The sequence below is a fragment of the Cohnella hashimotonis genome (genome assembly GCF_030014955.1).
Lineage (GTDB): Bacteria > Bacillota > Bacilli > Paenibacillales > Paenibacillaceae > Cohnella > Cohnella hashimotonis.
In genome coordinates, this window is record NZ_JAGRPV010000001.1 from 5,015,270 (window position 1) to 5,130,612 (window position 115,343).

Genomic DNA, 115,343 nt, shown 5'->3' on the forward strand with positions numbered 1-115,343 from the left:
ACTGGGACAGCGAAAGCTTTTTCTCAACATATGGAAATTATATCAATAGTGAGTTTCCAAATATAGAATTCGAAGTGATTCCATTGAAGCAAATTTATGTTAGTGATATTCCTCCGAAGGAAGAAATCAATAAATTAGTTTCTGATGAAAATCCAGATATTATGATACTTAATCAAGGACAATACGACTTTTTAGAGAGTAAATTAGAACCATTAAAATCAATTATTTCAAAAGAGACATTTTCGTCACTTCAAAAGGGTGTTAAAGAACTTTTAGAGTCATATGGTGAGGGGGATGTTTATGGGATACCGATGTCTTTTACTACAAATCTGATGTTCTATAATAAAGATATATTAGATAGTTTTAATATCGACCCCCAGACATTTAACCAAATGGATTGGATTCAGTTTTTTCAAATGATTCGTAAAATACCTCCTGCAGAAGACCAACTTGCTTTTTATGCACAATCGTCTGAACCAGCATCATTAATTACGAGTATTGGAATCTCGGAAGGTTATTCCTATCTCGATCAAAACAGTTCAAAAATCAACTTAAATACGGAAGGATGGAAAAGCATTATTGAAGCTATTAAGCCTTTGTACAACGATCATCTTATAAACTCGTGGGATTCTTCATATGGCTTCGATAAAAACCCATTTATACAGGGAAGCGCCGCAACAATGATAGGGGACTATAATTTATTTAGATCGCTAACAGAAAATAGTCCTTCCTTTACTTGGGGGGTAGCTCCCCTACCTAGTAAAGATCATTCTAGAGCAAGCATGAACTTAGAAAAAATAATTACAATCAATAAAGAGAGCGGTAATAAGAATGCCGCTATAAAATTCATAGAATATCTCATGAGTGAGAAGATGACGAAAATACTCGGTAATATCGATACATCATTATCCTCTTCCATGTATTCATCAGTTAGTAAAAATGAATCTAATCCTATACACTTTATTTATGACTTATCAGCAAATCTTGATAGCATTTCCAGTTATAAAAAGATTGAAGCCATGCCTGAAGAGTTTAACAACAGTTTTTCTCCCTTTTTTGTTGATATTATAAGGCAAATTATTAACAATGAAATCGATATTAATGTGGGATTAAATAAGTTAGAAGAGTTCGGAAACAACTTGCTTGGGGCAAATTAAAAAGCACGTGATTTGAAGTAGAGGGAGTTCAGAAATTTAGATAGACCAAGAGAAGCACCCACAAGTCTGAGTGCTTCTTTTTGTATGCTTTGAACGGCTAAACTATATTTTATGACCATAGACCGGAATGCAGCGCCAAACCAAGCCAAGACGCCGCAAGCCTGACATTCACATTAAAAAACCTCTGTCTCCGCCGAAGAGGATTGGAGGTTCGTTGTCAAAAAATTTATGTCATTGCAGCGAAACGGGCATGACCACCAGCGCCAGCCGCGCGCGCCCCGGCTAGCTTCTCCGCAGCTCCAGCAGCACGACGCTGTGCCGCTCCGCGTACACGGCGAGCGTTCCGTCCCCTGCGCCGCCAAACGTATGCTCGGCCTGCAGCCGCAGATCGCTGTCCTTGTCCACCGTATAGCGGCTGCAGACGTACGTCCCGCTCCCCGTCAAGGAACTCAGATCCAGCCGATATTCCCGGCTCTTGGCCGCAAAATTGCTGATCAGCACCGCGGCCTCCCCGCCGTCTTCGCTCGCGGCCGCGCAGACGTACAGACCCGCCGTCCGCTCGCCCTCCGGCTCGGCAGGCACCCGCCGGCCCAGCTCGACCAGCCGGGAGAACGCCTTGAACGCGTAATACGTCTTCTGCGGAACGCCGTAGACGTCGAACAGGCCGCAGTACATCGCCGACGGCTGGCCGTCGTAATAGTTGGCCACGTCGACGCGGCAATCCTGGAGCAGCGTCAGCGTCGCGGCGGCGAACGAAGCGCCCTCTACGCCCTTCTGCCGGTCGAAGGAATCGCGCCGATAATATTCGGCCCCGCGCGTGAAGAAGCCGCGGTCGAGACTGGGATCAATATTCATGTAATTCCATTCGTTGAAGTGGCTTTCCGCCTCGGAATAGCCGTACACTTCCAGCCATTCCTCGACGAGCCCGGCGTTGGCCGCGACCTGCTCGGGATGGTCGGCATACGTGTGCCAGGAGAAGAAATCGAGTGGGAGGTTCCGTTCCCGGCAGTAGGCGAAAAAGCCGCGGGTGAAGTCGTGGTTGACCATCGTCGCGGCAAATCCGCCGACCTTCAGCTGCGGGTCGAAGCGTTTGATCGCCACCGAAGCTGCTTCATATAACGCGTAGAACTGCTCGGGCGTACCGTCCCACATGCAGCCGCGCGTCGGATTGTCGGGCTCGTTCCAAATCTCCCAGTGGCGAATGTCCCATTCGTGGCCGTCCGCCCAGCCTTGATTGTAATGCTTGATGATACCGGTGCAGACGCGCGCCCATTTGTCATAGTCGGCGGGCGGCGCCGTATAATATTTGACCGCCGTATGCTCGATACTGACGCCAAGCCGGTAGATCACTTTCGCTCCGGTGTCCAGTACGGACCGGATGTAATCGTCCGTCCGGCGGAAATCGTAGCTGGCGGGATCTTCAGGGTCCCGGTCGAAGTCGGGAAAAATCGTGTTGATGTCCACCTCGCGCGGATGGGGCCAATTGGTATCGTGCAGCCGGGCATGGGGAATTCGGGCTTCCTTGAAATAATCGCTCACGTCGATGAGCGTTCCATAGCAGACCGGGCCGTTGTTGACCCCGTGCAGCGCCTTGACGCGTTCCGCCCCCGCCTTTTTAAAATCGAATCGGATATCCACCGCAACCACCATCGCTCGCTCCTCGCCGCTAAATCTGATATATGTTCGCTTTGCTCATCAATCCATAAGGAAGTACGGTGTACTGCGGATCATCGCGCGTATGCTCCCGCGTGAAGAACGTCCAGTCCGTCCACGGATTGTGGCTGCCCCGCTGATGCAGGGGACCCAGCAGATTGCGGGCACTTCCCGTCACTTCGATGTCGATGCGGTTCGTTCCCGCCCGCAAGTGCTCCGTCAAGTCGAGCTTGCCCGCAGCCTTCCACGGAATAAGCCCGGCCGACGTCCCGTTCACCCTCACTTCCACGGTCACTGCCCGGAAATCGTCCAGTTCGATCACCCGGCGCTTGCCGGGCTCGATCGGCTCCAACGTACACTCAAAGTGATAGATGATGCCGCCGCAATAATGGTAGTAGCCTTGATGGCACCAATCGCCCACATGAAGCAGCTCCGGCTCGGCCGCGATGCTGCGGCTGGCGTCCACGGCAAAATCGCCGATCAGATAACAGTCCTCCAGCTCGAACGTCTGCCTGTACGCGCAGCTGAGCAGCAGCTCGTTGCTTCCGGGCCGAACTATGGGCAGCCTGACCTTAACGAACGATTTGTCGAGATACCAGCCGTTCGGCTCCGCGGCCGCCGCTTCCCCGTTCAGACGGATGTCGAACGATTCCGCTTGCTCGAGGACGAGAAAAACGTCCGTTGCCGGAACTTTGTCGACCTGGAAAACGAATGCCAGCTCGACCGCCGCGCCGTCCCTTAGATGCGGCTCGCCGATCCAGCGATAGCGCTGGGGAATGCCGTTGTAGTGGACGGGCCGCATGCCGAGCGTCTCCCTGATCGCGCGCTGCGCCTCCCAGACGAGCATCGGCTCCGACCACGCGCCACCGTCGAGCCGATAGCGGCAGCGGTCCAGCACGAGCGCGTTGGGAGACGTCCGCGTGAACCGGCATGCCGAGCCGAGCGTCGCGTCCGCCACCCGGTTGCGTTCATGGACGGGCACGTAGGAGAAATCGCTCTCGGCTTCCAGCGGTGGCTCGTTCGTCCGGACGATGAACATCCGCGATCCCGCCGGGCCGAAATCGGCCGTAAAGCGCATGCCGCCCCCGCTGCCGCTCTTGCCGGACCGGGATGTTCCCCGCACGGCAATGCCGCCCCCGAGCAGGTCCCATTCCTCCAGCTTGCCCGGGCGTTCAAGCGCGATCTCGACCTCGTGGCCGCTGTTGCGGTCGTTGTTGACGATAAACACGCCGTATCCGTCCTCCAGCTCCGTCATCAAATAGAGAAACGACGAAGCCTCGCTGCCGGCGCGGTCGCAAATGCTTACCCGGCGCGGCAGAGCCGCTTCCAGCGCGCGCACCGCGTCCCGGGGCCGTCCGACCGTCTCCGTGTTCGGATGGCTCAGCAGCGCCGCCAATTCGCCGGAGCGCTCCCCTTCGATCATCGTCGGGACCGGCTCGACGACGAGCATCCGCCCGCCGCCTTCCAGGAAGGCAAGCAGCAGCTCGGCGGTGCTTCGCCAGATGGAGGCGACGCTTGGCAGCACGACGACCTTGTAGGAAGCCAGGCCGACGGCGAGCGTCCCTCCCGCCGCCGAAGCGGTCTCGGCCATAATCGTCTCGTCGCCGAAGTCGAAGTCGTAATGCGACCCGAGCAGCGCGCGGACGACGCCGTCGCATTGCCGCTCCAGCCGGTTGGCAGCAAGCAGGCTCGGGTCGTCCCAGCCGAGATAGCGGTAAGGATCGCAGCCGACCATCGTCCATACCGTCGAGGAGGGATGCAGCACGAGCACGTCGCGAACGGCCGGCCCCTGCGTCGTCACGGCGGCGATTCTCGCAAAATAGTCCTCTACCGCATGATTGTATTTCCACCAGGGCGCGTTGTAGCCGAAAGCCGGCGGGAAATCCCGCTTCCGGCAGCCTTTGAGCGAATAAAGCGCGAGATGCTGGCAGCGAGCGTTCACGCCCATGACGTACTGCCAGTCGCCGACCCACTTCTGCCCTTCGAACGTGAATTCCCAGCCGGCGCATCCGTACATCTCGGACAGCACCCGCCGCTTCCCGTACTGATTGGCGACGCTCGTGCACTGCTTGACGGTCCAATACTCCTCCGTCCGCTCCTCCAATATATCGATGCCGGGCACCTGCTGGTACCGGTACTGGGGCATGACCGCCCCGTTCAGCCGCGTTCCGATGCCGAGGTTATGTTCGACGAGATAATGGCCGGTCAAGGCGATGCCATTCGCCTCGCACCATGCGCCCAGCTGCCGCGAGTAGGCATCCCCGAACCGCTCCGTTATCGTTCGCCAGTAGTCGTGACGGATTTTCGGCGCGCGCTCCCCTTGAAAAAACAGCAGCGGAATCTCGTCCAGCAGGTCGTAGCCCCGACGCTCGCGGAAAAAAGCGGCGAACCCGTCCGTCCACGGCAGCCACGCCCTGTCCGTGCCGTGCGGCGAACGGAAATCGGCGATATTGGGCTCGTCCGTGAAAATGCCCGGCACGGCTTGCCCGAACTCGTCGCCGACCGTATGCCGGTAAGGCTCGTACGTGGATTCGATAAAAGCGGCGACCGAAGCCGGATTCAGGTTGTCGGCCGGCGCTTCGTCGTTGAACCATTCGTCCGGTTCGGATATCTCCCGACGAAAGACGAGCAACAGCTCGCCTTCGCCGAGCGCGACCGTCCGGCCGTCGGCCGCGATCCGCTCGCAGCGCAGCAGCTCCGTGCCGTCCGCTTTCGCCAAAAAGACGGCGATGGCGCTCTTGTCGGCAACGGCGCCCGCATCCGCGATGGCGTCTGCGTTGACACCACCGTCGCAGGCGTTTGCTTCGCTGCCGGCCTTCGAATCTGCCAGGCTAGGGACCGAGGCTCGCTTGCGGTCCTTTCCGATCGCCTCCAGCGTGACGGCCTTCGCCCGGTATGCGTCGCCCTTCGCGGCGACCGTTCCTCCGGCGCCGCCCGACGGGAACCGGTCTTCGTCGTACAGCCACGCCTGCAGGCCGAGCCGCTTCGCTTCGCGCACGCACGCTTCGATGCAGGCGAGCCATTCCTCGCCCATATATGCCGTCTCCAGCCCTTCGCGGGAATGCATGAAGAAGCCGCCCATGCCCTGCGCCTTCATTTCCCCGATTTGGCGGATCAGCTCATCGGTTTCCAGCTTGTCGTTCCAGGACCAGAAGGGAACCGAACGAAGCGACGGGGAAGGGGCGGCGAATCCTTCCCGCATGTCGTCGATTTTCATTGTATTCACATCCTCGGCGTTACCTTGTCCGACAGCCCGGACAAGGGATGGAGGTCTCCCGTTCGGCAGGACCGAACGGAGAGACTCCTTCAAATTTTTGAGAATAAAAATGAGGGTGGCCCGCTCCGTCAGTCGGCGACGAACACGATATCGCGGAACAGATTGCTGTTCAGGTAAGTGCTCGTCGGCATCGTGCCAAGCGAGGTCGTACCGACGCCGCTCGCCGCGTAGGTGACGAGGCTGCCGTTGTTGATCGGGCTGTCGAAGCCGTGCTGCGTATCGGCGTAAAGCTTGTCCGTACCTGTGGAGACGGCCACGATATAGTCCGTGTTGGCCGAGATCGCTTGCGGCGTCGGAAGCGTGAACTCCTTCCAGCCCGCCGCTCCCGTCGGCACGCTCCAGCTGTAGGCCGTCGGCAGGATCATCGTGCCGGTGGCGACGTTCCAGATGCGAACCATATGGGTGCCGGTCTCCACGCCGTTGGTATAGATGCGCACCTTCGTGATTTTGCCCGCCACGCTCGTCTTGAACTTGGTGCCGAGCTCGTACTGCGCGTCGTAGAAGTAATAGTCCGGCGTTTGCGTCGTGAAGATCGTCTGCGACGGCGTCGGAACGAAGACGATATCGCGGAAAAAGCTGCTGTTCAGGTAGGTGATGCTAGGCATCGTGCCGAGCGTCGTGCTGCCCACCCCGCTGGCCGCGTAGGTGATCAGATTGCCGTTGTTGATCGGACTGTCGAAGCCGTGCTGCGTGTCGGCGTAATACAGATCCGGGCTGTTCGTGACCGACACGATGTAGTCGGTATCGGCCGAGATGGCAAGCGGCACGGGAAGCGTGAACTCCTTCCAGCCGGCCGTGCCGCCCGGAATATCCCAATCGTACGCCTTCGGCAGCAGCATGGCGCCCGTCGCCGCGTTCCAGATGCGCACCGTGTGAATGCCGCTCTCCGCATCCTTCGTGTAAATGCGCACCTTCGTGATCGTGCCGGACACGTTCGCCTTGAATTTCGTGCCCAGGTCGTAGCGCGCGTCGGCGAAGAAGTTATTCGGCACTTGCGACGTATAAATCGACTGTCCCGGCTCCTGTACTTCCTCGATAACCGGATTCCATTCCGTCTTGTCGCCCGTAGCGCTCGATTTGGCGCTTGCGATAAAGGAGATTTTGTCGCCCGACTTGACCATCAGCGTGATGTCGTGGCTGAGACCGGTGGCATCGTTATAAGCGAGCGTGCCGGACCAGAGCGGTGTCGCGTCGTTGTTTTTGACGATTTTGACGTCCACGCCGTCGCCGCCGGAGACGTCCGCTTTTTTGGCCGTACCGGTAATGCGGATTTTCTTGATGCCATCGGACGTCCAGACGCGGTGAGCCGCTTGCCCGACGTCGGGCAGGAGCCAATTGTCGCCGATCTGCATGCCGCCCGCGGACGACTTCCAATAGCCTTGCCCGTACTGCCAGTTCGCGTTGGGCGCGTAATCGTACGGAATACCGTAGCTCTGCGTCGTGCCGGCATCGTCGTAATCGTTCGGCGCAGGCGCCTCCTGCCAGACCGCGTTCGTCGAGCCGTTCACCAGATAGCTCCAGCCGGCCGCTCCCTGCGTCTTGTAAAATCCGGTGGCGGCATAATGGATGATATCGCCGCCGGGCAGCTTGACGATGTTGTTCGCGTACACATGGTCGCGCGGCATCGATTCCGTCAACCTCGGCGTCCGCTCGAAAATATTGTTGAGCGCCTGCGAGGCCGACGCTTTAACGATCGTATTGCCCGAAATCGTGCCCCCGTTGCCGAGATTCCAGCCGTGCACCATGAAGGCGGCGTGCGGCTGGTTCGGATCGATCTTGAGCCCGTTGTTGACGATGTAGTTGCCGATAATGCTCGTGTTGGCGTTCTCGATCGGCATGCCGGTCACTTCGTTCCGGCCCCAGAACCCGTTGCGCGTCAGCATGAAGGCGTCTCCGTCGTTGTCGTGAATGTAGCTGTTCTGCACGGTAACGTCGGTATTCAACCCCTCGAAGTCGACGCCGACGCCGTCCGGACCGTCCGGCGCCTTCGTCGAGCCGATCTCCACGTTGTCGACGGTGAAGTGATGCACGGCATTGAACTGCAGGCCCGCCGATCCCCATGCGAAGCCGTAAAGATAGCCGGACCGCAAAATTCGGCTGTTCGTAAAGCTGCCGACGAACGGACCGGAGCCGTCGTAGTTGACGTGGCCGAACTGTACGCCCTCCCGATACGAATCCTTGGCGGTAATGGCATCGATCGTAATGTTGTCGGCCCAACCGACGTCAAGCGGCGCGTCGGTGTTGTTGATGGTCGTATTTTTGATCGTAATGTTTTGCAGGTGGCCATACAGCCCGCTGTCGAGATGCCTGCCGTGCGCATAGATGCCGATGGAATAGGCCGCGTATTGCAACTCGGCGGCGCGGGTGTCCGCGGACGGATACGGATGGATCGGCCATTTCGCGATGTTGTGCACGTAGCAGTCCTCGATCCACAGGCCGTCCTTGTTGGCGGTGTTGTCGTTCGTGTAGACGATGCCCATTTTCGTATAGGCGATCTCGATGCCGACGATTTTCCAGCCGGCGTTGTTCTGCAGGCGGATGCCGTACATGATGCCGTTATTCGCGACATTCGTCGGGTCGGCGGCCGGTATGGCCGCTTCCGACGTATACGGCGTGATTCGCGGCCGCGCGCCGGTGCCGTACGAGGAAAGCGTGATCCAGTTGCTTGAGGTGCCGCTGCCCTTCAGGTACAGCGTCTCGCCCGTCCACGTATCGCCTTTTTTCAGCAAAATGGTATCTCCGGCGTTAAACGTCACCGAAGACACCTTCGTCAAGGTCGCCCAGGGAGCGGAGACGCTCGTCCCGGGCCCGCTGTCGCTGCGGCCGGGGTCGGAGGAGCTGACGTAATAGGTTTGGGCGTGGGCTTCGCCTGTCGCGGCAAAGCCCGCGATCAGGACGATCGACGCGAAAGCGAAGGCATAAATCCATTTTCTCGGAACGGATAGAAGAAAGGCCGATTGAACCTTCATCATCAATAACCTCTTTTCCTTATGAATGTGGATGCCGTTGATTCGCTTGCCGTGGTTCCCCGGCTTCGCGCCGGACGTGCGGCGGCGCGCCGGTCCTACGCTCCGCTTCAGTGCATCATCCAGCCGCCGTCGACGTTCAGCGTCTGCCCGGTAACGAAGTCGCTGTCGGGGGAAGCGAGAAAGACGAACGCCCCCTCCAGGTCGGCCGGCGTCTCGCGCCGGGCGAAGCTTTGCCATTCCGCCAGCTTGCGCTCGGCCTCCTTCAGCTCTTCGGAACCGACCTTCGCCAGCTCCGTCTCCGTCAGCACGGCGCCGGGCGTCAGACAATTGACCGTAATGCCGTCGCCCGCCACCTCCCGGGCCAACGCGCGGGTGAAGCCGACGACCGCTCCCTTGGAAGCGACGTAATGGACGAAATTCGCCTGTCCGGTGAAGAAGGTGACCGACGAGACGTTGACGATCTTGCCGTAGCGCTGCGCCTGCATGTAAGGATGTACCGCCTTGGCGCACAGAAACTGGGAGCGGACGTTGACGCCCATCACCTGATCCCAGTCGTCCGCCGTAATCTCGGTCCACCGCTTGCGGGGATCGATGCCCGCGTTGTTGACGAGAATGTGGACCGTGCCGCAGCGGTCCGCGATCTCGCGCACCATTCGGCGAACCTCGTCCTCCCTGGACACGTCGGCTTGAACGAAAAACGCCTCGCCGCCGCTTGCGTTAATCTCATCGACGACCGCTTCGGCCAGCTCCGGACAGGCGCGGTCGACAATTGCAACGACGGCCCCCTCCGCGGCGTAGCGTCTGGCGACGGCTGCGCCGATCGATTGGGCCGCGCCGGTGACGATGGCCGTTTTGCCGCTCAACCGCATCTCGGCGTCCCTCCTACGGAAGACGATCCGCCCTCCAGCGCGGGCCGCGCCAGCGCCGTATATTGGCGCAGGACGCCCTTGTGGGCGAAGGCCGGCGGCTGCCATTGCGCCAGTCTGTCCCGCATCACCTCCTTCATGATGTCAGGTCCGCGCTCGATTCCGTCCTCTCCCACAACGTCGATGCGCCGGTTCGGGATATCGATGAGGATCAGATCGCCGCTCTTCACAGCGGCGATGGGGCCGCCGTCCAGCGCCTCCGGGCCCAGATAGCCGATGCACGGTCCGCGCGTCGCTCCGGAGAACCGCCCGTCGGTCACGAGCGACGTCGTGCGCGACAGGACGGGATCGGATGCGATCAGCTCGGAGATGAAGAACATCTCCGGCATGCCGACCGCCTTCGGCCCCTGGTAGCGGATGACGATGACGTCTCCGGGCCGGATCGTTTTGGCCACCAGGGCGTCCACCGCCTCCCGCTCGTTGTCGAACACGACGGCCGGACCTTGATGCCGCTGCATGTCCGCTGCGACGGCGAATTTTTTGATCGTCGCGCCCGCCGGAGCGAGGTTGCCCTTCAGTACGGCGAGGGAGCCTTCGCTCTTAAGCGGCTTTTTGAGCGGATAGATGACGTCCCGGCGGTTCAGCTTGTAATTGGCCAGGAACATCTCCGCATAGCGGGGCATCTCGCTCTTGCGGAATTCGTCCAGGTTCTCCCCGACGGTGCGGCCGGTGACAGTCAGCGCGTCCGTATGGAGCAGTTCCCTGATTTCCTCCATGACAAAAGGGACGCCGCCCGCATACCAGAACAGCTCCGTCGGGTAATGGCCGGCGGTTTTCGTATCGACCAGGACGGGCACCCGGCCGTGAATCTCGTCGAACCGGTCCGCCGACAGCTCGATGCCCGTCTCCCGGGCAATCGCGATCAGATGCATGACCGCGTTCAGCGAGCCGCCGATGGCGGAATGCACCATAATGGCGTTCTCGAACGACTGGCGGGTCAAAATATCCGAAGGCTTGATGCCGGCGCGGGCGAGCCGCATCACCTGCTGGCCCGCTTCGCGGGCGGACCGGCGAATCTCGGCGTTCGTCGCCGGAATAAGCGCCGACCAGGGCAGCGCCAGGCCCAGCGCTTCGGCCATCGCCTGCATCGTCGCCGCCGTCCCCATATACTGGCAGGCGCCGCAGGTCGGACAGCAGGCGCGCTGGAAGGCGAGGAATTCCTCCTTCGTCATTTTGCCGCTCTCCGTCTCGACGCTCATATGCCACAGCTCTTCGTTGGAACGCATGCAGGGCCCCGCGCCCATCGCTCCCCCCGGAATATGGATCGCCGGTATATCCAGCCGGGCGATCGCCATCAGATGCGCCGGCACCGCCTTGTCGCCGGCCGACGAGAGCACCATCGCGTCGAACGGCGTCGCCATGGCGTGGATCTCCACCATCGAAGCGATCATATCCCGCGACGGCAGCGAATAATGCATGCCGTTATGGGCCTGCGCCACGCCGTCGCATATGTCCGTCGTCGTATACACGGCCGGCTTGCCTCCGAGCTGGTAGACGCCCTTCTCCGCCTCGGCGACGAGCTCGCCGAGATGATAGGAGCTCGGATGGCTCGAGCCCATCGTGCTCTCCACAAGCACCTGGATTTTATCCAGATCCTCGACGCTCCAGTCCATCGACATGCGCAGCGCGTCGCCCTCGAAGCTGATCTTGCGCACTTTCTGGCTGGCGTACAGCGTCTCTTCGTTCGTCATCGCGCCCATCCTCCATTCGTCCGGCGCGGCGTTCACGTCCTGCGCGCCGCCGCTCGTTCGCTTTCGTTCATCGTGATTGCCTCCAGTCGAAATGGTCGTCGAACGGGTACATCGGCCGGTCGATGTTGACGAAGTTAAGCGACTTGATATTGGCCGTGCTTGCTCCCGGCGTATCCAGGATGTAGATGCGGGACGACAGCTTCTCGTATTCGGAGCGGAACTGGTTGGCGGACTTCACCAGCACGATATCCGCCTCCGCCGGCTCCAGACCGATGCTTCGGTACATGGCGGGATCGCCGGTGAAAACGGCGTTCTCCATCACGAGCAGCGACAGACCGCCGATCGCCAGCACGGCGCAGTGTCCCATATCCGCCTCCAAATTTTTGATGAAGCCGCCGCCGAAGCGGAACTTGCCGCTGCCGACGGCTGCGACCTCGGCTTCGATCTCCAGCGGCAGCCCCGCCTCGGTCGATATCGAGTGGCCGACGGCCAGCTTGACCCGGCTCCCGCTTCCCGCCGCCGACGCCTTGCGCGCCGCCTCGGCGTCGACGATGGACAGCAGCGCCGTCCGGCGATGCTGCACGTTCAACCGCAGCAGCTCGCGCAGCACGTAATTGCTGTCGCCCGGCGAGCCCGCTCCGGGGCTGTCCGCGGAATCGGAGAGAACGACCGGCCTCCCGGAGTCCTCGCCGTCCAGCAGGCCGACGATCGCCTCCACCGTATGCAGCTCCACGTCGAACGCCGCTCTGCGCTCCCACATCATCGCCGCCAGCCGGTCCGCCTCGGCTTCCGCCCGGGCCCGGTCCGCTCCGACGACAACGACGGAGCAGCCCATCTCCTTCACGTCCAGCCAGGGCTGTACCGCGAACAGCGACGTGGCGATCGAAGCGCCCGCTTTCTCCCCGGCTTCCGCCTCCAGCCATAATTCCCGCATAGGCCCCCGGTACGTTTGCTGGTTTTCCGCAGGCACGATCATCGGCACTTTGCGGAAGGCGACCGCCGGGCGGCGGGAATCTTCGATCATATCGAACAGCAGGCAGGCTGCCCGATGGCCCGTTTCCATATAGTCCACATGGGGGAACGTCCGGTAGCCGGCGATTCCGTCCGCAAGAGCGGCGATCCGCCGGGTCACGTTCGCATGCGAATCCAGCGTGACGACGATCTTTATGCCCGGTCCGACGATCGCGCGGACGTCCTCCAGCACCTCTCCGACAGCGTCGTCTTCGTCGTCCGCGCACCAAGCGCCGTGCAGCGCCAGCAGCACGCCGTCCGCCTGACGCAGCCGCCCGATGCGGCTCAGCAGCATCCGCTTCAGCTCGTCGAACGGCGTCCGTCCGATTCTTCCGGAGGAGACCGCGCCCGCATACAGCGTCGGCAGCAGCTCCACTCCCCGTTCCTTGGCCGCCAGATAGAAGCCGCTCAGTTCGTTGCGCGCCGTCCCTCCGCTCGCCAGCTCCTCGTCCGCCGCCATATAATAGCGCCGGAAATCGTCTACGGTGACGGACGCCGTACTGAACGTGTTGCTCTCCTGCACCAATCCGCCGACAATGACTCTCATGCCCGCAGCAGCTCCCTTCTTTTCTGTGGTCCTTCGATCGACCTCGTTTACGTATGCTCCTCCGCGCCCGATCCGGCCGCTGCAAAGTCGAACGAATCGCAGACCATCGCCCCGCCGTCTGCGAGCTCGACGGTGACAGCGCGATAGCCGCTAGCGAGCTCGCCGCTGTCGAAGACGACGCGGGAAGGCCCGGCGGTCTCGGAAGCCAGGTCGATCGTCGCGAGCAGCGTTCCGTCCAGGTATACGCGGACTCGCCCGAGCGAGCGGTCCGTCGGACTCCACAGCCTGAACCGTCCGCCGTTATAATTCCATTTGACCCGGCTGCCCGCGCGATCGGTCCGATACCCGAAGCCGAAGCGTAGCCGCTCGTCCGTCACCCGCGTCCAGCCCTCCGGCTCTGCGGCGCCGCCGTCTCTGGCGGGCGCATGGCCCGCGCCGATCATCCCTTCCGTCGCCAGACACGCCACCGTCAAGGGGTCGCCCGCGCGGTCGAGCGCGAAGCGGTCGACCCGCAACGCGCTTCCCGCCCCCGCCAGCAGCCCGACCGCGCCGCGGCGGATCGCGATGCGCCCGGACCAGACGTTAACGCCGTTTATCGTCAGGCTCGAGCCTTCGGCCGCGTAACGGAGCAGAATTTCGTCCGCCGCTGCCGGTACGTTCTTCACTGCCGGCACGTTCGCCCCCGCCCCCGCTGGCGGATATTTGCCCGCGGCCAGCGGCGCGACGCCTCCCGAATCGTCATGGTCGGTCAGGCTCCAGTGGCTGTCCGACCATTGCAGCCGCAGCATATCGCGGTACATCAACGGATGCATAGCCGCTCCCGCAGTCGTGATGTCGGGACCGATCGGCGCCCGGCACGCCCAGCAGACGCTTTTTATCCCTGCGGAGCCGACCTTGGCCTCAAGCGCGAATTCGCCGAATTCCGCCGCCAGAAAGCTGAAGGCGTCGCCGTTCGGCGCGGACAGCCGGAACGTCTCGCCCCGGTCGATGTCCGCCCAGACGCATTCGGCGAAGTTGATTGTCCCGACATCCTCCTCCGGAGCCGTCTTGGCGGGGTAGATAACCCGGAAGCGCCCGTCCGCCTCCGGCAGACCGGCCAGCGTCTGGCCCCATATGCCCTGCTTCTCGTGCGCCAGGTCCTCCGCATGCCACAGCGAGCCGTACTTCATCAGCCGCCAGGCCTTGGGCAGATGGGCCCGCTCCCGCTCCGCCCGGTACAGCGCCTGAAAGCCGCGGTTCAGCGCCAGCGAAGTGAACGGCGCGTACACATGCCGCTCGTCCTCGAAGGCGGGGAAGAACTCCACAATCGGCGGGTGGAATACTTGACTTTGCGGATGCAAAAGGAGTACCGGCGCCGAGTAAGGCCCCTCCGGCCGTTCCGCCGTCATCGCCGCGAGCGCCCACGTGCCGCCCCAGTTCTGCGGCGTGCTGGCCATCGCCACGATCAGCCAATCCCGCTCCCGCCGGATGAGCGACGAGGCGTACAATCGTTTGTATCGGCCGAGCAGCGGCGGCTGGTCCGATTCCCGGTGAACCGGCGCCGCCGTGATGGCGAACGGACCCTCGGGCGTCAGGGCGACGGCGTAGCCGATGCCGCCGTCGGCATTGCCGGGCGACGCCCAGCCGAATACGGCATGGTAGCGTCCGCCGTCCCAGACGACGCACAGGTCGGCCGCGCCGCCGCGCCGGCCGTCCCGCGAGTCGTAACCGTCCGGCGTCCCCTCCAGCACGGGCCCGACCGGCTGCCAGGATGCGCCGTCGTCCGCCGAGCGCATGGCGACGACATGCAGGCTGTCGCCGGAAGTCTCCGGCGGCCAGTAGCCTTTGTAATAAAGCGACATATACACATAAAGCAGACCGGACACGGGATCCCGGAACAGCGTCCCGTTCACCGGCCACTCGAACGGAACCTTTCCCTTGTAGACCGGGTTCGCCGGGGACCGCACAAACGTGTCGAAGGACGGATCGCCGATGACGGGATGCCTGAACCAGTCGTTCTTGCGGATATTGCGCGCATAATCGATCATGCTATGCCTTCACCGAGCCGGCCGTCAGGCCGGACACCATGTACCGCTGGCCGAAGACGAAGAAGATCAGGCTCGGCAGCGTGGCGATCAGAATGTCCGCGAACAGCAGGTCCCACTGCTGCTTGTATTTGCCGAAGAAGATAAAGACGGTCATCGGCAGGGGCCATTTGTCTCCTCCCGAGAAATACAGGTACGTCGACACGTCGTTCCAGACGCCGATGAAGTTGAGGACGACGACCGTCACGGACACCGGGGCGAGCAGCGGCAAAATGATCGAGACGAACATCTGGTAGGGCTTGCTGCCGTCTATAATAGCCGCCTCGTCGATTTCTCTCGGTATTGTTTTCAGAAAACCGATATACAGAAAGACGCTCAAGGGCAGCGTATAGGTCGTAAAAATGGCGATCAGACCGAAATACGTGTTGTTGAGATCGAGAATGAGCATGGCGAAATAGGTCGGTATGATCGCGGTCGGAATAATGATGCCGGACAAAAAATACAGGCTGGCGAATCGGGCGAACCGCGTTCCTTTTCTGGCGATATAATAGGCGGCGGCGGCCGAGAACAGCCCTCCGATGAGCACGACCGTGATGCCAATGAACAGCCCGTTGTAGATGCCCGACAGCGCGTTGGACTTCTCGAACACTTTTGCATAGTTGTCGAAATGCAGCTGCTTCGGCCAGTTGTAGCCGAGCCGGTTGGCGTGGATCGTATCCTTCAGCGAGTTGACGACGACGATCCAGACGGGCAGCAGATAGACCGCCACGACGCCCAGCATGATCAGCTCCGCGAAAAGCTTCCACAGTTTTGCGAGTCTCGAAATCTGCATTAATATTCGACCTCCAGCTTGCGGAACAAGCCAAGCGTGATGAAGCTGACGACGCTGATGACGACCGTGAACAGCAGTCCGGCCGCGGCCGAATAGCCGTACAAGCCCGTCGAGAACGATTTGAAAATGAAGGTGCCGTACACCTGCGTCGCGTCGTTGGGGCCCCCGTTCGTCAGTCCGAACACCTGGCCGAACACTTTGGCGCCCCCGATCAGGCACAGAATGAAATTGATGGTGATGGCCGGCATCGTCAAGGGCAGCGTAATGTTGAAAAATCTTCGAAAGCTGCCCGCCCCGTCGACGGTTGCGGCCTCGTAATATTCTTGCGGCACCGACTGCAGCCCCGTCAGGAAAATGACGACCGTAATGCCGATGCTGGCCCAGACGTCCATGGCGCAGATCGACAGCATGGCAAAACGCAGATCCGTCAGCCACTCCTGGGCGAGGAAGCCGAGGCCGACGCTGCGCAGAAAGACGTTGATCGGCCCGAACTCCGGCTGGTACAGCGCGCTGAACACGAAGGCGATGACCAGCGGGTTAAATACGATCGGAGAGAAGATAATCGTCCGGTACAGATGCTTGAGCTTAATCTGATTGTTGAGAATGATGGCCAGCAGGAAGCCGACGACGATCTTCACGCTGGTGGTCAATACGGTGAAAATCAGCGTATTCTTGATCGAAATGGAGAAGATCGACGACTCGAACAGATCGACGAAGTTGGTCCAGCCGTTAAAGGCCGGCTTCAGCGGGTAGTAGGAGGACCAGTCGGTAAACGCCATCGCGAACCCGGACAGATTGGGGATGATGAAAAACAGGCTGAACAAGAGAAACGCCGGCAGGACGAACAATATCGTATACTGCTTCGATACGCCTTTTGAAAGCATGGCCTTACCGCCTTCCGTAATCGGCGCGGGCGCGCCGTTCGCCGCGCCCGCGCAATCGCAAATTTTGTAGAGGCGCTCCGGCCGTTACCAGCCCGGCGTCTTGATCGTGCGGTTCAACTGGGCGTAATCCTTATACCAGTCGTCGAACGCCTTGTCGATCGGCTTGTCGGCGAAGATGTCCCGGAACGGCTTGCCGCTATCCGAGAAATTGAAGGTCGGGAAATGCTGGCGGAACACGTCCAGCGTGATCGGAATTTGGTTCGCGGTCGTCAGCTGCTTCATTTCCTGCTGGAACGGATTCTGGTCGGTCGCGTAGCCTTCATACGGGCTCGCGCCCTGGTCGGGAGCGACCATGATTTTGAAGTTGTCCGGCTCCATAAGGAAGTTGACCAGTTCTTTGGCCTCTTCCTTATGCTTGCTGTTGCTCGGCACGCCGAAGGCGCGGCCCGACAGGTTGACGACGCCGCTGATATAATCGTCGCCGAGCGTGATCGGCATCATGCCGAGATCCTTAACCTTCTCGGGATCGGTCTTGGCGAGATCGGCGTACAGCCAGTCGCCCAGCACCGTCATGCCGTATTTGCCATCCAGCAGCCCCTGATAGCCGTCGGGAATCTGCACGGTCATATGATTGTCGTTAACATACGGCTTGAGTGCCAGCATCCGGTTGGCGAATTCGACCAGCGCCTTGACGTCGTTCGGCTTCTCCTCGTTTTTGACGATCTTCTCCACGTCTTCGTCGGGGAACGTGTAGACGCCGCCGACGGCTTGCAGCATCTGGTACGTCCAGCCCTCCTTGCCGGGAATGAACAGCGGCGTTGCGCCCGTCTGCTTGATTTTCTCCATGCCCGCCGTCAGTTCCGCGTAATTCATCATCGGCACCTTGACGCCGGCTTTCTCGAACACCTTCTTGTTGTAAATGGCGCCGAAGTAGCCGAGCGGCGTCGCGTACGCTTCGTACACCTGACCGTCCTTGGCGGCGAACTGCTTGACGCTGTCGATCATCTTGTCCGCCCACGGGCCGGAAAGCGGTTCCAGGAAAGTGAAAGGAACGTAGCCGTCGCCCACGTTGGCCTGGAACAGATCGGGGGCGTCGTCCGTCGACATTTTCGTCTTGAGAATGTTGATGAATTGATCGTCCGGATAGACGTCGAGCCTGACCTTGTTGCCGGTCGCCTTCTCGTAGGCGGCCAGCGCGTTCTTCAGTCCGACCGATTCGCCCCAGCTGTTGAAGGTGGATAGCACCAGCTCGACCGGCTTCTTGGCAGGCGCCGGGATGGCTGACGCGCCGGCATTGGACGCTTGCGAGCCGGAGTCGCCGGCGTTGTCGTCCGCTTTATTGCCGTTTCCGCAGGCCGCCAGGATACCCATCAGGATGACGAACGCCAAGATGGCCGCCGTCGATTTGAGTCTGGAATGTCGCATTCTTCGAACGCCTCCGATAATTGTAATGTGTGCCGCCAGCTCGTTGCCCCCTTATGATAGCAAACGGCCAAAGCCGTCCGATATGGAAGATCGTTCGGGCGGTCTGGATTTTTGGACAGACATCCGGAGAGCGGATTCGTTTGTGCTATACTGTGGGCAAGGCGGTGATCGGCAGTGAAATTGAGGAATTCCCTGCAGGCAAAAGTCTTCTTCGTCTATTCACTGGTATTCGTTGCGATTACGATCATGGCAAGCGTTCCCGCCTATCTCTATCTGAAGAAAGGCATCGAGAAAAATGCCTTGAACAATATAAACCAGACGGTGGCGACGATCAGCGGCAAGCTGGATACGAGCTGGGGCGAGTTCAATAGCATCAGCAAGCAGGCTTATCTCAGCACCGGAATCAACGGACGGACGGTCATTCAATATTTGGAGCTGCTGGCCGCCGACGGCGAATCGTACGATACGTTCGAATCGGGCAAGGCGGTGGACGACTTTCTCGGCCTCATCTCGGCGATTTACAACGATATTCACCGGATCGGCATCGTCACCGCCCAGAACGCGGTCTATCTCCGCCCTTCCGTCCGCCAGCTGGCCAACCGGCCGCCGGACAATCTCGCCGAGCTTGACGCTGTGCGCCGATCGAGCGGCCAGACGCTGCTCCGCTACCGGGACAAGGACTATGCCGCCAATCCCGACGACGTGCCCGTCTTCGTGTTCAGCCGCCTGCTCAATCCGAAGCAAAACAAAATCGGCGTTATCGAGATGCAAATTGAAGTCGCCAAGCTCATCCCGCTCGAACAGCTGGAGACGATGCCGGGATCCCGGCTGCTCGTTACGGCGGGCGACCGCGTCATCTACGCGCGCGCGGACGACCGGAACGGCGAGGCAACGGACGGCGGGGCCGCCGCCGCTGCGGGCGCCGCAGGGCAAAATGAATACGCCTTCAGACAGACGGCGCCGAAGTCCGGCCTGTCCGTCGTGCTGACGGTGCCGCGCACGGTCGTATTCTCGGAGCTCGACCTGTTCCGCAATGTGGCGGTCGCCACGGTCGTCGTCCTTATCCTCTTTTCGGTCGCCGTCTTTTATTATTTGTCCCGCGTGCTCACCCAGCCGCTGGTGAAGCTGAAGAACGCGATCGATTCGATCGACCTGCAGGACGCGCAGCCAAAAATCGACAACAAATTCAGAATGAACGAAATTCAGAAAATCAACTTCTCGTTTCGCAACATGAACGACCGGCTGCAGCATTCGCTGGAAAAAATCGTCCGCTTCCGCACGCTGCAGCTGCAATCCCAGTTCGAGACCCTGCAGGCGCAGATCAATCCGCATTTCCTGTTCAACATGCTCGGCATCATTCAAGCCTCGGCCGAGAGCGGCCAGCTGGAGCAGGTCAACATGCTGAGCCGCAATTTGTCTGAATTTATGCGATATTCCATCTCGATGGATGCCCCGACCACGACGCTCGACAAGGAGACCGCCTTCACCGCGCAATACCTGGAACTGATGAAGACGCGCTACATGCACCTGCTGGAATACGAATTCGACCTCGATCCCGACATGCTGTTTATTTTCGTTCCGAAGCTCATCCTTCAGCCGCTTGTGGAAAATGCCATCAAGCACGGGTTCGGCGGAAACGCCCGCCCGCTGCGCATCTCCGTCATCGGCCGGCTGGAGGGCGAATGGTGGGAGCTGCGGGTGCTCGACAACGGCGCCGGCTTCGCGGACGATGGACTGGCCGCCGTCAACGGCAAGATCGAGTCGTCGCTGGCGAGGCTGGACGCGGACTTCGAGCAGATCCGCCTCGACCTGGGCGGCATGGGCATGGTCAGCACGATCGTGCGGATGAAGCTGCAGTTCCGGCATCAGTTCCGGTATGCGATCGGCAATCGGCCGGGCGGCGGGGCGGAAATCGTGCTGCGCGGCACATTCAACGGATAGGGTGATGAAGCATGAACATCATGATCGTGGACGACGAGCCGTTCTTCATCGAACAATTCAAACGCAGAATCGAGGAGCTGGGCCGGGAGCTGCGGGTGGCGCTTAACGTTGCGGCGGAATGCTACGACGGACGGGAGGCGCTGCGGCGCATCGCCGAGCGGAAGCCGGACGTCGTCTTTACGGACATTCAGATGACGGCGCTGAGCGGTATCGATCTGGCCCGGGCGATCCGCGAATTCGACGCGGAGCTGCCCGTCGTCGTCGTCAGCGCCTATCCTTCGTTCGACTACGTGCGGGAGGCGATCCGCTTCAATGTCGTCGACTATTTGCTGAAGCCGGTCGATCTGCATTCGCTGCGCAGCCTGATCGAAAAGCTGCTGCTGCGGACGCGCAACAAGTCTTATCGGGCGCAGCGGGCCGCCCTGCTCGCGCTGCTCGGATCGCCGCATGCCTCCGAGGACGACGATTCCGCCGTCCGTCCGTTGTTCGCCTTTCCGCTGTACCGCGCTTTTCTGGTGCAAAATATGGCCATCATTCAGGAGCATCCCGTGCTGGTGCCGGACGACGACGAGGCGGAGGAACGGCTGCGGTCGCTGCTCGCGGTGGAGCTGGGCGAGGACGATCGGTTATGGAGCATACCGCTCGACGACGGCCGCTCCCAGCTGCTCGTGGCCGGACTGCGCGAAGACGACCGGACGAAGCTGGACCGTTTTCGCCGAGCCGTCTCCCTGCATTTCTCGAGAAACGGCATCGCGCCTTCGGTCGGCTGCAGCGAACCGTTCGGCGATATCCGCCGATTGGGGCAGCTGGTACCCGCGCTGCGCAACGTGCTGACCGAACGGACCGTCATCGGCAAGCCGCAATGGCTCGATTCCTCCGCGCCGGAGCGGCCGCTCGCGCCCCAATTCACCAAGGTCGAAAAGAAGCAGCTCGAGCGGCTGCTCGTTCGCGGCGACCACGCCGGAATCGCCAGTCTGATCCGCCATACGGTGCAGCTGTGGGAGGCGGACGGCAGTCCGATGATCATCGTGCGGCTTCAGATCAAGGAGATCGTCGGCATTCTCGAAAACGACGAGCGCGAGACGAAAGGGTTCAAACTGCGGAATTGGGACGCCCGGATCGAGGAGCTGCTGCAGATGGCCCGGTCGTTCGCGGAGCTGGCGGACGGCTTGATCGCCATGCTGGCCCGCAGCTTCGAATGGGAGCTCGACGAGCTGAACAGCGGAGATCTGGTTCGCTTATTTGCCAAGATCGAGCTGTACATCGCCGCCCATATCGGACAGCCGCTGTCGCTGACGCAACTGATGAACAAATTCCACATTTCCAAGACGCTGCTCTGCGGCCTGTTCCGGGAAAACAGCGGCAAGTCGTTCGTGGAATACGTCACCGCCATGCGCATGCGCAAAGCCCAGGAGCTGATGGTCCATTTCCCGTCCATGCGCAACAAGGAAATCGCCGAAATGGTCGGCTATGCCGACCAAAACTACTTCAGCCGCGTATTTACGGCCACGGCGGGCATGAGCCCGAGCGAATACCGGTCCCGTCATGCCGTGTCCGGATGACGCCGCCCGGGTCAGCCTCGTTCCCTGCTCGCGGCTGCCCCAGCCGCTTGAGAAAGGGGACATCGATCAAAAACGCAAACGGGACAAGCAGGGAATTGCTCTGCTTTGTCCCGTTGAACAACTTCCGCTTTGTAGTTAATAAATGACCAATGTCTCCACCATTTTTCCGACCGTCTCGACATACTTGTCAAAGGCATCATCTTCAGCCAGATAGGTCAGAATATACGCCTTTCCGTTCTTGATCGACAGTAGCTGCTGCCAAGTCAGACTAAAATCTCCTTGTTTTCCCGTATACTTAATCACTTTGATGTCCAGACCGTCGTCCGTCGAAAAATTCTCCTCCGAAATCATCTTGAAATCCGTAATGACTTCTTGCAGCTGCTGCTTCGTCAGCTCCACATATTGTGCAAGATCCATCTGATCCTCGCCGAGATCTTGCATGGAAATGCTGACATTATCCCGGAACTTGTCGCCGTCCTCAAGCGCCGTCATAAAGCTGACGATGGCGCCCGGAACATCGTGGCTTAATTCCCACTTCTCCGGATACTGAATTTCTACGCCGCTGCCTTCATCCTTAAACAATACGAAACCGGGAAGCACTTGAGCGGAGGGCGCCATACCCGAATCGCCGGGGCTCGCACTCGGACTTGCGCTTGCGCTCGGGCTCGAAGCAGGCAGCTCGGACGCGGTTAGCATCGCGTCATTGTTCTTGTCGCTCGCACCGCCTCCGCAGGCAGCCAATACGAGCGCAAGGCTCAGCGGCAAAGACCATTTTAATATTGGCTTAACTCTAAGCATACTCAATGTAAATTCCTCTTTTCTAATCGTTCGTCCGGTCTAGGGCAGCTTCAATTCGATCTCGAGGCGATAATAGGCGCCGACGATATTCTCGAAGTCTGCCACCAACGACTCTTGGAAATCGTTCTTATCGAGCAACCCTACCAACAAGCTCTTGGCCGGTTCCCCATTCGGCACCAAACGGGCCGTAATCTTGTAGCGGCCGATCGGCACGCCTGCAATGCCGAAGCCGTTATCGGTAACTTTGCCGTGCCCGACGATCTTTTTGCCCGCCCCTCCCGAGATCTGTCCAACTGGCTCCAGCGTCAACTCGACATCCTCCCGTTCAGGAGGCGGGAGTGTAACGTCTGCGGGGTCCCATAAATCGGCCATATGAAACACCACGGTCCCGGTCTTCGTCAGCGCCGTAAAATTGCGAATGGCTCCCAAATTGCCGGCAAACGGATCATCGTTGTCCGGGGTCAGGTCAATAGGCGTCGATACGCCGTTCAATTCGATCGTGGTTTCTCCGCTTGCGCTCCAAGTTGTCGCCATTTTGCTTAATTCGATTCGATAACGGCCCTTCTCATCGGTCACGCCCGCTTGGTTGCTGTTGTACAGCAGCATGTTGTCGGCATATATCTTCGCCCCCTTGATCGGGTGCCCATCCGCATCGACGACGGTACCCTTCAAGACGTAAGGCTCGATCCCTGTCTGGTCGCCGTCATCCGTGCCGTTGCCGGGCGTTTTTTTCTTATCGTTAATATGAATGATGACTTCGTTCGCTTTGTTCGCTACCTCGACCGCATATCCGCTATTCTCCGACACGAAGCGAAGCGGCACCATCGTACTGCCTTTTACGACTTGAGCCGGAACATCCAACGAAACTTTCTGTCCGTTAACGACGGCGGTTTTACCGTTGATCGGCAGGATGATTTCGAGCCCGTTTTTCTTGCCGATCGCTTTCTCGACGCCGCCCTTCTCTTTCACCCACTCTACTTTAAAGCCTAGCGTTTCCAACAATTTGCGGAAGGGTACGAGGGTTCGGCCATCCTTCATAATTGGAGCAGCTTCTTCAAACGTAATGGCCTGGCCATTATAAAACACGCTTATCTTCTTCTCTTGAGCCGCCGATGCGGACGCGGGTACCGCCATAATAAAAAGCAGCACAATCGCAAGCAGGAAGCCTGCCATGCGGAAACGATTCCTATTCATTGCAATTGCTCCTTTCCGTAGTCCCCTTAATTATGAATAAGAAGTCATCCAATCATCTCATGAACCGGCTGCATGCATCAGGAGCAGCGTACCCAAACTCAAGATGACGCGGTCACGACTTCATGTCATCGAAGTCACAGGCGGATCGCGGCGAAAATGACGAAACGCAAAAAAGGGAGCTGTCCAAGACAGTCCCCGTACAAGTGCGCATAGTTTCATTTCATTTTAAGCTTCCCTGGCTACATGTTCGCCGGTGCCCGCAAGCGCCTCCAGCACGCCGGCGATGATCTCCTCGAAATGCTCGTCGTTCAGCGAGAACAGCTCTTCCTTCCGCTTGCGCGAGTGCCTGTGCAGCTCCTTCTTGTCGCTCCATAGGAACACCTTTCGCATACGCTGCTCGAGCTGCTGCCGGTCGCCGCCCTTGCGGACATAACGCGCGAGCAGCTCGAAATCGCGAATGCCTTTTTGCAGCAGCTTGTACCGCAGGGACAGCATCGGCATCCCGTCCCGTCCCGGATAGACGAAGTTGGTGTCGCCTGCCGGGAAAACCGGATAGTGATACGAGATCTTGTTCAGCGGATCGTTCGGCCACACCGTATAGTTCCAGCGCAAGAAGCCGTCCAGCCGGAATTGCCATGCCAGCCATGGGAGCAGCCTGCTCTCCAGCAGATGGGAGGCGATGAACGTATTGGCGTGCATCTGTTCGCAGGCAACGTAAAATAGCGTCTTTCCATCTTTCCCCTGCTTCAAAGCCATCAGCTCGTCGTACTCGTCGGCTACGCAATCCAGGCTCGGCACATGGTCGAGCAGCCCTTCTTCCTTGATAAACTCCGCATGATTGATCGCGACTTTGTACCGGAAGGAGGGCGCCATCTCCCGGAGCGCGCTCAAGCGGCCGCGGAAACGCTCGAGATCCGCCGGCTCGTCCGCCAGAATTCGCACCTTGCCGATCCAGTCTTTATCGATGAAATTTTTCTCTAAAGCGGACACGTACCGCGCGAGCTCGCCTTTGTCTTTGATGTATTTGTACGTACCGCTGCGCTCGTCGAAGTACCGGACGCGGACGGCATCGTCAAGATCCGGAACGAGCCGGCCGTAGCCCGCTTCCTCGATGACCCAAATATTCAGCAGCCCGAACACTTCGATCTCGCTGTCGATGCCGTGCTTCATGCACAGCTCCACGTACCGATTCAGCGCCCCGAAGTCGTATGCCCATTCCCCGTCCGCACGCATCGTGACGTTCACGATGCTGTACTCGAACATATTCGCCGGGTCAACCCTGTCGAACGCGGAACCTTGTCCCGACCACGGAACCTCGGATACGACCACGGTAGCGGCTTTTTGACCGAGCTCCGCCAGCGAGGCGACGTAACCTTCCATGATCTCAAAATGCCGGTCGCTCCACAGCTCGACATCGTATTTGCGCGCGATGTTGGCATTGTGCTGCCAGAGATCCAAATAAAACGAATAGTCGGCCGGCGGGGGCAGCTCCACTTCCAGCACCCGGACCTCGAACCCAAGCGTCCCTACGAGCGTCTCGTCCTCGAACATCCGGTGACGGTAAACGGAGATTTGCGGGCGATATACGCCGGGCTTCGCATCTGCATCGATCTCTACCTCTACCCATACGGGCTGCACCCTTTTCTTCTCCACATAGATGACGCCTTGATCCAGAATCATATCCGACTTGAGCTGCCGGTCGTCATCCTCTACCAGTCCGATCAGCTTCGCCTTGACGCGGCCTTGGGACAAGCCGGGCACATCCACGCTAATGCGGAGGACGTCAATCGGGCCGCGCTCGTAGAAAGCGGCTTCTCCGTTCACGCCGACGAGCATCTCATCCTCGGAATAGAGGAGCAGCTGCGCGGCCACCCTGTCGTTTTTCCCGACCGTCAGCCGAATGTCCTTCGGTTCGTCGAAAGGCACCGTAAATTTATGCAGAACGCCAAGTACATATTTATAGCTCTCGTATTCAAGTCCAAGCGCAATCGTCATTCGGACAGCCCCCCGCTTCAATGTGCTTACCCTCCGAGTATACGTTCCGCCCCCTGCTAGTCATATGCCATTTATCCGCGAGAATATGGATTATTCCCGCATTTATGATACAGTTAAGCCAAATGTCCCTCGAGGGCGTTCCGAAGGCGGGGCGAAGACGTGGAGTTCGAAAGCTTTTACCGGTTGCCCGACGAAGACGATAAAGGCTTCAACGATCCGGGACATTATCTGCTGATCAACTCGGTCGGCTATTACAAGTTCGAATCGTTCTTCCGAATGACGCACCGGAGACTCGGACGTAAGGATTTTTACCTTTCTTACAACCATGCGGGTCCGATGACCGTGCGTCTTCGGGGACAGCAGCGGATGCTCGCGCCCGGCAGCTTCTTCCTGCTCCGTCCCTTCGAAGAACAGTACTACGGCCATCACGGGGAACAGGAGTTTTTCGCCTATTGGGTCCACTTCACGGGCTACGGCGCGGAGGAGCTTCTGCATCGGGCGGGACTGCTGGCAAATCAATCGGTTCAAGCGGGAGCGGACGACCGCACGGTCGAGCTGTTCGAGGCGATGATGGAGGAAGTACGAGACAAGAAGCCCGGCTACGAGCTGGCCTCCTCTTCCCTGCTGTCCTATCTGTTTTCGATGATCGCCAGACGCAATGCCAGCGACAGCGTCTTCGACGCAGGACCGGTACGCAACGAAATTTACGAATCGATCAAGTACATTCATGATCATTACGCAGAAGAGATGTATGTCGGCCGATTGGCGGAGCTTGCCCATCTGAGCACCGACCGGTTCACGGCGTTGTTCAAACGCATCACGTCCACGACGCCACAGCAGTACATTCTCCGGTTCCGGCTGCAGCGGGCCTGCGAGCTCATGAAGCGGACCAACATGAATATCAAGCAAATCTCGGGCCTGACAGGCTTCGAGGACCAGCTCTACTTCAGCCGGATTTTCAAAAAATATTACCGCGAGACCCCATCCCAATACCGGGCGAGGTTCCATGATGAAGGATAATCCGCTTCGTTCCCTGCTGGCGGCCGCCGAGCTGACGGTGCTGAAGTTCGACAACCACCGTCTGCGCGCGATCAACTACCGCAACCGCGTCATTCAGGATTACTATATGATGACCTACGTCCGCAGCGGATCGGCCAAGCTCAGAGTCGAGGACCGCGTATACGACATTCCGCCGGGCACCGTCATTTTTATCCCCCCGCTCCTTGAACATGACCAATACAAAGACACGGACGAGGAGACGGAGTTTCTCTGGTGGCATTTTACGTACCGGATCCAGAATGCGATCGACGTGCTGCCTTTCTTGCGGATCCCGTTTATTTATCCGCTGCGCGACCATCGCCGGTTCGAGGACGCGTTCGACGAGCTGATGCTATGCCAGAACCCGGAGGACGGACATCTCCCGAAGGTGATCCTGCAAAAAGCGAAGTCGCTCGAGCTGCTGTACGTGCTGCTGGACAATGCCGTCGGCCAAGCAGGCGCCGAAAATCCGGCGCTGCCGCCGGCGGGCTTCCTGTCCCTGCTGCTTAAGATCGCCACCCGGCCCGAAGCCAACTTTACGCTCGCCGAGCTGGCCAAAGAACTGCATATGAATCCGACTTACGTCAGCAATCAATTCAAGAAGACGTTCGGCAAATCTCCGATTCTGCTCCACCGGGAGATGAAGATCGCCAAAGCCAAATCCATGCTGGAAACGGGCGAGCGCACCGTCGCCGACATCGGCGCCGACCTCGGCTTCCAGGACGTGCAGAGCTTCACCCGGCTGTTCAAGAAATACGCGGGCATCTCGCCGAGCCAGTACAAACGGTTGTTTGATTATAGACCTGTATAAGTGTTAACGATCCCTGAATTACGGCGCTAGGATAAGCATGGCGGATCCCACTACAATTGATCTATCAGGGCGATTAAGCCCGTAAGAGGAGGCTGTAAATTGGAATCGTGGAACGTCTTTTTTCCCCAGGCGCAGCAAGTCGAGATACGCAAAGAACCGCTCGACCCGGCGCTCGGGCGAACGGAAATCTTGTGCCGGTCGGTGGCGTCGCTCATCAGCACCGGCACGGAGCTCCAGTGCCTAAGAGGCGTCTTCGATGCGGGGACCAACTGGTCGGATTGGGTGAAGTACCCCTTCCAGCCCGGCTATCTGACGACGGCCGAGGTGCTGGAGGTCGGACCGGACGTGACGGGCATTCGCCCGGGAGACCGCATCAATGCGGGGCATTCTCATGCGCAATACTTTAAAATCGAAGCCAGGGACGCCTACCCTCTTCCGAAGGAAATCAGCGCCGAGCAGGGACTCTGGCTGAGCTTGGCCAAGACGACGCAGCTTGGCGTGCGGCGGGCGGAGCTGCAGCTCGGGGAAACGGTCGGCATCGTCGGGCTCGGGCTTCTGGGCCAATTGGCCGCCCAATACGCTTATTTGTCAGGCGCCCGGGAAATCTACGCCATCGATCCGGCCGAGAGCCGGCTCGACCTGCTGCCGAAAAAGCCGGGCATTCGACCGCTGCCCATGAACGCGGAAGCAGCAAGAGAAGCGATCCGCGCGGCGACGGGAGGCAAAATGCTCGACGTCGTATTCGACGTCACCGGTCATCCGTCCGTCCTTGCCCAGGCCACCTTGCTCGTCAAGCCGTTCGGCCGCGTCGTGCTGCTTGGCGATACCTCGGTGCCGTCACAGCAACCGCTCGGACCGAACGTCGTATCGGATTCCATCTCGATTCTGGGCATCCATGCCTCCAAAAATTACCGGGACTGGGACCATCCTGCGATGTCCGAGCTTTTCCTGCGTTACCTCATCCAGGGCCGCATGGATATCGCGCCGCTCATTACGCACCGGTATTCGCCGATGGACGCGCCGGAAGCGTACGGCCTGCTCGCGAATAACCGCAGCTCGGCCATGGGCGTGCTGTTCGATTGGACGCGTTTGGATTAAGCGGGGGCGGCCTTCCAGGTCGCCTTTAACCTTTAACCTTTAGCCTTTAACCGAGCCCATCATGGCGCCTTTGATGAAGTGCTTCTGGATGAACGGGTAAAACAGCAAGATCGGCAGCGTACCGACGAGAATGACCGCGTACTTCAAGGATTCCAGCACGACCTTCTTGTCTCCGAGGGCGGAGCTGACCGTGATATCCGATATCACGCCCATCATGACGATATTCCGAATGATCACTTGCAGCGGATACAAGTCCGCATTCCGGAGATATAGCAGGGCGCTGAAGAAATTGCCCCAGATTTGAACCGCGTAAAACAGCATGACCGTGAGCAGCACTGGCTTGGATAAGGGTAAGACGATCCGCGTCAAGATTCCCGCGTCGGACAATCCGTCGATCTTGCCGGACTCCTCCAATTCCCGCGGGATTCCCTGGAAGAACGTGCGCATAATGATCAGATTGAAGGCGGTAACGAGGTTCGGTATCACCATGGCCCAGATCGTATCGAGCAGGTGATAATTACGTACCGTGAGATAAGTCGGAATCATGCCGCCCGAGAATAAGATCGTGAACACGATCATCAGCATGAACGTTTTGCCGAAGACGAGGTTTCTTCTCGATAGGGAGTAGGCGCCCATCGTCGTGACGATCAGAGACAAAGTCGTTCCGAGCACGACGTAAATGAGCGTGTTTTTGTAACCGGTCAGTATTCGCTTGTCGCTTAGAACGGCCGCAAAGGCGTCGAAGTTGATGCCCTTGGGCCAGATGCTGATTCGATTGCCGACCACGAATTCCGCGGAGCTTAACGATACGGCCGCCATGTGGATAAAAGGAAACAGCATCGTGCAGGCAAAGAGAGCCAGGATCAGGACATTCACGATATCAAATAAGCCCGTTCGTTGTTTCAATCCGTCTTCCGCCCCTTTACCATAAGCTGGTCTCGCTGAATCTGCGGCTGATCCTGTTGCTCACGTAGACGAGCACGAATCCGATTACGCCCATGAACAGGTCGATCGCCGCGCCGTAACTGAAATTCCCTTGCAAAAGGCCGATCCGGTACACGTAGGTCGAGATGATATCCGACGTATCGTACGTCGCCGCATTGGACAGCAGGAATACCTTTTCGAAGCTGATCTCGAGAATCTGGCCCACCTGCATGAGGAACATGATGGCGACCGTCGTCGCGAGGCCGGGAAGCGTGACGTGCCAGATCTGCTTCAGCCTGCCCGCGCCGTCCATTCTCGCCGCTTCGTACAGCTGCGGATCTATCGTCGTGACGGCTGCCAAATAAATAATCGAACCCCATCCGACTTGCTGCCAAATTTCCGAGCTGACGAAGATCGTCCGGAACCAACCAGGCTCCTGCAGGAAGTTAATGGCCGGGAACCCCATGTCCTGTAGGGCGTGATTCAGCCAGCCCGTACTGGGCGACAAAAACATGTCGATCATGCTGGCGACGACCACGATGGACAGAAAATACGGCATGTAGCTCACCGTTTGCACGAATCTTTTGAATATCATGCTGCGCACTTCATTCAGCATCAAGGCCAGAACGATCGGCGCCGGGAAACCGAACAGCAGCTTATAAAAACCGAGGAGCACCGTATTCTTGATAATGATTCTGGCGTCGGGATTTTCGAAGAACATCCTGTAATATTTGAGCCCGACCCATGGGCTCCCCGCGATGCCCTTGAACAGGTTGTAGTCCATAAACGAGATGGTGATCCCGAACATGGGCACGTAGCGGAACATGATGTAGAAAATCATGGTCGGCGCCAGCAGCAGAAGAAAGATCCGATCGCGTTTGATCTGCCCCAGGATGGATAATTTCAATGTCGGGTCTCCTTCCTTAAGAGATAGAGCCGGCCGCCGCAAGCGGGCGGCCGACCCTATAGGATTGAATGGTTGCTTCGGTTAAACGAGTTATTTCGAGTTCGCTTTGAGCCGGTCCAATGCGACCTGATAAGTCTCAAGCAGCTTCTTCGCGCCCATTTTGTCCAGCTCGGCCAGGAAGGCATCCCACTGCGACATCGGGGTCTCGCCGTTAATGAACTTGGCGACCGAAGCTTCGTAATGCTTCAGCACCTGCTCTTCGATCAGCGCGACCGCGCTCTTTTCCTCGTTGGTGAGCGGAGGCGTGATGTTCATCGTCGGGAATTGATACTTTTCCGCTTCGGCGTATGCGTACCGCTCGTTTTCGTTGCTCAGCGACAAGGAGGATTCCATGTTCGCCAGTCCGACCGCGCCAGTCGTGAACATGCCGAGCTCCTTGCGGAGGTCGTTCGGCTCTTTGAATTGCGGCAGCAGCTTGCGCTTGCCGTCTACCATCTCATAGGACTCGCCTTCTTTGCCCCAGCTGAGCAGGTCGGAGCCTTCATCGGAATAGATGAAGTCAAGATAGCGGAGCGCGGCGTCCAGGTTTTTCGTCGTGGAAGAGACGGCGAAGCCGTATTCTTCGAAGTTCGCTTTGGCGAGATAGGGCTTGTCGCCTGCGCCGAGCGGCGGCGCCATGAACTTCAGATGGGCACCGTCCTTCAGCTGCGAATTCATGATCTCGATCTGACCGATGTATTGGATGGAGATGAACGATTTGTTCGTCGTCATGAACTGCGTCCAAGCCTTGTAGTCCATGGACAGCCAGTCGGGCGGGAACAAGCCTTCCTTATAGAACTTGTTCAAATACTCGACCAGCTTCTTGAAGTTAGGGTCGGCTACGCCGAATTTCATTTTTTCGGTGCCCGGCTCCTCATAGAACCAAGGGTAGATGCCGAACGCCGGCGCGAAGGATCTCATCGTGCCGATGCCGTGGCGGAAGACGAACGGATAGCTGTCGGGATACAGCGCCTTCAGCTTTTTCGCCGTTTCGTACAACTCGTCCCAAGTGGTCGGCACTTGTAGCGAATGCTTGGCGAAAATATCGTCGCGGTAGAAATAAACGACATTGTTGCCCGCGCCGCCTCCGTCGTTGATAATGTTGTACATTTCGCCGCCGGGCGAGGTCATCCGTTGGGCCACCGTCGGCCTTTCCTCCAAATACTTCTTCACGTTCGGCATTTTGTCCAAATACTTGGACAGGTCCAGAAATGCGCCTTGCGGCCCGTACTTCTGCGCGTCGGCAGGGAACACGGACATCAGGTCCGGCATGTCCCCGGAGGAGATGGCGAGGGGCAGAGACTCGGGACCCGTCTGCAGCTCCTGCTTGATCTCGATGTTGGTCGCATCCTTGATCCATCGCCAGACGGCCCAATCCGGCTTGACGGGCCATGCTTGCGATTGGTCGGTCAGCAGCCGGAGGGTTGCCGGCTCAGCCGGCGCCACCGTTGCGGACGCGCTTGCCGTACCGCTCGGACTGGCGGACGGCGAAGGCGACTGCGCGTTCTTTTCGTTGTTGTTGCTTGAACAAGCCGCGAGCGAAGTCGTCATCAAGATTGCCGATAACAGAGTGAGGCTGAAGATTTTTTTTCTGTGGTTGTTTTTCTGCATAACCTTGAATACACCATCCCTTTTCGATTTTTATGGCTTCCCTTCTGATCCTTGCAACGAATCCTTGCAACAAGTCGGCGAATTCGCTTTCGCCTTGCAGCGACCGACCCGATACCGCAATCGTACAGTCCGGCCGGCCTGCGCGTACATCTTCTGAAACGCCTCGATTGCAATTCCTTTACGGTTTTCTAAGAATAATATCAGCTTTCGAAAAACAGCCTATAGCCCATTATGGCAGGAAATCCGCTCAAGCCGGCAGGTCACGCAAAAAAGCCTAAGCCCTCGACCGGCCCGGGCCAAACAAAAAACGGATGACGCCCGGTCAGGCGCACCCGTTTCTAAATCCGACTTTAAACCGATTCATTTCGTTTCCTGAATTCGCTGGGCGTCAACCCCATATACTTTTTGAACATCCGGTTGAACGACGTAATGTTCTTATACCCGACCTGTTCGGCGGCTTCGCGAATCTTCAGCCCTTCGTCGTCCAGCAGGAGAGCCGCTTTTTTGATCCGGGTCTCGTTGATATAATCGACGATATTCATGCCGGTCTTGTTTTTGAAATAGGAAGACAAGTAGCCGCTGCTCATCTTGAATCTGTCCGCCAGCACGTCCAGGTAGATCTCTTCGGCCAAATGCTCGTTGATATACTCGGCGATCTGGACCGTGACCGGATGCTTCTCGTCCTTCTTCTCCCGGACGGCCTGCGCCGTTCCCGTCACCCACTCGAGGAGCAGCAGCTCCAGCTCGAAGAGCGTACTGCATCGCGCGATCCGCTCCCCCTCCCGGACCATAACGGCATCGACCTTGTCCGGGTCCAGCGGGAAAGGCGTAACGAAGCCTCGAATCTTGGCGGCTGCGGTCTCCGCGAAGCGCACGAGCGAAGCGGCCGTCGGCGGCTTGCGGTGCCACTTGGCGAACTGCTGCTCGATCAAGGCGGCCACTTGAGCCCCATTCCCTGCCTTCAGATTCGCCTCGAGCTCCTTCTCCTGATCCGGCGAGAATCCGATCGCGACCGGCACGCCGGACCGCTCCGAGATGATCTGCGTCTCGTCGGTCAGCAGCCGCTCTCCCGCCAGCTCCTGCGCCTCTTCGTAGGCGGAAGTCAGTTGATTCGAAGCGGAATACGCGGATGTGACGGCCATCGTCATGATGCCGTGCTCCCGGTCCTGATCGAACACTTTTTTCATTTCGCCGAGCCGCGAGCGCACCTTGTCCAGGTTTTCCGTGAACACCAGGCTTAAGATCTGGTCCCGTTCGATCTGGAACGTAAGCGAGCCCGGAAAATCCGGCTTCAGCTGGCTGTCGATGAAGATCCTCAAATAGTACACCCAGTTCTGGATGATCGCCGGCGTATTCGCCTCGTTTTTGCCCGGCTGGATCTGGAAGAGAACGAAGACGAACGGCTTGTCGGCAAAATCGAGCGACGATGCGTCCGTATCCTGGCCGCGGATCGCTTTGAGATGATTCATGAACGACAGCTGCCTGGTCAGCATCCGGTTGCCGTGAATCTGGCCGCTGATAATATCGAATTCCTTGATGCTCGAACGCAGCGGCGCCGTCTCGCCGTTCATGCCCCGGATCGATTCGATGACCCGCTTGAGCGGATTGTTGATTCGGGCCGCGAACAGAAACGAGAACAGGATGCTGAGCGTGATGGCGGCCAGAATGCTGGCGAGCAGCGTAATATTGATCCGGGTCTGGGCGGCGATCCGATCGACGGGCACGCGGCTGACATAGGTGAAGCCGGTTCCCTTGCCTTTGAACGTAAAATAATATTTGCCGTCCCGGACGAACGGTTCGGCATCCTTGGTTTCCTGCAGTTCTTCAAAGGAAAGAAACGGCTCGCCTTCCGTTCTGCCGAACATGGGTTTACCTTGCGCGTCGTAAATCATCAGTTCTTCGTTCACGCTTTGATGATAGGCTTCGTACATCTTGGCGGCATTGAGAAAGACGATCATGACGAAACCCGGATTGTATTGTCCCTTGATCACGACCGGGATCATCTCTCCGAGCGACAGCCGGTTGCCCTCTATGATCTCCGAATAAAACGGAGCTGCGGGCCAAATTCGGTACGTGTTCTTTTCCTCGAACTGCTTCGTCCAAAATTCAAGCGGATAATCCGAGCTGGTATAGAAGACATTGAACATCGCTTTGGCGTTCGTGCTCGTCCCCTTCTCCAGCACGAGATCGTTCGGTTTGGAATAAAACACGATATTGTTGATGTAATAATACGGCACGGTCGTCCACTGCTGGATTTCGCGCACGATTTCCGGATAGAGCGTATTCGCGGGTTTGTTCTGAAGCAGCAAAATCTTCTCGTCCGAAAAAAACAGCAGCATCTGCTTCTTGATGAGATCCAGATGGTTCTCGTAGCTGTCCCGGGTATTGGCGAGCATGGAGGTGTTGTATTTCACGACCTCGTGCTTGACGCTCTTCTTGGATTCGGAGACGGAGTAGAAGGTCAGGGAGGCGAGCAGCAGGACGATGCACAAAAAGCCGGCGATAAGCCTTAGGAATAGGGAGTTCGTTCGATTTCTGATGAAAAGGATCGGTCGAATCTTTTTCAAGCCGTTCCCGCCTTTAGAGTGGATCGCATTCGCCCGTTTGTTCTCCCTATCTTACCAAAGCCGATGATTTCTGTATACCGGAAGCGCGGTCAATCTCTGGGGTTATCGACTCGCATGATGTCCAGGAAAGGCAGCTTGACGAGCTTCTCGAGCGTCTGGACATGAACCAATCTCGTGCGTGCGTCCAGCTTGACGATCCGGCCTCGTACGGGCTCGGGCTCGTCCCATATCGTTAGAACGACGGTGCTGTCCTCCTGCTTGGCCTCCACCAGACGCTCTCCCAATTCCTCGAGCTCGAACTCGTCGCGCGTCGGACGTTTGGCTTTATATTTCTTTCCCGGTTTTTTTATCTCTGGCAATTCGGTCTACCTCCTTAAGTCAACTCTCCTATTCTACCAAATAACGACGGCGTTATGGGAAAAAGGTGCTTGTGATATAATAAACCCAGTTTATCAGAGAAACCTGGTGAGAAAATGGAACGTACGGATCGCAAATATTGGGTGCCGGCTTTGGAAAGAGCCCATGAAGTTCTCCATTGCATCGCGGCCCGCCCTTCCCGATTGCGGATGATGGACTTAGTGTCCGAGACGGGAATCAACAAAAGCACGATGTTTTCGCTTCTGCAGACGATGGAGGCGCTGCAATGGGTGAATCGGGAAAAAGGCGAAACCTACGCCCTTGGCCCCGTATTCGCCACGCTGGGCCGCGCTTATTTTTCCGGCATCGATCTGGTCGCGCAGTTTCAGCGCTTGGCGGCGGAGGCCGCCGAACGGGTAGGCGAGACGGTACAGCTTGCCCGTCTGGAAGGAACCCATATTTTGTATCTGGCGAAAAAAGAAGCGCCGGCGCCCGTTCGGCTCGTCTCCGAGCCGGGCATGCGGATTCCCGCCTATGCGACGGCGATGGGAAAAGCGCTCTTGGCGCATTTGCCGGACGAGCAGGTTCGCGCGTTGTTCGCGAACGCCGCGTTCGAGCGATTTACCGAGAAGACCACTTCGAATGTGGAGGCGTTGCTCGTGCAGCTCGCGCGGGTCCGGCAGATGGGCTATGCCGTGGACGAGGAAGAGGTCGTGAACGGGATTGCATGCATCGCGGCAGCGGTCAAAAACCCGAGCGGCGCGCCGGCGGCGGCCGTCAGCTTCACGATGCCGCTGCCTCGCTGGGAAGCCAAGAAGTCCGACGCCCAAACGGAAGTGCTGCGGCTGGCCGAGCAGCTGTCTTCCCTTCAATAGTGAATAGCCGAATGTGGCATTGAAAGAAGCATTGAAAGAAGCATTATTAAAGCATCGAATGACTCCGATGCAGAACTCGTTTTCAGCGCCAGGCGCGTGTGAAAGCGGGTTCTTTTTATTGACCGCCGCAAATGCCGGATGTTATATTAGTTTTATATAATAAATCAAGTTTATTATAATAAACAAAAGGATGTGAATACCGATTATGCGGCTGAACGGCAAAGTATGTTTAATTACGGGTTCGGGTTCCGGCATCGGTAAAGGCTCGGCCTTGCGCTTCGCGCAGGAAGGGGCGATCGTCATCATTAACGACCTCGATCGGGCGAAAGGCCAGGAGACGGTTGACGAAATCAAGCAACGCGGCGGCAGCGCCACGTTTATCCCCGGCGATGTCACGTCGCCGGCCGAGATGGAAGCGATGGCGCAAGCTGCGCTTCAGACATTCGGGCGCGTCGACGTGCTTTTTAACAATGCCGGCATCAGCGGCGTCGGAGCGCTTCACGAGCTCGAGCTCGAGCAATGGGACAAGGTGATGCGCGTCAATATCGCCGGCGTGTTTTTGCCGAGCAAATACTTGCTGCCGAGCATGATGGCGCGCAAGTCCGGCTGCATTATCAACATGTCGTCCTGCATCGCCGAGATCGGGCTTGCCCGCCGCGCCTCCTATGCCGCATCCAAAGGCGCCGTCCTCGCCTTAACCAAGTCGATGCAGGTGGACTACGCGCCTTACGGGATCCGCGTGAACGCCTTGCTGCCGGGCACCATTTTTACGCCGTTCGTCGAAAACTACTTGAAAAATTCCTACGACGATCCGGAAAAGGCGATCGAAGCCATCAAGAGCCGCCAGCTCAGCGGCGAGCTTGGCAGGCCCGAGGACGTGGCCAACGCCGCGTTGTTCCTCGCTTCGGACGAAGCCGGCTTTATGATGGGCTCGCCGCTTTATATTGACGGTGGCGTCACGTTCGGCAAAAATGCATAATTGTTTTAGACTGCGATAAGGAGAGTTAGAAGATGAAATTCGTAACGATCAGGGAAGACCTTGAGCTCGCGTTAGGCGTTCTCAGAGGGGAAGAAATCGTACACCTGCGCAAAGCGCTGGAAGCCGTGCCGGCGCAAGGCGTGCCGACGGACGCGATGGACTTGATCCGCGGCGGAAAAGAAGCGGTCGCAGCGGTCGAACGTTATCTGGGCCAGCTCCCGGCAGGACCGCAAGCCTACCTGCTGCAGGAGAGCGATGCCCGCTACGGCCCATGCGTAACGGATCCGGGCAAAATCATCTGCATCGGCTTGAATTATCGCAAGCATGCCGAGGAATCGAACGCGCCGATCCCGGAATATCCGATCCTTTTCAACAAGTTCAGCAACACGCTGGCCGCCCATGGCGACGATATCCCGCTACCGAACCGCGTGACGAGCGAGGTCGACTACGAAGCGGAACTGGCGATCGTTATCGGCCGGGACGCCAAGTACGTCAGCAAAGACGAAGCGCTGGACTATGTATTCGGCTACTGCTGCGTCAACGATCTGTCGGCGAGAGATTTGCAGATGCGGACGCAACAATGGCTGCTCGGCAAATCGCTCGACAAGTTCAGCCCGCTAGGCCCTTACCTGGTCACGGCCGAAGAAGTCGGCGATCCGAATGCGCTGGCCATGAGATCCATCGTCAACGGCGAAGTTCGGCAGAACTCCAACACCTCGGACATGATCTTCCCGTGCGACGAGATCGTCAGCTACGTTTCCCAGCATATGACCCTGTATCCGGGGGACGTGATTCTGACTGGAACTCCCGAAGGCGTCGTCCTCGGCCTCCCCAAAGAAGAGCGCGTGTACCTGAAGCATGGGGATATCGTCACGATCGAGATCGAAAAGCTGGGCTCGCTCACGAACCGGATGGTGGACGAGTAAGAAACGGCGCCCGCGAAACGCAAACGGGATGGAGCAGAGACATTTCCTGCTTCATCCCGTTTGCCAGTCGATTTGTATGCGTATGGGCTTCACTCTCTGGCCCTCCGCTCACGCGTCATCCACTAAGCGCAAAATTGCGCTATTCCAGCTTGCATGCTCGCCACTCGCTCGTCCGCCGCTCACGCGTCGCCCACTATAGCGCAAAATTGCGCTATTCCAGCTTGCATGCACGCCAATCGCTCGCCCACCGTACACGCGTCGCCCGCTATAGCGCAAAATTGCGCTATTTTCGTATCAAGGTCCCCAGCCGAGGCGACACAGCCTCTCCGTTACAGATCCTTTTTGTTCACGACGTTCGGAATCGCCCGTCCCTCGAGAAAATCGATGATGCGCGCCGAAGTCAGGTTCCGCAGCCGCGCTTCGGATTGCTCGGAGTACCAGGCGATATGGTTGGTGACGATCGCTCGGGGATGATGCAGCAGCGGATGATCGTCGGCAGGCGGCTCTTCGGTCAGGACGTCCAGTCCCGCAAACGAAATATCCCCCCGGTTCAACGCTTCCAGCAAATCGCCTTCATGAATGAGCGGTCCGCGCGAGACGTTGATCAGCACCGGCTTCTTTTCCATCTTGGCGATGTTGTGCCGGTTAATGATGTGCTTCGTTTCCTCTACGTACGGACAGTGCAGCGAGATCAGATCCGATTGCGCGAGCAATTCGTCCAGCGATACGAGCTCGACGCCTTCGGGGACGTTGGCCCGGCTCAAGTACGGATCGCTCACGATAATCCGGCAGCCGAAGCCCCGCATGCGGGCGATGACTTGCGCGCCGATGCGTCCCATCCCGATCAAGCCGAGCGTCAGCTCCGACAAGGCGAAGATCGGCTTAAGCTCCGGCATGCGCGTCCATTGCCCTCCGCGAACGAGCATAGAGGCGGGGAACAGCTTGCGGTGCGACGCGAGCAGCAGGCTGACGGCATGGACGGCCACTTCCTCCAGGCAATAGTCCGGCACGTTCATGACGGTAATCCCGCGCTTGCTCGCAGCCTCCACCGGGATGCTGTCCAGGCCGATCCCTTCCCGGGCGATCAGCTTCAAGCTGGGCATGCGCGCCAGCAGCGCTTCCGTCACTTGCTGCAGCTGAACGACCAGCACCTCGGCGTCCTTCACTGTCTCCGTCAAGTCCGCGGTCGCGACGCCGTCGTAAATATCCACTTCGCAGCCGGCTTGGCGCAGTATATTTTCTTCAATCGTATAGTCGACGGTCGAAAAATTGACCAGAGCAATTCTTTTCATACAGCAGTCGCCGGTCCTTTCCTTCTAGTTCTCGAATACGCCGAGGCCGTTAAAGCTGCGCCAACGCCTGCTCCACGTCCTCCAGCAAATCCTCCGCGTCCTCCAGGCCGATGGATAGACGCACCAGCTTGTCGACCCTGCTCTCGTATTCGGTCCCGGCGACCTCGTCCCGCTGCCAGCCGATCGCCGTCGCATAGACGAGGCTCTCGAAGCCTCCCCAGCTGACGCCGATCTTGAACCAATGAAGGCTATCTACGAACTTGCGTACCGCCGGTTCTCCCCCGCGCAGCTCGAAGCTGAGCAGTCCCGTCGGCCCGCTCATCTGGGAGACGGCGAGCTCATGCTGGGGATGGCCGGGCAGCAGCGGGTAGTTCACCCGCTCCACCTGAGGATGACCGTCCAGCAGCGCAGCTACGCGCAAGGCCGATTCGCCGTGCTGCTTCATCCGCAGTCCGAACGTGCGAAGCCCCCGAGTGGCGAGCCAGGCGTCAAATGGAGGAAGCGCGCCTCCGATCACGCCGATCTCGATCGCAGTCAGCTTGCGAATCGTATCTTGACTGGATACGACGACGCCGCCGGTCAGGTCGCTGTGACCCGACAAATATTTGGACAACGAATGGACGACGACGTCGAAGCCCCAATCCAGGGGCTTGAGCGTCGCGGGAGTCGCGCAGGTATTGTCGATGACGGACACCAACCCATGCTCCCTGGCGATGGCGATCGCGCCACGAAGATCGAAGACGTCCATGAACATCGTGGAGTAGCCTTCCGTATACAGCATGCGGGTGTTCGGCTTCAAGACGCCGCGAATGTTATCCAGGTCGCGGAAGTCCACGAAATCGCAGGTCACGCCGTAACGCGCCATCCATCCGGACAGCATGGCGTAGGTGCCGCCGTAGATCGGGTAGCTGCAGATCACATGATCGCCCTGCTTCAAAAAATGAAGCAGCGCGGTAGAGACCGCTGCCATGCCGGACGCGAACACTTTCGCGGCTTCCCCGTTATCGAGCGCCGCCAGCTTTTTTTCCAGCATGTCCGTCGTCGGATTGCCCATGCGCGAATAACGGTACGGCGCTTCCGACTTCATCTCGTCAAATGAATTCGCCGTAAACAAAGAATTCAAATATAAAGGAGGCACGACCGCCCCGTGAACAGTTTCTTCGCCGAAATGGGCAAGCATCGTCTGCATGCGCATAGGACTTCACTCCGATTGATGTAATGGTAAGTTGCCGGATCTCCGGGCCAAGAACGTTCAGACGGCACTAAGCGCCGAAAGGCACTGTCGCAAAACCTTGCGTAGCGGTCTTGAAGCGAAACACGCCCCCGGCGTTCGGCTCGTCGAGCAATTGCCGCTCGCTGAGCCCCTGTCTGGCCGTCGTGATATACAGTTCGTCCAGCCGCTCGCCGCCGAACGCGCAGGAGGTCACATGCGAAGCGGCGACAAGGACGGTCTGCAGGCGCTCGCCGGTCGCGGGATTGCAGCGGATCACCTTGCCGCCGCCCCAGATCGCGATCCAGAGCATGCCTTCCCGATCGATCGTCATCCCGTCCGGAAGCCCCTCGTCGTCGCCGATGCGGACAGCCGTCCTTGGCGCTGTGAGGCTTCCCGTCCCCAGGTCGTAATCGAACGCGACGACTTCCTGGGTCGTCGAATCGATGAAGTACATCGTCCGGTTATCGGCGCTCCAGGCGAGGCCGTTGGAAATCGTGATGTCCGTCAGCACCCGGCGGCAGCTGAGATCCGCTTCCAGGCAATACAGGGCGCCGGTCGGGCCTTCCTCTTTCTCGTCCATCGTCCCCGCCCAGAACCGCCCGGCGGCGTCGCACTTGCCGTCGTTGAACCGGTTGCCGGGCAGATCCGTCTCGATCCCGACGATCTGAACGGCCGATGTCGAGATCGGGTCGTACCGATAGAGGCCGTCCCGCATCGCGCAAATAAAGCCGCCTGTCCGCGCGGGAACGAATGCGCCGACCTCCTGCGTCATAACGACGCTGCGGTGCTCCCCCGAGTATGGCGTCAGCCGGTGGATCCTTTTATCCGTAATGTCCGTCCAATAGAGCCATCCGTTGTCCGAATCCCACCACGGCCCTTCGCCTAACGTATTGCGAGCATCGTACAATAGCTCCGCCCGATCCGTCATCGCTGCCGCCTCCCGTTTCTTCGTCTATATAACGGTTCAATCGCCTTGCAGGATCCCTCGAAGCAGCGGCGTCAAGCCGTCCGCGATCCGCATATGGCCGAGGTCGGTCGGATGAACGCCGTCAACGGTGCATTCGTTCCAGATATCCCCGAGCAGGTCGGCCCCATCATGGAAATGAATGAAGCGATCGCCTTCACGCTTCAAGGACCCCACCAGATCCCTTTGAAAATCCCTTCTCACGATCCGGTCCTCATAGGAGGCGGTATTCGTGTGCTCATAGCCGTAAGGGATTCTCGATAAAACGAGTATCGGCACCTCGGCATGCTTGCCGCGCAAAATGCGAAGGAATGCGGGCATCGTACGGATCAAATCGTCCGCATGCACGTTGTTGGCATCGTAATCTACGACGATACACGCCGGATTATCAATGTCGTTGATCATCCGCGCGATCTCGGGATCGCCCTTGCCGTTGCCCGAAAAGCCCAAATTGATAAATTCCATATCGAAGCGCCGGCTTAAAATGTTCGTAAAAGACATGCCGGGCCTGGAGACGCAGCCTCCCTGCGTAATCGACGTTCCATAGAAAACGATCTTGTCCTTGGCGGCATAAGCCGGAAATTCAAACACGCCTGCATCCGCATTCGTCCCGATTTGCACGTCGCGCACGCCCTGGAACAACGGGAAATGAAGCGTCACATACCGCGTTTCGGGCTGCACATTATTGAAAAAAACGTATTCGTATTCGGCAGCGTCGTGGGCGAACCGGGTCGTCCCATAGTAGAGCTGCGAGCCTGGCTTGCCTAAATAACAATCAAAGCCGTTAACCGCCGTAGCGGCGATATGCTCCGCGACGTTCGGCGCGAACAGCTTCGCCTTGATGACCAGCCTGGTGGCGTCGGTCGCAAAGCGAATCTGTCCGCCCGACGTGTTGTCCGCCAACTCGTCCAGAATCTCGCGAATGGCGCCCGGCTCCACGGTAGGCAAGCGACGATACTTGCGCTCCGCCTCCCACCAGGCAAACCCGGCTATTCGAAAGGGAGCACGGTCCGGCGAATGCCAACGCAGCGGCTCCTCATCGTCAGTCGTTCTGTTCATATCCGTCTGCCTCCTTATCCTCAGGTAACCGTACTGGCGGGAAGCGCCCGGTCTGCCCGCTTCTTGTTGGATACGGCAACGCCGATGACGATCAGCGCGCCGCCCGCGATCTGCGACAGCATGATCGGATCGCCGAGGGCGACATAAGCGACCAGAATCGCCACGAACGGCGGAATGTTCATGAACATCGCGCTCGTCGAAGCGCCAGCCACGGAGATGCCCTGATTCCACCACAAGCCGGCCAAGCCTTGCGCGATCAACGCGACGACGATCAGCGTAGCCCAGGTAAACGGGCTGCCGCTGGCATGCAGATGGCCTTGCGCCCATTCGACGCCCGCTGCCGGGAACAACAGCGCCGTGCCGATAAGCGTCGAATAAATCGTGACGTCGATCGACTTCATCGTCTCCGTCGCCTTGCGGATCAGCAATACGCTTACGGCCAGCGTCAGCATCGCGAGCAGAATGAAGAAATCCCCGCGCGAGACGCCCGTGACCTTGCCGCCGTTAAGCACGATGACCGCAACGCCGACGAGCGCCGTCAGCGCGCCCGCCATTTTTAAGCCGGTCACCTTTTCCTTGAGAAAAGCCCGCGCCAGAAACGTCGTCGCGATCGGCGACAAGGCGATGATCAAGGCCGCGTTCCCAGCGCTGGTATGCGTCAGTCCGACAAAATAAAAGATCTGGTACATCAGGGAGCTGGTCAAGCCGATCAATACGAGCCACATCCATTCGCGCCTGGTCGGCTTCCTCACCGTTTGACTCATCCATCCGACGCCGAGCAGAAACATCGAGGTGACGATGAGCCTGGACAAAGCGAGCAGGATCGGCGAAAATTCCCGCAGCAGGTAAGCGCTCGCCACATAGTTGCAGCCCCACAAGACGGAGACGGCCAGCAATTTTAAAATGACGGGGCGAACCACTTACAAAAGCTGCCCGATGCGCGGCTGGAACTGCGGATCCTGCGGATCGTAGAACACCATTTCCCGTTCGAAGTTCTCGCCGAAGCGGTCGAGCTTCGTGATGTCCAGATCGATGCCGAAGCCCGGACGGTCCGGCACGGCGATGGCGCCGTTGTTGAAGACGAGCTCCTCGCGAAGCAGATCGCCCTTCATGAACTTCAGATGCGTGTCGTTCGCGAACGGGAAGTTCCGCGAAGAAGCGACCATGTGTACGTTGCCGAGCGTGCCGATGCCGGTCTCGGCCCAACTGCCCGTCACGCACCAGATGCCCGCGTGGTTGGCCAGATCGACGATCTGCTTGGCCTTCAGGATGCCGCCGGCTTCGGACGGGTACACCAGAAAGCATGCGCAAGCACGCTTGTCGATCAATCGCAGCGCATCCTCGTAGGTGGCGCAGCCTTCGTCTGCGATGATCGGCACGTCGACGGCGCGGGCGACGGCGGCCATGCCGTCCACGTCGTCATAACGCGTCGGCTGCTCCACCATCTGCAAATCGTACTTCTCCATCTTGCGGATCGCCTTGATCGCGGTCGGCACGCTCCAGTTCTGGTTCGCGTCGATGCGGATTTTCATCTTCGGTCCGACCGCTTCCCGCACGGCCTTCACGCGCTGCGTATCCAGGTCGATGTCGCGTCCGACCTTCAGCTTCAATTCGGAATAGCCCGCAGCGGCGAACCTGCGCGCTTCCTCGGCATTGTTTTCCGGCTTGTCGATGAAAATATAACCGGAGAAGGCGACCTCCTGCTTCACCTTGCCGCCGAGCAGGTTATAGACCGGCGTGTTCAGGATTTTGCCGCGCAGATCGAGCAGCGCCATCTCCACGCCGGCCATGCCGTAGTAGCCGATTTGCTTCCAGTTGACGCAATACTCCTCCAGGCGGTGAAGGATGGACTCCAGCTCCATCGGATCGCGCCCGATGAGGAACGGGGCGAATTCCTTGTCCACGACGGTCTGGATGACCGGGATGGTAGGTCCGACAGACTCGCCGATGCCGATCAGGCCTTCGTCCGTCTCGATCTGCACGATCAGCGAAGGCGCGCTGTACCGGGTGCCGCCTGACCATTTCTCGCCTTTGTGGAACGGAATTTTAATCATTTTGGTATGGATCGCCGTTATTTTCATGGCAGTTCAGCTCCTCCTAAGTCTTTATGAATGGCTGACGATAATTTTAACCGCTTCATCCGGTTCGTTCCGGGCGAATGCGATCGCCAGGTCCAATTCCTCGAACGGATAACGCTGCGAAAGGAGCGGCTTCACCTGCACGCTGCCGGAAGCCATCAGTTCTAGCACGCGCGGCCATACCTGCGGCGCGTTGGTCGAGCCCGACAGCGTCAATTCCTTCAGTACGACCGCTTGAATGTCCGCCAGGATCGGATGGCCGGGCAGCCCGAACAGCAGCAGCTGACCGCCCCGCTTCAACAGGTCGATGCAGAGCTTGAGCGACGCTTCGTTGCCCGCCGCGTCGATCGCGATATCCTGCGTCTCCGCCGCCTCCGGTTCAGCCGCTGCCGCATCGGGCGAACGCAAGTTGACCGTGACGTCCGCGCCGAGCCTGCGCCCCAGTTCAAGCCGGCCGTCCCGCATGCCGAACAGCGTAACCTTGCTCGCGCCGGCCGCTTTTAGCAGCTGCACGTAATATAAGCCTGTCGGGCCGTCCCCGATCACGGCGGCATGGCACCCCAAGCGTATATCGAGTTTATCGATGCCGCCCAGACAGCAGTGCAGCGTCTCGGCTTGCGTCGCCTCCTCGAAGCTGACGGCATCCGGCAGCCGGTACAGATTCGCCGCCGGCGCGACCAGATATTCCTGCCAGCCCCCTGGGTAGTGCAGCCCGATCTCGCCGGACTGCGCGCAGCGGTGCTTGCTGCCGGCCAGGCATTCGCGGCAGACGCCGCAGCCGATCAGCGGATCGATGCACACGCGATCCCCCGGCTGCCACCCGTCCACGCCCGGACCGATCCGCTCTACGACGCCGGCGAGCTCATGGCCGAGCGGAAGCGGCGGCACGCCGAAGCCGGCGTGGCCGCTCATGATATGGAGGTCGGTACCGCAAATGCCGATCGACACGATGCGGATCTCCGCTTCGCCCGTGCCCGGCTGCCCGCGCTCGGCCGTCGTTGACGTCACTTCGTTCAAGCCCGTCCACTGCCATACCTTTTTTTGCATCGTCAGCCTCCGAGTTCGACCTGGGTATCGTATTCGGTCCATGCGCCATCGCCGCCTAGCGTGGCGAAGGACAATGGCTTTAACGAAACCGCGTGCTGCGTGCCCGCGATCCTTACCGTTCCACGGTTTTCTGTCTCAAGCAGGTTATACAAAATGACCTTGCCGGTCTCCTTGAGCCAGATCAAGCCGATGTTGCTTCCATCTACGACTCGCGGAAACTGCCCGTCGTCCTCGCCGATCCGCCGTTGAAGCGACAAGATCTCTTCCTCGGTAGGTCTCGTCGTCGTCTTGTAGTCCCAGATCTTCAGATTCGCCGCTCCCGGCATCAACCGGTCCAGCGCCACTTTGTTTTTGAGCGCGGCCGTCCGATCGAAGATCACCTCGCGATAGGAAGACAGCTTCTTCTCCCACGCCGCAGTCAGTTCATAGTCGCCGAAAAATAACAGCAGCTGTCCGTCCTCGCTGCGCTGGTCCGCGCGAACCGGCTTGACCGGCAGCCCCGCCAGCACCGGCAGACTTGTCGGAACGATCGGCTCCGCATAAGCGCCGTGCGTACCGTAAGCTAGGTGCACGGGATAGCTTCTTGCCGCGCCCGCAGTCGCCGCATCCAGCTCCCGCAGCACTGGAAGCGCATCCGCAATCGCTTTCCAGTAGCTTTCTTCCAGTACCCATGTCCCGCTCATGAAGAGGACGTTCTCCAGTCCCGATGCGATCGCCATCTTCGCCTTGTACACCAGGTTGTGTTCCTTGAGAGAGCGCGGCGGGAAAATGGTCGATTCGCTGTGCGCGAGCCGTTTGTCCAGGAAATTGAGATGATAGGCGATGCCCAGCATTTCTTCCGCTTTGGCGTACGGCTTCGTAAAGCTCCCGTCGTTGAATTGCAGCTCGCCGACTCGAAACAGCGCGTCCGGGATGCGGTCTCGAATGGCGGGGATGTCGATCCCGTGCCGCTCGTCACCGAAGTGCATGACCATAATGCCGGCTTGAACGCCTTCTCGGTCCGTCGCTTCCATGACCGCCGTAATTTTGTCGCATTGGAAGGCCACCCAATCCTTCGCGAGCTCCGGGTTGATCTTCTTCGTCAGCTGCGCCATCAACGACTCCCGGGTCTCCGAGCGATCGTACAGCCCGTTGAATTCCGACAGGCAGGCATCGCAATAGCAGCCTTCGATAAATTCGTTGAAATTGCCGACGCGCAGGTCGTCGTCCAGGAAAACTTCCTTGAATCCCGCCTCGCGCAGCAGACTGGCGGCCTTTCCGTTGTCCTCGATCAGACAGCGGTCGATCGCCCCGCAGAAATAGACCGTCTCTCCCAGGTTGTCCACCCGGTAATGCCAGGTTTTCGGAATCTCCAAGTCCAGATCCGGGTCGTCCGGATTAAGCGCGTTGCCCGGGTGACCGATCGGGATCGTGACCGAGCCGACCTCGAAGCCGTACGATTCCGCGAACGCCTTCGCTTCCTTCAATTCATCCGGATCGACCATTTTGCCCGAGTAAAATCCGGCGATCCAAACTTTCTGAATGCCGGCCGCTTTCATCTGTTCGGCTAAGGCGTCTCTCGTCGCCGGATCGAGCAAAGGTTCGTGAGCCATACTATATTGCAGTTTCATAGCCCGCAGCCCTCCACCTTTACGGAAGTAATTTGAAGTTCGGCATATAGCCGTGAATCCGGAAAGCTCTAAAGCCTTCGGCATAAACGAATCCCGCTTGCAGCCCTCTGAACTTGTCGGTGATGTCCAGGATGTCGATCAAGCCGTGGGTTTGATACACGTCCATCCAGGCATATTGGCTCCTGTGCATCGCCAACGCTTCTTTTTTCGTCTCGAACACGTCGGTAATGTCCACGTAAACTTCCGGCTCAAAGCCGATGCCGACCGGCGTTCCGTAATAAAAGAGCGAAGGATTTTTGGCGATCGGCGGCTCGTCGGCAGGTATCAGCTTGCCGGGAATCGACAGGATGACTTCGCTCACGATTTTCCCGGTGATGGCGTGATCCGTACTCGGATCTCCGGGATAATTGACCAGGATCACGTCCGGATTTGCCCAGCGAATCGCGTTGATGACGGCTCGCCTTGTCTCCGGCGTGTCCTGCAGGCCCTGGTCGTCGAACCGGAGGAACTTCACTTCGGCTCCGAGGAGCGTGGCCGCCTCCAGTTGTTCCTGCTCCCTCACCTGCGCGATCTCTTCCCGGCTGTCGTACTCGTTGGACCCGATGTTCCCGCTTGTCGTCAGCGCAATGAAAATGTCGTGTCCTTGCTGCTTGTACTTCAGCAGCGTTCCTGCGCAAAATACCTCGATATCGTCCGGATGCGCGCCGATCGCCAATACGTTCATGCCGAATCCTCTCCTCTTCTTTTTTGGAATGGCCGTTGCCAGGTGCTTTGCCACAATCGTTGCGATCTAGCCTTTGACGGCGCCGGCGGTAATGCCGGACACCATGTACTTCTGCGCGAACATGAACAGGATCAAACAAGGAATGATGCCCACCAGAATGTCCGCGAACACCAGGTTCCAGCTCTGGCTGTACTTCCCGAAGAAGGAGTAGATGCTGAGCGGCAACGGGTATTGCGTCGATTTGGAGAAGTACAGATAGTAGGCAACGTTGTTCCAAACGGCGATAAAAACGAAAATCGATACCGTAATCGTTACGGGCTTCAATAGCGGGAAGACGATCCGGAAATACAGCTGGTACGGATTGCTTCCGTCGATAATCGCAGCTTCGTCGATCTCGCGGGGAATCGTCTTGATGAACCCGGTGAACAGGAAAATACCGAAAGGGAGCGTGGCTGTAACGAAGAGCATGACCAGACCAATATACGTATTGTTCAGGTGAAGAATGCGCATTTCCAGGTAGATCGGAATGATCGAGCCCGGAACGATCAGGCCGGCGATAAAATAGTTGTAAAAGAAGGTCGAAATCTTTCGCTTGATTCTGGCCAGGTAAAAAGAGCACATCGAAGCGACGACAACATTGGATACGACCGTGATCAAGCCGAGCAGCAGGCCGTTATACAAGCCTCTTAAGATATCGGACTCTCTGAATACGATCGCGTAATTGTCCCATACCGGCTTGGACGGCAGCGACAAACCCATGAGGCCCGCGCCCGTCGAATCCTTAAGCGAGTTGGAAAACACCATCCAGATGGGAATCAGGTAACAAAGGGCGACGGCGATCATCAATATTTCCAGGATGGCCCTGGACGGCGTAAGCCTCCATCTCTTAAGCAGCTGCATTAGTATTCGACCTCCATTTTCTTAAACAAGCCAAGAAGCGTGAAGCTGGAGATACTAACCACAACCGTGAATACAAGACCGGCCGCCGCGGCGTAACCGTACATGCCCTGCGAGAAGTTGGCGAAGATGAATGTGCCGAACACCTCGGTCGCTCCGTTCGGTCCGCCGTTGGTCAAGCCGTATACTTCGCCGAACACGTTCAAGCCGGAAATGAGCACGAGCAAGGTATTGATCGTCAATGCATGCATCGTCAAGGGCAGCGTAATGTAGCGGAACTTTTTGAACCCGCCTGCGCCGTCGATCGTAGCCGATTCGTAGAAGTCCGCGGACACGGATTGCAGACCCGCGAGGAAAATCACGACCGTCGAGCCCAAGCCGACCCAGATGCCCATGATAATGACGGAGTACAGCGCAATTTTCGGCTCCGTCAGCCAGTTTTGAGCGAGCGATCCGAGCCCGACCTTCCGGAGGAACGTGTTGATCGGTCCGTAGGTGGGATTATAGAGAGCACTGAATACCAGGGAGATGACGAGCGGATTGATGACGACCGGGGAGAAGATGATGACCCGATACGCATTTTTGAACTTCACCTGATTATTCAGAATGATGGCAAGGCCATAACCGAGCGCAATGACGAAAACAGTATGCAGCACGGTGTACAATAAGGTGTGTCTGATTGCGCCGAGAAACCCGGACGATTCGAACAAATCCTTGAAATTTTGCAGTCCGACGTACGTCGGCTTCAATAGGTAAAACGTCGACCAATCCGTAAATGCAGCTGCCAGACCGACAAAGCTCGGAACGACCGAAAACACCGTATAGAGGATGACTGCGGGGACGATAAAAAGAATCGGGTAATTTTTCAAGATCATTTTGGGAACCATAGCAACCACCTTTCTTAAAAGGGATAATCCTTTGAATGTCTCATCGGATTATCCCTTTTACGATTAATTAGAAACCTTCTGTTTTGGCGGCTTTGTTCACCTTGGCGTAATCCTTGTACCAATCGTCAAGCGCTTGCGCCGGCGCCTTGCCCGCCATCATGTCGTTGACGTGCTTGTTGAAGTCGCCCAGCTGGAAGTTCGGATCGAGGTATCCGAGCAGGAACGGCGCGGCCGGAATGTTGTTCGCGGCGATCATGTCGGCCATCGATTGCTGAAAGTGATTGAGGCCGACCGTGAAGTCCTTGTACGGGGAGATGCCCGATCCAGGCGTGCCGTCTTTGGTGTTCAGCAAAATGAAGTTGTCCTTTTGCGTCGCAAAATTGATGAAGTCGTTCGCTTCGGCCTTATGCTTCGCGTTGACCGGAATCGACATTGCGGCTTCGTCCGTCGGCGGGAACGTAGCGGCGATATAATCGTCGCCGAGCGTGAACGGCATGTAGCCGAGCTTTTCCGCCTTGGCCTTGTCTTCCTTTTCGAAGTCGCCGTAGGTGACGTCCGGATAAAACTCCATGGCGATCGTGCCGTCGAGCAGTCCCTTCTGGATGATCGGCTGATCGGAGGACAGATAATCCTTCGCGATGTACTTCTTCAAGCTCACGTACCGGTTAATCATCTCAAGGTATTCGGGAGAATCGGCCGGCTTGATCTTGTTCGTCGAGATTTGCTTCGCAAGGTCCGGATTTTTGGCAAATACGTACGCGCCGCCGACGAGGTAAGGCTGGTTGGCCGTCCAGGTCGATTTGCCTGCGAGACCGAGCGGGGTGACGCCCATCGCGAGCAGCTTGTCGGCTGCGGCGATGAACTCTTGATACGTCTTCAGCGGCACCTTGATGCCGGCCTTGTCGAATACTTCCGTGTTATAAATGACGCCATAGAAGCTGTGCGGCGCGACCGGCGCTTGATAGAACTTGCCGTCGATCGTCGTGACTGCCGCGACTGTCGGGTCGATGCGATCGAGGATCGGTCCCGTGATCGGCTCCAGGAAGTTGGCCGGGATGTAGTTGAAGCCTTTATTGTGGAACAGCAGGTCCGGCGCGTCGTTCGTAGACATCTTGGTCTTCATGACGTTGAGGTATTGATCGTCCGGCACGACTTCCTGCTTGATCTTGTTGCCGGTAGCGGCTTCGTACGCTTTGAGCATATCTTGAACGCCGGAGCCGGCCATCCAGGAGGTCGGGCCCATGAACGTCAATTCGACGGGATCTTTGGCCGGCGCCGCCGATTCCGATGCCGCAGCCGAGCTGGCCGGCGCAGAGCCGCTTGGAGCAGCGCTTTCTCCCGCCGCGTTGTTATTGTTGTTTCCTCCGCATGCCGCCAGTGTGGTGGATAACGCCAGAATGAGACCAAGTGAGACCGATAACTTTCTTTTGTTTGCCATCGTCTGTAACCCCCATTAGTTGAAAATACGTGCGTCGTATCCTGCCCTTTTCAGCTTTCGGTCAACGTTGCAGCATGCCTCTCCTCCCAAGCCCGGTCGGTCAATTGCGCCGACTGCCCCTTCATTTTACTGTGTTAACATTCCCTTGATATATAGAAAAACGTACAGGCTCTTCTTGAATATTGAACGCAAGTATAATCAGCCGCACGCAAAACGGTAAGTGCCCGATCCGACCTCCAGCTGCCAATAGCGCTCGTCTTCGCCGACGATCCGGACGCCATCTGCCGCCTCCGCGTCTTGGCCGTTTTCCGTCAGCTTCCCGCTCCCCGCCTTGGGTACGTAGACGAGAGCCGACGTATTGACGGGCACCGTTACTTCGTGGACAAGCCCCTCCGCGGTGGTTTGCCACGACGATCCGAGCCGTCCCCGGACCGTCTCGATCGTGGCGCTCGCGAACGTCATATCGCCCAATATATACGGCTTGATGACGCTCGTCTTATAGCCGCCTGGCATCGTCTTGATGCCTGCGAGATGCTTGAAGAACCAATCGTCGATCGTGCCGAGGAAATAATGGTCGTAGGACCGCGTCTTCGACTCCCACGCTTCCCAGAAGGAGGTGCCGCCTTCCGCCAGGCAATAGCCCCAGCTCGGGAACGTCTCCTTCGTCGCGAGCGTATAAGCGACATCGCCCCGGCCGTGCTCGGTGAGCACCGGCGCCAGATACTTCGTGCCGAAGCAGCCCGTGTCCAGATGTCCGTCCTTGCTCTCCATAATGTCGCGCGCCAGGCGTTCGACGACGCGATCGATCTCGCCCTCCGGCGCGATGCCGAATGCCACCGGAAGCACGTTGGACGTCTGCCGGTAGCCGGCCTCGATCTCCGTGTGGTACTCGGCGCCTTCGCGATCGTATAACTTCTCGTTTGTCGCTTCAGCCAGCCGTGCCTGCGCGTCCGCGAAATAAGCGGCGTCCTCCGGCTTGCCCAGCACGGCGGCGATTTGCGACATCAGCGTACAGCTGTAGCAGACGTATGCCGTCGCCAACAGCGTGCCGCCCTCAGGGCCGATGAACGGACCCGGCACGGCCCAATCCGCATAGCTCTCGTCCGAGCTTAAGCCGTCCTTCAGCCTGTCCAGCTCGTACTGCATGTAACGCTTCATGCCGTCGTAATGCTTGCGCAGCGTCTCCTTGTCCCCGTAATATTCGTACAGCGTCCAAGGCACGATGAGGAAGGCGCTCATCCAGGCAGGCGTCGGCGTCAGGTACAGGAACGGTCCGGGGCAGGTATGGGCGACTTCGCCTCCCGGCTGCTGCGAATCGGCGATGTCCTGCGTCCACTTGGCGAAAAAGGCGGACATATCGAAGTTCATCGAAGCGCAATCCGCAATCGCTTGCCCGTCGCCCGTCCAGCCTCTTTTCTCGTGGAACGGGGTATCCGTCGGAATGCTGTGGAAGTTGTTGAGCAGCGTATTTTTCATGGCCTGATGAATGCGGTTCAACAAGTCGTTCGAGCTGTCGAAGGCGCCGATTGTCGTGAGATCGTTATGGAAAACGCGGGCTTCGACGGACACCGGCTTCACGGCGCTCTCGATCTGGATGTAGCGGAAGCCCTTGTAGCTGAACTTCGGCTCCCAGGTCTCGATGCCGTCGCCGCCCGCGATGTACACGTCCTCCTGCGGATTTTCCCAGAACTGATGGTCGTAGCCTTCCTTCCATATATCGAGCGAGCCATTCTCGCGTTGAATCTCTCCGTAGATAAGCTTCACGCTCGTGCCTCTGGGCGCCTGCACCGTCAGCCTGGCCCAGCCCGCCGTGATGAGGCCGGCATCGTAGACGTAGACGTTCGGGGCCGGACTCGACAGGTACGCGCACGGAATGGTCTCTACGACGCGAATCGGGGGGACGAAGGCGGACTCGACGCTGCCGTCGTACGGCAGCATCGTATGGGCGGCCGTCCAGTCGCCGTCCTCGTAGCCCGCAAGCTGCCAGCCTGCGCGTTCCAGCCTGGCGTCGTACTTGTCGCCGTACCAGATGTTGTCGTCCACCGTCGGACCGTCCGCCGTCCGCCATGAGCCGTCGGTTGCGATCGTCTCGTTCGTGCCGTCCGCGTATTCGATCCGCAGCTGCGCCAGTACCTTCGGTTCGATCGTGCCCGTGGCGGGATCGGGACGGCTGAAGTTGTCGCCGATCCAGTCTTTGCCGTAGGCGTAATGACCGCGTCCGAGCTCAAAAGCGAGACAGTTCGGCCCTTCGCTCAGCAGCTCCGTGCCGTCGAACGTAATCGCGTACGTACGCTTGGGGAATTGCGTATAATCCGGCTGCAGCAGCCCGTCCCCGAGCCGCTTACCGTTCAGATGCGCTTCGAAGTAGCCCAGGCAGGCGACATGCAGCCTGGCGGACTTCACCGCCCGCTTCGCCCGGAATTCTTTGCGAAGCAGCGGCGCGGAGCCTCTGCGGCGAACGACGCCCCACGGCGCGTCGCCGTAAGACGCGATCGTCCGCGACGGCGCCCAGGCGGCATCGTCGTGATCGGCAAGCTTCCAGGCCGGCGCCGTCGCATCCGTCGCATCCGCCCCGGCCGACACGCGCCACGTCTCGTCCGTCAGGATCGTCTCGACCGTGCCGTCGTCATAGCCGAGCTCGAACTTGCCGATAATCCCCGCCTCGCCCGACTCGGTATGCTCTACGATCCATGACAGGACGTTGTCTCCGTCTCTCAGCTTGGCGGTAAAGTCGATATAGACGAACGGGGACGTCCAATCCTGCTTCCAGCGCGTATTGAGCTTCGCGATCGTGCTCCCGTTCACGAAGACGGTGAACCGCGATCCGCCCGTGCCATGGAACAAGGCATAGCGAACCGTCCGGCCCGCCGGCACCCGGAAGGATTTGCGGAAATGGACGAGGCGGGGGGATTCGCCGGCGGCACTGTTAACCGGACTATCGGCGGCAGGGTCGGCGGAGGTCTCGCCGGCAGGGTTGTCCGTAGAACTCTCTGCCGAGTTGTCCGCAGCATTGTCCGAAGAGATATCGTCCGAGTTGTTCGACGAAAGGTCTAGAGCATGCCACGCCCACTTCGCTCCCGTCAGCGGATCGGGTCCCGTATCGCCGCCGATCCACTCGGCCGTCCACTCTTCAGGCCGCAGCAGTCCCGTCTCGAACCACGCGGGAGCGCTCCATTCGGAAGCCCGGCCGTCTTTGTCCCAGGCCATCGCCTTCCAGTAATACCGGCTTCCCGATTCCAGCGGCTTGCCCGCATAGTGAAGCTGCAGCGTTTCGTCGGATTCAACCTTGCCGCTGTCCCAGCATTCGCCCGCTTCGCGGCCGAGCCGCTCCTCGTCGCGATCGACGACGATCCGGTACGCGGTCTGCCGCTCGCCGCGCCGGTCAGATGCCAGCTTCCAGCCGAACAAAGGCTGCGTGCTGCCGATCCCGAGCGGATTAACGGTATTATCTGTCTTTAATTCGTAAAGCTTCAGCTTGTCGCTCATAAGGTTCACCTCGCGAGTCGTCTTATTTCGTATAGAAAATCCGGCTCTGCCAAACGCCGACATTGTCTACGGACAGCGTCGGAAGCTGTCCTTCGACCATGTGCGCGACGCCCGCTTGATGCTTGACGCTCGTGCCGTCCTGCAGCAGCTCATAGATGTCCTTGCCGGCAGTCTGCGGATAGCCGAGCTTGACCTCGAACGGTCCGGTCTCGTCGTACGAAGCGTTCAGCAGCAGGATCAGCCAGTCGCGCTCGTCCGCCGCATACTTGACGAACGGGACGACACGCAGCGTTTTATCGATGTAGGCCGGAATATGGCCGTCCGTCAGCCAGTCGCCGATGCAGAGCAGCTGCTTGCGCTTGAAGCCGGAGTGAATCATCTGCCATGGCGCATACCCTTGAACGGCGACCCGGCCGCCCCATTCGTTCTCGAATACCGTCGACACGGGTCCCAGCTCGTCTTTCGTATAGCTCACGAGATTGCTGAGCACCCTTGTCTTGCCGCTTGTCGGCTTCAGCTCGTAGGCGACGCCTTTTTTCATCGAAAACCGGACGTCTCGCTGCTCGCCGGCGTCATCTCCGTTCAGCGGATCGTCGGTCAGCATCTCCGTCACGCCGTTATCGTACGTCCGCACGATCTCTGCGCCGCAGTATTCGCCAAGTCCCCTGGCCGTCACAATTTCAAGCGATTTGCCGTCCATCAGTACGCCGCCGCGAAGCATCTCCCGAAGCTCCTCGGTCGTATAGCCTTCCGCCGCGTTCTCGCTCAAGATCGTGCCGCGAGCCTCCGCCGCGTTCATGGACAGCGGGAAGCCGATCTCGCTCAGCGTATAGAAGTTCAGGCTGTTGTCGACGGACAGGCTGTCGAACCAGTTCCCGTTGTCCACCGTCCTTCTCGCCTCGTGAAGGTGGGACAGCGCCGGGTACATGCCGCCCGTCCCGTATGCGCCCGCGATCCGTTCGATTTCGGCCCAGCGGGGCCGGATCGCCGCGATCGCGTCCATCAGCTCGTGGTATTCTTCCAGCGAGCCCAGCTCTCCCCTCAAAGCGTCGAAGGCTACGCCGTTGCATCCCGATACGATGGCGGCCGTGCATTCCTCGATCGTGATGCGAACCGACTTGGACAAGCGATGAAAGGGAAAGTTCTCGAGTTCATACTGGATGTCATTGACGAATTCGGGATAATGCGCGATCTGCCGGTTGATCTCATGCGCCTTGCGCACGAGTCCGAACGGCTTGGCATCGTCGAAGAAACCGCCGCCGGGCCTCGCTCTGCGCGCCTTCAGCGCGGAGAACCAGCCCGCATAGTCCACGCCCGTGTAAGTGGAAATGCCGAGACTGACCGTCATGAGGCCAAGCTCGATGCCGTCGTCCACGCGATGCACCGCTTCTTCGATATGCGCGAGCAGCCGCTCGATCGATTCGGCGTTTTGCCGCACCCAGCGATCCCGCGTCTCGCCGCCGTCCGGGGCGTTCAATACGTCGACCAGTTGCTCGCGCGAGAACGACGTGCCGTGCTTCCGGTTATAGATGTCGATACAGGTCGGGCAGAAGCAGGCATAATCGGTCGATCCGAGACCGAACATGCGAATGTCGTCGTCGACCCAGACGAACGAAGGCCCCGCTTCCGCGACGAGCGTGTACTTGCGGGCGATGTATTCGCGGAACGGTTCCGAATTGGGGCAGAAGGTGCTTTTGGAGGTCAAACCGTCCCGCCCGACGGTCCCCTGGAACGGGACGGCGGGCAGCCAGTCCCACGCTTCGTCGAAGTGGCCGAGCGTCGCCAGCATGTTGATGCCCACGTTGTCGAAGCCGCTCGCGCGCAGCCGCGTCAGCCGGTCCTTCATGATGCGGCACAGCTCGCCGAACCAGTCGAGCGGGTTGTAGCCTTGGTGCCAATATTCGGTGAATAGCATGATTTCGTCTACGGCGTCGCGGTGCTTTTGCAAAAAGTCGAGCAATTCCCTGAATCTTTCCTCCGATTCGTACCGGGGAACGAGAATGCGGAAGCTGAGTTTCATCGGGGATACCGCCTTTTTTATAGGTTTATGGGTGGTTGTTTGATTCTGCGCGCACCCATTCCGCGCCCATTCATTGTAGAACCGCTTTCATCCGCGAGGAATAGAAAATCGTCCTGCCGCGTCTTCAAATATGTACGCTTTTGACGCATGCGAAAACGGCCCCGGACGATAGAAATCTATCATTAGGGCCGTCATTCTAAGCGACTCGCTTATGCCTCATTTATAAAGCGTGCTGTACACGATCGGGAAGTGCTCGCCCTCCATCAGTTCGCCTTTTTCCACCGTCACGTAGGGAAGCATGGGATGCTTGCTGGTCGGCTCGTACCTGGTATGGCCGGGCATATAATGGACTGCGATCGCGCGCCGCTTCAGCTCCGACTTGTTGTGCGGGCTGCCATGCCAGGTGAGGCTGTGGTGATAGCCCACTTGTCCTTTCTTGATCTCAAAGGGAACGGCTTCGACAACCGCCTCGGCCGGCAGCAGGTCGGGCTGCTTGTGGTAAGGCTTGAAGTCCTCCGTGCTCGCGAGATACTTTTGTTGATCTCCCCATTTATGGCTGCCGGGCACCATCCACATGCAGCCATTCTCGATAACGGCGTCGTCGAGCGCCACCCACGCGCTCACCAGGTCCGCCGGCTGGAGGATCGGCCACAGGGGATGATCCTGATGCCAGGGAGTCGGCCCGCCCGTGATCGGCGGTTTGTACTGGATCTGGTCGTGCCAGACGCGTACGGTATCCGTCTTGCACAGCTGGGCGATCTCTTCGCATATGACCGGATGGGCCGCATGCTGCAGGTAGGCGTCGCTGGCCATCCAGATATTGACGATCTGCACGACCTTGTCGCTGACGCTTTTTTTCATCCCTTTATATAAATTGTCAGCTTCCTCTTCGCGCATGTTGTGGTTGAGGACCGGCTTCTTCACCGATTCGCCCGCCATCACGCAGTCCAATTCTTCCCGCAGGCGTTCGACCTCCGCATCGCTTAGCACGACATCTCCCTTTATAAACCCGTTCCTCTCGAATTCCGCCAACCGGCTTGCGTTCAACATAGTCCTTGCACCTCTCCCTGTCCTTCAATATGATGTTGGTGATAGCGCTATCTTACCAACCCGGAGAGATCCTGTATTTCCCGAAAACCAACAATCATTTGTGTTTTTTTAATCGATATGAAGGCGGGAGGCCGACCTATGCAGATGCGTGAAGTGCCGCTCGACCGGATGATGCCTGCCGTCAACTTCGCGAACAGAAGCTCGGCCCGCGCCGGAGAGAATTGGGGACACCGGATCATTCCCGATTATCAATTGTTCTACGTTGTATCGGGTCGCGCCGAGTTCAGGGCGGGAGATCGCGTCCATACGATAAGCGAAGGGGAATTCGTCTACTACGGTCCCGGATGCCCCACTTTCCTGTCGGTGACCGAACCGACTGACTTTTTCAGCCTCCACTTCCATTGGCATCGGGACAGTCCCGAACCCGTTCACCCCGGCCACGCGGTTCGCTTTGTGGAAGCGGGCATGTCTTGCAGAGAAATCGAAGCCCTGACGCTGCGGGGCGCAAATTTAGGCGATGCCGTCATGCCGACCGTAGCCTCCGTATCCGGACTGGAGCCGATTCTGACGCGGATGGTCCGGGAATATGAGCAAGAGCAAATCGGATATGCGTTCGCGCTTCGCGCGCTGATGATGCAGGCGATTACGCTCATTTTCAGGCAGCTGATCGCCGGAAACGGCCGTCGCGCGAAGGACAACCGAATCGAGCTTGCGATCCAAGCCATTCAAGGCCAGCCCGGCAACAACTGGTCCGTCTCCGAGCTGGCCGAGCTGTGCGGCTATCACCCGATTCATTTCTCCAAACTGTTCAAGGAAGAAGTCGGTCTCGCCCCCAAGCATTACATCATCAGCGAGCGGGTCCGTCTCGCCAAGGCGGCGCTGCTGCATGGCGAGAAGATGAGCTCGATCTCGCTGAGACTGGGCTTTACGAGCATTCATTACTTCAGTCATCAATTCAAACTGATCACCGGGCTGACGCCATCGGAATTCCGGATGAACGGAAGCGCCGGCGAACAAACGTGATGAAGGTTATCCGCCGGACCGGGTCAAGCTTTCACGATAGCGGGTCGGACTCATCTCTGTCACCGTCTTGAAGACGTGGCTGAAATAGTTCTGATCCGTATAGCCGACGATCTCGGCGATTTCCTTGTTCAGCATTTTCGGATAATCCCGCATCAGGTCCTGCGCGATTTTCATGCGAAGCGCGGTTAAATATTCGACATAGGATTTGTGGCTGTAATCGCGAAAAAGATTGCAAATGACCGTCCGCGACACATGGAACTGGTCGGTGAGCGTCTGCAGCGAGAGCGGTTGTCCGATATTGGAGGCGATGTACATCTCGATCTTGTCGAACAATTGCCTCGCGTCCCCGTCCCCGGAGCCCTCGCCCGCGAACTGGAACGCGCTGTCCAGCATCGTGAAGAACGCTTCCTTGAGCTCGCCGAACGTGCGGCAGGTATCGACGAGCTCCTCGATCCGCGTCTCCAGCGTTTTATATTGCGACACGGACGAGGTCCGGTATTGCTGCTCGAACAAGTGGACGATCCGCTTGAGGTTGATCTCTGCGATCATGCTCGTGCAATCCTGCTGCTCCCAGTTGTCGAACAGGCCCGAGATCGAGCGCTTCAAGCCGGGCACGTCCCGCTTCTGCAGCAGCAGGACGAACCGCTTCTCGTCGGTCGCGGAGAATTGGGCGGCAGGCTCCTTGAACTCGGCTTCCAGAGCGACAATACGAGGCTTGCCGATGACGATCCGTTCGGACAGCGCGACGTAGAGCCGCTTGTGCAGGGAGCGGATGTCTTCGAGCTGTTCGAACGGGTTGCTGTAGACGATCGTCGGAAGGACGCCGTCGCGCGCACAGCACTGCTGGGTCGCCTCGAGCAGCTGCCTGAATCTGTCCGGATTCAGGTCGAGCAATCCGAAAATGAGCAGGAGCGACTTGCGGTCGTCGGAAGGCAGGAACCAGCTGCGCTCCCGCTTTTCCATGCGCTCGCCCAGCTCGCGGCGCATCGGCTCAAAATCGAAGTCGCTCTTCGGCATCAGCAATCTGACGTCGTACAGCGCTTCGACGTTCTGAATGAGCAGCATCCGATAGCCCGCGAATGGAAAGATCGCCTGTACGGCGCCGTTTTCGAACGCCCCCTCCAACGCCCCGCTCAAAATGCCGTGCAGTAGCTCCCTCGATCTGTTGTAGCTGTGATTCCGGTTCATATCCAGCAGCTTGAGCAGCACTTCGCGCAGCGCCGCCGTATCGACCGGCTTGAGCAAATATTCCACTACGTTCGCCTTCATCGCTTCGCGCGCGTATTCGAACATCGGGTAGGCGCTGATGACGACGACGTGAACGGAAGGCCAGCGGACTTGAATCGCCTTGGCCAGCTCGATGCCGTTCACGGCGGACATCTGGATGTCGGTGAATACGGTGTCCGGGTTCGTCAGCGGCATTTGCTCCAGCGCGGATTGTCCGCTGTAGCATTCGGAGACGATCTCGAAGACGGTGCCGAGCTGCTCGCTTAGCTGCAGCATGCGCGCTTTAAGTTTTTCAATGGAGAATGGATCGTCGTCTACCAGCATGATGCGCATGCGCATTCCTCCTTAAGTTGAATCCGAAGCCGCGGCAGGCTTACCGTCTAAGAGGCCCTTGCAAGCGGATGCGGACGCCCGAAGCGTCCTCCCGGTTGGCGATCTCGTACGTGAAGTTGTCCTTGAACATGAATTTCAGCCGGCCCATCGAATTGGCGACGCCCATGCCGCCCTGGGACATCCCTTCGCCTTCCGCACTGGAGAGCATTTGCCGGAGATAGTCCTCGACCTTCGCGATGACCTTGGCCAGCCGCTGCTCCGAAATGCCGACGCCGTTGTCCTCGATCTGGATGACCCAATAGGCGGATTCGGTATAAGCGCTGACGACGACCTCGAGGCCGTTCGCGGATCCGTCGAACCCGTGCTGAATGCTGTTCTCGACGAGCGGCTGGAGGATGAGCTTGGGCACGACGAGATTGGTCAGCATCGAATCCACCTCGATCCTGTACTGGAGCTTGTCCACGAAGCGGATTTTCATCAGCTCCAAATACTGAATCGTAAACGCGATCTCCTTCTCTAGCGTAATGATCGGGGATTGCGTGGAGATCGAGTAGCGGAAAAAGCCGAGCAAATTCTGACTGAGCGCGCTCACCTGATCCAGATTGCGATCCTCCGCGCTGGACTGGATGAACCCAAGCATATTGAATAGAAAATGCGGGTTGATCTGCGCCTGAAGCATATCGAAATGCGCCTGCAGCTGCAGCGTGCGAAACCGGACGGTATCCTCCAGCGAATTTTTCAAACGCTCGCTCATGTTGCGGAAGGAACGGTTGATCAGGTGAATCTCGTCCATCTCGTACTTGTTGTCCATGCCCGGCTGCTCGTCGCTCTCGTCCAGGCTGATCCGGTCGAGCGAATTCTTCAGCTGCTTGAGCGGCCGGGTCAGGATTCTCGATAAAATATAGAAAAGCGCAACCGAGATCAGGATTAGAAGGAGCATGGCCGCGATCGCGACGTTGCGGAAATTGACCAGGGATGCAAAGACGACCTTCTTGGGAACGGTCAGCATGACGGTAAAATCGGATTTATCGTTCGATTTGTTGAAAACGTACTGTTTATCCCCGAACGACGTCTCCATGTGCGGATATTTCTCCCCGGAGGACCGCTGCTTCAACCGGTTGTATTCCAGCCGCTGTGCCTGCGTAAGTCCGTTTTCGCCGCTGTCGGTCGAATAAATAATCGCGTCTCCGAAAAAAAGGTTCAGCTGTGCGCCCTTGATCTGGTTAAGCGTCTCTAAATCCACGAGCGCATCAGCCTTCACCATAACCTCGAGCATGCCGGCCCTCGTCTCCCATGGCAGCAGCATCCGGCTGAAGACGAACACGGGCCAGTCGTTCGCCGCATTCCACGGATCGCGCGGCTCGTAGCTTAGCAGCGTCTCCCCGTTGGTGGCCGCGATTCGCTTCAGCTCTTCGTACTGCTCGTACGAGCCGACGGAGGTGCGATCGTCCTCGCTGTCGGAGATCAGGTCTCCCTCCATCGTGAACAGGCGAATGTTGACGGCGTCCGGGTACACCGTAGACAGCATGGTGACGAAGCTTTTGAGCGCGCCCCTCATCTGGTAACGCTCGTAGAAGTCCTGGGAGCTCGCAAGTCCGTTCAAATAGTTGACGGCCGGACTGTCGTTCGTGATCGACGACCAATACAGCAGCTTGCTGAGGACATCGAACTGGTTGACGCGCTCGTCCAGCCGGTCCTTGATTTTCGAGACCGTCTCGTCGAATCTGGAGATCGTGTTTTTCTCGATATTGTTTTGCAGGTAGACGTACATCGGCGTGCAGACCAACAGAATGATCGCAACCACAATGAGCGAATACGTCAGGAAAAATTTCGTGTGCAGACTGTTCCAAAACCGCATGCCGCTGCATCTCCTCCCAAGCTCGCTTCACCTGGCGGTTCATATGGAATTGCGCCCATTCTATCACGTCAGCGCCGGCCGCACCACCTGTTCCAATGATAGGGTTTGATCCTCCAAAAGCCTGAAAATTTCCCGATTCAGGGCTTCAAAAAAATTTTGGAAAAAGCGCTTTTGCCCTCGGACAGCTCGCGAAATGCAGCCGGCCCCTCCTCCAGCGAACGTGTCTGCGTCCAGCCCTCGATTCCAACCTTTCCGCGCACCAACAGCGCGACGGCTTGCTGAAAATCTTCATGGGAATACGTATAAGAGCCGATCAGCGAGATCTCTTGTCTCACCAGATGATTCATCGGCAGCTCCGACTTGCCGTGGCCCAGCCCTACCATGATGACCGAGCCGCCCGGATCCACCAGGTTCATCGCCTGCTCTCTTGTCGCCTGCACGCCGACGCAATCGATCGCGACCGGGATCCCTCGCGGGAAGAGCGCTTCGCGCCGGTCCTCGATCTGCACCGGAGAGAGACCGATGGCGCCTAGTTTCTCGGCATGCGCAAGCCTCGCCGGCTGAAGATCGAGGACAACGATGTTGCCGGCCCCCATCTGCCGGGCGGCTGCCACGCACAGCAGTCCGATCGGTCCCGCGCCGTAAATGAGCAGATCGTCAAGCGGCCGGAAACCAAGCTTGATCGCATGGATCGCGACGGCTAACGGCTCGGCCAGCGAGGCCAGAGAAGCGTCCATCTCCTGCGGCACCCGAATCACGTTCTCGCCGGGTACCGCGACGTAATCCGCAAAAGCGCCGGGCCGATGGATACCGACAATCTTGCGATTGCGACAGATGTTGTAAGCGCCTCGTTGGCAGCTCGCGCAGGTACCGCAAGCGATCAGCGGGTTAACGACGACTTTGTCCTCCAGCGATAGCCCTTTCGCCTGATCCCCCAGCCCGGCGATTCGTCCGCAAAACTCGTGCCCCATGACCAGCGGCGGCACGCGAACGCTGCTGTGGCCCAGATAGCCCTCCAATTCGCTGCCGCAGATGCCCACGCTCTCTACCCTGACGAGCACTTCGTTCGGCCCGATGCCCGGCACATCGACTTCCTCAAGCGTCAGCTTTTCCGGTCCTTGGTAGATTAATGCCTGCATGCTTCCACTTCTCCCGTCTGTCATGGCTATTTGGCCAGATACCCGCCGTCGACCATCAGATCTTCGCCGGTGATGAAGGATGCGTCGTCCGATGCGACGAAGGCCACGACGCCCGACACCTCTTCCGCCGTTCCTTGCCGGCCCAGAATATGAAGCTGCGAGATGCGCGCGTTCTCCTCTTCCGGGTCGATTCCGAGCTGGACACAGCTGTTCTCGAACGCCTCTGTGCGGATGTAGCCCGGACAAACGCTGTTCACGCGAATGTGGAAGGGGCTCAAATCGATCGCCCAGCATTTCGTTAATCCGCGAATCGCGAATTTGGTCGCATTGTACGTCGCAAAGCTGCTTTGCCCGACAAAGCCGCTGACAGAGGACAAATTCACGATGGCGCCCCCGCCCGCCTTCTTCATGAGCGGCAAGCCATGCTGGGTAACGAGCGAGGTTCCGATGACGTTAACGTCCAAAATGGCTTTCCATTCCTGCGACGTCGCCTCAATGCCCTTCAAAATAAAGCGGGCCGCATTGTTGACCAGAATGTCGACCTGTTCCGACACTTCCGCCACGCGACGGAAGGCAGCCTCGATCTGCTGCTCGGCGGCGATATCCACCTGGACAAAATAAACGGGATTGCCCGTCGCTTGCCCGATGCTGTCGGCCGTTTCTTCGCCGTCCCGCTTCAGATCGAAGATCCATACGTTGCAGCCTTCCTCGCTCAGGCGTTGCGCAATGGCTCTTCCAAGCCCCTGCGCCCCGCCGGTCACGACGGCCGTCTTCCCTTTGAGTCCCCGCAAGGCGCTTCCCCCATCCCAGGTTGCTTATTCCGGCGTGACGATCTCCAGCGTCGCCTTCCCCGAAAGTCCGGAAGGCAGCGGCGCTTGAACCTGCTGTCTTTCTTTATGGGCGTACAGGCGCCTGTCGCGAATTTGCTTGATTTTTTCCGTAAAGTAAGGCCAGCTTTCAGATAGCGGACTGCTGGGCTTCGGCTCATCCAGCGCCGGATCGAGCATATGGTTGATCCATACGTTCGTGACCTTGATGCTCAGCGCATTTTCGCCTTCCGCGAGCCAATCCGTCACGTCCAGGCGTCTTGGCGCCTTCCAGAGCACGCCCGCGCTGCGGCCGTTCACGAACACCTCCGCGACCTCGCGGACATCCTCCAGATGCAGCCAAACGCGCTGATCCGCACGGAGCGCCGGTATCGTTACCTTTTTCTCGTAAAGCGCGCTGCCGCAGTAATATTGCACCTCCGCGAACTGCTCCCAGGTTTGCAGCCGCTCCAGCGCTTGCTCGAAGCCGGCTTCGGGAATGCGCAGCGTCCAGCGTTCCGAGATGTCCACGGTCCGGGCAGTCTGCCGCGCTTCCGGCAGCCCGCCGTTATCTTGAACGCCATTTGGCAAATCGGCCGCGGCCGGGAGCGCTTCACCGAATACCACCAGCAAAGACTGGAACGGTTCGAAGGCAAGCTCAATGCTTGCGGCTCCGCTCTCCGGCGAAAGCTGGATGCTGCGAAGCGTCCGGCGCGTCAACGGATCGAGCACGGTCGCGGATCGGCCTCCGTATTTAAAGCGAATCCGCGCCTGACGCTCTTCGCCGCTTACGTTCGCCAAAAAGTACACATGTCCGTCCTGATGAATGCGGTGCACGTAACCGACCGTCTGCGCTGCCTGGTTCTGGCCGCTTGCATCGCCCAACGATTCGATCTCGACGTCGGGAGCCTCGGCTTCCTTAAGCCGCGTCACCAATTGGTCTTCATTTTCGATAACGATCGTTTTCCCTTTTCCGACCGTCTTCCAGCGTCCGTCTTCCCGTTCGAACAGTCCTTGCATCAGCGTGTCGAGACGCCGGTTGTTCGACTCTCTGTCTTTGTAGCCCGGCGCCGTACGGGGACGCTCTGCGACGGCAATCAGCGTGCCGCCCTCGGATACGAATTCAAGCAGTTTGTCGGCGGTATCGAGCGGCAGTCGCGTGACGTAAGGCAGGATCACCACTTTGTAGCGGTTTGCGCCAAGGGCAAGCCCCGAGGCGGTCGCGGCAGACAGCTGCGTAACGGCCTCGTCATTCAGAAAATCGAAATAATAGCCCGACTTTTGCACGCGATTGACGAGGCTTTTCCCGATATGCTCCTCCAGCTTCATCGCCATATGCAGCTCGGCCAGCGGCATGGCGGACCAAATGTCGGCCTGCGGCAAATAGATCCCGACCTCCGCATAGCTCTCGCCGGCTTGCAGGAATGCGGATACCGTATGAATGTAAGCGGACAGAATCGGGTAATATTCCCACCACGTATTGTTATGCGAAATAAAGGAGGAAGCATAAAAGGCCCAGCCCGGCTTCCCTGCCGATTCCGGCGAGTAGGAATAGCCATGATTGACGATTTGATTGATGCCGTCGAGGAAAACCGCATCGACCGCCGCTTTCATCATCTCCAGCGTTTCCATAAATCGCGGCGAACGGAGCCAGGTGAACGTCTCGTTCGTGATCACGGCGCGACCGTACACATGACCGGCGGACGACGCCAGCCTGCGATGCACCGTGTTCACCTCGTACTTGTCGTTTGCGCCGAACGTCTCGCCTTCCGGATAGTCGGCAGCCGCGTAAGCCTGCAGGATGTCGCCCCAGGTGCCGTGCGCCTGGATTCTCGTTTTGACGCCTCTGGCGTGGCTCCATGCGGTAAAGTTGCGGAAGAAGTTGTCGATCGTCAATTCCGAAAACGTCTTGTAGTAGTCATAGCGGATATCCGCCGTAATCTCCCCGATATTCCCCCAGAGGGCCGGCATAAACGGCGTCAGCTCATAGCCTCTGCGCGCCGCGAATTCCTCGGGCAGTATCGCCGTCCAGTTATTGCCGCCGAGCTCGATCGAGTCGCAGAAGAAAGCGCGAATGCGCCCTCGCCCCAGCCTTTCCAGCAAGGGCTCGCCCAATTGCGCGAAGTAGAAGTCGGATACGTCCTTGCGGCAGTGGTCGATCGCATAGCCTTCCATCCCCGGCGCAGGGATGCCCACCTGCTGTTTATACATATTCGTAATGAAAACGTAGATCTTCCAGTGCCCTTCCGGAATGCTCACCTTGTTCATGCAGTGGCCCCACTGCCAGCCGTGCAGCCAGGTCGTGCCCAGATGCTCCGTGATATCCCGAAGCGTATCCGGGAGCAGCGCGCCGTTCTCGAACTTGCCCATGACCGCCTTGATCGGCTCGCCGGGAAGGATGGTCGTGAAGTCCTGCGCGAATTCGGTCGGTCCGATGAGATCGATTTGATACGGAATCAGAATCTCCGGCGCCATATCGAACGGAACGAACGGGCCGCCGAACGGCCAGCCGGAGCAGAGCGTGATATCGACGAAAAGTCCCAATTCCTCGGCCGTCGCAAGCGTATAATCGAGAATGTCCATAAATTCCGGCGAGTAATAAGTGCGGTTTTTGATTCCCTGCGCTTCGGAATCCTCCTGAAGGGGGTACGTAATCTGGATCTCGACGCCCCCCAGCCCCGCCTGTTGCATAAACGTAAGTTCGCGCCGAACCTCTTCTTTGGTTACGGCTGCGCCGTACCACCACCAACGCGTAAAGCCTTTCGCTTCCGTCGGCGGATTGTGCAGCCGTGTGAGACAATCGTCGATGTGTGAGATGATAGACACCTGCCAGTCTTTTATTTTGGATATTATTTGGGATCATTGTTATTTGGCGATCAATTGCTACTTGGCGGTCATTGGAACAGCTTTTCGTCCAGCCGGTCCAGATCGGCGCGAAGAATTTCAAAATGCTTGCGCATAAACCGCTTCGCCGATTTAACGTCGCCGTTTTTCATCGCGTCGAGAATTTGCCGATGGAGCGGCTCCGTGTCCCTCCCGAAGATCGGCGCGTCGACGACGTCGATGACATGATCGGCCCATAGATTTTCCAAATCCTCGATCGATTGGAACAGCTTCAGCAGCAGTCGATTGTTAGCGCCTTCATACAAGGTTTTATGAAACAGATAATCCTCTTGACGAGGAATTTCTCCCAGATTCCGCTTCCTGTCGTACTCAGTTATGATGGCTTCCAATTGTTCCAGGCACGCGCCGTGCCCCTGGCTTACAATCTGCTCAATCGCGTACTGCTCCATCATTTCCCGCAAATCCAGCATTTCCAGCAGCGATCTTTTTTCGTTCGAGACGCGCAGCTTGAGATCCGCGATCTCGCCGAGAATGGTCTTCTCCGCTCGAAGGTACATCCCGCTGCCCGGCCTGATTTCGATCATGCCATAGCCTTCAAGCTTCTTCATCGCTTCCCGGAACGAAGCTCTGCTGATTTGAAGCTGCTCGCAAAAAAAACGTTCGGGCGGCAGTCGATCCCCAGGACTAAGACCGTTATCCACGATATACTTCAGCACTTCCTCCGATATCGACTCGTGCAGCTTTTGCCGCTTTAATGGTTTAAGCAAGAACCCGTAGCTCCTATCCTGTTTAATTAGTAAGTTGTCTGACCAATTTATTGATAACATATTTGATTTTCGCTAAAGTGTCAATCGTTTTGTGCGCATCGTACGCAAAAAAAGAGGGAACTTCCAAATGGAGGTTCCCTCTTTCTGGTTACCGGAATGGCGCCGTAACCGTGTGGCCGATATCCCGCAGCAGCGTTCCGACATCTTCGGAGAAGTTGCGGACCGGATGCCCGTCTATCGGCTTCATTTGCGATTGAAGCGATCGAATGCGCGCATGATATTGCTTGTCGGACGTGACGTGCACGGTGTAGCCCGGTTCCGATCGCGCTACCGCTTCGCGCACTTGGTTCTCGACGGCCTTCGCATTCTCGCCGCGTTTGACGTCGATTCCGACGATGGCATCCCGGTTGTGTACGATGACGGTGGCTTTGCTCACGCCCTTGACCGTATAGACATGCTTGGCGATTTTGTCCGAAGCCGCCTTAACCGAGGAAGAATTTGCGCCTTCCTTCAAGACATTATGATCGTTCGAACCGACATTATGCTCGTAAGGCTTGACCGACTTCGTTTTCATTTGCCCGCAACCTGCCATCGACAAGACCAGCACGGCCGACAGGAACGAAACTCCAAGTGGTTTCAACAAGCTGTCTCACCTCCTGGCCTTAATATGCGCCGTGCGGCAGCCATTCATGCGGCAAAGGTGGAATCATTTCTCGCTTATCTCCTTCGGCGCGCTTGGAGATTATTAAATGGCGGGGCGGAAATATCCCCATCAAACTCTCGGGAGGTTCCACATGAAAAAAGCAGTTGCAGCGGTGTTGACAACATGTATGGTACTGACTGCAGGTTCGGCTGCGTACGCCGCAGCGCCTGTTGCCGAGAAGAAGCATGAACAAAAAATGCATGCGAAGTCTCTCCACGAAAAAAAGCTGCATCATAAAAAAATGCAGGAGCACAAGCTGAAGGCGAAGTCCAAAAAAGGACATATCATTACGCCAAAAGCTACGGGTAAGGCCAAAAGTCTTCATTCTAAGAGCTTGCGGGCCAAGGACGTTACGGAGCTGCCAAAAACGGGCTTCGGCGGCGCCAGCGAGCAAACGGAATAGAAATAAGGAGGGGTATGCGATGCCCCTCCTTTATCCTTTATGAAAATCATCCTAAAGCTCGCGGTCGTTATCGCGCTCGTTGCGGCCATGGCCGGTTGTTCCGCCGCTAAAGAAAACCAGGAAAGTCAATCTATAGATCGCCGTGACCATCCATTGCAGGAATTGAAATTCAGACCTTGCGATACAACCGATGCAACCGATGCAACCGAGGATATAGATATCATTCATAAACCGTTGGCCCTGCAAAAACCAAAGAGAACAAACACGATCGCTTCAAGTGGCATCGTCCCGGCCAGAATTTATATCCCTGCCATTGATTTGCACGCAGATGTCGCATCCGTAAGCGTCAATGATAACGGACAGATGGACGTACCCAAAGACGACAAAACCGTCGGATATCTATTAAATGGCGTATACCCAGGCGCGATCGGAAACGCAGTGATGGATGGACATTATGATAATTACAAAGGCGCCGCCGTTTTTTTTCATTTGAAGCGGCTTAGCAAGGGCGATATCGTCGTCGTTAAAAATAAAGACGGCGCGGCGATCGAGTTCGCGGTTGAATCGGTGCGGTCCTATAAAACCTCGGAAGCGCCGCTTTCCAGCATCTTCGGACCGTCAGACGAGGCCCGTTTGAACTTGATCACTTGCTCGGGAAAGTACAGCCGATCGAAGAAGGAGCATCAGGAAAGGCTGGTTGTGTATTCGAAAAGACTCGCGTGACAGCAAGCGCTTTAAACTTTATCCCGGAGCCGCTGCTTCGGTTTTTTTATGTACAGGCGTCGGAAAGTACAGCCTCTCGGCCTGAAGATGGATCTTGCTTCCTGTCAGCCGTCAGGCTTCAGCAACCACCCGGGTGGTCAACGAACCTAACTTATCGATGTCAATGGTGACGATATCGCCGTCTTTTAACCATACCTGCCGATCCTCCGGATAACCAAACACGACGCCTTCCGGCGTGCCGGTCAGGATGATATCCCCCGGCTCGAGCGTCATATGCCGCGACACGTAGCTTACGATTTCATCGCAATGGAAGATCATATCGGACGTATTGGAGTACTGACGCAGCTCGCCGTTGACGCTGCATTTGATCGTCAAATCGTTAGCGTTACCGACTTCGTCCGCTGTGACCAGATACGGTCCAATTGGACAAAACCCGTCACACGATTTACCAAGCAGCCACTGATTCGTTCGCATCTGCAGATCACGGGCGGACAAATCGTTAGCGCTGCAATATCCGAATACGTAATCAAGTGCCATCTCTTTCGTTACGTCCTTCACCTGGCTGCCGATGACGATGGCCAGCTCCGCTTCGTAATCCACCTTGGCGGATTCTTTCGGCAGCAGGACCTCTTGCTTGTGGCCTGTCAACGTATTATTGAATTTGTTGAACAGAATCGGAAATGTCGGAATCGGCATTTTGGATTCTTCGGCATGTTTCCGGTAATTGAGGCCGACACAGACGATTTTGCCCGGCTCTGTCACGCACGGCCCCCATGTCAATTCAGCTTCGTCGAGAAAAAGCGTATCCCGCTCTGCCGAAGCCATCGAACGGTCGACGAGAAACTGCAGTCCGGACACGGCTTCGGGGCCTCCCTTTATAGCAGCCATGACGGTCAGTGGCAGGTCGGCATCCTGTAAAGAGGTAAGGGCTATCGCATCGGAAACCGAAAGAACACCCTGGTGCGTATGAATTCCCAAAAATCGCTGGTGTCCTTTCATAAAAGTCAATAATTTCATAGCATCTCCTCCTCCCACGCCCGGTGCGGGAATAGCCGTTGCACTACAATCTTCAGCCGCTCCAGCGTTTCGTCGATATCCTTTTCCGTATGCGCGGCAGATACGTACCACAGACCGCTTGGCCGCAGCACGACGCCATGCCGAAGCGCCTCTTCCACGAACAGAGAATACCCCGCCGCATCTCTTTTCAAAAATTCGGAAAAATGACGAACTTCAGGCTGATCCGTGAACATGACGTGGAACACCGGTCCGAACGAGTTGATCGTATGCGCCACGCCGTGGCCCGCAAGCAGCGCTTTGAGCCCGCGAACGAGACGCTCCGTCATCTTTTCCATATGGCGGTATGCGGCTCCTTCATCCCGATTCAAGATGTCCAACGTGAGTATACCGGCCGATATGGACAACACGTTTCCATTAAGCGTCCCCATATGATTGACGACGCCTTGCGATATCAGATCCATGATCTCCCTGCGTCCGGCAACCGCGCTTAACGGGAACCCCCCGGCGATCGCTTTGCCCATCGTCACCAGATCCGCCTGAATGCCGAGACGCTCCTGCGCTCCGCCTGGGCTCACCCTGAATCCGGTAATGACCTCATCTAAAATAAATACAATGCCAAGGTCTCTTGTACGTTCGCGAATCCATTCCAAATACCCCGGCAGCGGATGGAGGCATCCAGAGTTGCACAAGACGGGCTCGGAGATGATGGCTGCAATCTCGTTCCCGCTCTTTTTAAGTACAGCTTCCAGCCGGTCTTTATCGTTCCAGGGGACGACGATAATGTCCTCAAGGGCATGCGCGCTTTGACCGTTCGTTCCGGCCAGTGCCGTCATGTCCGATGCCGAAACTTCCGCATTCATCGGAAATGCAGTGTAAATAACGTCCGACCATCCATGATAATGACCCTCGAACCGGATAACTTTGGATCGGCCGGTATACGCTCGCGCCAGGCGGATCGCGAGCATGACCGCTTCCGTCCCCGAGCCGCTGAAGGCGACTTTGTCTGCATTCGGAACGAGCTGCACGAGACGGCGGGACAACTCGATTTCGCCTCGGTGCTGCATGCCGAATTGCTGGCCGGCGGCCAAACGATGCGAGAGCGCTTCCAGCAGCTCCGAGTGCGAGTGTCCGAGAATGAGCGGGCCATATCCCAGGATGTAGTCGATATACTCATTGCCGTCCACATCGAATACGCGCGCTCCGGATCCGCTTTCCAGAAATAACGGAACCGGTTTCATCGCGGATCGCAGATTGCTGGCAACGCCCCCGCAAAGCGTTTCTTTCGATTGTTCATAAAGCGCATACGACTCGTCCATCGCGTAAGTATTCGTCTGCATGCCTTGCATGCCTCCTTAATAAGCAAGCGAATGCCTGCCGGTAAAAATAGATCGCCCCCTGAGAATAACATGAATGTAGTTTTACATCAAGAAAACTATTTTATATTTAGAAAATCATACTTGCTGATAGTAAATCTTCAATCCGAGCTCCTTCGCCGCCTGGCGAATCATGGACCCCGCTTTCGCCCACAGCTCATCACTGAGTCTTGCCTTTGGAATGGAAATGCTCATCGCCGCCACCATTTGATTCTGAGAATTGATTACGGGCGCTGCGACGCACTGGACCCCCTGTACGGCTTCCGAGTTGCTGTAGGCAAGTCCCTCCTCGCGAATGCTTGCCAACTGCGCGTTCAAGTCATTGCGATTGTTCAACGTTGTCTCCGTTAACGTGCCGAGCTGGTCATCCGGGTAAATCCGGATTAGTTCTTCCTCGTTTAACCGGCTAAGCAGCATCTTCCCCATAGCGGTCGCATGAAGCGGCAGCTTCATCCCCAAGTGCGAAACGAAGCGAACAGGCTGCGTGCTCTGTTTCTCCGCAATATACATAATGTTGTTCTCACTGCGAATCGACAGATAGACCGCCTCGTTCATTTCGTCGACGATGCGCTGAGCGACATGTTGAAATTCGGAAATCAAACTCGTATTTTGCGTGTACTTGGTGCCGATCTCCAGTATTTTATAGCCAAGACGGAATAGCTTCTCTTGCCGATCCGTTTCCAAATAGCCTCTGCTCAGCAAATTCTGCAACAATTTATAGGTACTGCTCGCAGGCATATCGAGAACTCTGGAAATGTCCATCAGACTCATAGGCTCCACATCCGAAGCAAGAAGCTCGATGATATCCAGCACCCGATCAGCCGATTTGACCACTGTCTTCTCTTTGTCCGTCGCTTTGTCCGTTGACATGCTGCAACCGCCTCCGCTTGCTTCGCTTTAATCGAAGTCGCATATTTGCAACAACCATACCACGGCATGTTTTTTATATCAAGAAAGTCGTTTTCCAGATGAGACGAAAAATGAACACCAAGAGTCAATAGAATAAGCAAATATGTGTGAATCGATAAAAGTCGCGCCGCATAAATTCATGTGGAAGGAGAGTCGTCCACGTCATCAAACAGAGAGGTATCCCATGAACGAGCTTCAGATTCAAATTGTCGGCATGACCTGCAGCGCCTGCTCGACAAGAATCGAGAAGGCGCTGCTGCGTATGGAAGGTATGCAGCAGGCGGCAGTGAGCTTGGCGACGTCGACTGCCGGCGTTCGCTGGGAGGGTCATCACATCCGGGGAGAGCAAGTTCTGGAACGAATTCGTAACCTCGGTTATGGCGCCGCCATTGTCGTGCGAGATACACGGCCTTCCCATTCGGACGAAGCGGAATTTTATCGTCGCCGATTTTGGATAACGACGATGCTGTCGCTCCCTCTTTTCCTCGCGATGGCAGCTCATTTATTCAGTAAATTCGGCATGCCGGCCCCCGCCTTGCTCATGCACCCGTTGCTCCAGCTGACGCTCGGATCGATCTTGCTGAGCTACGCAGGTTATCCATTTTTTCGAGGCGCTTTTCATGCGTTAAGACAGGGAATGCCCAACATGGATGTACTGGTCGCGCTCGGCACGACAGTCGCTTACTTGTACAGCCAGTATCAGACCTTCCGGTCCGGCTCCCCTCATGCGCTCTATTTCGACTCCATTGCGATGGTTCTCACCGCCGTCACCCTGGGCAAGTGGCTTGAAGCGATCGCCAAGGGCAACGCCTTGCGCAGCCTGGAGGCTCTTTCTGAAATGCGGCCTCAAACGGCAAGCGTCGTTCGTGACGACGGCTTGGAGGTCGTAGCATCAGGCCAGCTGGAAGCCGGGGATCGCGTTGTAGTCGGTCCCCTTGAACGGGTGCCGGCCGACGGCGTAATCGAGGAGGGAACCGCCGAAGTCGACGAGTCGCTGCTGACGGGCGAGTCGGCCGTGACGGTCCGGAATCCCGGAGAGCGGTTGTTCGCGGGGACGCGCCTTGTCGGCGGAAGCGCCATGATGCGAGTCGAAAGAAGCGGAGCGCTCACACGCCTGGCGACGATGATAGCGCTTGTCGAAACGGCACAGCTCTCCAAACCGCGGATTGCCCGCAGAGTAGACCGAATTGCGGCATTTTTTGTGCCCGGCATCCTACTGCTGGCCGTGCTGACCTGCATCGCGTATCTGCGTCAAGGGCCGGCCGACGAAGCTGTCGGCATCGCGATGGCTGTCCTGCTCACCGCATGTCCGTGCGCCCTTGGACTGGCGACTCCGATCTCCTTAATGATTGCGTCCGGCATGGCGCTTAAAGAAGGCATCGTCATTAAAGACGCCGGTCTGCTCGAGACGCTTAGTCATGCCGATGCCTTTATTTTTGATAAGTCGGGCACTTTGACATATGGCAGACCTGCCGTGAAAGGGATCGAGGGCGACTGGCCCTCGGATCAGCTGCTGCAGCTGGCTGCGTCGATCGAGCAGCTGTCCACGCATCCCTATGCCCAAGCGGTCGTGAGAGAGGCCGGGAGCCGGGAGCTGCAGCTTTTTCCCGTCGATCGATTCATCGAACGTCCCGGCTTCGGCGTGTCCGGTACGGTCGAGGGTATGCAAGTTGTTATTGGCAGCGTAACGTGGCTGCATGCGAACAATATTAGACTTCCTGTCCTTACGCCCAATGCAAACCTGGCTTCAGCGCTCGATCCCGTCGTACATGTTGCCATTAACGGGCGAGTAGCAGGTCTCATTCGTCTACAAGAAGAGATTCGGGAGGATGCCGGGAAAACGGTGCGTGCGCTCTCGGTAAACGGCGTTGTATGGATGGCAACGGGCGATCGTGAGCAGGTCGCAACGCGTATCGGGGCTTTGACAGGAATACGACATGTTCGTGCCGGACTCCTGCCGGAGCAGAAGCTGGATCTGCTGCAAGAGATACGGGCTGGAAAAAGGCGGGTCGTCATGATCGGGGATGGAGCGAACGACAGCGCCGCGTTAGCAGCCGCCGACGTCGGTATCGCGCTGGCTTCGGGTCACGCTGCCGCATTGGAGACGGGCGATATCGTCATCGTCGGCGGACGCCTGTCCCAAGTAAGCGAAGTTTACACGCTGGCAAGACGGACCATGCGCAATATTCGGCAAAACCTGTTTCTAGCGCTCATTTATAATGCGGTCATGATTCCCTTAGCCGTATCGGGGATGCTGGACCCACGCCTCGCCTGTATCGGTATGGCATCCAGCTCGCTGCTCGTCGTCGGCAACGCAGTCAGGCTGCGCAGCACGGTGCCAGGGCGCCGGTCGAGGCGAACTTGAACGGCGGCGATATTGTATTAGCGGTGGCCGCGGGGCTGACCGGCGCGCCTCATTGCATCGTAATGTGCGGCGGCATCGGCGCCTCGATCGCGATGGAGGCTCGGCGAAGCGCCGTTGCTTCGTTGATCGCCTATCATGGTGGCCGAATCGTAACCTACGGCTTGACCGGCGCCGCAATGGGTGCGGCCGGTTCTTTTCTGAAGGTAGCAGGCAGTCTGGTCGGCCTGCGCGGGGCAGCCAGCATTTTGGGCGGACTTCTCATCATCTTATGGGCATGGAGACGATTCTCGCTCCCGATACACCTCATTAAGCCGTCAAAGCAGGCTCTGTCCAATAGGCTGGCTGCAGCCACGGCGCCCAGGCTCGAGGCGTTCGCCACGTTTCTGTCGGGACTCAGTCTAGGCCTACTGCCCTGCGGCCTCACGTACGCGATGCAGATGAAGGCTGCCGCATCGGGTTCGTGGGGCGACGGACTAACGCTGATGCTCGTTTTCGGATTGACGACATTCCCGATGCTCTTCCTGTTCGCGATGACCGCGCGGCGATTGAGCCGGGTCTGGAAGCGCCGTCTCGCAGGCGCAGGTCGCAACCTCGCCTGCCTGATGGGAATCCTGTCCATCTTGAAAGGCTTCAGCGCAAACGGATGGATACCGTCGATCCATCCGTGGCTCTGGTAATTCATACTCATGAATGCCGGTCAACCTCGAACGGATGACGTACGACGACCTCTCTGTCGCCGACGGTGATCTTTCCTTCAAGGACCCATTTTCCCGTCATGACCGGAATGACTGTCGCCAAATACGCGTGGGACGCGTCGGCCTCCGCGATGTCGGCCGTGAACATGCCACAAAACATATTCGGCATCCAATATTTAAGCGCTAGCTGTTCGGCCTGTACGGGCAATCCGGATTGATCCGTGATCTCGACGACAAACCGGCTTGGCTCCATCATGGCCGGAGAGACAGTGGGCGAACGTACGGTGATCCGGTATTCGCCATCAAGCGTCGAGGATTCCGCGGGAAGCGCAGAAGCCCGAGACGCGTAAACGTACCACAATGCTAAGCCGATGGCGACGACGAGCGCCATTGGCTTTACCGTGCGTCTAAGGAGTGGTCTCACGTGACATACCTCCCTTTATTCCCCCATGTATATGTCTCCAATGATCGTCCGTATCCACAATGCAGCGCCGAAGCTCACTTCATGGAGCCGACAGAGACTGGAAATTCAGAATTTGATCATATTTAAAGCCCATTATGTCCGTTCGATAGCCCGATAGGGGCATACGTCATCGGCAGAGGGTCCGGTACAATGAAGCCAGCCGAAGAGCGATCAGCTTCTCAAATGCCATAGCTGCTGCTCCGACGTGCACTCCATCTTCGGGGGTTGGTGAAATAGCTATGAATGTAACACGGTATCGCTCTTTTAAGAGGGCGATCGCGGCTGGACTGCTTGCCTTGCTGTGTTGTGCCGGTACTGCGGCTCCTCAATCGCACGCGGCGCCGACGACAACGGAGACTATACCGCTGCAGCCGCTCATCGATGCCACGCCTTCCGGGCAGACGCTCGTTCTTTCCGGGGACCGCGTCTATACGGGGCCGGCCATCGTTTCCGTCGCCATTACGATCTCCTCGGACAGTGAGGCCATCGTGAAGAACGATAGCGATCGTCCGGCACTTACGCTGTCGGCAGACGGAATCGTGCTGAAGGGCATCGCCCTAGTGGACAGCCAGACCGATCCCAAGAAGCCTGCCGTGCTGGTGCAGTCCGACGGCAACCGGCTGGAACAGCTGCGAATCAAGTCGCAAGGGGGCGGCATCTTTCTCAGGAAAGCAAACGATAATCTGATCCTGAATAGCCGCATCGAAGGCGCGCACCCCGATGACCCGGACGAGCCGTATTCCCGGCGCGGCAACGGCATCGATCTGCTCGCATCGGCACGCAACGTCATTGAAGGCAACACCATCGTACATGTCCATGACGGCGTGTACGGCGAGAGCAGCAACGAGACCCTTGTTCGCGGCAATGTAGCGACCGACTCGAGGTACGGCTACCACTTTATGTTTTCGGGCAAGACCGAGATTGCAGACAATGTCGGCGAAGGCAATGTCACCGGCGGCATGGTGATGAGCGTCGAGGGTGCCGTCGTCAAAGGTAATCGCTTCGAGAAGCAGACGGAAAACGTCAACTCGCAGGGCATTTTGCTGTTCGACGTCCATCGCTCCGAAATCAGCGGCAACCGCGTCGTCGGCAATCGTGTCGGTCTCTATATCGAGCAATCGACGGAGAATACGCTTGCTGACAATGAGGTCATCCAAAATTTCATCGGCATGCAAATGATTCAGTCCAGCGACAACCGGCTGCAAAATAGCCTATTCGCCGCGAACGTCAACCAGGCGCAGTCCACGGACAGCAAGGACAATGAGCTCAAGGGGAATTACTGGGACGACTTCGAGGCGCTCGACACGGACGGGGACGGCTTAAGTGATCTGAGCTACGAGATCGATCCTTTTTTCCTTCAGCTGACCGAGGATATTGACGCCTTTCAGGTATTTTTCCAATCGCCCGGGCTGCCGTTTCTCGCTCAGATGTTCCATGCCGACACGGCCAACTGGCTCAAAGATCCGAGTCCGCTGCTTCAGCCGCCATTTGATTCACCAGAGACGGAATCCTCTGCGAACAGCCATTGGACATGGCTTCCGGGATCTCTGCTGCTTCTGGCCGCTCTAACAATCCTATACCGATGGGGGTACAAAAAATCATGAAAAAATCTTTAGCCGGAATTTTTGCGTTCATACTCATTCTCTCTCTGCTTGCCGGGTGCGGAAAAACGGAATACAAGCCGGTCGCCATCGACGAAACGGTGGACAAGTGCCCGGTTTGCAACATGGCGGTTGCAGACGACCAATTCGCCGTCGAGATCATCCTCAAAAACAAGAAGGCGCTCAAGTTCGACGATCTCGGCGACCTGCATGTCTGGCGCGAGGAAAACGGCACGAAGGAAATCGGCGAGCAGTTCGTGCGAGACTACAATACAAAGGAATGGGTCAAGCTGGCCGACGCGACTTATGTTTACGACAAGTCCATTCAGACGCCGATGGCCTTTAACGTGATCTCCTTCAAGGAAAAGAGCGATGCCGAAGCGTTCGTTTCCAAGGAAGGCAAGGGCCGGATCATGACCGCCGAGGAACTGGAAAACCACAAGTGGGAATCCAATGAGGACATGATGAAGGCGATGATGGAGGCGCATGCCGGCGAGATGATGGGTATGGAGGGCGACGGCAAGAGTGACGACGGCGCAGCCAAAGACAGCGGCGGCATGGATATGAGTTCCGAATCGAAATAAGGGGTTGAACGCTGTGCTTCACCTGAAGACGATCGCTTCAAGGGAGATCAAGCTGGGCTTCCGCAATCCCTGGGCTTATTCGTTCATGGCGCTGTTCGCCCTGTTTAGCCTGGCACTGCTGCTGATCCAGTCGCAAGCAAGTTTGGCGGGATATACAAGCACGACAGGGACGATGATCAACCTGATTCTTTATTTGCTGCCGCTGATGACGCTATTGCTCGGCTCGTTTTCGCTGACCTCGGAGAAAGAGGAAGGCGGCTGGCGGTTGCTGTCCTCCTTCTCGCTTCGCACCCGCACTTATATATGGGGAAAATATGCGGGATTGGCCGTTGTGTTGACCGTAATCGTCGCCTTCGGCTTCGGCCTTTCCGGTATCGCAGGCGCGCTGTTCGGACGGGGCTTCTCGCTGCAGGCGTTCGGCTTGTTCCTTCTCTTTTCCGTGCTGATCATTGGGCAGTTCCTCGGCATATCGGTGCTGCTGGGCGCGCTTTGCCGTAACCGCTGGCAGGCGCTCACGTACGGCGTGGGCATCTGGTTCTTTTTGATCTTGGGCTGGCCGACGATACTCATCGCCGTTCTGGGATTCCTGCCCTACCTGTTCATCAAGCCGACGCTGGTCGCGCTGATCTTCATGAATCCCGCCGAGCTGAATCGCCTGTTCCTCATCGTTAAGATGGGCGGAGGCTCCATCCTTGGCCCCGAATATTATCAATGGGTCAAGTGGATACAGCAACCCACGGGCAGCCTTATTTTTGCGGGTGTGCTGATCCTCTGGGTCATCATCTATGTAGAAGCAGCGGCAGGCCTTTGGGAGAGGGGGCGCAGACGTGGATAAAGAACGGCTTCAAATCGAGAACGTATCCAAGTCGATCGGCAAGTCGACGCTGCTCTACCCGTGTTCGCTTTCGGTCCGGGAGGGAGAGATTGTCGCGTTGTGCGGCGGCAACGGAGCCGGCAAGAGCACTTTGATCAACATGATCGCCGGCATCTCCAGACCGACGTCAGGCGCCATTTTACTGGACGGCCTCGCCTGGTCAAGCGACCGAGTCGCCTATGCCGACCGGGTTGGCTACATGCCGGACGAATTTCAGTTCGGATCCGCGCTGACGGCATTCGAGACCCTTAGCTTTTACGCTTCGCTGCGGCGCGTCGGACGCGAGCGCGTGCTGGAACTGCTGGATACGGTGGGGTTGCTTGAAGTGAGGAATCGCAAGGTATCCACCTTCTCAAAAGGAATGCGCCAGCGCCTGCTGTTTGCACAAGCCATGCTGGCGAAGCCCGCGCTGCTGCTCTTGGACGAGCCGACCAACGGGCTGGACCCCTACTGGATGGAAGCCTTCGGCAAGCTGATCCGGTTGGCAGCCGGCAACGGGCAAGCCGTCGTCTTCTCCACGCACCAGCTTAATATAGCCGAATCCTACGCAGATAGCGCTTTGTTTATGGTTTCTGGGCATGTGCGCTATTCGGGGGACGTTAAGACGCTAAAGGAACAATATCGCGGTGCTGGCGGATTGTACGGGGCATTTGACCGAATCGTAGCGAGTGGCGCACCGATGGAACGGGAAGGAGAATAGAGATGCATCGATTCGGACACGCAAGACATACGCTTGGCGTGACAGCCGCGCTTGTCGTTCTGCTGCTGCTCGCTGCGTGCGGGGCGTCGGGGAGAGAGCAGGCGCTTAAGTTTTCGGAGGTATCGCTGTCGAGCGAGCCTTCGCCGCCTGCGGCGGGACAAGAGACCAAGCTGATCGCTACCGTTGACAATGCGAAGTATGCCGCCCTTGAGGGCGAGGTACAATTTCAGATCAACTCCAAAAATGAACTGCCGAGTCTGATCGACGCCGTCAGCGAGGGCGACGCCTACGCTGCGTCGTATAAGTTTCCTTCTGCTGGAGAATACACGATTACGATTCACATGAGCTACGAGGACGAGCATTTCGCATTTACGAGGCAGCTGCAGGTAAATGAATAAGCCTGAAGAGGTGATTCATTCGTGGAGAAGACCTTTCGCGTCCTGATCGTAGATGACCACAAATATGCGAGGGAAGGCATGCGTGAAATTCTCAGCCAAGACCCGATTTTCCAGCTTGTCGCGGAGGGAAGCAGCGGACGAGAGGCAATCGCGCTTGCCGGGCGATGGCAGCCCGATCTGATCCTGATGGACATCCAGATGCAGGATATAGACGGGCTGGAGGCAACCCGGGAGATCAAGTGCAGGTTTCCTTCTGTGAAAATTGTGCTGGTCACGGTATCGGACGATATTATTCATCTATTTGATGCCTTAAAGAAGGGAGCCTCGGGTTATTTAATCAAAAATTTGAATTCAAGTTCTTGGAATCAATACCTAAGGGCAGTCGCTTATGACGAGGTACCGTTCTCGAGGGAATTCGCGCAGCGCCTGCTTCAGGAATTTGCTTCGTCCAACCGTGCACAGGAGGGCGAAGTGCCTCTGACTGCCCGAGAGATCGAGATTTTAAAGTGGGTTTCGAAAGGCTGCTCCAATCGCGAAATCGCCGACGCTCTCACGATCTCGGAGCACACCGTCAAAAACCATTTAAAAAATATTTTGAACAAACTTCAATTGGATAATCGCGTACAACTGGCACGTTATGCATACGAGAAAGGCTACTTTAACCACTGAAACAAGGAAAAGCGCGGGGTATCTGCAGCCCCGCGCTTTAATTTTTATCCGCAAGCCAGTTGGTCAACGTGATCACTTCATCTTCGCTAAGCCGGCCTTCAAACTTGGGCATCCCGCCTCCGTTATACACGTTCCTTGAGCAGCGCTTTAATATCCCTTACGATTCGGTCGTTATCCATATCCATTCCCATCTTATAGACGCTGCGAATTCTCTGTTTGCGGTCAATCAGGATGAGCGAGGTCGCGTTATGCACGAATTGACCGTTACCAAGATTCTGTACCGTCACGCCGTACTGGCCGGCAACGTTGGCCGTTTCCGTTTCTTCGCCGCGCAGCAGCACCCAGCCTGACATATCCATTTTCATCTTGGCTGCGTAGTTGCGAAGGACATCGGGCGTATCTCGTTCGGGATCGAACGTAACGGCGATCATCTTCATCTTGTCTCCGAAAAGCCCCTGATCTTTTAGCTTATTTTGAATGAGTACCATGTTGTAACTCGTCGCGGGGCAGATATCCGGACAGCTTGTGAATATAAATTCCATTAATTGCACGGTTCCGTCCAGACTGTCCGAGCTGAACGGCTGACCGTTCAAATCCTGCAGCGCAAACTTGGATGCCGTACCCACTACGCGAAGCCCGTTGTCGGGATGCAGCCTGTTGTAGCCAATAAAAGCGATTAAAGCAAGCAGGACAGCGCATAAAACCATGGGGAACAAGTACCTTCGCGTTTGGCTAGACATCCCGATCGCTCCTCTCGGTATAATCGTCACCATTCTATCACCGGGATGGAACGCAAACTATGACTCAAAAGGGTCAATTGAGCTTGCTACCGACACGGAACGCTCATACTCATGCGAGTAAAATGACTCCTTCGGGGGATTTGAATAGGCGATTTAAAGCGATAATGGCAAAAAGAATAGGCTAAGGGTTACTTAAAGGAGTCGTTAGGCGATGAGCCGAGTAAACAAACGAATAGAAATCGAGCTTTCCCACTTGTCAGGGAATATAAAAACCCGCCTAGCCGAAGCCAGACGGTGAAATGTTATTGAGCCGGTTCGTATTCATCCACATCGAAGTTAACGATCTTACCGTAAACGATGTACTCTGCACGAGCCTTGAACGGCCCTTTGTTCCAGGTCTTCACGAACTTGTACCGAGATGATTGCGTAGCAGAATCGGTCCAGTCTAGGAAATTGTCCAGCTCAACAGCAGAAAGGTCGTACTCCTTCTCAGCTCCGCCGACTAGATGGATCGTTAGGAGTGCGCGGCCAGAGGATATCGGTGCGGTCGGTGTAGCACTCGCCTCGTTCGAATTGCCGCTTTCGCCGCTCGTGTTGATTGCTGTGACGACGTAATAATACTTTGTGCCGTTCGTTAGGCCGGTATCATTGTAAGAAGTACCAGTTACTGCAGTTGCGATCGTCGTATAAGGACCGCCTGCTATTTTAGATCGCTTGATGATGTAGCTTGTAGAGCCACTTACAGCAGACCAATTTAGAGACACTGAGGCGTCCAATGGAGCGGCCGACAGAGTACCTGGCGTACCCACTACTGGTCCAGTAGACAACGAATCAAATACATCTAATTCCCAGATATACATGCTTACCTTAGGTTTGAATATAACTTTTGATACATTGCTTACTGACTGGCTCAAGTCGACATGTTGGGCGTCGGTACTATTTTTCCAAAGAAAATGTTCAGTACGTAAAAGAACATTATTTGAATCATAAAACTCTAAATCAATATCCCAATTTGCTTTCGCCTTAAATGATCTAATTGTTTTTGGAGCATCAAATTCATACCAAATAAAATTAGTACCCGAGATTGTGACGCCAGTAGATTCGTTATTGTCTGTATAGACTGCTGTAACAAGATGGACCGCATCTTTCAATGGATTTGGTGCAATAAGCCCCCCCGTATAAGCTGAAGCCTTCTCTTGTACCCCAATAAAAGGAACAAGCAATGCCAGAGCAAACAACATCAACACGATTTTCTTCAAACCCAGCCACTCCCCAATATGTAATGCTACAATCATACTAGGTAAATTAAGGAACTATAAGTCTGTTTGTCGACAAATACTTACAGTACGATTAAAGGTTAACAAAGCCCGAGAGCCAAAGCTCTCGGGCTTTTCCTTTTACTGCGCTGGTTCATATTCATCTACATCAAAGTTTACGATCTTTCCATAAACTATGTATTCGGCGCGCGCCTTGAACGGTCCAAGACTCCAGGTCTTCACGAATTTATAACGGGAGGACTGCGTCGCGGAATCTGTCCATTCCAGGAAGTCTTCCAATTGTGTAGCTGACAGGTCATACTCCTTCTCAGCTCCACCGACGAGGTGAATTGTCAGGAGTGCGCGTGATAAAGGAACTGATACAGGCTTTAAATTTACTGAATTGCTTTTTGTAGATTCATTTCCACTAGTATCAACTGCCGAAATATAAAATTCATAATTAGTACCATTTGTCAGACCAGTAACTTCATATGAAGTTGATGTTTTAGGTACAGTAGTAAGGTATACACCGTCTTTATAAATTTTATATCCTGAGATATCGGGTTCAGTATTTGCGTCCCAGTTCAATGTTGCTGAAGCATCCCCAACCGATCCCGTTAAATTTATTGGTGAAACCGGAGGAATTGAATCACCTAATTCTCCCGCAAGAAACATAGTTCCGACTAAGGAATAAGAGTCCACAGTTAAAACTGCATAACGTACAGATTGAAAATTTATATCATAATAAACGGCGTCATTAGAAAGAAAACTTTTTGTGTAGATAAGAGATCCTTGGTCGTTATATAGCTTCATCGTACCTGGTTGAGAAGCATAAAATTTTATTGTTTTAATATTATAAGTATCCGCAAATTTATAATAAAAATAATACCCGGCCCCGTAATTTCCTGTTGTCGAATCGTCCAAGTCTGTAACTCCGGCACCACCGTTTAAAGTGGTAAATGACAAGGTAGTCGGATCCTTAAAGGTAGTTAGATACAGGTGAGTTGAGTTTTTAAGTAGATTATCGTTCACAGTGTAGGTCGCAGCTGACGCTAATGAAGATAAAGCAATTAATCCTAAAAAGAAAGCTAAAACCATACCCAAAAACATTCTCATTTTTAACACAATACCACTCCCCAATATGTAATGCCACAATCATACTAGGTAAATTAAGGAACTATAAGTCTGTTTGTCGACAATTATTTACATTACGATTAAAGGTTAAAAACGCCCGAGAGCCAAGCTCCCGGGCGTTTTCCTTTATTGCACTGGTTCATATTCATCCACATCAAAATTGACGATTTTTCCGTAAACAATGTACTCTGCGCGAGCCTTGAAAGGTCCTTTACTCCAAGTCTTCACGAACTTGTATCTGGAGGACTGCGTCGCAGAATCGGTCCAATCTAGGAAGTATTCCAGTTCAGCAGCTGACAGGTCATATTCCTTCTCAGTTCCACCGACAAGGTGGATTGTCAGAAGTGCGCGACCGGATGAAACTGGTGCGGTCGGTGTAGCACTTGCTTCGTTGGAATTTCCGCTCTCGCCGCTTGTATTGACTGCTGTAACAACGTAATAATACTTTGTGCCGTTCGTCAAGCCGGTGTCGTTGTACGAAGTACCCGTTACAGAAGTTGCAATAGTTGTGTATGGCCCTCCTGCTGCCGGAGAACGTTTGAGGACGTAACTGGTTGCACCTGAAACAGCGGTCCAACTCAAATTAATCAGGGTGTCTCCACTCACTGCAGAAAGACTAACAGGGTTGCTCGGAATCACTACAGATCCAGGAGCGAGAGTATCGAAAACATCAAGTTCCCAAATATACATGCCGGTCTTAGGGTAAAACATGACCTTGGATACATTACTTACGGGATCAGCTAAGTTATTGTGCTGCGAGTTCTCGCTGTTTTTCCAAAGAAAATGCTCCGTATGCAAAAGAGTACCCGTTGAATCATAAAATTTAATATCGACATCCCAATTTGCTTTCATTTTGTAAGATTTAATAGTTTTGGGGGAATCAAATTCATACCAAACATAATTTGAACTCGAAATTCCTACACCAGTTGCTTCATTATTGTCAGTATATTTAGTGGTGATTTGATCAACATAATCTTTCAAAGGGTTCGGAGCGATTAATCCTCCCACATAAGCAGACGCCTTCTCCGTAGTTCCGATAATCGGTATAAACAAAGTCATTGCAAACAAAATTAATAAGACTTTCTTCAAATCTAACAACTCCTTACTTATTACAATTATTTTTAAATTAAACCGGGTCGAATTCATCCACATCAAAATTTACTATTTTACCGTAAACGATATATTCCGCTCTGGCCTTAAAAGGAGGGATGTTCCAGTTCTTTACGAATTTATATCGGGATGATTGTGTAGCAGAGTCTGTCCAACTAAGAAAGTTCTCTAATTCAGCGGCGGACAAATCGTATTCTTTCTCAGTGCCGCCGACTAAGTGGATCGTAACAATAGCGCGGGAGCCACCAGATCCGCCACCGGACGAAACAGGCGTTGCGCTCACTTCATTAGAATTGCCGCTCTCGCCGCCTGCATTTACTGCTGACACGACGTAGTAATACTTGGTACCATTCGTAAGGCCAGTGTCGTGAAAGACGTTCCCAGTGACAGCCGTTGCGATCGTCGTATAGGGGCCGCCCGCTGTAGTGGATCGCTTGATGTTATAATTGGTAGCACCGGTTGAGGCGTACCAAGTTAAGTAGGCTGTAGTATCTCCAGATGTTGCGGTTAGTCCGGCCGGCGCATCCGCACTCACTACCGTTCCAGGTGTCACGGTATCGAACACATCGAATTCCCATATCCTCATATTGAGTGAAGTAACAAATTCTATCTTAGATACGTTTGTTACTATTTGACCCAGATTATTGTGTTTAGTGGTCTGTGATCCTTGCCACAGGAACTGTTCCGTATACAATAAAACATTATTTTTATCATAAAACTTAATACTAAAATCCCAATTAGCTTTGACTTTATAGGATTTTATGGTCTTAGGGGAAGAAAATGAATACCATACGCCTTGGCCGCCGCTCCCTATTACTGTATATGTAGTTTCATTATTATCTGTAAGTTGTTCTACTGGTTGATTTAGGCTATCTGTAAACAGATTTGGAGCAATTAATCCTCCCTCATAAGCCGAAGCTTTCTCCTGCGCCCCAATAAACGGCAGAAATAACACTAGCGCAAACAGCATGAGCAAAACCTTCTTCAAAACCAAACCACTCCCCATTATGTAGTTCCATAATCATACAAGGGAAATTAAGGTTTTATAAGTCTGTTTATCTACAAAATTTTACATTACGATTGAGAGTTATAATACTTACCGGGATACAAAATCCGCAGCCTTTTGCTACAATTGAAGGAACATCCAAGAAAGGCGCCCGCTGTAAGTTCCTCCCTCCTATACTCCTGACAAAGCGCGAAGAACCCTTCGATGATCCCCGATATCTTTTCGAACCAAAGATTGACGGGCACCGCCAGGAACTTTCCGTGCAAGACGGCCACCTCTCGCTCTTTACGAGGCACGAGACGTTATACACGCCCCAATACCCAGAACTTTATGACTTAACACTGGCTAACGTCTCAGACGCTCTCCTAGTTGGCGAGGTCGCACGCATGGACCCGGTGACTGGTGCCGTTTACTTCGAGTCGATCATGTAACGCTTCCAGCTCAAGCAGGAACGAAAGATACAGGAAACTGAAGCGTCGTGGCCAGTTCATTATTTTGTTTTCGATATCATTCGTTACAAACTTTCTATAGTAACGTGATGAGCGTGGATCGGCCGGGAACGGACCTGTTCGAGGTGATCAGGCAGCGGAAGCTTGAGGACACTGTCGCTAAGCGAGACAACAGCCCTTACGTCGGCCTCCAGGATCCGCTGTGGATCAAGATCATCAACTAGGAACACGTCGAAGCGACGATCGCCGGATATCGCCACGACGAATTCGGGTGGCTCGCGCATTATAAAGGGCGTCCGGCTGGGATAATCGAATTTGCTGAGGCAGCTCGCGAGAAGGCTCTCCGCGTCGTCGCCAGCGGACTGGTCACGGGGCAGGACAAAAAACTTCGTTTACATGGAGCCGCGGATCGTGAGCGAGTGCGGTTTCGGATTTGGACTCGCCGCAGGATGCTTCGAACTCCAGCGTTCGCAAATTCATAACTGGATAGTCATAATGTGATCAGATATTCCTATTTTTGATAGACTTGGTGCAAAATCTTTTGAAAGCGGGATATTATGGGTCTCTGGTCGAAGTGGGATGATGCGCACAAAAAAGCGGTCGCTTCGGGTTTTAGTTTTGGTTGCAAAAATCCCCTCGTTTTTGCCGAATGGTTGCAATCGAATCAGCAGTACATTTCGTTGTAAAGTTGACTCCAGTTTTACGGCGAATATGTAAAGTCACAAGCCCTGGAGCCGAACCCCCCGGGCGAATGATTAAACAATGCCTTTAGGATACAGCACGGTAAGCAGCCGGTAAAAGTCGTAGCTGCCGCGCGATGGCGTGTGATCAGTTTGGCCTTTACCGTTGCCTGTACGGCGGCAGCAGCCCATACGGGCGGCTCATCGACGATCTGCAGCTTTTCCACCGACACAAGCCGATCGGCGAGCGCCTCGGTATGCACACGTTACGAAGAAGGCAAGCCGGCGACTGTCGATAAATTTAATCTGTTTAGAACAAGCATTCCCCAACAATCGAGCCCTCACCGCTCCGGTAAAAATAAAAAAACCCTTATGCATCAAGGGATTTCGTCGTTAAAGTTATGGTGCGGTCGAGAGGACTCGAACCTCCACGGTATTGCTACCGCCAGCCCCTCAAGCTGGTGCGTCTGCCATTCCGCCACGACCGCATATTAAAAGTGTTGCTGTTCTCCAAGCGGCAGTGCCGGGGAACTTCTCAAAGCCCTTGCTTGCTGACGTTCGATCCTGTTGACCGAAGGTGGTGAGCCATGAAGGACTCGAACCTTCGACACCCTGATTAAAAGTCAGGTGCTCTACCAACTGAGCTAATGGCTCGTACTTAAGTTGGTGACCCGTGGGGGAATCGAACCCCCGTTACCTCCGTGAAAGGGAGGTGTCTTAACCGCTTGACCAACGGGCCGCATTAGCACCAATCCGCTTGTTTATCGCGTTCTCTCTCGGGCGACAAAAATGATTATATAACACGCATTTCGGTTTCGCAAGTACCTTTGCGCAATTTTTTAAAAGTTTTTTTGTGGTGTATGCTTAGACCATGAAAGGGGCGCCACACATGACCCAAATGCTTCTATACAATGAATCGACGCAGCGCGTCGAAGAGACCGGCATCCGGGTGCCCGGCGAAGGCGAAGTCGCCTGGGTGCCGCTGATCGCCGCCTCGCAGGAGGAAATCGAGCGCGTGCTGCGGGACGTATTCTGCTGCCATCCGCTGATCGTCGAGGATTGCATTAAGCTGAACCAGCGCCCCAAGCTCGACCGCTACGACAAGCATATGCTCCTCACTTTTTTCGAGGTCGGACAGGACCTGACGACGATCGAGATGGAGCACGTCATCGGTCCCAACTACATCATCACGGTAGCCCCGCAATCCGCGAGTTCGGTGGAAGCAGCCGCGCGGGACTTCCGCGCCGCGCCGGAGCGGTTCATGACCTTTTCCGGGGTCATCCTCTACCGCCTCCTCGACCGCTGCGTCGACGACTACGCGGACCTGACGGACAAGGTTGAAAATGTGCTGGACAAGCACGAGCGCGCCATCTTCCGCAATCCGCACGTCAAAATCGCCGGGGACGTCTTTCGCCTCAAGCGAAAGCTGCATACGGTCAGACGGATTATGGCAGACGAAAAAGCGGCGCTCGCGCAGCTGACCCACCATCAGTTCCCCTACACCAGAGCGGAAGCAGACGTATACTTCATCGATATCTACGATCACGTCTCGCGTGTGCTCGATTCGATCGACGCCTTCCGCGAATCGCTGTCCGGCCTTCTCGAGCTGCAGCTTAATATGAAGTCGGACCGGATGAACGAGATCATGAAGACGCTCACGATCGTCAGCTCCATCTTCCTCCCGCTGACCTTCGTCGTCGGCTTGTACGGGATGAACTTTCGCGACATGCCCGAGCTGAGTTGGAAATACGGCTATCCCGCAGTCCTGCTCGTCATGGTCATAATCGCGGGATCGCTCTGGTGGTTCTACAAGCGAAAAAAATGGTTGTAACGTTCGCAGCTCCCCTCGTTTCAACGATTGTCGTAACCGGTTAAGCATGAAGTAATATACGGATTCGACAAAGGGGCTATCCGCCATGAACGAACACAAGCTGCACGACGGTTCCTTATACTGGCCAAAAACGATGTCCTTCTTCCCTACATACCCTTCCCTTCGCGAACGCGCGATGACGCAGGTCGCGATTATCGGCGGCGGGATGACCGGCGCGATCTGCGCGGCGACGCTCGCCGAAGCCGGCATCCCCGCCGTTCTGGTCGAGGAGAAGCGCGTCGCTTCCGCCAGTACGGCCGCTAACACGGGTCTCATTCAATTTTCCAGCGATATCATGATGAGCGGGCTGGCTGACCGGATTGGCGAAAGGGATGCTGTCGCGTTCTACGCGCACTCCCGCAAAGCCGTGAACGATCTCGGCCTTCTGGCCGCGGCCGTCCCCCAGGACGGCGGCTACCGCGTCCGCAGCAGCCTCTATTGCGCCTCGACGGACGAGGACGCGCCGAAGCTGCGCCGGGAATACGAAATGCTGCGCAGGCATGGCTACGCGGCGGATTGGGGGTTTCCTGCGGGGGTCGGCAGCGACTTTATGGCGCGATATCCGGCCGCCTTTGTAACCCACGGAGACGCCGAGATCAATCCGGTGCGGACTGCCCATGCTTTTATCGCACAGGCTGCGCGGAGCGGCGTCCGCGTGTATGAGCATACGGGCGTGGCGAACGTACGCAGGAGAGGCGACTGGTTCGCGCTGGACTGCGAAGGCGGAGAGATCCTCGCGCGGACGGTCGTACGCGCTACGGGCTACCTGCCCGACATTGAGGGCGCTGCCGGGTGCGAGCCGATTCTCCGAAGGACGTTCGCGCTGGCGACGAAGCCGAACTCGGTTCCCGCCGAATGGAATCGGGACCATATGATGTGGGAAACGGCTCGTCCCTACTTTTACTTCCGTACGACGCCGGATGGACGGATCGTCGCCGGCGGGCTGGACGAGGATTCACCGGACCCTGTGACAGGCGAGCCAGAGCTGCAGGCACGCACGGCGAAGCTGCTTGCCGAGCTCGGGAAGCTGTTCCCGGGCAGCCGCTTCGAAGCCGAGCACGCCTGGTGCGGCTCGTTCGGCGAATCGCCCGACGACCTCCCCTTCATCGGCGAGCATCCGGAGACGCCTGGACTCTTCCACGCGCTGGGCTATGGCGGCAACGGCACCGTCTATGCGATGCTGGCTGCAAACATGCTGGTAGCCCGTCTGCGCGGACAGGAACACCCGCTGGCCGGCCTGCTGCGGCCGAGGGAGGTAAACCGGGCCGCAAGCGGCAAGCCGGCTGTCAGAAAGGCATATGGGGTTTAGAAACAGGGGCATACACCTCATCCATAACGAAACAAGCGCTCCGCTGCAATTGTGCGGGCGCTTGTTATATTCTAAAGGAGTTTTGGTTTTTGCCGTTCCGGCGGGTTGGCCGATCGTCACCCGTGTTGCGCCTGCGTCGTTCTTTCGGCGCAATGCCTGCAAATATACATCTATTTTCGCCGAGATCGACCCCTTTGGACAGGATAGATGCAAAAGCGCAGTTATTTTCCTTCAGCTTCCGGATTTTCGGCTTGCGCTTTGAATTTACCTGCACATTTGCAGGTATTTCATCACTTGCCGTCGGTCGTCAGAAAATACTTGTACAAATGCAGGTATTTGCCCCGCCAAACAATCGAAAAGCCCCGACATGCCGGCACAAACAAAAAAGGACTGCCTATTCGGCAATCCTTGATCATGTCGCTGTAGTGGCGGAGAGAGAGGGATTCGAACCCTCGCACCACTTGCGCAGTCTAACCCCTTAGCAGAGGGTCCCCTTGAGCCACTTGGGTATCTCTCCATGTTGGCTCCCCGAACAGGACTCGAACCTGTGACAACTCGATTAACAGTCGAGTGCTCTACCAACTGAGCTATCAGGGAACGTTTTTCTCAAAAGCGACATTGATTAATTTATCATATGTCCTTAAATGAGTCAAGCACTGTGCCAAACTTTTTTCGAATTAATTTTGCGCGGCCTGTCCCGCCCACGAAGATGCCTTGTCCGGCACGGCTTCTTCGAGCCTAAGCTTGCCCTTGCACCGGCCGCAAACGTACTTCCGCGGGTCGGTCTTGCGCTTGCGCGGGTACGACATGCCGCAGGCGCGGCAGACCAGGTGATAGCGGACGGGCAGACTGCGGCGCGCGCCGGGGAGCGCCTGACAATAGAGCGTGGCGCCGACCTGGGCGAGCAGCGTCTTGAACTCGGCGTCGCGGTGACGGTAGCCCCGACCGAGCAGATGCAGGTGATAGTGGCACAGCTCGTGTTTAATGATGCGTTCTGTCTCTTCCGCGCCATTGATCTCGAGCTGATGCGGGCTGATCTCGATATGATGGCTCTTCGTGAAGTAGCGGCCCCCGGTCGTCCTCAGCCGCCCGTTGAACATCGCCTTGTGCAGGAAAGGCCTGCCGAACCATTGAAGAGACAACGCCTCCACCCACTGCTGCAATTCACGGTTGTCCATTTACGGAGCCTGCCCCCTGCCTGTGCCTTATTCTACTTGAATTGTAGCCTTGGGTTGGGCTACACTGTCAAGTAGAATTTGCCGAGGGGAGACTATCCGACTCATGCCCGACATGACCCACGTATTGCTGCAGCGCGCCGACGGCAGCCTCCAGTTCGTCGAGATGCCCGCGTCTCACGCTTACCAGCTTACCGCACTCAATCTTAGACTTCACAAGGAACTGTCCAAGCTGACGGCGGACAATGTTCCGGCGCTGCCGAGAGCCGTCGCGGAGGTCGGCGGCCTGGAGCTGGTAGAAGGCGCAGCCGAGCGGATCGGCGGCATGGACTACGTCAACGCGCTCGAAGCGACGTTTGCCGCCGTACGGGAAGGCGAGTACCCGCTTGTATCGCTGCTGACGGAGATTCGCGCCCTCCAGGCGCAGCTTGAGCAGTGGTACGAGGAAGAAGGCCTCCTCTAGTCGCCAACGATCGACGCGCGGCCCAATTTTTGCGCGCCTTCCGCCAGTCGGACCTGCACGGTTCGCCTTTCCCCTCCATAAGGTAGTAGTACAGCATGATAGTGGAGGAGGACGACGGCAATGCCGCAATGGCTGTGCAATCAGATGATGAGGGCTTACCAGAAAAAGGACCGCCGCCAGATCAAGATGCTGAACGACTGCTGGTTTTTCTATTATCGCCAGCCCGCGAAGGATGCGGCCGCAGGTCCCCGTCCCTAACCGACCGTCCAGGCTTGAATTATACGATCTCTAATCATAACAGCCGCCCCGAATGCGGACGCAGCATGCTGCGCCGCATCCGGGGCGGCTGTCTGTCCGTCTTGAACGGCGGCATTAAGCCTCCGCCGGTCCCTTCATCGTCAAGCTGACGCGGCCTTTCTTCAGATCGGCGCTCATGACCCACACCTTGACCGTGTCGCCGACGGCGACGACCTCTGTCGGGTGCTTCACGAACCGGTTGCTGATCTGCGAAATATGCACCAGACCGTCGTTTTTGATGCCGATATCGACGAAAGCGCCGAAGTCTACGACATTACGCACCGTACCGGTCAGCTCCATTCCCGGCTTCAGGTCCTCGATATCAAGGACGTCCGTATGGAAAATCGGCGCCGGCAGCTCGTCCCGGGGATCGCGTCCCGGCCGCTGGAGGCTGTCGAGGATGTCGCGCAGCGTCGGTACGCCGACGCCCAGCTCGGCCGCCGTCTCCGTGACATTAAGTCCGCGCAGGCGCTCCTTGACCTCGTCGGTGCCGATACGATCCAGCTTCATGCCGAGCGCCTTGAACAGCTTGTCCACGAAGCCGTACGACTCGGGGTGGATCGGCGTACGGTCGAGCGGATGTCCGCCGTCCGTAATACGCAGGAAGCCCGCGCATTGCTCGAATGCCTTCGCGCCGAGCCGCGGCACCTTCTGCAGCTGCTTGCGGTCGGTGAACTTGCCGTTCTCTTCGCGCGCCTTGACGATATTTTTGGCCAGCGTGGCGTTGATGCCCGACACGTACGACAGCAGCGAAGGCGAAGCCGTGTTGACGTCGACGCCGACGTGGTTGACCGCCGACTCCACGACGCCGCCGAGGCTCTCGTCGAGCCGCTTCTGCGAGACGTCGTGCTGGTACTGCCCGACGCCGATCGCTTTGGGCTCGATCTTCACGAGCTCCGCCAGCGGATCCTGGAGCCGGCGCGCGATCGATACTGCGCTGCGCTCGGCGACGTCGAGATCGGGGAATTCCTCCTGCGCGAGCTTGGACGCCGAATACACGCTGGCTCCAGCCTCGTTTACGATCAGATACTGCAGCCCGCGCTCCGGCATCCCCTTGATCACCGACACGACGAATTGCTCCGTCTCGCGCGAAGCCGTGCCGTTGCCGACGACGATCAGCGTCACGCCGTACTGCCCGATCAGCCTGCGGAACAGCGCTTCCGCCTCAGCCTTTTTATTGTGCGGCGGCGTCGGATAGGACACGGCCACTTCGAGCAGTTTGCCCGTATCGTCGACGACGGCCAGCTTGCATCCCGTGCGGTATGCCGGGTCTACGCCGAGCACGACCTGTCCCTTGACGGGCGGCTGCAGCAGCAGATTCCGGAGGTTCTCGGAAAAGATGGAGATCGCGTGCTCCTCCGCCTTCTCCGTCAGCTCGCCGCGCAGCTCGCGCTCGATCGATGGAGCGATCAGCCGCTTGTAGGCGTCCTCCGCCGCCGCCGCGAGCGCGTCGCGAGCCGGGGACGGGCCGCGCAGCGTACGTCTGTGCAGCTCGGCTACCACGCGCTCCGACGGCACCTCGAGGCCGACGCCGAGCACGTCCTCCCGCTCGCCGCGATTGATGGCCAGCACCCGGTGCGGAGGCAGCCGTTTGACCGGCTCGCTGTATTTGTAATACATCTCGTAGACGGATTCGGCCTCCGCATTTTTGGCCTTGCATTGCAGGACGCCCTGGTCCCAGGTAAAGCGGCGCACCCACTTGCGGATGTCCGCGTCGTCCGCGATACCCTCGGCCACGATGTCCATCGCGCCCTGGATCGCTTCCTCCGCGCTGCCGACGCCCTTGGCGGCGTCGATATACCGGGCGGCTTCGCGCAGCAAATCGCCCTGCCGCGGCTGCGACAGCAGCCAGTTCGCAAGCGGCTCAAGCCCCCGCTCCTTGGCTACGCTCGCCCTCGTCTTGCGCTTTTGCCGGTAAGGCCGGTACAGGTCCTCAAGCTCCTGCAGCTTCACCGCGGCGCCGATCGCCTTCGACAGCTCCGGCGTCAGCTTGCCCTGCTCGTCGATCAGGCGAAGCACTTCGCCCTTGCGGTCCTCCAGCTGCTTAAGGTAGCCGCGGCGCTCCTCTATGGCCCGAAGGACGTTCTCGTCGAGCTCGCCGGTCATCTCCTTGCGATAGCGGGCGATGAACGGAATCGTGTTGCCCTCGTCGAGCAGTCCCGCCACCGTGCGCACCTGCGCAGGCTTAAGGCCAAGCTCGGATGCGATCTGCGCGATCATGCGCTCCGCCGCAAGCTTCGCGTCCGGCAATGTCGCTTCATTCATGGTACGTCGGCTCCCTCTGGTCAAGTCTTTTTCCATCATAACAAAAGACGCCTCCGTCAGGAAGCGTCCACAAGACTCGCATTATAGCGCCACCGAAGGCTTGTCCATGTCCGGGCAGCGCAGCGCGGCGAGCACAAAAGCCGTCATATCCTCGCACAGCCGCTCCGAATCGGGTATGGGCTCCAGCAGCACCGGGTCGAAAAAGCTGAATTCGCGCCTGTACGTAATGCCTCCCCACAGATAGAGGAATGCGCTGTCGAGCGAACGGTAATGAAAAACGCCGCGACGCTTGCCCTCTGCGAGCAGGGAGCGAATCTTCTCCCAGATCGGCATCAGATACGCCCGGATGAAGTCTCGCCTGCACGTCTCGTTGCCGATCTCGTTCTGAATAACGCGAATGAGGTCTGGGTCCTCCAATTGAAACTTGACGATCTCGCGGATGACGACCTTAAGGCCTGCGACCGGCTCCATCGGCGCGGCAATCGTCTCCCGAACGAGCTCGATGGGAAAAAATTCGTCCATCAACGCCTCAAAAAGCTTGTCCTTGCCTTGAAAATAATAGGACACGAGCGCGGGATTCGTATCCGCCTCGAGGCCTAGCGCCCGAACCGTCGTCCCTTCAAAGCCCTGCCGTGCGAAAAGCCGCTTGGCAGCCAGCAATATGCGCATCCTTGCATCTAGCTCGTAGGTACTCATAATCCCTCCACGCCAAAAAAAGCTTTAGTGCTTCACCGCATTATCTCTATTATGCAGCACAGGACCCGGGTGAAGCAAGCAAACGTTTGTCGAAAATGTGGTATATTTTATGCAAAAAAAGAACGGCTCCTTCCCTATGAAGGAACCGCTCTTAAAAATCGATCAGACCGACGCTAATAAGCAGCGCCTCGTCTACTTTTCTCATCATTTCCTCATCCAAATGCGTGATCTTGTCCGTGAGACGCTGCTTGTCGATCGTCCGGATCTGCTCGAGCAGCACGACCGAATCGCGCTCCATTCCGTGCTCCTTCGCCTCGATCTCCACATGCGTCGGAAGCTTCGCCTTTTGAATCTGCGCCGTAATCGCCGCTACGATAACCGTCGGACTGAACCGGTTGCCGATATCGTTCTGAATGACGAGCACAGGGCGCACGCCGCCCTGCTCGGACCCGACGACAGGCGACAGGTCCGCGTAGAACACATCCCCGCGTTTGACGATCAATCGCTACACCCCGCTCACGAGCCGTCCGAGCGTGCTCTCTGCGTCTTCCTCGGCATGGAACGCTTCGGATGCCATGTTCAGGTTAATCTTGGCCATCTCCAGGTATCCCCGCTGCATCGCGTCGCGGATCAGTCGTTTCTTTCTGTCGACCAGATACTGCTTCATCGCCTGACGGACGACTTCGCTGCGATTGGAATTCTCGTTCGCCGCGACATAGTCCACCTCGCGCAGCAGATGATCGGGCAGACTGATCATAATCCGCTTCGTATTGTGCAAATTGGCCACCGAACACGCACCCCCAAAAAATATCCATCCTGCAATAATTCCCAGTATCTCGTTACCTGAAAAGAAATATACGAATATCATACCATTCGCGCCGTCCGCGTGTCATTCCTGCTTGACGGCATCAAAATTGTCGAATTGCTCCCCCGCTTGCTACTGCCGCAGCAGCGGGTTCGTCACGCCGACGATCTTGCCGTCGCTGACGTACACTCTCGGCACGCGGGCCGCAACCATGCAAGTAATCTCGTAATTAATCGTGCCCAGCTTGTCGGCGAGCTCCTCGACCGGCAGCAGCGCATCGCCTTGACGGCCGAACAACACGACTTCCTCGTCGGCCATCCAAGGAGACTCGTCTCCGGAAGACACTTCGTCCAGACGCACCATGCACTGGTCCATGCAAATCGAGCCTACTACGGGATGCCGGCGCCCTCTCGCGAGCACCTCGGCCCGGCCGGACAGCATCCGGCTGAAGCCGTCGGCATAGCCGATCGGCAGCGTGCCGATCGACTCGCGCTTCTCGGTGAAGTACCTCGTGCCGTAGCTGATGCCTTCGCCCGCGGCGAGCGTCTTGACATGGGCGAGCCGCGTACGCAGCGACATGACCGGCGCGAGCGGAAGCTCGTCGTGCCGGACCTCGCCGCTCGGATACAGGCCATACATGCCGATGCCGAGCCGCAGCATGCCGCCGACCTGAGGCGGCAGATCGATGCCGGCGGCGGTATTGCCCGCATGCACGATCTCGAGCGGCAGGCCCGCCTGCCGGACATAATCGACGACCGAAGCGAAGCGCTCGGCCTGCATCATCGTGTAGCTCTTGTCGTTCTCGTCCGCTCGCGCGTAGTGCGTGTACATGCCTTGGACCGCCAACTGCGGCAGCTTGCAGGCCCGCTCCAGAAAGCGCTCGGCGGCAGCCCCCGGCAGAACGCCGAGTCTGCCCATGCCGGAGTCAACTTTGACATGAGCGACGAGCTTCGCCCCTTCTACGGGCATTCGTTCGATCGCATCGAGTTGATCCTCGCGATACAACGTCACGGCAATGCCGCGCTCGCGAGCGATCGGAAAAGCGTCGGACGGCGTGAGTCCCAGCACGAGCACGGGCGTATCGATGCCCCCGTCGCGCAGCTGCAGCGCTTCGTCCAAAAAGGCGACGCCCAGATAATCCGCGCCGGCCTCTGCAGCCGTTCGCGCGGACCAAACCGCGCCGTGGCCATATGCGTTGGCCTTGACCGAGGCGAGCAGCCTCGTACCCGGCGCAAGGCGCGACTTGAACGCGGTCACGTTGGCGCGAAGCGCGTCAAGCGAGATCACGGCAGCCGTCGGCCTGTAATACCCTTCCACGTACGTCACCTACTTTTGCCAGAAAACAGTTTGCTTCCTAATAAGGTAATGTTACCGGGCGCAGACCGTACTGTCAACGCAAGACCGTCAGCCAAAGCTTGGCTATCCGTCTCTCGGATGCCAAAAAGCCGGTCATGGGACCGGCTTTTGGCTGTAAATGAGAAATTCATGAGAGAAGGGATTACTTGCCGGATTGGTCGACGAGCGCCTGGGCGACGCGAACCATCTCCTCGTTCGGCAGATCGACAGTCGTCAGGCGGTAATCCACGCCGTCGTACGTCCATGCCAGCGATCTGGTGTCGTCTTCGGTCAGGAAGCCGACGGTGAAGCCGAGGTCGAGCGCCTTGGTTTGCGCCAGCGCCGAGACGGCGCGGTCCTTGGACTGCGATTCGACGATCGAGAAATCGTAAGTGCCGCTGTAGCGCAGCATGACGCCTTGCGCCCCGTCGCCGAGCTGCACGTCGAAAGGCGCTTCCACTTGCGTCACGCCTTGCGGCAGCATGAGCGGATCGGGCTCGATCGCCGCCATCTCGACGGCCGGCTCGGCGGTTTTGCCGTCCGTGCCGTCTGCCGGATCGGCAGTTGCCGGATCGGCAGTTGCCGGGTCTGCGGCCGTGCCGGCCGTGCCGGTCGCGTCCGGCGAAGCGCCGTCGATCGGCAGCGCGCCGGTCGTGCTGGCATCGCCCTTCGGCGTCGCGAGGTTCTGCTGCATGTCGAACGCGGACTTGTCGAACTTTTTGCCGAACTCGAAGCTGTCGAACTTCACGTCCACCAGCACGTTCGAATTCGTGTCCGTCACCTCGACGAGCTGCGGCGAGTAGTCGCTCTTGTCGAGCCAGATCTTCTGGCGGGCGAACGAGCCGTTCTGATAATTGCCGGCCATCACGTTGAAAACGTAAGAGTCCTTCTCTGCCGCGAACTGGCGCGAGTTGTCGACGGTGATGCTGTGCAGGAGCGTTTGCAGCAGGTACACTTGGCCTTGGTTGTCCGGCCAGTCGCTCTGGAAACGGTAGCTCTTATTGAGGCTCGGCGTCAGGACAAACACGCCGTCGTCGTTGCGGAGCACGATCTGCGTCACGTCGCGGCTGGCGCTCGTCAGCGCGACGCGGTAATAGTTAGGCTTTTGGTACCATACTTCGACCTTGTAAGCCTGCGGCTGCTGCCCGGTATGCAGCGTCATGACGCCGCTTCCTTGGTAGCTGTCCATCTTGTCCGACAACTTGGTCAGATCCTTCACGACCGAATCGGCGTTCTTGCCCGCGCCGCATCCCGACAGCAACGTCGCGACGAGCACCAGGGCAGCCGCGATCCACGGCAGCTTGCGAAGCATCACATCAACCCCTCTTCGATTGGTTAGTCCATGCTTCATTCCTATGAGGGGACTTGACCAAATATGCGGACGAGATTGACGAGCTTTCTCTTAAGAAGGAATCGACTTGTTGTTGGGCTCGGGCTCCCCAGCGCCAAGCTCGCTGACCACCTTGTTATGCATCTGGCCTGCAGCGAGCGCGACGAGCAGACCGTTTGCTCCGGACAACAGATAAAGACGCCAATCCACCGGCGAAGCGCCCGATGCAACTTGCGCAAGCGCAAGGATGGCCCAGCCGACTAAAATCGCGTACACGTCGGTCGGCAAGCCGGGCAGCCACCGGTCGACGAGCGACTTCGTGTACTGCACGACGAGAAACGTGAACAACGCAGCACCGGTCAACGTACCCAATGCGTTCCATGTAAAAAGCGCATCGGTGGTCATAGGACTTCTTTCTCCTTTCGGCTAATGCGTTTAAAACGGATCCAAAGGTCGTATTTGCGCGTGTAAGTTAAATAAGAAAGTATGCCTAGACCGAGCGTCGTGCCGAGCGCAGCTATGAGGCACAGCAGGCTCTGCATACGCCCCAGCTTATCTTCCTGTAGAAGCCACAAAATCGTTGAGGCATGGGCGACTTCAGATAAAAGAAAAAGGAGCATTGCCAGCATAAACGCGCTGACGATCCCCCTGCGGAAACGTTCCATTACATATATGCGGTGGGCAAGCAGCAAATAGACGGCGCTGCCGGCGCTCACTATGCAGGCTGTAAACAACGCGGGACCGTTCCAATCTTGCATAGGTTACTCCCCTTTCTCGTAGATCAGATACTTGGCAAAATTGTTGCGCCGAATTTCTTGCTGCAGCTGGCGCGACGCCGATCGGTATTGAATAAGCGCATCCTGCGTTTTCATGGATGCCCTTACAAGCTGCTTCCGTTTATCCCGGTACCAAGGGGACATTCGCACTATCCAATTCAACATGCCGTCATGCGCCCCTTTCTCCCGGATCATCCTTCTTTATGTTTTTAACCGCGCCGGCCAGCGCCCGATACGTCTCCTCCTGCTCGAAGAGCGCGGAGAGCAGCTCGTCCTTATCCTGCTCGACTTTATCGAACAGTGACCGCGGTACAAGTCTGCCTGTCACGACAAGGCGCATCACATACAGCATCGTCACGAGGAAGATCAGCGCGAAGATCAGCGCGACACCGTACTTCTCGGCCAGTTGCGCCAGCTTGGCGACCTGGTCAATATCTTCGTTCATTGCGGCGCACCGCCTTTGCAATAGAATAAGCCCCGCCGAGGCGGGGCTGTGTCGTGCTCGGAAAAATGCACGGTATGATTATTTTATAAGAATCATCACGATGTTATTAGTAACGCGTTTCATGACTTTGTATCCGCTTGTGCTCGAAGATGCAATACCCTGGTCGTTAGGTTTACAAAGACCATTCACAACACAAGTTCCATCATCACGAACCCGCAATTTACCCATCATACCAATAACAGCCCATTCTTTACGGTTTTCTCTTCCCACGTATTCTAGGCTAGAATCCCATTCTGGATTGTAAATTGGATTAAGCTCGAAATGTTCTCCGTCTTGAATATCTACACCATTTTCGTCAAGAGTCATGGCAGGTACAGCTACTTCATGGTATTGAATTCTCCCCCATTCATCACGAAGGTACTTGCCTTGCCAATCGTCATGACTATCACCAATAACAGAAGGGTTGGCTGAAACGATGCCTAAAATAAAATCATCACTAGAGCTTGCCAAACGAATCTTGTCCCCATCAAGAGTTACAAAAAGCCCAGTTCTATCGTCTCCATTTGGATTACCGTCAAGCCATTCAAAGAATTCGCCGTAGTCAGCACCAGTAGAATTAAATGCCGAAAGGCCGTAAGTTGCACCTGCAAAAGTGACACGGAATGCATTGCCAAGCGCACTTGTGGATGTGCCATTGCCAATGACAAAAGCATCAGAAGATGAGCTATAAGCTGTCGCAGAACCAGTAAGCAACTTATTGTATCTTCCCATTACATGTGAAGCATAGTTACTAGCCGTTGTATTTAATCCTTCTGAGTGCGAATAAGTTCCGCTTGCAATTGTAGAACCTCCCTCCGCATGTGAACCTATGCCTGATGCTGTCGTACTTATTCCTTCCGCATGACCGCCAGCACCAGTTACAAGCGTATCATACCCTTCAGCATGGCCAACAACGGTTGTAATAGAGGAGGTACCTAGCAAATCAGTATTAATGGTTGGAGTTAAATTGGTGAAACTTGGGCTTACTTTTGTGCCATGTCCTTCAGCGTGTGCCCCCATCGAACTTGCAACGGTAAGAATTCCTTCTGAGTGCGACCCATAATCTGTTGATCTAGTGTATAATCCCTCAGCGTGCGAACCGTTTGCCCACGCAGTAGTTCCTACACCTTCGGCATGTGAACCAGTTGAGTTAGCATTATATACTGCATATTTTGTTGCAAAAGAAACTACTGTTACTGACGCTCCACCAGTCGGATCACCACTTAAAGTAATGACATCCCCAGATTTCGACACAACACTGGCCGAAACGATATTCGGAGTTTGAGATGAACTTACATAGCTGTAAATATAAATAATATCTCCTAGATTAAAAGAAGAAGCAAACGTGGTAGAGATCGTTTTTGCAGTCTTGTTGAAGGCATAAATTGGAGCAATTGATGCTCCCGCAACTGTACCATCTCCTTCTGCGTGTGAGTATTGTTGTACTGCTGCGCTTGCTCTACCTTCAGCGTGTGAGTTTGTTCCGCTTGCCTTCGTACTCGTTCCTTCTGCATGTGAACTAGAACCAGAAGCAGTAGTATATGCTCCTTCAGCATGAGAAGCTTCGCCAGAAGCGATTGTGCTATTGCCTTCGGCGTGGGATACTGCCCCTGTTGCCTGAGTAGTAAAGCCTTCAGCGTGAGAGTTGGGACCAGAGGCTTTAGTACTTTGACCTTCTGAATGAGATGAGAGCCCTGAAGCTATTGTATTTGAGCCTTCGGAATGCGAGCCCTGTCCCATTGATTTTGTGTAAAAGCCTTCAGAATGAGAGCCAAAATCTGTGGCGCCAGTGTAATATCCTTCTGCATGTGAACCAGGTCCACTTGCCATTGTGCTATACCCTTCTGCGTGAACTGGATAAGGAGGTACGTTAGTGCCAGAAATTTTTGAAGCAAATCTCCAAGTTTCTTGGGGAGTTGTATCAATAGCTAGCACATTTGTAGTCCTAGAAACTAGTGTTACTTTTAAATCTACTCCTCCATCAACTTTAATATATAGGACATCGCCAGCAACTAATGTATTAAGTAAAGAGGTCGATGTGTTAAAAAATGAAGTATCCAATGTTATCTTTTTATTCGTTGCGTCAAAGGATGTGATGGACAAAGAAACTTCAGATGACAAAGCCGATGTGTATTGTCCTTCAGCGTGTGAAAAATTAGTTACAGCAGACGTTTGTCTTCCCTCAGCATGCGAAGATTCTCCAGATGCCTTAGTTTGATATCCTTCTGCGTGTGCATTGCCTCCAGAAGCAGTTGCGCCTTTTCCTTCGGCGTGAGAATTGTTGCCAGAGGCAGTAGTATACTCACCTTCCGCGTGAGAGTTATAACCAGAAGCAACAGTAAAATCCCCTTCAGAATGTGAATAACCTCCACTTGCTATTGTACGATTGCCTTCGGCATGCGCTCCATCACCGCTCGAAATAGTAGTATTGCCTTCGGCATGCGCCCCCCATCCGCTTGCCTCAGAACTTATGCCTTCAGCATGTGCTGCAATATTACTAGCTAATGTGTGAATACCCTCGGCATGACCAGCAGCACCAGTTACAAGTGTGTCATATCCTTCGGCATGTCCGGCCCAAGGCAACATCTCATCATAACTAAAAATATCTAAATCAACATTTCTATATAAATTATTTCCTTCAATATCCGTTCCTGTAACATTCACTCTAGTAAATTGACCTTCGGTATGAGAGTCTTTGCTTAGAGCTTCAGTTCGCTTACCTTCAGAGTGAGAATTATCACCTGAGGCAACTGTAAACCATCCTTCAGAATGCGAGGTATTTCCTAATGCTTGTGTCATTGAACCCTCTGCATGTGAAGAATAAGTTCCTATGCTGGCGTTATATTTGTTTTGTAAGCTTTTATCTGTATCAAATGAGTATGCAGTAGGCCAAGTATTTAGCCAAATTGATAAAACGCCACCAGTAGCCTGAAAAGAATCGATAATGCCGCTCCCAACCATTTTACGACCCAGAAGATCGTCAGGACTAATAAATCCCCAGTAGCTATATGTCAAAGTTTCACCAGAGTTTACTACAAACCCTGCGTTCGATACAGACAAACCGAAGTTACTTCCCCCATCAAGATATTGTAGAATTTCAGCAGTAGATCCACCTATACCAGCTACAGTCGCATTCCCCTCAGCATGTGAAGCAAATCCCCAAGAATGCGTGTCATTCCCCTCTTTATGTGAATCTATACCTTCTCCTTTTCCTCCGCCTAAATCAACTTCTTCCCAAATCGGTTGTGATGGTGTTCCTGTATTCATCTTGATTTTTGCTGTTGCCATATTTAAAAATGCCTCCTTGAGTGTCATTGTGCAGAAGGTTAGCTCAAGTCAATCCATACCATACCGGCAGAAGGATACACGGGAGCTGCCGTTCCGGCGTAGATCATTGAAGCAATAGCATTCCAACTGCTTTTCTCCGCATCAGTGACGAACCGATTTCCACTATCAAGCACAATATCGCTCGGATTAACAGCAGACCAGGAGAAACTTCCTGCCGTAGATCCTGCTTTGAGGTATTTACCGTTATTCGTAGTACCGGTTGCAGGTACATGCAGATTACCATCACCCGTAGGATGCGAATAAACGTTTACCTCGCTATTATCAATCTTGATGTTGCCATTAGTTGCCGAGCTAGCAACGTTTTTAGCATTCGAAGAGATCCCGTCAATTTTCGACTTGATCGCAGGATTAAGACTAATGTCAGCAGAGGTCGTGAGATTCGAGACGAGCAGGTCTCCACTTGTCGACTTTACCTCAACCATGCTGCTCGTGCCGTCCGCACCTTTCCTGGCGCTCATGACCCAGTAATCGGCATTTGTCGGAAGGTTACCGGTTGACGAAGCGATGCAAGTGTAGCTTGAGCCGTTGTATTCAACGCTGTTGTTCCGTACATAAGCAGTCGTGGAATTATAAGAGCCTTTGTAAACAACAGAGTCTCCAATCGACTTTGCATAATTCCCTTGAGCTTTTGCGTAATCGCCTTGTGTTTGAGCGTAAGAGGCATTTCCAGTTGCCTGGATTGCAGCCGTTTCGGCCAGGCTGGCCTGCTCGTTGGCATGGCCCGCAGCAGCGATTGCGCCGTCTCTGGCGGTATTCGCTTCAGTTGTTGCCGTCAATGCCTGCGTTGCTGCGGAATTGACCGTCTCAATTGCAGCGTTCGTACGACTAACCAATGAATCTACGCTGATGAGCAATGCCCAGTTTGAAGCGTTATTAAGCGCCGCATTAACCGTCGAATCTTTAACGCATTGATAGACGTTCTGATAAATAGCATCGACGACTACGTCTCCGAAATTATATGTCACGTTCGTACTATACGTCCCAAGCCATCTTTGATTCGTAACCTTTTTAAAATAAGCGATGTTCGTAGGCTGATTGCCAGTTGAATCCAAAATACACATATAAGTGGCGCCTTGAAAATAAACAAGGTTCCGCGCCATATATGCGGAACCTGAGCTATAGTCTCCCTTATGTACAAGGTTATTCCCAGCAGCCTTGGCATAGTCGCCTTGTGTTTGGGCGTATGATGCTTTTAAGTCTGCGTTACCAGCAGCGGTATTGGCAGTCGCTGCCGCGTTGTTCGCCAAGTCCCTCGCCATGTTCGCGCCTGTAATTGCGGCAGAAGTATCGACATTCCGGGTTGCTTCCTGAGACTGTCGTACCACTTCAGCGTTAACCCTGTCGGACTCAGCCAGTACTCTTGCACTTTCAGCAGCAACTCGCTCTGATTCGACGTTTTTGCGACCAGTCTCTGCCGTTACGCGTTGTGTTTCCGATGCCTGCCTGGAAGCTTCAGCAGTTTGCCGGGTAGTTTCACTTGACTGTCGGGAGGTCTCCGAATTTTTTCGTCCGGACTCTGCAATGATCCGGTTATTCTCCTCAGAAGCTCTAGTCGTCTCTGCCGTTGACCGTGTAACTTCAGCCGCTTGTCTGCTTGTTTCTGCAGACGACCGAATGTTTTCCGCCGTATTTCTGATTACCTCAGCGGTTGCTCGATTGCTTTCAGCGACCCCTGCAATTTCGCTCACTCCGTTTAGTTCTTGAATTGCTTGATCTGCTTCAGTCAGCATATCCGAAAGCGAGTCAATGGCATGAAGAGCCTCCTGGCTGCTATCGATTAGCTCACCTAGCGTTTGAAGCACATTTCCATTTTGCTGATTCGTCCATACCCGCTCGGCCGCAATGTAATGGACGCCTCTTCCTTTATACGAAACACTAACTGTTTTGCCTTCCTGTGGTGGAGAAAATGTAATGATTCCTTCATTATAGTCCACACAAAAAAGAGATCCTTGCAAACCGCTTGCAGGGACCTCTTGAACTTCAATATAATCAGCGATGATGACTCGATTTCTTCGTACTGGAATTTCCGATAAAAGAACCTGGCTATTAATGATCTTTTTTGATTCCGTGATCGGAATATATGGATCTTCAAGCGTTCCTGCGCGATATTTTGTTATCGTAGACGGACGGTATTCGATACTCATAATCTCACCCCAAAGATTGTTTCTATTTAAAAGATGATCTTAGCCAGTTATCTCTGTTTTTAAAATAGTAACTCAACTTTCGCAGAGCAAAAATCATCTTAAGTGCAGGTCGTTGTAAGCTCGCGAGGCGATCAGGTATTGGGCTTGTAAATAGAAAAACACCGCTCCGTTTGATAAAGTGAGAGTGTCGAGCAATCACTTCAACCGAAGAGGTGTCTACCCTTATGATAGCCCAACCCTCCAATTTGAATCAACTGCCTAACGAACTAAAACCGACGTTTCAAGAATTGAAAGTCATGCAGCATTTACAGCAAGCTGGATTTCGCAAACGCTTTGGCTTTAGCTGCGCCCAATTGTTTCAACTCGTCTTCGTTCTGTTGTTTCATCAGAAAAACTGGTTTCGTCTGCTGGAGAGCCGCAAAGATGATTCCATGCCCGGCAAAGATGCGGTTTATCGCTTTCTCAATCATACCGGCCTTGCATGGCGCCGGTTTTTGACCTCGCTTAGTGTCGCCACCGTAAAGAAGGTGGACGCGCTGACGTCTGCGGATCGGGATGCCGTCTTCATCGTCGACGATTCGATGTTCGAACGCAATCGCAGCAAAGCCGTTGAGTTGCTCGCCCGGTTCAAAGATCATGCGACAGGTGCGTACTACAAAGGTTTCCGCATGCTAACGATGGGGTGGTCGGACGGCCACACGTTCTTACCCGTGGATTTTGCATTGCTCAGTTCAAGCAAGTCGGCGATCACCGGCATGAATGAGTCCGTCGACAAACGGTCGCACGGCTACAAGCGTCGGCAGGAAGCGCTTCTGTCGGCTCCGCAAGTCGTTGCGTCCATGCTGGACCGCGTCTTGGCGGCCGGAGCAACCGCCTCTTATGTCTTGATGGACAGTTGGTTCACGCATGCGCCGCTCATTCGCGAAATCGTCTCCCGTGGACTTGATGTGATTGGCATGGTCAAGAACGACAACAAACGATTCCTTATGCAAGGCCAGAAGTTGTCGCTTAAAGAGCTTTACTCAGTCGCCACGCCTGTAGCGAGCAAGAAACGCAGCATTCTCCGCTCGATCCGAACGGTGCTGGCTTGCGGCACGCCAGTGCATGTGGTATTCGTTCGCAACCGCTCGAAGAAGAATGATTGGCTCGCCGTTCTAACGACAGACCTAGCGCTCTGTGTAGAGGACGTCATCCGAATTTACGCGATCCGCTGGGACATCGAGGTCTTCTTCAAATGCACCAAGTCACTGCTACGTTTGCAAAAGGAATTCCAAGGCCGCTCTTATGATTTGCTGATCAGCCACACCACAATTGTCTTTTCGCGTTACCTGCTACTGGCTTGGCAGCATCGACAGAGTACAGATGCACGCACGTTCGGCGGTTTGTTTTATGTGCTGTGCGACGAAGTCGGCACGCTGGATTGGACAGTCGCCTTGCAACAACTGCTTGATCTGATCAGCGAAATCGCCACGAAAGCAGGAAAGAAGCTGGGGGCTTTGATTCAGCGTCAACTCCAGCAATGGATTGCCAGTTTGCCCAGTTACATCAGGGCTTGTTTGCCGATTTCATGCTGCGAAAGTTGAGATAGTAACTTTAAGCCCACATTTTATAATAAAAATACTCAACACCGCTCACATCGGAGAATGAACAAATGTCAAAGGCTTCGCGATAGTAAATATCCATAGTGATCGTATTTTCATTAAATGTTATATTATTAATTTGCACGTTTACGCTAAATTCTCGCTCATTTATATAACTATTTCCTTCGAGCGGACCATCTTCATAAAAGGTGTCATTCCAATAAGCTTTATAAATATACTTATAGCCTCCGATTCTTATATAGTCATCAGGACTTTCGATTCCCCTTGCACTCAACCAAGGGCATTGAATTAGCATATATTTAGGGCTAAATGGTAGATTCTCAAATGTTAAAGTAAACTTAATATCGGTAGGCTTGTCCCCTTGCACTGGAATAGCAGTTCCGTATCCCCCACCAAACTGACCTCCACCTTGCGGCACGTCCGAACTTTCATAGGTTCCAAGAAGTCCGAAAATTTCGATATCTTTTTTGATATTTTCTGCCTTAAAATTTTCGTCAGCGAGCAAAACATACGCGTGCTCTTCGTTATTGTAGTCTTGCTTATAGAAACCTTCTTGAGGATAAACCTCAAGCGCACCTTCTTGGGCATACCACCCATTTGGGCTTTTATCCGGAGCATGCAACCGATCAATCATAGTCCCGGTCTGTAATCCAAAGTCATTCGTAAAAGTCTGATCTTGGAGGACTTGCTCAGGCAAAGCCGTTCCACCAGTGCCCTCACTTCCCTCTCCTGCTATTGAACCAATCTTGGTAGCCAGCGAATTAAATGAATCGCTGCTGCTTGCTGCTACTCCTTTGCCAGTAATAGCAGTGGCAATTGCCGATTTACCATTACTGGCAGACGTAAAAAGTTCGTTGACGGCTGAAACAAGATCTGTTTTGGCTGTAGTTTGCAGGCTGGACAGTGTTCCAATTTGACCAACTTTAGTTTTATCATTTGCTGTGTATACCTTATTGGATGTGCCATCTTTAAGAATGTCCGCAGTAACTTGGCCATTTGAATCAAGTTTAAGAATCTTGTTGGCTCCTACACCACTGTTTAAAGTAAGTTGAGGTGTGCTAGAAGGATTAGTTACAGAGATATCAGAGTTGGTTGAAGTTACGCTTGTAACAATGTCAGTGCCTCCACCTGGATTCTCGGAAGTACCACGAATTATAACGTCTTCTAAAGTTTCAATGACATTTCCATTAATCGCCTGGGTATATATTCGATTTGCTGGCAAGGAAGCTAGCCCTCGCCCCCTATAAGTTACTGTTACATTGGCACCTTCAGCATTTTGATTAAACTTAATGATTCCAGTATTATAATCCACCATATATTGGAGATTCGAAGGTATTCCTGAAATTATTTCAGAATATCCATTAATCTGAACTTTGTTCATCCTAACTGGCAACTCTTGAAGAATAACCACTCCGTTTACTACTTTGTGCGGCGAGTTGTTATATGAAACGTATGGATCGTCGGATGTACCTGCTCGCAGTTGATAAATTATTGGTTGGCTTTCTAAACTCATAAAAAAACCTCCTAAAATAAAAAATAAACCAATACAAAAATTGGTTCATAGAATGCTATTAAACGAATCCCGATATATCATCGAATTGTTTCACTATAAAATTTGATGCTTCAGATTTGTTTGATCTACTTTAGTTTTATCTGTGGCTGTGTAGGCTTTGTTTGTTATGCCGTCTTTAATAGCGTCAGCAGTCAATTGACCATTCGAATCAAGCTTCAGAATTTTATTAGCTCCTACACCGCTATTTAGAGTTAAGGTTGGTGTAGTAGTTGGGTTGGTAATTACAATGTCACTATTTGCTGATGTAACGTTTGTTACTGTTACAGATGAATTTGCACCTTCGATAATATCCGAAAGCTTCTGAATAATGTCTCCGTTAACAAAAAATACGGGCAACTGGAATATTGGCTAACCCACCACCTTTAAAAATTACAGATACGCTATTGCCATTAGCAGCACTGTTAAACCTGACAATGCCAGTGTTGTAATCTACAATGTATTGAGTCGCTGTAGGACTACCACTTTGAATCTCTGTATAACCTGTAATTTGCACTTTGTTCAAGCGAACAGGAAGTTCAAGTAGGATCACAATGCCTTCGTTACTTTCTAAGAACCATTGTATGACACATATGGATCTTCAGCAGTTCCTGCTCGTAGCTGATAAATGATTGGTTGACTATCTAAACTCATGAAAAACCTCCTAAAAAATAAAAGAACCAGCTAAATAGTTGGCTCATGGAATGCTATTTAACTCATCTCGTAATTGGTTAAAATGGCTGGCTTTAATACTAGTTGCGTTTTGCAAATTAGAGACTTCGCTTGTTCCAACAACTAATTCCAACGACCACCCATAACCCATATCGCGTAATGCCCATACAGCCTGTCTGTAAGTATTCGCTTTAAGCCTTTCTCCCACCGTTATTGCTGATGTACTCGTATTAATCATTTCCAAATATTCTCTAAAGGCATCTATCCTTGAAATAAATTTATCCCATTCAGCTTTTGTTACATGAATATTCTCACCCTGTACCTTCGGTATGTCCCATTCGAAATTGGAGGGCCTAGGGAGATCAGTTAAATTATATTTGATAAAAGATTTTAATTGATTACTACTAACATAGGCATAGGACGAACTGAATAAAACATTAGTAGCTGATGTAAGAGCATTCGGTGTGAATATTACATTCCCGTTTATGTCCCTTGTTTGAAATATATACGGATTAATATTGCTTTGCATCAAATATATATTACCATTCTTATCTGTATCTATTATATTTGGAGTAACTGTTAAGGATTTTGACCAAACACTATCAAGATCGGTATTAAATTTATAAAGTCTATTTGATAGAGTAGACCAGTTTCTAGTATTAAGTATTATTGTATTCGTAAAGCTATCGAATTTAATAGATAATAATTGCACAGTCAGAAAGCTATCAACATTAGACAAATCAACTTCTTTTAGTACTTGTCCGTTTTTATTCATTTTAGCTAGAAAAGGACGATTAGTGCTTGGTTTTTTACCATAAATATAGATATTATCGTTGCTATCTATTACGATTGAACCCATATATGTACTTTCTATTTCTCCGAAATAACTGTTTAAGAATATAGTACTACCGTCAGAGTTACTATATTTGATAAGTGTCCAAAGAGTACTACTCGCACTAGTTGAATAAATATTGTTTTCAGAATCTATAGCAATACTAGATTCTTTATATCCTGTCGACCAAAGCTTGTTACCATTTGGATCATACTTATACAAATTAATATTATTTGAAGTTATTACAAATACATTTTCATTGGAATCAATTGCGATATTTGAAATTGTTCCCTCAGTTCTTGTTAGCCAAATGATTTGCCCATTGTTATTATTGATTTTTGCAATTCCTGATATTCCATAAATATACAAATTATTATTTATGTCTGTTTTAAATCTGCTAGGAGATATAGGATAATAAAGACTATAAATTAGAGTGTTATTATTGCTTATTTTTTGAAATGTGCCAAAACCAGTATCCCCAAAATATACGTTATTATAATTATCGACTGCTAAATGAGCCGCCTGGTCAATATTATTTGAATTCGCCCAAATTTCATTCCCATTTGTGTCATATTTAATTAATGACTTTGGGGAAAGAGATGAAGAAGTAGCTGTATAAAAAATATTATTACTTCTATCAACATCAATCCAATAAGGAGAAAAAACCGACTTTTCCCATATCATCGTTCCATTAGCATCATACTTAGTTACATAACCACTTACATTCCTTGTTATAGTTATTACATTTCCCAAGGAATCAACTGCAAGATAATTTGAAATTCTTCTCGTAACATTCCACTCAATAGTGCCTGTGGGGCTTATTTTTTTTAAACCTTCATAGTTTGCGTAAATATTTCCAAGATGATCGCACTTTGCTCGTGTGATAGCTCCTGTGCTTGTACGTGGAATAGACCAAATAAGATTATCATTTGAATCAAACTTTTGGTGTTTATCTCCACTGATAAGATGATAATTGCCAAATTGATCTGTTGCCACTCCACTCGGGTACAAGGCGGCTTTCTTCCATATGATTTCACCATCCTCGGAAAATTTATAGAAGAATGAATTTGTCGCGCCGCCGCCAGGTCGTGAATATGCAAAAATGTTGTCGTTTAAGTCAATTGCACAACTCCAGCAATCACTTAATAGATTATTTGCCCATAAAATGTTTCCAGAAGGATCAACTTTAGCAATCGAGACACTTTGACTAGATATTTGATTATAAACTAAAACTAAGTTGTTTTTGGAGTCAACTGCTGCACCGCGAACAAATGCAGGTGATATATTATACCAACTCCACTGTTCTGTAAACTTTTGTTTAATACTTTCACCTCATTCCATGATGTGCTCTAAAGTCTCAAATGGACCAAAAATGTTTACTATCTCTTTTCCCTCACCAATGACCATGTAAAAATATTCCTTTTCCTTCGAGACATAACACTTTTGATTTGGGTTATGATAGTCGTTATCTCCAGCCCAATCCACGTAAATAATCTTTTCTGTGTCATCGTTGTAGTTGATCTGGATGCAAACTAAATCCTTGTGCTTTAGTTTAAGTACTTTGTCTTCTACTGGTCTAATCGGTTGCTCATTTTGTTCCCTTATCCTTTGGTAGAAATCATGTTTCTCAACCTCAAACTTGGCCATCAATTCTCGAAACGACAACTTTCTATTCTCTTCATTTTGCTTCGATCTCTTAATGAATCGTTCAGCATCTTTCCCTTGTAATGGTGGACGTTCACGAATAGATACAGAAATGCGGTTATTATGCATTAGACTTATTCCTAACCTCCAATAACTCTTCCCATCTCGAAAGTTGATCGGTTCTGTCTTTATTCCACTTCTCACTATTCAGTACTTCAGCGAAATAATCTGAGCCCATATGCATGAGATGTCATCATGGATAGATCGTGAGTATACGAAGAGAATGCAACTTCGTGTGCTTTAGAATCTGTGAGACCATACTGTTTAACTAGTTCCCGAGCAATGTTCTGCTTGAATTTAGGGAATCCACCTTCCCTTTCTTTTCTAATTTTACTTCTAAAAAGTTTAAGCTTAAGCTTAAGGATTTTCCGCATTCTATGTCTTGGTTATATCTTAATAAACACGGCACTATTAAAATTCTTTCTTCATTTAATAAAGCATTATGGTAGGACTTATAAAACGGACATATGGTAAAATAATACTTGCGACAAAATAAGTCACCGTATGCGTTTATACATAGGAGGAGAATTATGAAACAATCCATCAAATACGTATCCATATTCCTTGCAGGCGCAATCTTTGCTACAGCTAGCTCTGCATATGGTGCATCTGCTGTTCAGATGATTAAGGCATCCATCCGTGGCGATCTAAAGATTCAGGTCAATGGTAAAGCCCTTGATGCTCAACCTATCTCCTACAACAACTCAACGTATCTTCCTTTGAGGAAGGCAGGTGAAGCTATAGGAGGTCAAGTGAGCATTAGTGGAAATACTATCAGCATTGTGAGTAATAGTAAGAGCTTGAGTTCGGGAACTGCTACTGCGACAGTAGGGAGCTCCGATGTATGGTATAGCTCTACTGAAGTAGGTGCATATCTTAAGAACACTTATGATATAATAATTGCCTCTTCAACAAGTGGCTCTGATGTATTTATGAATTACAACGGAACCAAATATCCAACAAAGCGCGACATAAACTATTTCTATGATTTAGAATCCAGCACTTCATACTATTCAGAATCTTTTTGGCTACAATTCTTGAAAAAGTCTGATCTCGAATCGCTTCACAAGTTTAAAATTAATATAAAATCTAGAATAGTCACTCCCATTTAACAGATCCTGATCCATTTTGCAGAACATATTGAATTACCCATTCTTGATCGGCTATAGGCTTATTATTGAGTAGCATTCCGTTATTAGCACTAATATTAACAAGTCCAGCTTCTAGATTAATATAAGTATTGGCTTGAATATCCATACCAGAATTCTCATGCATCACAATGTTGGCTGATCCATCAAAGATGAGGCCCTTGTCGCCTTCCCCTTGAAAGCGAATCATATTTCCAACTTTGACGTCTGATTCGACATCGATAGATCCGCCTTTAATATCAATGTCTGTAGTGGTCAATTTTCCATCCATGTCGATTTTGGTTTTAGCGCTTTCCTTCTCAGATGCACCGGCGTAAAACCCAGAGTCGTCCATAATAATGGTCTCTTCTCCTGAACCAACCTTCATGGAGCCTCCGATAATTTCGGGGGCTTGTATTGTCGTATTGGCTGCAACAGCATTGGCCCTCACATTACCCTGAATGTTAACGCCAGATTCATTAACTTGAAATCCCGTACCAATGTTCAGGGATCCACCAGTGATATTAGCCTTGGTCATCGTAGCGACGCCATTTAGATCGACATGGAATGGCGCATTCTCGAATTGAGTTGACCCCACCCAGAAACCCTTATCGCCTTTAGCTTTAACCACATTGCTGCCCGATCCAATAGCTAAAGTTCCGCCAAACTCCGCATCACCTTCTGTGTTGACGTAAAACTGATTATCCCACATGCCATTCATGTGATTCTTCTTTTGAATCATGATTCCATCCGAGCCATTGATTTTGACTCTTGTCTTTTCATCAGAAAGGGTAACGGTAAGATCTATATCAGTAAAAATCGCACCGTTCGAATTTATCTCGACTGTTCCTGCGTCGTTTGTAATAAGCAAGTTCACACCCGCAATGATCTGCCCCACCAGCCGCTGCGCATAGACGCCCGAGGCATCGATCGCTGTCGACCACGTATTGCCCCCGTCGCCGCTCAGCCCGATCTTGCCATGCTGGAGAACGACGATCTTCATCGGGTCGCTAATATCCTTTAGCCAGATGCCCTGGCGGCCGATCTCCACCGTTTCGTTGTTGCTGGCCGTGATCTCCCGCTTGGTCGCATCCCAGACGCCGTCGAGCACGCTCTGAACTTCGTTCACGTCGACAGCGGCGGCATTCCATTTATAGCTGTTGCTGATGACATTGGAAGAAGTCAGGTTGTTGCGATTGTAGTCCTTCATGAAGCGGGAGGTCAGATCTTTGACGTTGCTGATCGTAAGGCTGATATCGCCATTCTCATAGTCGAATGTCATCTGGTTCATCTTGGCCTGCACATCGATGCCGATTCGCGTGTGGCGAATTGTGATGATGTCGCCCAGATTGAGCTTGTCCCACTTTTTGCTCTCAGTGACGCATTCCAGCAGATTAACGATGCCGATCTCGGCCACGATTTTCGGCTGTTTGTACTGTTCAAACTCGTCGACAAGCAGCTCCATCAGCTGCTTGTCGTCCGTAACATTGCTGTTCTCGTAGTAACCCTCGATAATATACGTGTTCCACTCGGTCAGCAGTTCGGGGCTGAAGTGCGTGGTCAATGCCAGCCCATCCTGTAGCTCCGCGATCAACGCCTCCATGGACTCAAGATTCGCCTGAGCCGCATCGACGAGCAGCTGCTGGCTCGCAATATCCGCCTGTTTGGCCGACTTCTGCTGGATCAATGAGCCGGTCGGTGCTTGTGCTGCATTGGCCACCGACAGCGAATCCTCGATGGTCTCCAACTGGACCTGCAAATCCCTCAGCACGCTCGTTTTGTCATCAACGATCTCCTGCAAGCCCGACAGCTCAGCTAAATATCCCTGATACGTCCCTTCGTTCGCTTTAAGCACCTTCGTGTAATCGAGCAGCGCATGGCACAAAGCATCGCTCATATAGTCGCTGTGTCGGATAACCGCACGGCTCT

The 115,343-nt window shown here is 55.3% G+C and carries 94 protein-coding genes and 5 tRNA genes (2 of these 99 running past the window's edge); 26 read left to right on the forward strand and 73 right to left on the reverse strand.

The genetic code is table 11. The features are described 5' to 3' along the window. Nucleotides 1-1,157, forward strand: partial view of an ABC transporter substrate-binding protein gene (locus KB449_RS20255; protein WP_282910092.1) — the 3' portion only. It extends 118 nt beyond the left edge of the window; 1,157 of the gene's 1,275 nt are visible here — the last part of the coding sequence; its start codon lies beyond the left edge, outside the window; the stop codon is at nucleotides 1,155-1,157. A gap of 282 nt (nucleotides 1,158-1,439) precedes the next feature. Here KB449_RS20255 and KB449_RS20260 read toward each other — a convergent pair whose 3' ends face one another. From KB449_RS20260 to KB449_RS20305, 10 genes are all read right to left on the reverse strand, one after another. Then, on the reverse strand, nucleotides 1,440-2,804 hold the full coding sequence (locus KB449_RS20260; protein ID WP_282910093.1) for a GH39 family glycosyl hydrolase: 1,365 nt from the start codon (nucleotides 2,802-2,804) through the stop codon (nucleotides 1,440-1,442). A gap of 19 nt (nucleotides 2,805-2,823) precedes the next feature. After that, nucleotides 2,824-6,027 (reverse strand): glycosyl hydrolase, encoded by a 3,204-nt coding sequence (locus KB449_RS20265; protein ID WP_282910094.1) that lies wholly within the window; start codon nucleotides 6,025-6,027, stop codon nucleotides 2,824-2,826. A 128-nt stretch (nucleotides 6,028-6,155) separates the two neighbouring features. Next, nucleotides 6,156-9,056: a DUF4082 domain-containing protein gene (locus tag KB449_RS20270; RefSeq protein ID WP_282910095.1), complete on the reverse strand. Its 2,901-nt coding sequence runs from the start codon at nucleotides 9,054-9,056 to the stop codon at nucleotides 6,156-6,158. A 107-nt stretch (nucleotides 9,057-9,163) separates the two neighbouring features. Continuing rightward, on the reverse strand, nucleotides 9,164-9,925 hold the full coding sequence (locus KB449_RS20275; RefSeq protein ID WP_282910096.1) for an SDR family NAD(P)-dependent oxidoreductase: 762 nt from the start codon (nucleotides 9,923-9,925) through the stop codon (nucleotides 9,164-9,166). Next, nucleotides 9,916-11,673 carry a dihydroxy-acid dehydratase gene (gene ilvD / locus KB449_RS20280; RefSeq protein WP_282910097.1) on the reverse strand — a complete coding sequence of 586 codons (1,758 nt, stop codon included), beginning with the start codon at nucleotides 11,671-11,673 and terminating at the stop codon, nucleotides 9,916-9,918. The genes KB449_RS20275 and ilvD overlap by 10 nt, the downstream gene beginning before the upstream one ends. A 67-nt stretch (nucleotides 11,674-11,740) precedes the next feature. Continuing rightward, complete coding sequence (locus KB449_RS20285) at nucleotides 11,741-13,231, reverse strand: M81 family metallopeptidase (protein WP_282910098.1); 1,491 nt, start codon at nucleotides 13,229-13,231, stop codon at nucleotides 11,741-11,743. A 47-nt stretch (nucleotides 13,232-13,278) separates the two neighbouring features. Next, entirely contained in the window at nucleotides 13,279-15,258 is a 1,980-nt protein-coding gene (locus KB449_RS20290; RefSeq protein ID WP_282910099.1) for a glycoside hydrolase family protein, read from the reverse strand. A 1-nt stretch (nucleotide 15,259) separates the two neighbouring features. Then, nucleotides 15,260-16,087 (reverse strand): carbohydrate ABC transporter permease, encoded by an 828-nt coding sequence (locus tag KB449_RS20295; protein WP_282910100.1) that lies wholly within the window; start codon nucleotides 16,085-16,087, stop codon nucleotides 15,260-15,262. Next, nucleotides 16,087-16,971: a carbohydrate ABC transporter permease gene (locus KB449_RS20300; RefSeq protein WP_282910101.1), complete on the reverse strand. Its 885-nt coding sequence runs from the start codon at nucleotides 16,969-16,971 to the stop codon at nucleotides 16,087-16,089. The genes KB449_RS20295 and KB449_RS20300 overlap by 1 nt, the downstream gene beginning before the upstream one ends. A gap of 84 nt (nucleotides 16,972-17,055) precedes the next feature. Continuing rightward, nucleotides 17,056-18,396, reverse strand: a complete 1,341-nt coding sequence (locus KB449_RS20305) for an ABC transporter substrate-binding protein (RefSeq protein ID WP_282910102.1) — start codon at nucleotides 18,394-18,396, stop codon at nucleotides 17,056-17,058. 174 nt (nucleotides 18,397-18,570) lie between these two features. On the opposite strand from KB449_RS20305, the gene KB449_RS20310 reads away from it, so the two are divergent. Further along, nucleotides 18,571-20,337, forward strand: a complete 1,767-nt coding sequence (locus KB449_RS20310; RefSeq protein WP_282910103.1) for a sensor histidine kinase — start codon at nucleotides 18,571-18,573, stop codon at nucleotides 20,335-20,337. 11 nt (nucleotides 20,338-20,348) lie between these two features. Continuing rightward, nucleotides 20,349-21,899, forward strand: a complete 1,551-nt coding sequence (locus KB449_RS20315; RefSeq protein WP_282910104.1) for a response regulator transcription factor — start codon at nucleotides 20,349-20,351, stop codon at nucleotides 21,897-21,899. Between the two features lie 135 nt (nucleotides 21,900-22,034). Here the strand turns inward: KB449_RS20315 and KB449_RS20320 are convergent, their stop codons facing one another. The 3 genes from KB449_RS20320 to KB449_RS20330 all read right to left on the reverse strand — a co-directional run bounded on the left by KB449_RS20320 (nucleotide 22,035) and on the right by KB449_RS20330 (nucleotide 25,886). Continuing rightward, nucleotides 22,035-22,697, reverse strand: coding sequence for a PsbP-related protein (locus KB449_RS20320; RefSeq protein WP_282912875.1), 663 nt, complete (start codon nucleotides 22,695-22,697; stop codon nucleotides 22,035-22,037). Nucleotides 22,698-22,736: 39 nt separating this feature from the next. Further along, nucleotides 22,737-23,891 (reverse strand): stalk domain-containing protein, encoded by a 1,155-nt coding sequence (locus KB449_RS20325; protein ID WP_282910105.1) that lies wholly within the window; start codon nucleotides 23,889-23,891, stop codon nucleotides 22,737-22,739. A gap of 225 nt (nucleotides 23,892-24,116) precedes the next feature. Further along, the gene (locus KB449_RS20330; RefSeq protein WP_282910106.1) at nucleotides 24,117-25,886 is read right to left on the reverse strand and encodes a DUF4091 domain-containing protein; all 1,770 of its coding nucleotides are present in this window, start codon (nucleotides 25,884-25,886) and stop codon (nucleotides 24,117-24,119) included. Nucleotides 25,887-26,045: 159 nt separating this feature from the next. Here KB449_RS20330 and KB449_RS20335 point away from each other — a divergent pair, with 159 nt between their 5' ends. From KB449_RS20335 to KB449_RS20345, 3 genes are all read left to right on the forward strand, one after another. Continuing rightward, nucleotides 26,046-26,906 carry an AraC family transcriptional regulator gene (locus KB449_RS20335; protein WP_282910107.1) on the forward strand — a complete coding sequence of 287 codons (861 nt, stop codon included), beginning with the start codon at nucleotides 26,046-26,048 and terminating at the stop codon, nucleotides 26,904-26,906. Continuing rightward, nucleotides 26,896-27,735, forward strand: a complete 840-nt coding sequence (locus KB449_RS20340; protein ID WP_282910108.1) for a helix-turn-helix domain-containing protein — start codon at nucleotides 26,896-26,898, stop codon at nucleotides 27,733-27,735. The genes KB449_RS20335 and KB449_RS20340 overlap by 11 nt, the downstream gene beginning before the upstream one ends. Before the next feature lie 99 nt (nucleotides 27,736-27,834). Then, nucleotides 27,835-28,833: a zinc-dependent alcohol dehydrogenase gene (locus tag KB449_RS20345; RefSeq protein ID WP_282910109.1), complete on the forward strand. Its 999-nt coding sequence runs from the start codon at nucleotides 27,835-27,837 to the stop codon at nucleotides 28,831-28,833. Between the two features lie 39 nt (nucleotides 28,834-28,872). On the opposite strand, the gene KB449_RS20350 is transcribed toward KB449_RS20345, so the two are convergent. From KB449_RS20350 to KB449_RS20370, 5 genes are all read right to left on the reverse strand, one after another. Further along, a complete protein-coding gene (locus KB449_RS20350) occupies nucleotides 28,873-29,739 on the reverse strand; it encodes a carbohydrate ABC transporter permease (RefSeq protein ID WP_282910110.1) in 867 nt (288 codons plus the stop codon). Nucleotides 29,740-29,755: 16 nt separating this feature from the next. Then, complete coding sequence (locus KB449_RS20355; protein WP_282910111.1) at nucleotides 29,756-30,664, reverse strand: ABC transporter permease; 909 nt, start codon at nucleotides 30,662-30,664, stop codon at nucleotides 29,756-29,758. Between the two features lie 90 nt (nucleotides 30,665-30,754). Then, nucleotides 30,755-32,314 carry an extracellular solute-binding protein gene (locus KB449_RS20360; RefSeq protein WP_282910112.1) on the reverse strand — a complete coding sequence of 520 codons (1,560 nt, stop codon included), beginning with the start codon at nucleotides 32,312-32,314 and terminating at the stop codon, nucleotides 30,755-30,757. Nucleotides 32,315-32,664: 350 nt separating this feature from the next. Then, entirely contained in the window at nucleotides 32,665-34,881 is a 2,217-nt protein-coding gene (locus tag KB449_RS20365) for a helix-turn-helix domain-containing protein (RefSeq protein ID WP_282910113.1), read from the reverse strand. 89 nt (nucleotides 34,882-34,970) lie between these two features. Further along, nucleotides 34,971-35,240: a YolD-like family protein gene (locus KB449_RS20370; RefSeq protein WP_282910114.1), complete on the reverse strand. Its 270-nt coding sequence runs from the start codon at nucleotides 35,238-35,240 to the stop codon at nucleotides 34,971-34,973. 114 nt (nucleotides 35,241-35,354) lie between these two features. Here KB449_RS20370 and KB449_RS20375 point away from each other — a divergent pair, with 114 nt between their 5' ends. From KB449_RS20375 to KB449_RS20385, 3 genes are all read left to right on the forward strand, one after another. Then, nucleotides 35,355-36,113 (forward strand): IclR family transcriptional regulator, encoded by a 759-nt coding sequence (locus KB449_RS20375; RefSeq protein ID WP_282910115.1) that lies wholly within the window; start codon nucleotides 35,355-35,357, stop codon nucleotides 36,111-36,113. Nucleotides 36,114-36,318: 205 nt separating this feature from the next. Next, nucleotides 36,319-37,092: an SDR family NAD(P)-dependent oxidoreductase gene (locus KB449_RS20380; RefSeq protein ID WP_282910116.1), complete on the forward strand. Its 774-nt coding sequence runs from the start codon at nucleotides 36,319-36,321 to the stop codon at nucleotides 37,090-37,092. 32 nt (nucleotides 37,093-37,124) lie between these two features. Beyond that, on the forward strand, nucleotides 37,125-38,018 hold the full coding sequence (locus tag KB449_RS20385; RefSeq protein WP_282910117.1) for a fumarylacetoacetate hydrolase family protein: 894 nt from the start codon (nucleotides 37,125-37,127) through the stop codon (nucleotides 38,016-38,018). A 329-nt stretch (nucleotides 38,019-38,347) separates the two neighbouring features. On the opposite strand, the gene KB449_RS20390 is transcribed toward KB449_RS20385, so the two are convergent. The 15 genes from KB449_RS20390 to KB449_RS20460 form a co-directional block, all read right to left on the reverse strand. Continuing rightward, nucleotides 38,348-39,310 (reverse strand): C-terminal binding protein, encoded by a 963-nt coding sequence (locus tag KB449_RS20390; protein WP_282910118.1) that lies wholly within the window; start codon nucleotides 39,308-39,310, stop codon nucleotides 38,348-38,350. A gap of 49 nt (nucleotides 39,311-39,359) precedes the next feature. Next, on the reverse strand, nucleotides 39,360-40,505 hold the full coding sequence (locus tag KB449_RS20395; RefSeq protein WP_282910119.1) for a trans-sulfuration enzyme family protein: 1,146 nt from the start codon (nucleotides 40,503-40,505) through the stop codon (nucleotides 39,360-39,362). Nucleotides 40,506-40,572: 67 nt separating this feature from the next. Further along, nucleotides 40,573-41,451: an SMP-30/gluconolactonase/LRE family protein gene (locus tag KB449_RS20400; RefSeq protein ID WP_282910120.1), complete on the reverse strand. Its 879-nt coding sequence runs from the start codon at nucleotides 41,449-41,451 to the stop codon at nucleotides 40,573-40,575. 36 nt (nucleotides 41,452-41,487) lie between these two features. Next, complete coding sequence (locus tag KB449_RS20405) at nucleotides 41,488-42,546, reverse strand: SGNH/GDSL hydrolase family protein (RefSeq protein ID WP_282910121.1); 1,059 nt, start codon at nucleotides 42,544-42,546, stop codon at nucleotides 41,488-41,490. Between the two features lie 20 nt (nucleotides 42,547-42,566). After that, on the reverse strand, nucleotides 42,567-43,466 hold the full coding sequence (locus KB449_RS20410; protein WP_282910122.1) for a DMT family transporter: 900 nt from the start codon (nucleotides 43,464-43,466) through the stop codon (nucleotides 42,567-42,569). Then, nucleotides 43,467-44,627, reverse strand: a complete 1,161-nt coding sequence (locus KB449_RS20415; protein WP_282910123.1) for a mandelate racemase/muconate lactonizing enzyme family protein — start codon at nucleotides 44,625-44,627, stop codon at nucleotides 43,467-43,469. Between the two features lie 24 nt (nucleotides 44,628-44,651). Next, complete coding sequence (locus KB449_RS20420; protein WP_282910124.1) at nucleotides 44,652-45,671, reverse strand: zinc-dependent alcohol dehydrogenase; 1,020 nt, start codon at nucleotides 45,669-45,671, stop codon at nucleotides 44,652-44,654. Nucleotides 45,672-45,673: 2 nt separating this feature from the next. Beyond that, nucleotides 45,674-47,281, reverse strand: a complete 1,608-nt coding sequence (locus tag KB449_RS20425) for a hypothetical protein (protein ID WP_282910125.1) — start codon at nucleotides 47,279-47,281, stop codon at nucleotides 45,674-45,676. Nucleotides 47,282-47,300: 19 nt separating this feature from the next. Next, nucleotides 47,301-48,005, reverse strand: a complete 705-nt coding sequence (locus KB449_RS20430; RefSeq protein WP_282910126.1) for a PIG-L deacetylase family protein — start codon at nucleotides 48,003-48,005, stop codon at nucleotides 47,301-47,303. A 66-nt stretch (nucleotides 48,006-48,071) separates the two neighbouring features. After that, nucleotides 48,072-48,905, reverse strand: coding sequence for a carbohydrate ABC transporter permease (locus KB449_RS20435; protein ID WP_282910127.1), 834 nt, complete (start codon nucleotides 48,903-48,905; stop codon nucleotides 48,072-48,074). Next, nucleotides 48,905-49,789, reverse strand: coding sequence for a carbohydrate ABC transporter permease (locus KB449_RS20440; protein ID WP_282910128.1), 885 nt, complete (start codon nucleotides 49,787-49,789; stop codon nucleotides 48,905-48,907). The genes KB449_RS20435 and KB449_RS20440 overlap by 1 nt, the downstream gene beginning before the upstream one ends. Before the next feature lie 67 nt (nucleotides 49,790-49,856). Beyond that, entirely contained in the window at nucleotides 49,857-51,227 is a 1,371-nt protein-coding gene (locus tag KB449_RS20445) for an ABC transporter substrate-binding protein (RefSeq protein WP_282910129.1), read from the reverse strand. Between the two features lie 198 nt (nucleotides 51,228-51,425). Continuing rightward, the gene (locus KB449_RS20450; RefSeq protein ID WP_282910130.1) at nucleotides 51,426-54,713 is read right to left on the reverse strand and encodes an alpha-L-rhamnosidase; all 3,288 of its coding nucleotides are present in this window, start codon (nucleotides 54,711-54,713) and stop codon (nucleotides 51,426-51,428) included. 22 nt (nucleotides 54,714-54,735) lie between these two features. Further along, entirely contained in the window at nucleotides 54,736-56,733 is a 1,998-nt protein-coding gene (locus KB449_RS20455) for a hypothetical protein (protein WP_282910131.1), read from the reverse strand. A gap of 216 nt (nucleotides 56,734-56,949) precedes the next feature. Beyond that, nucleotides 56,950-57,783: a phytanoyl-CoA dioxygenase family protein gene (locus KB449_RS20460; protein ID WP_282910132.1), complete on the reverse strand. Its 834-nt coding sequence runs from the start codon at nucleotides 57,781-57,783 to the stop codon at nucleotides 56,950-56,952. A 138-nt stretch (nucleotides 57,784-57,921) separates the two neighbouring features. Here KB449_RS20460 and KB449_RS20465 point away from each other — a divergent pair, with 138 nt between their 5' ends. Next, on the forward strand, nucleotides 57,922-58,806 hold the full coding sequence (locus tag KB449_RS20465) for a helix-turn-helix transcriptional regulator (protein WP_282910133.1): 885 nt from the start codon (nucleotides 57,922-57,924) through the stop codon (nucleotides 58,804-58,806). Between the two features lie 6 nt (nucleotides 58,807-58,812). Here the strand turns inward: KB449_RS20465 and KB449_RS20470 are convergent, their stop codons facing one another. From KB449_RS20470 to KB449_RS20500, 7 genes are all read right to left on the reverse strand, one after another. Then, entirely contained in the window at nucleotides 58,813-60,366 is a 1,554-nt protein-coding gene (locus tag KB449_RS20470) for a response regulator transcription factor (RefSeq protein WP_282910134.1), read from the reverse strand. 40 nt (nucleotides 60,367-60,406) lie between these two features. After that, nucleotides 60,407-62,224 carry a sensor histidine kinase gene (locus KB449_RS20475; RefSeq protein WP_282910135.1) on the reverse strand — a complete coding sequence of 606 codons (1,818 nt, stop codon included), beginning with the start codon at nucleotides 62,222-62,224 and terminating at the stop codon, nucleotides 60,407-60,409. Between the two features lie 137 nt (nucleotides 62,225-62,361). Further along, the gene (locus tag KB449_RS20480; protein WP_282910136.1) at nucleotides 62,362-63,363 is read right to left on the reverse strand and encodes a zinc-dependent alcohol dehydrogenase; all 1,002 of its coding nucleotides are present in this window, start codon (nucleotides 63,361-63,363) and stop codon (nucleotides 62,362-62,364) included. A 26-nt stretch (nucleotides 63,364-63,389) separates the two neighbouring features. Beyond that, nucleotides 63,390-64,154: an SDR family NAD(P)-dependent oxidoreductase gene (locus KB449_RS20485; protein WP_282910137.1), complete on the reverse strand. Its 765-nt coding sequence runs from the start codon at nucleotides 64,152-64,154 to the stop codon at nucleotides 63,390-63,392. A gap of 24 nt (nucleotides 64,155-64,178) precedes the next feature. Beyond that, nucleotides 64,179-66,995, reverse strand: coding sequence for a glycosyl hydrolase (locus KB449_RS20490; protein WP_282910138.1), 2,817 nt, complete (start codon nucleotides 66,993-66,995; stop codon nucleotides 64,179-64,181). Nucleotides 66,996-67,063: 68 nt separating this feature from the next. Next, nucleotides 67,064-67,780, reverse strand: a complete 717-nt coding sequence (locus KB449_RS20495; protein WP_282910139.1) for a FadR/GntR family transcriptional regulator — start codon at nucleotides 67,778-67,780, stop codon at nucleotides 67,064-67,066. Between the two features lie 148 nt (nucleotides 67,781-67,928). Then, nucleotides 67,929-68,423 carry a YhcN/YlaJ family sporulation lipoprotein gene (locus KB449_RS20500; RefSeq protein ID WP_282910140.1) on the reverse strand — a complete coding sequence of 165 codons (495 nt, stop codon included), beginning with the start codon at nucleotides 68,421-68,423 and terminating at the stop codon, nucleotides 67,929-67,931. A gap of 151 nt (nucleotides 68,424-68,574) precedes the next feature. On the opposite strand from KB449_RS20500, the gene KB449_RS20505 reads away from it, so the two are divergent. Together KB449_RS20505 and KB449_RS20510 are read left to right on the forward strand one after the other, a co-directional pair. Then, nucleotides 68,575-68,886, forward strand: coding sequence for a hypothetical protein (locus KB449_RS20505; RefSeq protein WP_282910141.1), 312 nt, complete (start codon nucleotides 68,575-68,577; stop codon nucleotides 68,884-68,886). A 39-nt stretch (nucleotides 68,887-68,925) separates the two neighbouring features. Then, nucleotides 68,926-69,609, forward strand: a complete 684-nt coding sequence (locus KB449_RS20510) for a class F sortase (protein WP_282910142.1) — start codon at nucleotides 68,926-68,928, stop codon at nucleotides 69,607-69,609. A gap of 111 nt (nucleotides 69,610-69,720) precedes the next feature. Here the strand turns inward: KB449_RS20510 and KB449_RS20515 are convergent, their stop codons facing one another. The 3 genes from KB449_RS20515 to KB449_RS20525 form a co-directional block, all read right to left on the reverse strand. Further along, entirely contained in the window at nucleotides 69,721-70,626 is a 906-nt protein-coding gene (locus KB449_RS20515) for a fumarylacetoacetate hydrolase family protein (protein WP_282910143.1), read from the reverse strand. Beyond that, a complete protein-coding gene (locus KB449_RS20520; protein ID WP_282910144.1) occupies nucleotides 70,623-71,963 on the reverse strand; it encodes an aspartate aminotransferase family protein in 1,341 nt (446 codons plus the stop codon). The genes KB449_RS20515 and KB449_RS20520 overlap by 4 nt, the downstream gene beginning before the upstream one ends. Before the next feature lie 114 nt (nucleotides 71,964-72,077). Next, a complete protein-coding gene (locus KB449_RS20525; protein ID WP_282910145.1) occupies nucleotides 72,078-72,869 on the reverse strand; it encodes an IclR family transcriptional regulator in 792 nt (263 codons plus the stop codon). Between the two features lie 223 nt (nucleotides 72,870-73,092). On the opposite strand from KB449_RS20525, the gene KB449_RS20530 reads away from it, so the two are divergent. After that, on the forward strand, nucleotides 73,093-75,273 hold the full coding sequence (locus KB449_RS20530) for a heavy metal translocating P-type ATPase (RefSeq protein ID WP_282910146.1): 2,181 nt from the start codon (nucleotides 73,093-73,095) through the stop codon (nucleotides 75,271-75,273). After that, nucleotides 75,270-75,950, forward strand: a complete 681-nt coding sequence (locus KB449_RS20535) for a sulfite exporter TauE/SafE family protein (protein WP_282910147.1) — start codon at nucleotides 75,270-75,272, stop codon at nucleotides 75,948-75,950. Before KB449_RS20530 ends, KB449_RS20535 begins: the two co-directional genes overlap by 4 nt. Before the next feature lie 7 nt (nucleotides 75,951-75,957). Here the strand turns inward: KB449_RS20535 and KB449_RS20540 are convergent, their stop codons facing one another. Beyond that, nucleotides 75,958-76,392, reverse strand: coding sequence for a FixH family protein (locus KB449_RS20540; protein WP_282910148.1), 435 nt, complete (start codon nucleotides 76,390-76,392; stop codon nucleotides 75,958-75,960). Nucleotides 76,393-76,670: 278 nt separating this feature from the next. On the opposite strand from KB449_RS20540, the gene KB449_RS20545 reads away from it, so the two are divergent. The 6 genes from KB449_RS20545 to KB449_RS20570 are packed head-to-tail and all read left to right on the forward strand — an operon-like array spanning nucleotide 76,671 to nucleotide 81,257. Next, entirely contained in the window at nucleotides 76,671-78,035 is a 1,365-nt protein-coding gene (locus KB449_RS20545) for a right-handed parallel beta-helix repeat-containing protein (RefSeq protein ID WP_282910149.1), read from the forward strand. Continuing rightward, entirely contained in the window at nucleotides 78,032-78,616 is a 585-nt protein-coding gene (locus KB449_RS20550) for a nitrous oxide reductase accessory protein NosL (RefSeq protein ID WP_282910150.1), read from the forward strand. The genes KB449_RS20545 and KB449_RS20550 overlap by 4 nt, the downstream gene beginning before the upstream one ends. A gap of 13 nt (nucleotides 78,617-78,629) precedes the next feature. After that, entirely contained in the window at nucleotides 78,630-79,451 is an 822-nt protein-coding gene (locus KB449_RS20555; RefSeq protein WP_282910151.1) for an ABC transporter permease, read from the forward strand. Continuing rightward, the gene (locus tag KB449_RS20560) at nucleotides 79,444-80,190 is read left to right on the forward strand and encodes an ABC transporter ATP-binding protein (protein WP_282910152.1); all 747 of its coding nucleotides are present in this window, start codon (nucleotides 79,444-79,446) and stop codon (nucleotides 80,188-80,190) included. The genes KB449_RS20555 and KB449_RS20560 overlap by 8 nt, the downstream gene beginning before the upstream one ends. Nucleotides 80,191-80,192: 2 nt before the next feature. Further along, nucleotides 80,193-80,588 carry an Ig-like domain-containing protein gene (locus KB449_RS20565; RefSeq protein WP_282910153.1) on the forward strand — a complete coding sequence of 132 codons (396 nt, stop codon included), beginning with the start codon at nucleotides 80,193-80,195 and terminating at the stop codon, nucleotides 80,586-80,588. Between the two features lie 21 nt (nucleotides 80,589-80,609). Next, nucleotides 80,610-81,257: a response regulator transcription factor gene (locus tag KB449_RS20570; protein ID WP_282910154.1), complete on the forward strand. Its 648-nt coding sequence runs from the start codon at nucleotides 80,610-80,612 to the stop codon at nucleotides 81,255-81,257. A gap of 122 nt (nucleotides 81,258-81,379) precedes the next feature. Here KB449_RS20570 and KB449_RS20575 read toward each other — a convergent pair whose 3' ends face one another. From KB449_RS20575 to KB449_RS20610, 8 genes are all read right to left on the reverse strand, one after another. Continuing rightward, entirely contained in the window at nucleotides 81,380-81,997 is a 618-nt protein-coding gene (locus tag KB449_RS20575; protein WP_282910155.1) for an SCO family protein, read from the reverse strand. 302 nt (nucleotides 81,998-82,299) lie between these two features. Beyond that, nucleotides 82,300-83,256, reverse strand: a complete 957-nt coding sequence (locus KB449_RS20580) for a fibronectin type III domain-containing protein (protein ID WP_282910156.1) — start codon at nucleotides 83,254-83,256, stop codon at nucleotides 82,300-82,302. 138 nt (nucleotides 83,257-83,394) lie between these two features. After that, nucleotides 83,395-84,369, reverse strand: coding sequence for a fibronectin type III domain-containing protein (locus KB449_RS20585; RefSeq protein ID WP_282912876.1), 975 nt, complete (start codon nucleotides 84,367-84,369; stop codon nucleotides 83,395-83,397). A 144-nt stretch (nucleotides 84,370-84,513) separates the two neighbouring features. Beyond that, nucleotides 84,514-85,476, reverse strand: a complete 963-nt coding sequence (locus KB449_RS20590; protein ID WP_282910157.1) for a fibronectin type III domain-containing protein — start codon at nucleotides 85,474-85,476, stop codon at nucleotides 84,514-84,516. 37 nt (nucleotides 85,477-85,513) lie between these two features. Beyond that, nucleotides 85,514-86,485, reverse strand: a complete 972-nt coding sequence (locus KB449_RS20595; protein WP_282910158.1) for a fibronectin type III domain-containing protein — start codon at nucleotides 86,483-86,485, stop codon at nucleotides 85,514-85,516. Nucleotides 86,486-88,034: 1,549 nt separating this feature from the next. Then, nucleotides 88,035-88,120: transfer RNA gene (locus tag KB449_RS20600), tRNA-Leu, on the reverse strand. Nucleotides 88,121-88,210: 90 nt separating this feature from the next. Next, nucleotides 88,211-88,286: transfer RNA gene (locus tag KB449_RS20605), tRNA-Lys, on the reverse strand. A 10-nt stretch (nucleotides 88,287-88,296) separates the two neighbouring features. Beyond that, nucleotides 88,297-88,371 (reverse strand) — tRNA-Glu (locus KB449_RS20610). Nucleotides 88,372-88,521: 150 nt separating this feature from the next. Here KB449_RS20610 and corA point away from each other — a divergent pair. Beyond that, a complete protein-coding gene (gene corA / locus KB449_RS20615; RefSeq protein ID WP_282910159.1) occupies nucleotides 88,522-89,463 on the forward strand; it encodes a magnesium/cobalt transporter CorA in 942 nt (313 codons plus the stop codon). Nucleotides 89,464-89,548: 85 nt separating this feature from the next. Then, nucleotides 89,549-90,811: an NAD(P)/FAD-dependent oxidoreductase gene (locus KB449_RS20620; RefSeq protein ID WP_282910160.1), complete on the forward strand. Its 1,263-nt coding sequence runs from the start codon at nucleotides 89,549-89,551 to the stop codon at nucleotides 90,809-90,811. Between the two features lie 426 nt (nucleotides 90,812-91,237). Here the strand turns inward: KB449_RS20620 and KB449_RS20625 are convergent. The 3 genes from KB449_RS20625 to KB449_RS20635 form a co-directional block, all read right to left on the reverse strand. After that, nucleotides 91,238-91,328: transfer RNA gene (locus KB449_RS20625), tRNA-Ser, on the reverse strand. A 4-nt stretch (nucleotides 91,329-91,332) separates the two neighbouring features. Continuing rightward, nucleotides 91,333-91,408 (reverse strand) — tRNA-Asn (locus tag KB449_RS20630). Nucleotides 91,409-91,488: 80 nt separating this feature from the next. Continuing rightward, a complete protein-coding gene (locus tag KB449_RS20635) occupies nucleotides 91,489-91,989 on the reverse strand; it encodes a SprT family protein (protein WP_282910161.1) in 501 nt (166 codons plus the stop codon). A gap of 103 nt (nucleotides 91,990-92,092) precedes the next feature. Here KB449_RS20635 and KB449_RS20640 point away from each other — a divergent pair, with 103 nt between their 5' ends. Together KB449_RS20640 and cmpA are read left to right on the forward strand one after the other, a co-directional pair. Further along, nucleotides 92,093-92,449, forward strand: coding sequence for a hydrolase/acyltransferase (locus KB449_RS20640; protein ID WP_282910162.1), 357 nt, complete (start codon nucleotides 92,093-92,095; stop codon nucleotides 92,447-92,449). 120 nt (nucleotides 92,450-92,569) lie between these two features. Beyond that, on the forward strand, nucleotides 92,570-92,707 hold the full coding sequence (cmpA, locus tag KB449_RS20645) for a cortex morphogenetic protein CmpA (RefSeq protein WP_277565602.1): 138 nt from the start codon (nucleotides 92,570-92,572) through the stop codon (nucleotides 92,705-92,707). 114 nt (nucleotides 92,708-92,821) lie between these two features. Here the strand turns inward: cmpA and KB449_RS20650 are convergent, their stop codons facing one another. From KB449_RS20650 to KB449_RS20705, 12 genes are all read right to left on the reverse strand, one after another. Then, nucleotides 92,822-95,011, reverse strand: coding sequence for a Tex family protein (locus KB449_RS20650; protein WP_282910163.1), 2,190 nt, complete (start codon nucleotides 95,009-95,011; stop codon nucleotides 92,822-92,824). Between the two features lie 81 nt (nucleotides 95,012-95,092). Beyond that, entirely contained in the window at nucleotides 95,093-95,680 is a 588-nt protein-coding gene (locus KB449_RS20655) for a TetR/AcrR family transcriptional regulator (RefSeq protein ID WP_282910164.1), read from the reverse strand. Between the two features lie 178 nt (nucleotides 95,681-95,858). After that, nucleotides 95,859-96,209 (reverse strand): type II toxin-antitoxin system PemK/MazF family toxin, encoded by a 351-nt coding sequence (locus KB449_RS20660; RefSeq protein WP_090114400.1) that lies wholly within the window; start codon nucleotides 96,207-96,209, stop codon nucleotides 95,859-95,861. A 3-nt stretch (nucleotides 96,210-96,212) separates the two neighbouring features. Then, complete coding sequence (locus tag KB449_RS20665; protein WP_090114402.1) at nucleotides 96,213-96,494, reverse strand: CopG family ribbon-helix-helix protein; 282 nt, start codon at nucleotides 96,492-96,494, stop codon at nucleotides 96,213-96,215. A gap of 150 nt (nucleotides 96,495-96,644) precedes the next feature. Further along, nucleotides 96,645-97,829 (reverse strand): alanine racemase, encoded by a 1,185-nt coding sequence (gene alr / locus KB449_RS20670; protein WP_282910165.1) that lies wholly within the window; start codon nucleotides 97,827-97,829, stop codon nucleotides 96,645-96,647. A gap of 181 nt (nucleotides 97,830-98,010) precedes the next feature. Continuing rightward, nucleotides 98,011-99,159 (reverse strand): LolA family protein, encoded by a 1,149-nt coding sequence (locus KB449_RS20675; RefSeq protein WP_282912877.1) that lies wholly within the window; start codon nucleotides 99,157-99,159, stop codon nucleotides 98,011-98,013. A 90-nt stretch (nucleotides 99,160-99,249) separates the two neighbouring features. Next, nucleotides 99,250-99,582, reverse strand: a complete 333-nt coding sequence (locus KB449_RS20680) for a hypothetical protein (RefSeq protein ID WP_282910166.1) — start codon at nucleotides 99,580-99,582, stop codon at nucleotides 99,250-99,252. After that, nucleotides 99,579-99,935, reverse strand: coding sequence for a hypothetical protein (locus tag KB449_RS20685; RefSeq protein WP_282910167.1), 357 nt, complete (start codon nucleotides 99,933-99,935; stop codon nucleotides 99,579-99,581). Before KB449_RS20685 ends, KB449_RS20680 begins: the two co-directional genes overlap by 4 nt. A 3-nt stretch (nucleotides 99,936-99,938) precedes the next feature. Further along, a complete protein-coding gene (locus KB449_RS20690) occupies nucleotides 99,939-100,118 on the reverse strand; it encodes a hypothetical protein (RefSeq protein WP_282910168.1) in 180 nt (59 codons plus the stop codon). A 4-nt stretch (nucleotides 100,119-100,122) separates the two neighbouring features. Then, a complete protein-coding gene (locus KB449_RS20695; protein WP_282910169.1) occupies nucleotides 100,123-100,398 on the reverse strand; it encodes a hypothetical protein in 276 nt (91 codons plus the stop codon). A gap of 78 nt (nucleotides 100,399-100,476) precedes the next feature. Further along, nucleotides 100,477-103,725 (reverse strand): peptidase G2 autoproteolytic cleavage domain-containing protein, encoded by a 3,249-nt coding sequence (locus KB449_RS20700; protein WP_282910170.1) that lies wholly within the window; start codon nucleotides 103,723-103,725, stop codon nucleotides 100,477-100,479. A 38-nt stretch (nucleotides 103,726-103,763) separates the two neighbouring features. Next, a complete protein-coding gene (locus KB449_RS20705; RefSeq protein WP_282910171.1) occupies nucleotides 103,764-105,929 on the reverse strand; it encodes a hypothetical protein in 2,166 nt (721 codons plus the stop codon). Between the two features lie 224 nt (nucleotides 105,930-106,153). Between KB449_RS20705 and KB449_RS20710 the strand changes: the two genes are divergently transcribed. After that, nucleotides 106,154-107,512 carry an IS4 family transposase gene (locus KB449_RS20710; protein WP_282906693.1) on the forward strand — a complete coding sequence of 453 codons (1,359 nt, stop codon included), beginning with the start codon at nucleotides 106,154-106,156 and terminating at the stop codon, nucleotides 107,510-107,512. A 10-nt stretch (nucleotides 107,513-107,522) separates the two neighbouring features. On the opposite strand, the gene KB449_RS20715 is transcribed toward KB449_RS20710, so the two are convergent. The 5 genes from KB449_RS20715 to KB449_RS20730 all read right to left on the reverse strand — a co-directional run bounded on the left by KB449_RS20715 (nucleotide 107,523) and on the right by KB449_RS20730 (nucleotide 112,356). Further along, nucleotides 107,523-109,043, reverse strand: a complete 1,521-nt coding sequence (locus tag KB449_RS20715) for a hypothetical protein (protein WP_282910172.1) — start codon at nucleotides 109,041-109,043, stop codon at nucleotides 107,523-107,525. 93 nt (nucleotides 109,044-109,136) lie between these two features. Continuing rightward, nucleotides 109,137-109,439, reverse strand: coding sequence for a hypothetical protein (locus tag KB449_RS20720; RefSeq protein WP_282910173.1), 303 nt, complete (start codon nucleotides 109,437-109,439; stop codon nucleotides 109,137-109,139). Then, nucleotides 109,420-109,632: a hypothetical protein gene (locus KB449_RS36755; RefSeq protein ID WP_488192480.1), complete on the reverse strand. Its 213-nt coding sequence runs from the start codon at nucleotides 109,630-109,632 to the stop codon at nucleotides 109,420-109,422. Before KB449_RS36755 ends, KB449_RS20720 begins: the two co-directional genes overlap by 20 nt. 144 nt (nucleotides 109,633-109,776) lie before the next feature. Continuing rightward, nucleotides 109,777-111,594, reverse strand: coding sequence for an NHL repeat-containing protein (locus KB449_RS20725; RefSeq protein WP_282910174.1), 1,818 nt, complete (start codon nucleotides 111,592-111,594; stop codon nucleotides 109,777-109,779). Between the two features lie 321 nt (nucleotides 111,595-111,915). Then, a complete protein-coding gene (locus KB449_RS20730) occupies nucleotides 111,916-112,356 on the reverse strand; it encodes a hypothetical protein (RefSeq protein WP_282910175.1) in 441 nt (146 codons plus the stop codon). Nucleotides 112,357-112,817: 461 nt separating this feature from the next. On the opposite strand from KB449_RS20730, the gene KB449_RS20735 reads away from it, so the two are divergent. After that, nucleotides 112,818-113,399: a stalk domain-containing protein gene (locus KB449_RS20735; protein WP_282910176.1), complete on the forward strand. Its 582-nt coding sequence runs from the start codon at nucleotides 112,818-112,820 to the stop codon at nucleotides 113,397-113,399. Here KB449_RS20735 and KB449_RS20740 read toward each other — a convergent pair. Continuing rightward, nucleotides 113,386-115,343, reverse strand: the 3' portion of a protein-coding gene (locus KB449_RS20740) for a phage tail spike protein (RefSeq protein WP_282910177.1). It continues 781 nt past the right edge of the window; only the last 1,958 of its 2,739 coding nucleotides appear in the window; its start codon lies off the right edge, out of view — the gene reads right to left on this strand; it ends in the stop codon at nucleotides 113,386-113,388. The genes KB449_RS20735 and KB449_RS20740 overlap by 14 nt on opposite strands.

Coding starts and splice junctions, on each gene's coding strand:
- KB449_RS20435 (WP_282910127.1), bottom strand. CDS start 48,905: ATGCAGCTGCTTAAGAGATGGAGGCTTACGCCGTCCAGGGCCATCCTG.
- KB449_RS20450 (WP_282910130.1), bottom strand. CDS start 54,713: ATGAGCGACAAGCTGAAGCTTTACGAATTAAAGACAGATAATACCGTT.
- KB449_RS20315 (WP_282910104.1), top strand. CDS start 20,349: ATGAACATCATGATCGTGGACGACGAGCCGTTCTTCATCGAACAATTC.
- KB449_RS20405 (WP_282910121.1), bottom strand. CDS start 42,546: ATGAACAGAACGACTGACGATGAGGAGCCGCTGCGTTGGCATTCGCCG.
- KB449_RS20470 (WP_282910134.1), bottom strand. CDS start 60,366: ATGCGCATCATGCTGGTAGACGACGATCCATTCTCCATTGAAAAACTT.
- KB449_RS20550 (WP_282910150.1), top strand. CDS start 78,032: ATGAAAAAATCTTTAGCCGGAATTTTTGCGTTCATACTCATTCTCTCT.
- KB449_RS20420 (WP_282910124.1), bottom strand. CDS start 45,671: ATGCAAAAAAAGGTATGGCAGTGGACGGGCTTGAACGAAGTGACGTCA.
- KB449_RS20525 (WP_282910145.1), bottom strand. CDS start 72,869: ATGTCAACGGACAAAGCGACGGACAAAGAGAAGACAGTGGTCAAATCG.
- KB449_RS20425 (WP_282910125.1), bottom strand. CDS start 47,281: ATGAAACTGCAATATAGTATGGCTCACGAACCTTTGCTCGATCCGGCG.
- KB449_RS20460 (WP_282910132.1), bottom strand. CDS start 57,783: ATGTTGAACGCAAGCCGGTTGGCGGAATTCGAGAGGAACGGGTTTATA.
- KB449_RS20655 (WP_282910164.1), bottom strand. CDS start 95,680: ATGCGCATATTGCTGGCTGCCAAGCGGCTTTTCGCACGGCAGGGCTTT.
- KB449_RS20320 (WP_282912875.1), bottom strand. CDS start 22,697: ATGCTTAGAGTTAAGCCAATATTAAAATGGTCTTTGCCGCTGAGCCTT.
- KB449_RS20640 (WP_282910162.1), top strand. CDS start 92,093: ATGCCCGACATGACCCACGTATTGCTGCAGCGCGCCGACGGCAGCCTC.
- KB449_RS20415 (WP_282910123.1), bottom strand. CDS start 44,627: ATGAAAATAACGGCGATCCATACCAAAATGATTAAAATTCCGTTCCAC.
- KB449_RS20440 (WP_282910128.1), bottom strand. CDS start 49,789: ATGGTTCCCAAAATGATCTTGAAAAATTACCCGATTCTTTTTATCGTC.
- KB449_RS20465 (WP_282910133.1), top strand. CDS start 57,922: ATGCAGATGCGTGAAGTGCCGCTCGACCGGATGATGCCTGCCGTCAAC.
- KB449_RS20375 (WP_282910115.1), top strand. CDS start 35,355: ATGGAACGTACGGATCGCAAATATTGGGTGCCGGCTTTGGAAAGAGCC.
- KB449_RS20390 (WP_282910118.1), bottom strand. CDS start 39,310: ATGAAAAGAATTGCTCTGGTCAATTTTTCGACCGTCGACTATACGATT.
- corA (WP_282910159.1), top strand. CDS start 88,522: ATGACCCAAATGCTTCTATACAATGAATCGACGCAGCGCGTCGAAGAG.
- KB449_RS20270 (WP_282910095.1), bottom strand. CDS start 9,056: ATGAAGGTTCAATCGGCCTTTCTTCTATCCGTTCCGAGAAAATGGATT.
- KB449_RS20290 (WP_282910099.1), bottom strand. CDS start 15,258: ATGATCGATTATGCGCGCAATATCCGCAAGAACGACTGGTTCAGGCAT.
- KB449_RS20710 (WP_282906693.1), top strand. CDS start 106,154: ATGATAGCCCAACCCTCCAATTTGAATCAACTGCCTAACGAACTAAAA.
- KB449_RS20680 (WP_282910166.1), bottom strand. CDS start 99,582: ATGACCACCGATGCGCTTTTTACATGGAACGCATTGGGTACGTTGACC.
- KB449_RS20685 (WP_282910167.1), bottom strand. CDS start 99,935: ATGCAAGATTGGAACGGTCCCGCGTTGTTTACAGCCTGCATAGTGAGC.
- KB449_RS20575 (WP_282910155.1), bottom strand. CDS start 81,997: ATGTCTAGCCAAACGCGAAGGTACTTGTTCCCCATGGTTTTATGCGCT.
- KB449_RS20730 (WP_282910175.1), bottom strand. CDS start 112,356: ATGCATAATAACCGCATTTCTGTATCTATTCGTGAACGTCCACCATTA.
- KB449_RS20585 (WP_282912876.1), bottom strand. CDS start 84,369: ATGAGAATGTTTTTGGGTATGGTTTTAGCTTTCTTTTTAGGATTAATT.
- KB449_RS20265 (WP_282910094.1), bottom strand. CDS start 6,027: ATGAAAATCGACGACATGCGGGAAGGATTCGCCGCCCCTTCCCCGTCG.
- KB449_RS20505 (WP_282910141.1), top strand. CDS start 68,575: ATGAAAAAAGCAGTTGCAGCGGTGTTGACAACATGTATGGTACTGACT.
- cmpA (WP_277565602.1), top strand. CDS start 92,570: ATGCCGCAATGGCTGTGCAATCAGATGATGAGGGCTTACCAGAAAAAG.
- KB449_RS20695 (WP_282910169.1), bottom strand. CDS start 100,398: ATGAACGAAGATATTGACCAGGTCGCCAAGCTGGCGCAACTGGCCGAG.
- KB449_RS20400 (WP_282910120.1), bottom strand. CDS start 41,451: ATGACGGATCGGGCGGAGCTATTGTACGATGCTCGCAATACGTTAGGC.
- KB449_RS20545 (WP_282910149.1), top strand. CDS start 76,671: ATGAATGTAACACGGTATCGCTCTTTTAAGAGGGCGATCGCGGCTGGA.
- KB449_RS20675 (WP_282912877.1), bottom strand. CDS start 99,159: ATGCTTCGCAAGCTGCCGTGGATCGCGGCTGCCCTGGTGCTCGTCGCG.
- KB449_RS20530 (WP_282910146.1), top strand. CDS start 73,093: ATGAACGAGCTTCAGATTCAAATTGTCGGCATGACCTGCAGCGCCTGC.
- KB449_RS20305 (WP_282910102.1), bottom strand. CDS start 18,396: ATGCGACATTCCAGACTCAAATCGACGGCGGCCATCTTGGCGTTCGTC.
- KB449_RS20295 (WP_282910100.1), bottom strand. CDS start 16,087: ATGCAGATTTCGAGACTCGCAAAACTGTGGAAGCTTTTCGCGGAGCTG.
- KB449_RS20455 (WP_282910131.1), bottom strand. CDS start 56,733: ATGAAACTCAGCTTCCGCATTCTCGTTCCCCGGTACGAATCGGAGGAA.
- KB449_RS20360 (WP_282910112.1), bottom strand. CDS start 32,314: ATGCAGAAAAACAACCACAGAAAAAAAATCTTCAGCCTCACTCTGTTA.
- KB449_RS20515 (WP_282910143.1), bottom strand. CDS start 70,626: ATGAAATTATTGACTTTTATGAAAGGACACCAGCGATTTTTGGGAATT.
- KB449_RS20715 (WP_282910172.1), bottom strand. CDS start 109,043: ATGAGTTTAGAAAGCCAACCAATAATTTATCAACTGCGAGCAGGTACA.
- KB449_RS20520 (WP_282910144.1), bottom strand. CDS start 71,963: ATGCAGACGAATACTTACGCGATGGACGAGTCGTATGCGCTTTATGAA.
- KB449_RS20285 (WP_282910098.1), bottom strand. CDS start 13,231: ATGAGAGTCATTGTCGGCGGATTGGTGCAGGAGAGCAACACGTTCAGT.
- KB449_RS20385 (WP_282910117.1), top strand. CDS start 37,125: ATGAAATTCGTAACGATCAGGGAAGACCTTGAGCTCGCGTTAGGCGTT.
- KB449_RS20705 (WP_282910171.1), bottom strand. CDS start 105,929: ATGAGTATCGAATACCGTCCGTCTACGATAACAAAATATCGCGCAGGA.
- KB449_RS20325 (WP_282910105.1), bottom strand. CDS start 23,891: ATGAATAGGAATCGTTTCCGCATGGCAGGCTTCCTGCTTGCGATTGTG.
- KB449_RS20395 (WP_282910119.1), bottom strand. CDS start 40,505: ATGCGCATGCAGACGATGCTTGCCCATTTCGGCGAAGAAACTGTTCAC.
- KB449_RS20510 (WP_282910142.1), top strand. CDS start 68,926: ATGAAAATCATCCTAAAGCTCGCGGTCGTTATCGCGCTCGTTGCGGCC.
- KB449_RS20690 (WP_282910168.1), bottom strand. CDS start 100,118: ATGTTGAATTGGATAGTGCGAATGTCCCCTTGGTACCGGGATAAACGG.
- ilvD (WP_282910097.1), bottom strand. CDS start 11,673: ATGACGAACGAAGAGACGCTGTACGCCAGCCAGAAAGTGCGCAAGATC.
- KB449_RS20650 (WP_282910163.1), bottom strand. CDS start 95,011: ATGAATGAAGCGACATTGCCGGACGCGAAGCTTGCGGCGGAGCGCATG.
- KB449_RS20480 (WP_282910136.1), bottom strand. CDS start 63,363: ATGCAGGCATTAATCTACCAAGGACCGGAAAAGCTGACGCTTGAGGAA.
- KB449_RS20735 (WP_282910176.1), top strand. CDS start 112,818: ATGAAACAATCCATCAAATACGTATCCATATTCCTTGCAGGCGCAATC.
- KB449_RS20700 (WP_282910170.1), bottom strand. CDS start 103,725: ATGGCAACAGCAAAAATCAAGATGAATACAGGAACACCATCACAACCG.
- KB449_RS20275 (WP_282910096.1), bottom strand. CDS start 9,925: ATGCGGTTGAGCGGCAAAACGGCCATCGTCACCGGCGCGGCCCAATCG.
- KB449_RS20430 (WP_282910126.1), bottom strand. CDS start 48,005: ATGAACGTATTGGCGATCGGCGCGCATCCGGACGATATCGAGGTATTT.
- KB449_RS20635 (WP_282910161.1), bottom strand. CDS start 91,989: ATGGACAACCGTGAATTGCAGCAGTGGGTGGAGGCGTTGTCTCTTCAA.
- KB449_RS20475 (WP_282910135.1), bottom strand. CDS start 62,224: ATGCGGTTTTGGAACAGTCTGCACACGAAATTTTTCCTGACGTATTCG.
- KB449_RS20330 (WP_282910106.1), bottom strand. CDS start 25,886: ATGACGATTGCGCTTGGACTTGAATACGAGAGCTATAAATATGTACTT.
- KB449_RS20565 (WP_282910153.1), top strand. CDS start 80,193: ATGCATCGATTCGGACACGCAAGACATACGCTTGGCGTGACAGCCGCG.
- KB449_RS20340 (WP_282910108.1), top strand. CDS start 26,896: ATGAAGGATAATCCGCTTCGTTCCCTGCTGGCGGCCGCCGAGCTGACG.
- KB449_RS20620 (WP_282910160.1), top strand. CDS start 89,549: ATGAACGAACACAAGCTGCACGACGGTTCCTTATACTGGCCAAAAACG.
- KB449_RS20300 (WP_282910101.1), bottom strand. CDS start 16,971: ATGCTTTCAAAAGGCGTATCGAAGCAGTATACGATATTGTTCGTCCTG.
- KB449_RS20445 (WP_282910129.1), bottom strand. CDS start 51,227: ATGGCAAACAAAAGAAAGTTATCGGTCTCACTTGGTCTCATTCTGGCG.
- KB449_RS20380 (WP_282910116.1), top strand. CDS start 36,319: ATGCGGCTGAACGGCAAAGTATGTTTAATTACGGGTTCGGGTTCCGGC.